Here is a 111734-nt window from a genome sequence, read left to right as displayed (position 1 = left end):
CTACCGCCCGCACGAGGCGCAGCTGATCACCAAGGTCAAGATGTACCTGCACGAGCACAACACCTCGGGCCTGGACATCCAGATCATGAGCCAGGTGCGCGCCATGCGCTACACGCTGGAGCGCGTCGTGCGCGGGCTGGACACCATCAGCGCCACCGGCAACATCCTGCGCGACTACCTGACCGACCTGTTCCCCATCATGGAGCTGGGCACCTCGGCCAAGATGCTGTCGATCGTGCCGCTGATGGCCGGCGGCGGCCTGTACGAAACGGGTGCGGGCGGCTCGGCCCCCAAGCACGTGCAGCAGCTGGTCGAAGAGAACCACCTGCGCTGGGACTCGCTCGGTGAATTCCTGGCGCTGGCCGTGAGCCTGGAAGACCTGGGCCTGAAGACCGGCAACGCGCAAGCCAAGATCCTGGCCAGGACGCTGGACACCGCCACCGGCAAGCTGCTGGACAACAACAAGAACCCGTCGCCCAAGACCGGTCAGCTCGACAACCGCGGCAGCCAGTTCTACCTGGCCATGTACTGGGCGCAGGAGCTGGCCGCGCAGACCGAAGACACGGCGCTGCAAGGCAAGTTCAAGAAGCTGGCCGAGACGCTTGCCGCCAACGAGAAGAAGATCGTCGACGAACTCGCGGCCGTGCAGGGCAAGCCTGTGGACATCGGCGGCTACTACCTGGCCGACCCCGAGAAGTTCACCGCGGTGATGCGTCCGAGCGCAACGCTCAACGCGACGTTGGCGGCGGCCCAGGCCTGATGCCGGCCGAGGCATGGGGGCAAGCCCCATGCCTCTCTTATGCCTCTTGCACCTCTCGCTACAGGGGATGCACAGAGGCCGGGCGTGGGACTAGACTGCTCCCCCCTCGAACGCTGTGCAAGGCAGGCCCCCCATGAAACACTGGTTGCTTCCCACCGCGCTGGCCCTTGCCGGCGCGGCCCATGCGGCGCACGGCGCCGAAAGCTGCGACGCCCTGCGCACCCAGATCGAATCGAAGATCGCCGCCGCCGGCGTGGCGCGCTTCACCGTCACCGTGGTCGATGCCAATGCGTCGGCCAACGGACAGGTGGTGGGCAGCTGCGAGCTCGGCAGGAGGAAGATCGTCTACGAGAAAGACGCCGGGCCCGACCGCGGCACGGTGCCGGCAGCACCCGCTGCATCGTCGGGCGCCCCGATCCTCACCGAATGCCGGGACGGCACCGTGTCCGCCGGCGGCGACTGCAAGAAATAGCGGTCAGGCGCCGTACCTGGGGTTGATCAGGCCCTTTTGCATGGCCTCGCGCACCGCCTGCACGCGCGACTTCACGGCCAGCTTGCGGTAGATGTTCTTGACCTGCGCATCCACGGTGTGCGTCGAGCGGTAGCTCACCTCGGCAATCTGCCGGTTGCTCAACCCCTGGGACATCATTCGCAGCACGCTGAGTTCGCGCGGCGACAAGCTGCCCGCCTGACGGTCCGGACCCGCCGACGCAGCGCGCGCGCGCTTTGCCTTCACGGGCGGCGAAACCGGGTCTGCAACGAGCGGCTGCGCACGCGCCTCCAGCTGCGGCGGCATCGAGGCCGTCTTCGTCGGCCCGGGTGCCGCCACGGATGTCTTCCCTGCCACGACGCGCTGTGCAATGCGCGACGCGGTGGCCGTGTCACCCTCGGCGATCAGGCGCATCAGGAACGCCAGCTCCACCTCGTTCGCCTCGGAAAACAGCAGGCCCACTGCGGTGGCAGCCACGGCCGAATCGACCGGCTGCACGTCGTTGCCGAGCGTGTGCAGGAACGGCTCGTGGCTGTTGCGGTTGGACATGCCTGTGCCATCGCCGCCATCGCTGCTGCTTCGCTGCACGGCAACCCGCTTGATTTTCTCGACGGACATGGACGCCTTCATATTCGCTCGGCAGGGTGTACGAATGCGCGGCCCACAGGCCCGATCGCGCGGACATGGCCCTGCAACCACGTCGACGCCAAGGTTGCAGGCTTGCGCCCTGCGGGCTTGACCGTGCGTCTCAGTTCTTGCGAGAATCCGCTGGTTTTGCAGTATTTGTTTACACTTTTGTTTTATTTACAGGTTTTTTGACGGGGCTTCACTCCGTTTTCAAGCACCTTCGATGGGCCTGCGACATCCCGCACCCGGCGTCCGTTCCACCCTGCAGAACGGCCTTCCCCACAGTCACTTCAACGTGCAGGCCGAGCCGCCTGCGCGCCGGTTGCAGGCATGGCGGGAGCGCGTGGGGCATGTCATCGACGTGCTGCCCGCGGCCGGCAACACCGGCCGGCCGTTTCGTGCGGCCATCGACCGCTACGACATCGGCGACATCGTCTTCACCGACTGCCGTTCCGACGCCATGCAGCTCGAACGCTCGCTGGCACGCATCTCCACCGACAACGTGCGCGACTACGCCCTGCATGTGTTCCTGGAAGGCGACGTCGAAGGCGTGCGCGTGCGCTCGTCGGCGCAGCCAAGAAGCGCGCCGCAGTCGGCCAGGGTGCTGGCGCTCGACATGGGCCAGCCGGTGCGCATGCAGCGCAACGCCTGCCGCGTGCTGACCTTCTTCGTGCCCGGTGCGTTGGTGGAAGAAGTCTTTCAAGACCCCGAGGCCCTTCACTGCCGCTCGATGCCCATCGACACGCCCGTCGCGCGGCTGGCCCTGAGCCAGGTCGAGGCGCTGGGCCGCGACATCGGCCACATGACCGCGCCCATGGCGCAAAGCGCCGTGCGTGCGAGCGCCCAATTGCTGCTTTCCGGCCTGGCCAAGGAGGCACGCCTGAGCGGCGGTGCGCGCGCCGCCGCACGCGCGGCCATGTTCGGCCAGGTGCGCCGCTACGTGCAGGCCAACCTGCACCGCAGCGAGCTCTCGCCCGAGCAGGTGCTGGCCACGCTGCGCCTGCCGCGCCCCACGCTGTACCGCATGTTCCAGCACGAAGGCGGCCTGGGCGCGTACATCCGCCACCTGCGGCTGCGCCATGCGGCCGACGACCTGGTGCGCTACCCGCACCTGATGGTCACCGACGTGGCCTACGGCGTCGGGTTCAAGAGCCCGTCCGATTTCACGCGGGCGTTTCGCAGGGCCTACGGCATGTCGCCGCAGGAGTTCAGGGCTTCGTCGGGCAAGGCGGCGTAGGCCACTGCAGCGCGCGCTCAGCGCTGGTTGCCGACCACCCGCGCAATCCACGCCAGCAGCACCGCCTCGACCTCTTCGCGATTGACCTCGTTCAGCGTCTCGTGGCGCGCGCCGCCGAACACGTGGCACGACACGTCGCGCAGCCCCGCCGCGCGGTAGCGCTGCACCAGCGGATGGAACCATTCGGCCTTGTTGCTCACCGGGTCCTCGTCGCCCACGAACAGGTACAGCGGCAGCTCGGGGCGGATGCGCTGGCGCATCGCATCGGGCGCCAGGTCGGCCAGGTTCGTGAACATCGAGCCCATGCCCTCGGCCGACACCGTGAACCCGCACAGCGGATCGGCGATGTACGCGTCGACCTGGGCCGGGTCGCGGCTGAGCCAGTCGAAGGGCGTGCGCACGTCGGGCAGCGCGGCGTTCATGTCTTCCAGCTTGAAGCCGGACTGCAGCGCGGCGCCCAGCAGGTCGAGCGCCGTGGTGCCCGAGAGCACCGCGCCCGACAGCAGCTCGCTGTGTTTCACCAGGTAGTACTGCGTGGCGAACGAGCCCATGCTGTGGCCAAGCAAAACCAGCGGCAGGCCCGGATGCACGCCGCGCACATGGCGGCTGAGCAGCGCCATGTCGTCCACCAGCCCGGCGAACCCGCGCGGACCGAACTCGCCCAGTTCGCCGCGCGCCGAGGCGCCCTTGCCGTGGCCGCGGTGCTCGTTCGAATAGACGACGTAACCGGCCTCCACCAGCGCGTGCGCCAGGTGCCTGTAGCGCAGCGAATGCTCGCCCATGCCGTGCGCCAGCTGGACGACGGCGCGCTGCGTGGCGCCCTGCCATCGATGGGCCTCCACCGTGACGCCGTCGTTGGCGGTCAGGTCGAAGTGCGTCTCGGTGATTGGCATGCGGTGCTCCAGTGATCCGGTTGAAAAAAGAGGTTGACTGCCATCCTAGGCGGTGGCGACCGGGGCGGGCATCAGGGCTTTCCAGCTTTTGGCGCGCGACAGGCGGCAAGCACTTCGGCCATCTTTCGCAAGGCCGCCTCGGGCGTCGGCTCGATGTGCATCGAGCAGGCCAGCATGAGGTTCAGCTGCTGGCCGAAGTCTTCGACGGCAATGCCGGTGGCGCTTTCGCGCAGCACGCCGCTGGCGTCCTTCTCGCATGGCAATGCGGCCTGCGCGCGGTCTGCGTAGCTGCCCTCGGGCACGCCGTAGGCCACGACGGGAATCCCCAGCGCCACCGCCGCGCCCACCTCGAACACCGTGCCGGAATCGGGCTCCAGGCCCCTGAAGCATGCGAGGTTGGCGACGACGCCGTCGGCGCCGCGAAGGCGCTGCATGTTGGCTTGGTAGATCTGCTTTTCCGGGGCCTCGGTGGTCAAGCCTTCGTTGCCGTCGGCCGGCAGCAGGGCGGCGAGGCCGAGCGCGTCGCAAGCGGCGGTGAGTCGCACGAAGTGGTCCCTGGCATCGGGGCGAAAGACATCGGGCCCCGCCAGGTAGATCCGAGGGCGCTTGGGGGTTTCGAGGGTTTCGGCCATCGACAGAGCATCTTCGATTTTCGGAACCGGCTCAAGCTGCGCAGGCGCTGGCGAATCGGGCAAGAAAGACGCCGTGCCGCAGCGCCGGGCCGCTGCGCGTTTTGCAGGATCAGGCAAAAACCAAGTTCGATCCGGATACCGCTTTCGGCCCCTGCCGCGAGACACTTCTTTGCATGCCCGGTGCACCCTCTTCTGTGTGGACCCTACGGCAACCGAACCGCACGAGGAGTTTTCAAATGAGCGCAATCCAGGAAAAAGTCGTACTCATCACCGGCGCGAGCAGCGGCATCGGAGAAGCGACCGCGCGGCTGCTGGCGCGGCGCGGTGCCAAGGTGGTGCTCGGTGCGCGGCGCACCGACCGCCTGGCGGCGCTCGTGGCCGAGATCGAGGCCACGGGCGGCACCGCGAGCTTTCAGCGGGTCGACGTGACGCACCGGCCCGACATGGAGGCATTTGCCGAGTTCGCCCTCGAGACGCACGAGCAGATCGACGTGCTGGTGAACGCCGCGGGCGTGATGCCGATGTCGCCGCTGTGGAACCGCAAGATCGAGGAGTGGGAACTCATGATCGACGTGAACCTGCGCGGCGTGCTGCTCGGCATTGCGGCGGTGCTGCCGGCGATGCAGGAGCAGGGCTGGGGTCACATCGTGAACGTGGCGCCGGTGGCGATGCAGGGCGTGTCGCCCGGCTCGGCCGTGTACCACGGCACGCAGTACGCGGTGAATGCCATCTCCGAAGGACTGCGCCAGGAGCATGCGGGCCGCCTGCACGTGACGGTGGTCAGCCCCGACGTGAACGGCCCGAGCGATCCGCTGGCCGAGCGCATCGCGGCCAGCTATTGCCGCGAGCGCATGCGCACCAACCGGCGCATCGCGGTGCCGCTGGATGCGGTGGCCCGGTCGATCGCCGGGGCCATCGAGGGCTACGGCATCACGGCCGGCACGATGCGCGCGCCGGCCAGGCACCGCCCGCATCCGGCCGAGTACGCTCAGTAGGTCTTGTAGGGCAGGAACTTGCCCGACAGCACCACGTTGACGCGGTCGCCCTTGGGGTCGGCCTGGCGCTGGATGTCCATGCTGAAGTCGATGGCGCTCATGATGCCGTCGCCGAACTCTTCGTGGATCAGCTCCTTGATGGTGGTGCCGTACACGCTCACGATCTCGTACCAGCGGTAGATGAGCGGGTCGGTCGGCACCGGCGTGGGCAGCGAGCCCTTGTAGGGCACCACCTGCAGCCACTTCTGCTCTTCGACCGTGAGGCCGAAGATCTTGCCCATGACCCTGGCCTGCTTGTCGTCGAGCGTCATCTGGCCGAGGCAGGCGGCGGTGGTCCACTCCTTCGACTGGCCGACCTTTTTCGCCACATCGGCCCACTGGATGCCCTTGCTCACCTTCACCGTGATGATCTTCTCGGTGACGTCGTTGCGGTTCATGCGGGTTTGCTCCTGATTGAATTGAAAAGAGAACGCGGAAGTCACGACGCCTTCGCGCGCGTGACGAGGAAATCGACGATGTGGTTGCGCAGCGCGTAATAGCCGTCCAGGTGGTGCAGCGACGCACGCGTGCGTTCGCGCGGCAGCGGGTTGACCACGGTCTCGGCGATGTTGCCGGCGCGGTAGCCGCCGCCGGGCTGCTCGGCGCCGTTGGTCATGAGCAGGATGCGGTCGGCCAGCAAAATGGCCTCGTCCACATCGTGCGTGATCATGAAAACGGTCTGCTGCGTCTGGCGCACGATGGCCATGAGTTCGTCTTGAATGGTGCCGCGCGTGAGCGCATCGAGCGCGCCGAAGGGCTCGTCGAGCAGCAGCATCTTGGGCTGGATGGCAAAGGCGCGCGCAATGCCCACGCGCTGCTTCATGCCGCCCGACAGCTGCGAGGGCTTCTTGTCGATGGCGCCCTGCAGGCCCACCATGGCCACGAAGCGTTCCACCTGCGCATCGACCTGCGCGGCCGACCACTGGGGCCAGCGCGAGACCACGGCGAAGGCGATGTTCCTGCGCACGGTGAGCCAGGGCATGAGCGCGTGGCTTTGAAACACCACGCCGCGCTCCAGGCTGGGGCCGGCCACCTCGCGCCCGTCCATGAAGACATGCCCCGCGCTGGCCTGGTCCAGGCCCGCCAGCACGTTCAGGATGGTGGTCTTGCCGCAGCCCGAGTGGCCGATGATGCAGACGAACTCGCCGCGCTCGATGGTGAACGACACGTCGGCGAACACCGCCCGCGCGGGCACGAAGGCCTTGCCCAGGCCCTCGATGCGCAGAAAGCCGCGCAGGCCCGCAACGTCCAGCGGCGTGGGGGGCACGAGCGAGGTCGTGGCGACGTCCGGGGCGGGAACATGGGTGCGGTCACTCCACATAGGTCACCTTGCGCTGCAGGCCGGCGAAGGCCTGGTCGAGCAGCATGCCCACGAGGCCGATCAGCAGGATGGCGAAGATCACGTTGGTGAGCGACAGGTTGTTCCACTCGTTCCACACGAAGTAGCCGATGCCCGTGCCGCCCACCAGCATCTCGGCCGCCACGATGACCAGCCACGCAATGCTCATGCTGATGCGCATGCCGGTGAGGATGGTGGGCGCCGCCGCCGGCAATATCACGCGCAGCGCGCGGCGCAGCGGCTTCACCTCGAGCGTGCTGGCCACCGCGAGCCATTCGCGCTTGACCGAGGCCACGCCGAAGGCGGTGTTCAGCAGCATCGGCCACACCGAGCAGATGAAGATCACGAAGATGCCGCTGGCCGACGAGTCCTTGATGGTGTAGAGCGCCAGCGGCATCCACGCCAGCGGCGAGATGGGCTTGAGCACCTGGATGAACGGATCGAAGGCCCTGTGCAGCAGCGGCGACATGCCGATGACGAAGCCCAGCGGCACCGCCACCAGGCAGGCCAGCGCAAAGCCCAGCCCCACGCGCGCCAGCGAGTACGCCAGCTGGATGGCAATGCCCTTGTCGTTGGGCCCGTTGTCGTAGAACGGGTTCGACAGGTGCGCCCATGCGGTGGCGCCCATCTCGGCGGGCGTGGGAAAGCCCGAGCTCTTCACCTGGCCCTGGGTCGGGTCCTTGCCGAGCATCTTCTGGTACTCGATCTGCTCGGCGGTCATGCCGGCCGCCGCAGAGGTGTCCGAGGTTTCGCCGGTGGGCATGGTCGCCAGCTGCCACACCCCGAGCAGCAGCAAAAACATCAGCAGCGACACCAGCGCCGCCCTGAAGGAAACGGATTTCGTCGCCATGGCTCAGGCCATCTTCGCGATGGCGAAGCTCTTGACGTAGTCGTCGGGCCTGGACGGGTCGAACACCTTGCCCATGATGGTGAACTTTGGGTACGCGCCGTCGGGCACGGCCTGGCCGAGTTCCTTCATGCGCTTCTTGGCGTCGGTCAGCAGGAACACCCTTTCGGCGATCTGCCTGTAGTTGATGTCGCCCTTCACGTAGCCCCATCGCTTCATCTGCGTGAGCATCCACACGGCCATCGACTGCCAGGGAATGGGGTCGAAGTCGGCGCGGTCGGGCACGGTGCGGATGTTGCCCAGGCCGTCGGCGAACTTGCCGGTGAGCACCTGCATGAGCACGGTCTCGGGCTGGTTCAGGTACTGCGCGGGCGCGATCACCTTGGCGATGAGCTCGCGGTTCTTCGGGTCGCGCGCCATGGCCGAGGCGGTGAGCACCGAGCGCACCAGCGCGGCGAAGGTGTTGGGGTTCTTCTCGATGAACTCGGTCGAGGTGCCGAAGGCGCAGCACGGGTGGCCGTCCCACAGCTCCTTGGTGAGCAGGTGGATGAAGCCGATTTCCTCGAACACGGCGCGCTGGTTGAAGGGGTCGGGGCCCAGGTAGCCGTCGATGTTGCCGGCGCGCAGGTTGGCCACCATCTCGGGCGGCGGCACCACGCGGATCTGGATGTCGGTGTCGGGGTTCAGGCCCGCTTCGGCCACGTAGTAGCGCAGCAGGAAGTTGTGCATGCTGTACTCGAAGGGCACGGCGAACTTCAGGCCCTTCCACATCTTCGGGTCGCGCTTGTCCTTGTGCTTGTTGGCCAGGGTGATGGCCTGGCCGTTGGTGTTCTGGATGGTGGCGACGTTCATGGGCACGGCATTGGAGCCCGCGCCCATCGAGATGGCCAGCGGCATGGGCGACAGGAAGTGCGTGGCGTCGTACTCCTTGTTGAGCATCTTGTCGCGAATGAGCGCCCAGCCTGCCGTCTTGACCACCTCCACGTCGAGGCCCTGCCTGGCATAGAAGCCCAGCGGGTGCGCCATGATGAGCGGCGTGGCGCAGGTGATGGGAATGAAGCCGATCTTCAGCTTCGTCTTCTCCAGCGGCGCCTTCTCCTGCGCCATGGCCTGCAACGCGCCCAGCGGCATGACCGAGGCGATGGCGGCGCGCGCGGTGTTGGCGCCCACGGCACGCAGAAAGCCGCGGCGCACGCTGTCGACCGGAAACAGCGCCTTCATGAGGCTGGCCTCGAGCTTGTCTTCGGGCAGCACGCCCGAGCTGCCCGCACCGTGCACGCGCCCGCAGGCGCAGCGCATCTTCAGTGGCCGGTCGGCATCGTAGGGATCGCAGGCGGTCGGTTCGTGCGGGCTGGACATGGTGGTGCACCTCGTTGAAAAGATGCATCTGCCGTTGCAAGCGCCGGGCCGGAATTGCCATGCACAGGCCGTTCGGCGCGTCGCGGCCTCAGATCGTGCCGCCGATGTCGAGGCCTTGTAGGGCTGGCACTACAAGCCGGGGCATGCGGGCCGGGTTTTCAGCCGGTGGTGCCCTGCTTGCCTTGGCGTTCGGCATACAGGGCCAGCTCGACGTCGTTCTTGGTGCCGGTCTTTTCGAGGATGCGCGCGCGGTAGGTGCTGACGGTGTTGGGTGCCAGGCCCAGCTGCGCACCGATTTCGCTCACGCTGTGCCCGGCGCTGAGCAGGCGGTACACCTGGTGCTCGCGGTGCGAGAGCACTTCGGCGCCCTGCCCTGCGCCCTGGCCGACAGCGGTGGCCAGCGCCTCGGCGGTGGCCGCGGACACATACAGCCCGCCCGCCGCCACCTTGCGCACCGCCCCGACCATGTCGTCGGCATCGGCGCTCTTGTTCAAGTAGCCCGAGGCGCCGAGCTTGATGCAGCGCACGGCGTATTGCTTCTCGGGGTAGGTGCTGAGCATCAGCACGGGGAGCTTGGGCCACTGCTTGCGCAGCGCCTGCAGCACGTCGAGCCCGTCGCGCTCGGGCAGCGCGATGTCGAGCAGCACCACGTCGAGGCCTTCGGGCCCGCCGAGCGCCTGCACGGCTTCCAGCACTTCGGGGCCGGTCTGTGCTTCTGCACGCACGGTCATGGCGGGCAAGCCGTTGGAGAGATCGCCGAGCATCTGCTTGAGGCCCTCGCGCACGATGCGGTGGTCGTCGCCTATGAGCACGCGGATGTCGGTCATTTTCAATGTGCCAGCGGCAGGTGCAGGCAGAAGGTGCTCCCCTCGCCGACATGGCTCTCGATGTCGATGCGCCCGCCGAAGTGGCGCGCGCGCTCCCGCATGCCGAGCACGCCGTAGGAGGTGGCGGCTTCGAAGGCCTGCGCCGGCGCCCCGACGCCGTCGTCGCGCACGCTGATGCTCAGCTGCCCTTCTTCGACACCGATGCGGATGTCCAGGCTGCTGGCCTTCGCGTGGCGACCGACGTTGCTCAGCATCTCCTGGAATATGCGAAACACCGCGATGGCCGCGGCTTCGGGCAACTCCACGCCCGCCGGCACGTCGAAGCGCCAGTCGAGCGCGATTTCGGCCGCCTGCACGAACTCGTGCGCCTGCCATTCGAGCGCGGCCCACAGGCCCTGGTGGTCCAGGATGCTGGGGCGCAGGTCGGTGATGATGCGGCCCACGTTGTCGACCGCGCGCTCGATCAGCTGGCTCATGTTGCCGCACTTGCAACGCATCTGCTCGCGCATGGCCTGCGCCGCGTCGGGTGCGCGCTCCTGCTGCTCGCCCAGGCGCTTGCCGATCCAGTTGACGTCCATCTTCAGCGCCACCAGCAGGCTGCCGAGCTCGTCGTGCACCTCGCGTGCGATGCGGGTGCGCTCCTCTTCGCGCACCTTGTCCAGCCACGCGGACAGTTCGCGCAGCTGCACCAGCGCGTCGCTGAGTTCGCGGGTGCGCTCCTGCACGCGCACACCGAGTTCGTCCTTGGCCTGCTGCAGCGCCTCGGCCTGGCGGCGGCGCTCGGTGATGTCGACGAAGGTGATGACGGCGCCGCGCACCTGCGCGCCGTCCATGATCGGGTGGCTCGAATATTCGACCGCGAAGGCGCTGCCGTCGCGGCGCCAGAACACCTCGGTGTCGATGCGGCACGGCAGGCCGCGCCTGAAGGCGTTGAAGATGGGGCAGTCGGTGTCGGCGTAGTGCGAGCCGTCGGGGTGCGAGTGGTGCGTGAGCTCGTGCATGTTGGAGCCGAGCACGTCGCGCGCCTCGTGGCCCAGCATCTGCGCGCCGGCCCGGTTGATGAACATGCAGTGGCCGTCGAGGTCGATGCCGAAGATGCCCTCGCCCGTCGACTCCAGCAGCAGGCCGAGCTGGTGCTGCCAGAGCGGGTGGCTGGCGGCGGGGTCGAGCAGGGGCGTCTCCATGCACCAAGAGCAAGCAACAGCCGTGCCTGTCGGTTTTTTCCCCTCTCCCCAAGGGGAGAGGGGACAACCCGGGTCAGCGGGCCCAGCGGAACTTGCGGTCCGCCTCTTCGATGGCCTGGTCGTTGATGCTCGCGTAGCGCCGCTGCATCAGGCCCTGCGCGCTGAACTCCCAGTTCTCGTTGCCATGGCTGCGAAACCACTGCCCCGCGGCATCGTGCCATTCGTACTCGAAGCGCACGGCGATGCGGTTGTCCATGAAGGCCCACAGCTGCTTCTTGAGCCGGTAGTCGTGCTCGCGCTCCCACTTGCGCGTGAGGAACTCCACCACCTGCTCGCGTCCGTTGACGAAGTCCGCGCGGTTGCGCCATTCGGTGTCGGGCGTGTAGGCCAGGCTCACGCGCACCGGGTCGCGCGTGTTCCAGGCGTCTTCGGCGGCCTGGACTTTTGCGGTGGCGGATTCGAGGGTGAAGGGCGGCAGCGGCGGGCGGGATTCCATGGCGGTCTTTCAATGACGAAGTGAAGAGGGAATGCGCCGCAATGTGCCACACGTAGACAGACCTGTCTACGTGCCTACAATCGCGGCATGGACATCTCCCCCATCGCCTCGCTCCCCGCGCGCGAGCGCATCCTGCTGACCGCGCACGACCTGTTCTATGCCGACGGCATCCGCGCCACCGGCATCGACCGCGTCATTGCCGCATCGGGCGTCACCAAGGTCACTTTCTACCGGCACTTCTCGTCGAAAGACGACCTGGTGCGTGCCTTTCTCGACCACCGGCATGGCCTGTGGATGGCGTGGTTCGTCGATGCCCTGGGCCGGCACGGCGCGCAGCAGCGCATCGGCCGCGCGCAGGCGCTGGAGGTTCTGGCCGACGTCATGGCCGAGTGGTTCGCCGACCCGCTGTTCCGCGGCTGCGCGTTCATCAACTCGGTGGTGGAGGTGGGCGCCAGCGTGGCCGGCGCGAGCGACATCGCGCGCGCGCACAAGCGCGAAATGGTCGAGGTCATTGCCGGCCTGATGGTCGAAGGCCCGCAGCGCATGGCCATTGCGCAGGCCGCCGCGCTGGGCGTGGACGGCGCCATCGTCAAGGCGCAGATGGGCGGCGCGGCGCAGGCGCGCGAAGCGGTCGACAACCTGCGGCTGCTGCTTCAGGCGCTGGGCAGCTCGCTGGCGCCCGCCTGAGCACATCGCCCCGATGGGCCGCGTGCGCGGCTGCAGGCTCGGGTGGAAGCCGCGCGCTTTGGCTTTGGCTACCATGCTCCCCCGCCCCTTCCCCTTCTCCGACACACGATGGCTGCTCCGCGTCTCCCCTCGACCCAGGGCCTTCAGGCTTTCGAGGCCCTCGCGCGGCTGCGCAGCGTGAACCTGGCGGCCGAGGAGCTCAGCGTCACGCCCAGCGCGGTGAGCCACCGCATCCGCCAGCTCGAGCTGCTGCTGGGCCTGAAGTTCTTCGCGGGCAGCGACTTCGGCCTGAGCGCCGACGGCATGACCTACCTGGCCCGCGTGCGCGAGGCCATGGCGGCGCTGCAGCAGGTGCCCGGACGCGAGCCCGCCTCGCAGGTGCGGCGGCTGCGCGTGGCGGTCACGCCCACCTTCTCGCGCCAGATGCTGCTGCCGCGGCTCGCGCGGTTTCGCGATGCGTACCCCAACATCGAACTGATGCTGCAGGTGACCGCGCCGGTACGCAACACCACGGTGGAAGAGGCCGACATCGAGCTGCGCTTCGGCACCGGGCCGTTCCACGACCGCGAGTCTTTCCAGTTGCTGGCCGACGAGGTGTCCCCGGTGTGCAGCCCCGCCTACCTGAAGCGCCACGGCCCCTTCGACGGCTTCGCGACCGATGCCGAGGTGTCGCGCGCGCAGCTGCTGCGCACGCCGCTGGAGTCGTGGCGCACCTGGTTCAAGGCCTGCGGCGTGGGCCTGCCCGAGCCTGCCACGGGCCACCAGTTCAACGACCTGGGGCTGGCGCTCGACGCGGCGGCCGAAGACTTCGGCGTGGTGCTGATGCACCTGCGCCTGGGCAGCGCCTGGCTGGACAGCGGCCGGCTGGTGCGGCTGTCGGCGCGCAGCGTGCCCTCGCCGAACGCCTACTTCCTGTGCTGGCGGCCGGGGGCGATGGAGCGCTGGGAGTGCGCGACCTTCGTCGAGTGGCTGCGACAAGCGCTGCGGGACTGATTCGGCCGACTGAATTTATTTCAGTTGCGGGGCAGGTTTTTTTCAGAAACCCCCTGAAGCCCCCTGCCGATAATGGCCGGTTCGCCCCCGCCTTTCCACAAAGACCCGCCAGGAGACAGCCCGTGTCCGACCTTTCCAAGATCACCAGCATCGAAGACCTGCGGCTGATCGCCAAGCGCCGCGTGCCCAAGATGTTCTACGACTACGCCGACTCCGGCGCCTGGACCGAAAGCACCTACCGCGCCAACGAGAGCGACTTTCAGAAGATCAAGCTGCGCCAGCGCGTGGCCGTGAACATGGAAGGCCGCTCGCTGCGCACCACCATGGTCGGCCAGGAAGCCGCCATGCCCGTGGCCATTGCGCCCACCGGCCTCACCGGCATGCAGCACGCCGACGGCGAGATCCTCGGCGCCCGAGCGGCCAAGGCCTTCGGCATTCCGTTCACGCTGTCGACCATGAGCATCTGCTCGCTCGAAGACATTGCCGAGCACACCGGGCGCCACCCGTTCTGGTTCCAGCTCTATGTCATGAAGGACCGCGACTTCATCGAGCGCCTGATCGAACGCGCCCGCGCCGCCAACGTGAGCGCGCTGCAGCTCACGCTCGACCTGCAGATCCTGGGCCAGCGCCACAAGGACATCAAGAACGGCCTCACCGCGCCGCCCAAGCCCACCATCAAGAACCTCATCAACCTTGCCACCAAGCCGCGCTGGTGCATGGGCATGCTGGGCACCAGGCGCCGCACCTTCGGCAACATCGCGGGTCATGCCAAGGGCGTGAAAGACCTGTCGTCGCTGTCGTCGTGGACCGCCGAGCAGTTCGACCCCGCACTGAGCTGGGCCGACGTGGAGTGGATCAAGAAGCTCTGGGGCGGCAAGCTCATCCTGAAGGGCGTGATGGACGTGGAAGACGCGCGGCTTGCAGCCTCCAGCGGCGCCGACGCGCTCATCGTGTCGAACCACGGCGGGCGGCAACTCGACGGGGCGCCCTCTTCCATCGCGGCGCTGCCCGCCATCGTCGATGCGGTGGGCACCGAGATCGAGGTGTGGATGGACGGCGGCATCCGCAGCGGGCAGGACGTGCTGAAGGCCCGTGCGCTGGGCGCGCGCGGCACCATGATCGGCCGCAGCTTCCTGTACGGACTGGGCGCCCATGGCCAGGAAGGCGTGACGCGCGCCCTGGAGATCATCCGCAAGGAGCTGGACATCACCATGGCCTTTTGCGGCCGCACGAACATCGACGACGTCGATTCGAGCATCCTGCTGCCGGGCACGTTCTGACCGCACCGCCCTGACAGGCTCGTGAAGGCCCCTTCGGGGGTAGGCCGATGCGGCCCTGGCTGACACGCCGCACCCCCCTGCCGGCGCAGAATGTTTTGGCAACAACAACATTGCCTGCACGGCACAAGAAGGCACCATGAGCGCAGTCACGCCTGTTCCGGGGGGCCCCGCGGGCTCCTCGTCCGAAACCACCACGCCTCACTACTCCGCCGAAGAAAAACGCCACCGCGTCTTCGCGATCATGGCGGCCTCGTCCGGCAACCTGGTCGAGTGGTTCGACTTCTACGTATACGCGTTCTCGGCGCTGTACTTCGCGCCGGCCTTCTTCCCCAAGTCGGACCCCACCGCGCAGTTGCTGAACACCGCCGGCGTGTTCGCCGCCGGCTTCCTCATGCGGCCCATCGGCGGCTGGCTCTTCGGCCGCATGGCCGACCGCCTCGGACGCAAGACCTCGATGCTGATCTCCGTCACGATGATGTGCGGCGGCTCCCTCGTCATCGCGTTCCTTCCCACCTATGCGCAGATCGGCGCATGGGCGCCCTTCCTGCTGCTGATGTGCCGCCTGTTCCAGGGCCTGTCGGTGGGCGGCGAATACGGCACCACCGCCACCTACATGAGCGAGGTGGCGCTCAAGGGCCAGCGCGGCTTCTTCTCGTCGTTCCAGTACGTCACGCTGATCGGCGGGCAGCTGCTTGCCGTGCTGGTCATCGTGGTGCTCGAACAGTTGCTGACCGAGGCCGAACTCAAGGCCTGGGGCTGGCGCATTCCGTTCGTCATCGGCGCCATCGCCGCCGTGGTGGCGCTGCTGCTGCGCCGCACGCTGCATGAAACACAGAGCGCCGAAGCCAAGGCCAACAAGGAGGCCGGCAGCATGGCCGGCCTGTTCAAGCACCACACGCCGGCCTTTCTCACCGTGCTGGGCTACACGGCCGGCGGCTCGCTGATCTTCTACACCTTCACCACGTACATGCAGAAGTACCTGGTGAACACGGTGCACCTGCCGATCAAGACCGCCAGCTACGTGATGACCGGCGCGCTGTTTTTCTACATGTGCATGCAGCCGCTGTTCGGCGCGCTGTCCGACCGCATCGGGCGGCGCACCAACATGCTGCTGTTCGGCGGCCTGGGCGCGCTGGCGACGGTGCCCATCCTCACGGCGCTGCAGTACACGACCAGCCCGGTGGTGGCCTTCTTGCTGATCATCGTGGCACTGGCCATCGTGAGCTTCTACACGTCGATCAGCGGCATCGTGAAGGCCGAGATGTTTCCGCCCGAAGTGCGCGCGCTGGGCGTGGGACTGGCCTACGCGGTGGCCAATGCAATTTTCGGCGGCTCGGCGGAGTACGTGGCGCTGGGGCTCAAGTCGCTGGGCCACGAGTCGGCCTTCTTCTGGTACGTGAGCGCCATGATGGTGCTGGCGTTCGTGGTCAGCCTGCGCTTGCCTAAGCAGGCAAGCTACCTGCATCACGACCATTGAGGGGTTTAAGGCCCTTTGTTCGGGCAATTCAGGCGCCCGGCCCCGGCACATACTTCAAGCCTTCCGAGGGGAAGAGGCATGAAGTCAAAGTTGGAAACCGTGGCGGTGTATGGCACCGCCGTGCTCATTGGCGGCGCATTGATCGGCGTCTTCGCGGCCTATCCGCCGGTCACGCCCGGGGATTGGGCTGAATGGGCGCAGGCCTTCGGGTCGATTGCCGCCATCGGGCTGGGCCTGTGGGTGGTGCAGCGGCAGCGCGGGCTGGAAGCGCAGCGGCATACGGCCTTGGCATCGGCGGCGCGGCTTTCGCTGCACCAGGGGGCCTTGCAGTTGATCGACGCGGTCTACAAGGTCGCCGAGAAGGTCAAGTCGCACCCCGACGAGACCGCGCTCGACCTGCTGCACCTGTCGCTCGAGCTCGAGGGCGTGACGGCGGCGTTGGCGGCGGTGGATCACCTGCGCTTCGACATGCCGCGCGCGATCGACGCCTTGCTGGTGGCGCAGGCGTCTTCAAGAAAACTGCTGGCGCACCTGCAGCGCGCCTATGACCTGTCGCTCGACGGACGCGGGCACAAGTGGGCGCCGGTGAAGGAGTTCGCCGAGCAGGCGAGCGAAGCCGTGAAGCCGCCGATGGAGGCGCTGCGTGCAGAACTCGAACAGGCCCGGCAGGTTTCAGTGCCTGCCTGAACCTGTTGTTCGGTGCTGTTATTCGGCGCCGAGCCGCTCGGCCACTTCGTTCTTTCCAAGCCCGCGCACGGCAGCCAGGCTCTCCAGCTGCGCAGCCCGGGGCCGTGCCTTGCCCTGTTCCCAGTGGTAGATCGTCTGGCCCGACACGCCCACCAGTTGTCCATAAGACGCAGCGGAAATACCCAGCTTGGTGCGATGCGAAGCCAACCGGCCTGCGCTGAAGCGCCGCTTGGTGCCGCCTTCGTCCGCCTCCTCGCTTTCGCTGGCGCGTGCGCTGCGCGTCGCGCCCTTGGCAACGCTGCGCAGTTCCTTTTCCAACGCACTCACCTGGCGGCGCAACGCGGCAATGGCCGCGCGGTGCTGTACAGATGCCTTCTTGAGGGTTTCGATTTCCACGCGCACTTCCTTGCGGGCGACGCGTGAAATTTCGGATTTAAGGATCGATGCAATGTTTGGCATGCCGGCATTGTGCCCAGCAAATGTAAACACGCGAAAAGATTGCTGAATTTCTAAGCAAATCAAACTTGGATCTTTTGATCCGTGCGCAGAGATCCGGCTTCGCCCGCGACAGACGCCGGCCGACTTGACGACCGGCGTCCATGTGGCAACTTCATCGAACGCCGAATGCAGCCAGCAGAACGCAGAAAGGAAAATCAGGGCGCGCGCGTGGGCACGCGGCTTTCGAGCGCGGGCGGCTGCCACGCGGGCTGGATGTGGCAGCCGTTCTTGCCGTCGGTGTCGTAGCGCGCCGCAAGCGCCTTGCAGCGTTGCGCCAGGCTTTCTGGCGTGGGCTTCTCGCCCTTGTCGATCCAGTCGAGCAGCGCGGCGAAGAGCGCGGGGTATTCCGAGTCGCTCAGGTAGCTGTGCTCGCGCTCGCTGCTGAAGCTCTGCACCAGCAGGCTGCCGGTGCCGGCCGCGTCGCGGATGCGGCGGTACGCGTTCTCCAGTTCGACGAAGGCGGTCGGGTCGTCGATGGCGTGCAGGCCCACGGTCGGCAGCGCGGTGCGGCCGGTCGGCTGGCTGTCTGCCGCCAGTGCGCCCTTGGCCTGCGGGTCGGCTGCATAGCGCGCCACGCCGGCATTCAGCGCCGCGTCGTCGGCCGAGCCGCTGTACACCACGCCGATGTTGCCGAAGGGGTTGCGCCCGTCCAGGCGCTTCTGCACCAGGTCCTGGAACAGCCAGGTCGCCCACGCGAGGTGGCCGAGCAGCGAGCGCTCCTGGATCTTCACGACCGACAGGATGGTCTTCAGGTGCGCCGCCTGCGCGGGCGTGCGCTGCGCGGCGGGCAGGCCGACGCCGGTGCATTCCTTCACGCGCGCGGCAAGGTCGGCGCGCGTGAGCTTCGCGTCGGCCGGCAGGCCCATCCACAGCGGGTACTGCGCCTCGTCGGGGCGCGGATGGTTGCGGCAGACGTACTGGTAGACCACGCGCAGGTCGAGCCGGAAGTCGTAGGCGCTGTTGCCGCCGCCGAGCACGCCGCTCGTGAGCACGAGGCCGTCGTAAGGCGTCTTCGCACCACCGGCCGGCGCATACAGCTCGGCCGCCTTGGCCGCCACGCCCGCGCCGTAGCTCTGTCCGTGCAGCAGCGTGCGGCGCGGCTGTCCGAAGGCGTGCACGAAAATCCGGCGCAGGCGCTCGGTGTCTTCGGCGGCCATGGTCACGCCGTAGCCGCCGCGCCGGTAGGTGGAGGCGGCCCAGGCGTAGCCGGCCTTCACGGTGACGGCCCAGCGCTTGAGGTCTTCCTCGCTGCGCTCCAGCTTGGGCGGCCCGGTCTCGGGGCCGCCGTGGGCGTGCATGACGAGCACGCCCTTGCCGTCCCTGGCCCAGTCCTTCGGAATGGCGATCCAGTACAAGGCGCCCGCGCCGTCATCGCCGGTGTAGCAGCGCGCGGCTTCAGGCACTGGCGAGGGGCAGTCCGCGGCCTTGGGCGCGGACGGTGGTGCTGCCTGCGCGGACAGCATCGGCGCCAAGCCGAGCAAAACGAATGCCGCGAGGTGGATCAGTTGTTTTTTCAATGCCGTACTCCGAGTTCCAGCGCCGCATTAGTGCCCGGGTTGGACACGAAGGCGAGCACACCGCTGTTGAAGATGAAATTGCCCGGCCGGCCGGCGTCGGCCTGCACCACGCCGGGCACGGGTGTGTCGTAGCTCAGCACCGCGGCCGCACCCGCCAGATTGAAGCCGCTGCCCGCCACGGTCGCATCGTGGTTCTCGCCCTTGACACTGACCAGCGCGTAGCTGCCGTCGGCCGCGCCGGCCGTCAGGCTCTGCTGCAGGCCGAACAGGCGCAGCCCCGCGTTGGCGGCCGACTCGCGCACCAGGTGCAGCGGCACGGCCACGCCGTTGACCAGCCCGATCACCATCGAGCCGGTGAGCGTGCCGCCGGTGGTCACGGCGCTGCCGCTGGGCGAGGTGGTGAACAGGTCGAAGGCGCCATGCGCGGCGTTGTAGGTGACATAGCCCTTCTCGGTCTGCGCGCAGGCGGCGTCGTAGGTGACGAAGCCGCCGGTGACCGCGTCGCGGCAGTACTGGAAAGTGCCGGCATTGCGCAGCCGCACCGACGACGCATGCGCCGCCGTGCCGCCCGTGCCCTGCTGCACGCCCACCGCGTTGAAGACCGCCGCCACCGGGTTGAACACCGCGGGCGACGCCGTGTTCTCGAAGGTGTTCTGGAACGCCACCAGCGGTGCGAAGCCGCCGCCGCTCGGTGCGTTCACGCCGCCCAGCAGCACGCCGCCCGGCACGAAGCTGAAGACCGCCCCGCTCTCGCCGCTGGCATAGCTGCAGCTGCCCTGCGCGACCAGCGAACCGGTGCGCTGCGTGCCCACGGCGCGCTGCAGGCTGGCGTCGACGGTCACGGTGTAGGCCATGGCGGCAGGGTCGATTCGCACGCGCAGCGCTTCGCCGAAGCTGTCGCCGCCCTTGTAGCTGGTGACGGAGGCCGGCAGGTCGGGGCAGGCCAGCGGGTTGCCGACCTCGGTCACGCAGCTGTAGTTGACGGCCGCGTCCAGGCTGCCGCTGCCGCGGAACTTGGGCCACGACGGAAACTGGCACAGCGGGCGCGTGCGGCCGTAGGTGCCGGCCACCGCATCCACCGCCACGCCGGTGGCGGGTGCGAGCCCCCCTTCCACCCAGCCTTCGAGCGCGGCCAGCGAGTCCCAGTTGGGAATGAAGCTGCCGGTGCCGTGGCCCATGCCGGGCACGGTGTAGAAGCGCACGCCCCGGTCGACCGCCGGCTGGCCCACCGTGGCGATCAGCTGCCTGTAGTAGTCGATGGTCGAGTTCGGGCTGATCACCTCGTCGGCCAGGCCGTGCAACATGATGAGCCGTCCGCCGTGTGCAAGGAACGGTGCCAGGTCGGGGTTGGTGGCGTCGGTAAGGTTCGATACCTCGGTCACGCGCGCCGCGTAGGCACCCGGAGCGAGCGGATCGAAAGTCAGCGTGTCGAAGCCGGCGATGCGCGTCACGAAGTACTTCACCCACTGGTCGCCCGTGAGGTACACGTTGGCGTCGGCCGAGGTCGCCGGGTTGCCCGGCACCTTGCGCGTGCCTAGGTCGCGCGTGGTGTACGGGCCCGCCACCAGTGCGCCTTCGAGCAGGTTGTAGCCGCCCGCGCGCCGCACGCCGTTGGCCAGCGCATAGGTGGTGAAGTCAAGCGGCGACTCGATGGTGCGCACGGTGGCGATCTGCGCGTCAGACAGGCAGCCGTCGCCCGTGTCGGTGCCGCCGCTGCAGCGCAGCGAGGCCAGGACCTGCGTGTTCAGCAAGCGGCAGCTTTCCACGTTGCTCACCAGGTTGTCGGCCGCGCCGTCGAGCCTGTCGCAGGCCTGCATGGCGGCCCGCTGCACCAGCAGCGTCTTGGCCACGTTCATCCAGCCCGCGCCGCCGTTGGCGTACAGCGCGCGCCCCACGGCCACGTTCGACAGCCGCGTGCCGGTGTAGTTGAGCGCGGGCTCGTTGGCGATCACGCCGTCGTAGTCCAGCGGCCAGCGCTGGATGTAGCTCAGCGCGTCACGCCCGCCGGTCGAGGTGCCGAGGAAGTAGGCATGCTTCGGCGCCACGCCGTAGCGCGCGAGCACCAGCGCCTGCGCCACGTCGCGCGTCTTCTTGAGCGACTGGCCGCCGTAGTTGGCCAGTTGCTCGTCGTTGGCGGCGAAGCGCCCGTCGGTGATGCTGCCCGACTGGTGGCCCGAATCGTCGCCGTAGGTGGCGTAGCCCAGCGCCAGCGGCGCGGGCTTGCCGGCGGGGCCGAAGCGAATGACCTCGGTACCGTCGATGAGCACGCCGTCGAAGCCGCCGCCGCCGAAATGGATGGTCTTGCGGTTCCACTGCTCGGGCAGGTTCACCGCGAAGTTGATGACCGACGCGCCCGCGTCCACAGGCTGGATGGTGCCGCGCACGCGGCAGTGGTCGCCGAGCGTGTTGCCCGCGGCGCCGGCGGCCACGGGCGTGGCGCTGGTGACGATGGCGCCTTGCGTGGGCAGGCCGATGAGCGCCGCGGGCAGGCTCTTGCCGGACAGGTCCGCGCAGGAGACGACGGGTTGCACGGGCAGGACCGGCGGGTTGTCGGGTGGATCGTTGGCCGGCAGGTCGGTGCCGCCGGCGGAAGGCGCCGTCGGCAGGAAGAAGCCGGCGCCGGTGCCGCTCCCTCCTGCGCCGCCCCCGCCACAGGCGGCCAGGACCAGCGACAGGCCGGTCGCGCAAAGGACAACTCGAAACTTCGGTGCGGGGCGCGGTGTGCGCATGGGTTTGTCTCCGTCGTGCGGCCTCGGTGGGCCGCTTTTTGAATGGGCGGCCGGACGATAGATTCACGGGTGACTTAGGGTCAAATAAAATAAAGTGGCACTCCTGATATAAAAAACATATGAGAGCCACATGGACATCCGGGCACTGAGGTACTTCGCCGCCGTGGCCGAGACCGGCCACATGACGCGTGCGGCCGAGCAGCTGGGCATCCAGCAGCCGCCGCTGAGCCTGCAGATCAAGGCGCTGGAGCGCGAGCTGGGCGTGCTGCTTTTTCGCCGCCATCCGCGCGGCGTGGCGCTCACCGACGCGGGCCGGCTGTTCCAGGCCGAGGCGCTGCGCCTGCTGCAGGACATGGAGGCCATGAAGCAGCGCATGGCGCACGTGGCCACCGGCCAGGCCGGCACGCTGGCGGTCGGCTTCACCAGCTCGGCAGCGGCGCACCGCTTCATGCCCGAAGCGCTGCGCGCGTTCCGCCGCGCCTACCCCCAGGTGGCGCTGCAGCTGCGCGAAGACAACGCGGCCGAACTCACCGAGGCGCTGGCCGCCGGCCGCCTGCACTGCGGCCTGTTGCGCGTGCCGGTGGCGCGGCCCGAGGGGCTGGTGTTCGAGACGCTGCTGCGCGAACCGGTGTGGGTCGCCATGCCCAGCGACCACCGCCTGGCCGTGGGCCGGGGCAAGGGCTCGCGCGCGATGCCGCTGGCCAGGCTGTGCGAGGAAGGCATCATCCTCGTGCGGCGCCCGGGCGCGCCCGGCCTCTATGCCGACCTGCTCGCGCTGTGCCACGCCAAGGGCCTGCAACCGCGCGTGGTGGCCGAAGTCGATCGCATGATGACCAACCTGAACCTCGTGGCCGCCGGTGTCGGCCTGTCGGTGGTGCCGGCCTCGATGACCGGCGTGCACGCGCACGCCATCGCCTATGCGCGGCTGGCCGACGGCGGGCAGCTCGACGCGCCGCTCACGCTGGTGTCGCGCGCCGAGGAAGACAACCTGCCCGCGCGGCACTTCGCCGCCTTGCTGCGCCGGCTGGCCGTCGAGAATCCGGGGTCATGAGCCCGCTTCGGCGCCGCCAGTTCATTCGACACGCAGGCACTGCGCTGGCCGCGGTGTGCGCCGCGCCGCGCCTGCTGCACGCAGCGGACACCGGTCGCCCGGTGCGCCTGATCGTGGTCTACCCGCCCGGCGGCGTGAGCGACGGCATGGCGCGCGTGCTGGCGGAGCCGCTCGCACAGGCGCTCGGCGTGCCGGTGCTCGTCGAAAACCGCCCGGGCGCGGGCGGCAGCCTGGGCATGGACGTGCTCTCGCGCGCCGCGCCCGACGGCAGCACGCTGGCCTTTTCCGCCATCAGCCCGCTCACGCTGCACCCGCTGCTTGCGCGCGTGCCCTACGACCCGCTGCGCGGCTTCGTGCCCGTGGCCAGCGTGATGCGCACGCCGGTGCTGGTGGTCGGCACGCCGGCCTTCACGGGGCGCGGTTTCGGCGAACTGGTCGCGCAGGCGCGCCAGCAGCCGGGCGCGGTGCGCTGGGCCACCTCGGGCGTGGCCACCATCGGCCACATGGTGCTGGCGCAGGTGCGCATGCAAAGCCGCACCGACATCACGCACATTCCCTACCAGGGCGGCGGGCCGCAGCTCAACGACGCGCTGAGCGGGCAGTTCGAGGTGCTGTCGACCAACGTCGCGGCGCAGCAGCTGCAGTACATCGAGGGCGGGCGCTTCCAGGCGCTGGCGGTCGGTGCGCCCGCGCGCATCGAGGCGCTGCCCGCGGTGCCCACGCTGGCGGAGCTGGGTTTCGACAAGGCCAACCGCGACTCGCTGTTCGGCATCTTCGCGCCGGCGCGCACGCCGGCGGCGGTGGTGCATCGACTCAATGCGCAGATCAACAGCGTGCTCGAAAGCGATGCGGTGCGCGAGCGCTTGCGCGGTGCGTACAACCTGCCGGCCGGCGGAAGCAGCGACGACTTTGCGCAAGAGATCGCCGTCGACCGGCGACGCAACCGCGCGCTGGTGACCGGCGATCGCTCGCAGTTCGACTGATCAGTTTTCGGCGGCCCAGAGCCGCGGGTAGTCGCGCACGAAGCCGTCTTCGGTGACGCCCAGCGTGCCCGCATAGTCGAAGCGCCTGGCTTCGTAGGCGTATTCGCCGTCGCTCGTGCGTTGGTAGCGCTGCGCCAGCTCGCTCAGCACGCCGCCGCCCTCCAGGTCGACCCAGGCGGCCGGCGCATCGGCGCTCTCGCCCTTCGCCAGGTTGAGCCGGCGCAGCTGCAGCAGGTTGGTGGCGGGCGTGAAACCCAGGTCGAGGTCCACGCAGTGCGACAGGTCGGGCACCGCCTCGTCGTTCAGCTTCCAGTGGCCGCGCGCGTCGCGGGCAATCGACAGGTCGACCGCCGAATCCCCCAGCCAGCCGCGCACCGTGCCCCATTGCGTGTGCCAGTGCAGATCGCAGCGCACGCGGTAGTGCAGCTGGCCGATGCGCCCGCCTTCCAGGCGGAACACGGCCGCGCCGTCGAGCTGCCAGGCCGAGGCGTTGCGTTCGAGACGGCAGGCATCGTGACCCGGTGCGTCGAGCCTGCGCCAGAGGATGGAGGCGACGGTTTGCATGGCGCGGATGATGGCCCGGCATGCTGCAGTGCGCAAGCAATGACCCGCGGCGCCCGCAGGTGGCTGCCGGGTTCGCGGTCGCCTGGTCAGGCGCGAGGCGTGCCGCACAATGCGCGCCACATGACCTTCAAGCTCCCCGCAGCGCTGGCGCTGCCCCTGTCTGCCGCGCTGGCGCTGCTCCTGTACGCCCTGCCCTTCGGCACCAGCCATGCCGCTACGCTGAAAGACGGCGACATCGTCTTCCACACCTCGCGCTCGGCCCAGAGCGTGGCGGTGCAGCGCGCCACCGGCTCGCGCTACAGCCACATGGGCATCGTGCTGCTGCGCGGCGGCAAGCCCTACGTGTTCGAGGCGGTGCAGACCGTGCGCTACACGCCGCTGGCGCAATGGACGGCGCGCGGCAACGGCGGGCACTATGTGGCGAAGCGGCTGCGCAATGCCGACACGCTGCTGACACCCCAGGCCATCGCGCGACTGCACGCGAAAACATCCGACTTCGAAGGCCGCCCCTACGACCTGACCTTCGAATGGTCGGACGGGCGCATCTACTGTTCCGAGCTGGTGTGGAAGCTCTACCAGCGCGCGCTGGGCGTGCGCATCGGCGAGCTGCAGAAGATCCGCGAGTTCAACCTGAGCGACCCGGCGGTGCGCGCCAAGATGCGTGAGCGCTACGGCGACAGGGTGCCGATGGACGAACCCGTCATCTCGCCGGTGGCGATGTTCGACTCGCCCCTGCTCACCACCGTGGAAACACGCTGACCCCATCGCCCCGCGCGGGCGCACGGGGCCGAGCCGGGAGACAATTGTTGCCGTGAGTTCCCAGACCCCGTCATCCCCCCCGGCGCCCCCCATTCGCCGCATCGCGCACCTCGACATGGACGCCTTCTACGGCTCCGTCGAGCTGCTGCGTTACCCGCAGCTCAAGGGCTTGCCGGTGGTGATCGGCGGCGGGCGGCGGCGCGTGGACGAGGCCGTGCGCGACCTGCCCGAAGGCGGCACGCTGGCCGACATTCCGGTCGATTCGTTTCCCCGGCTGAAGGACTACACCGGGCGCGGCGTGATCACCACCGCCACCTACCCCGCGCGCCAGTTCGGCGTGGGCTCGGCCATGGGGCTCATGAAGGCCGCCAAGCTGTGCCCGCAGGCCATCATTTTGCCGGTGGACTTCGACGAATACCGGCGCTATTCGCGCGCCTTCAAGCAGGTGATCCTGGAGATTGCGCCGCTCATGGAAGACCGCGGCGTGGACGAGGTGTACATCGACTTCACCGACGTGCCCGGCGGCCAGCGCGACGGCGGGCGTTCGCTGGCGCGGCTGATTCAAAAGGCCATCCTCGACGCCACAGGGCTGACCTGCTCCATCGGCGTGGCGCCCAACAAGCTCATCGCCAAGATGGCGAGCGAGTTCGAAAAACCCAAGGGCATCTCGGTGGTGTACGAGGGCGACCTGGAAAGCCGCATCTGGCCGCTGCCCTGCCGCAAGGTGAACGGCATCGGCCCCAAGGCCGACGAGAAGCTCAAGCGCTTCGGCATCGAGACGGTGGGCCAGCTGGCCGCACGCGACCGCGACTGGCTCATGGCCACCTTCGGCAAGGCCACCGGCGCCTGGATGCACGAGGTGTCCTGGGGCCGCGACGACCGGCCGGTGGTGACCGAGAGCGAGCCGGTGTCGATGAGCCGCGAGACCACCTTCGAGCGCGACCTGCACGCGGTGCGCGACCGCGCCGAGCTGGGCGCGATCTTCACGCACCTGTGCGAGAAGGTGGCCGAAGACCTGCAGCGCAAGGGCTACGTGGGCAAGACCATCGGCATCAAGCTGCGCTACGACGACTTCAAGATCGCCACGCGCGACCAGACCATCGAGCGCTTCACCGCCGACGCGAAGACCATCCGCCAGACCGGCGGCCAATGCCTGAAGCGCGTGCCGCTCGAACGGCCGCTGCGCCTGCTCGGCGTGCGCGTGGGGGCGCTGGCCAAGGCGGACAGCCCGGAGGCGCTGGCGCCGGCCGGCTCGGCGCGTGCGGCGACGCAGCCGGTGGCGACCACGGCCTCGCTGTTCTGAATGAGTTCGCGATGAAACGCTGGCCGCGCCGCATCGCCTTCGCCCTGCTGGGCGTCGTGGCGCTGGTCGGCCTCTATGTGGCCACGGCCTGCGCGCTGATGTTCTGGCCGGCCAACGCGAAGTCGTCCGGAAACGCCGCGCCCGAGGTGCAGGCCTGGGTGCTCAGCAACGGCGTGCACACCGACTACGTGTTCCCCATCCGCTCGGCCGCCGTCGACTGGCTGCAGGTGTTCCCGGCCACCGACTTTCGCGCGCCGCCGCCCGATGCCGAGTTCGTCGCCATCGGCTGGGGCGACCGCGAGTTCTACCTGAACACGCCCACCTGGGCCGACCTGACGGCGTCGCGCGCCTTCGGGGCGCTGTCGGGCGGCAACCGCGCGCTGATGCACGTGAGCTACCTGCGGCGCGGGCAGCTGGGGCGCGGTGCCTACGGCCTGCCGCTGTCGCAGGCCCAGTACGCGCAGTTGGTCGGCTATGTCCGTGCCGCCCTCCCCGAAGGCCAGGCCACGCCCATCGCAGGCGCGCACTACGACAACCAGGACGCCTTCTACGAAGCCAACGGCGGCTACAACCTGTTCGAGACCTGCAACACCTGGACCGGACGCGGGCTGCGGCAGGCAGGCGTTGCCGTGAGCCGGTGGACGCCGTTCGACTTCACGGTGACTTGGCAGCTGCGTCCGGTGCAAGCGCCCTGAACTGCCCGAGCACTCTCAGGGCTTGGGCACGCCCATCGACCAGATCGGCCAATTGGCGACGATGTGGTCCACCACCCGGCTGCCCACCAGCTCGATGTTCTCCACCGTTTCCGCAAAGCCGCCCGCCGTCTCGCCCGGCGCCGGGTCCAGGTGCTGCAGCGTGGTTTCCTTCGGACTGCCCTGGTCGAAGTTGACCGCGCCGCGCAGGCTCATCACGCGGTCGGTGCCGTGGGTGCGCTTGATGACGAGGGTGATGGCGGCGGCTTCCATCTCGGTGATGACGTAGTCGTCCGCGCCGTAGAGCTTCGCGATGTACTGCGCCTGCTTCGACATGCCCGGGCCGTGGAAAAAGGTGTCGCCGGTCATGTGCGTGCCAGTGCCCACGAAGGGCGCGCGGCGGGCGGCCGCGTCGGGGTAGCGCAGGCGGTATTTGCGGGCCGACTCGGAGTCCTTGAGCGGCGTGTCGCCCGACAGCTTCATGGCCCAGCTCACCAGGTCGGGGTTGAGCCGGAAGCGGCGGTAGTCCTCGTAGCCCTTGCGCGGCATGAAGGTCGGCTCGCCGGCCTTGTTCTCCTCGGGGGCCCAGCGGTGGCCCAGGTCGTAGTCGACCAGCCAGGTCGCCCAGCTCACCTCGCCGATGGTGCCGCGCGAGGGCGGCGTGCCGGCCACGCCCGAAATCACGTAGTAGGCCTGCGAGAAATCGAGCTGGGGGTTCAGCAGGATGGCCTGCATCGACGACGACGAGTTGACCTTGCCCATGCCCAGCACCGCGCCGCACACGCCGTCGGCGTTGCAGTACACGGGCTGCAGCGCCCCGGGCACGGCCATGGGCCTGGCGCCCCTCCAGTAGCGCTCGTACCAGTGCTGGAACTCGCCGGCGCGGTCGCCGGTGTTCTGGCCGATCTCGAACATGGCGGCAACGAAGACCTTGACCTTCACAGGTGTGGCAGGTGCCGATGCCGATGCTGTCGGGGTGGACGTCGATGTGGGCGTGGACGTGGACGCGCACGCGGTGAGGAGCAGTGCCGCGGCAGGCACTGCCAGCCAGCGGGCGGTGAAAACGCAAGGCGCGAAGGAAGTCATTCGGGTGATCGATCGAAAAACGAAAGGAAGAAAGAGAAAAGCGAATGCGGCGGTGATACCGGCAAAAGCAACAAGCGCGCCCAGCGCACGGCCGGCTCTTGCGGCGTCCTACAGAACGCCATTGTCGGCGCTGGCACAAGCGGGTTGTCACTTCACCATCCTCACCCCCATGCCGGCCACCACCGCTTCTTCCGCACCCGCCGCCAAGCCCCCGTCGAAGCCCACGCCCATCGCCAACGGGCTGGTCTACGTGAACCCCGACATGCCGGGCATCCAGCGCCTGAAGCATGGCGAGCGCTTTCGCTACCGGGACGCCAGGGGGCAGTGGCTGCGCGACGTCGACGAAATCTCGCGCATCCGCATGCTGGCCATTCCGCCGGCCTACACCCAGGTTTGGATCTGCCCGCTGCCCAACGGCCACCTGCAGGCCACCGGCATCGACGCGCGCGGACGCAAGCAATACCGCTACCACGCCGACTGGCGCTCCATGAAGGACGAGAGCAAGTTCGAGCGCCTCGAGGCCTTCGCGCTGGCGCTGCCGCGCATCCGCGCCCGCGTGGCGCGCGACCTGCAGTTGCCTCGCGGCAGCAAGACGCCCGGGCGCAACCAGGTGCTGGCGGCGGTGGTGCGCCTGCTCGATACCACGCTGCTGCGCGTGGGCAACGAGGAATACGCGAGCACCAACGGCTCCTATGGCCTGACCACGCTGCGCAACCGCCATGTGGCCGTGCAGGGCCAGGCGCTGCGGCTGCGCTTTCGGGGCAAGAGCGGCGTGATGCACGATGCCAGGCTGGACGACCCGCGCGTGGCGAAGGTGGTGCGCCAGTGCCAGCAGCTGCCGGGGCAGGCGCTCTTCCAGTACGCGGACGACGACGGCGCGCCGCGCAGCGTGTCGTCCACCGACGTGAACGACTACCTGGCCGAGGCCGCGCGCGGCGAGCGCTTCACCGCCAAAGACTTCCGTACCTGGCACGGCACGGTGCAGGCGCTGGAACTCACACGCCTCGCATGCGAGCCGGGCCGCGCCGCCGCGAACGGCACGCGCCACACCGCCAAGGACATCCTGGTGGCTGTGGCCAAACAGCTGGGCAACACGCCCGCGGTCTGCAAGAAGGCGTATGTGCACCCGGCCGTGCTGGCGCTGGGCGGTGCGCTGTCCGACGGCGACGAGGCCACGGGCGCGCTGTTCGAGAAGATCGGCGGCAGCAGCAAGGCCCGCACCTCGCGCGGGCTGCATGCGGCGGAGCGCCGGATGCTGGCGTTCCTGAAGGTGCAACGCCAAGGGCAGGCGCGCGAGCGGCGTGCCACACGGGTGGCCGTGCCCTCGCGCAAGGGCACGACGAAGCCCGTCAAGAACGACAAGGCTCAGTTGCCGGTCGCCAGGACGAGGCGCACGCTGTCGCCTTCCAGCGTCACGGCATAGCCGAGGTCTTCGGCCAGGTTCTGCAGTGCGACGGCGTCGATGGCCAGCGCGCGCGGCGCGCGGTGCGCGTCGAACACCGCATGCGTGGCGCCGGGCTCGCGCGGCACGGCCGTGAGGCGCAGCGCATTGGCGCCGTCCGCCTCGACGCGAATGGCGCCCGCGTCTTCCACGCCGTCGTGCAGGTAGCCCAGCGAACCCAGGAACAGGTAGCGCAAGGCGGCCGCTGCGGGCCAGCGGTGTTCGCCTTCTTGAGGCTCCAGCGCGTCGTCGGTTTCGAGCGACACGCCGTGCAGGTCGAAGGCCGCGCGCATCAGCATCACGCATTGCGCCACCAGCGCGCTGCGGCTGATGCCGTCGTCGGTCGTGGCCAGCTCCCAGTCGCGCAGGGAACGGATGGCCTCGACCAGCTCGGTCACCTGGTTGTCGATGAGCGCCACGCGCTCTTCACAGGCCTTGGGATCGATGGCGGGCGCTACCACCTGTCGCTTGAGCATCAGCAGCGCCATGCGAATCACGGAAACCGGCGCCGCCATGTCGTGGCGCAGGGCGGGCAAGGCCCGGGTCAGCAGTTCGTGGCGCACGCCGGCGGCGATCCAGCTGCGCGCGCTGGGAGAAGCTTTCATCGCACGGCGCCCAAGGGTGTCTGGTTGATCGGCACGGTCACGGTGTACTTCCTGAATCGAGAGGGGAAACGGAAGTATCGTGCGCACCCCCGGCCATGGGTGTAGGAGCGTGCCTACGATGGCCGCCCGCGCAAAGCCGAGGCGCGCGGGCCCCGGGTTGTGCGTCTGGACGGTTCAGGGCTTGCCGAGGTAGGTGCGCACGTCCTTCACCTCGACGCCGGCGGCGGCGATGGCCGAGCGCAGCTGCGCCTCGGTCACGCCCAGCGTCTGGGTCCAGTAGCGCACTTCGTGCAACTCGTTCACGTTGATGCGGGTCGCATCCTGCGGCCCGCGCTTGCTCAGGTCATCGGCCATGGTGGAGTGTCCTTTTGTAGAAGATCCCACGATGCCGCGCATGCCGGTGCCGGACTGGAGGACGCCGGCGCGCCTGCGTGCAGGAGAAGGCCGAGCGGCCTCCCCCGCACCTGCCCCTCAGGGCTTGCGGCTGCGCGCCTGCAGCTCGCGCTTGAGCAGCTTGCCGTTGGCCGTGACGGGCATCGCGTCGATCACCTCGATGCGCGCCGGGCGCTTGTAGGGCGAGAGGTGTTCGACCAGGTGCGCGCGCAACGCCGCCTCGTCGAGCACCGCGCCGGGCTTCAGCTCGACGAAGGCCACGATCTGCTCGTTGCCGTCGGCCTCGGGCACGCCCACCACCGCGCACAGGTGCACGCCGTCGAAGCGGCCGATTGCGGCCTCGATCTCCGCCGGGTACACGTTGAAGCCCGAGCGGATGATCATTTCCTTCAGCCGGCCGACCACGAACAGCGCACCGTCGGTGTCGAAGCGGCCCAGGTCGCCGGTTGCATACCAGCCGCCGGGGCGCATCACCTGCGCAGTGGCCGCCGCGTCGCGGAAGTAGCCCAGCATGAGGCCGGGGCCGCGCAGCCAGATCTCACCGGTGTCGCCGGGCCCCACGTCGTGGCCTTCGACGGCCACGATGCGGGCCTCGCCGCCCTCCACCGCGTAGCCCGCCGACGTGTCCGCGCGCGGCGCCTCGGTGCGCGTGAGAAACACCGAGCCCGCGTACTCCGACAGGCCGTAGCCGTAATGCAGCGGCTGCCCGAACAAGGCCTCCACCCGCTGCTTGAGCGCCAGGTCGAGCGGCGCGGAGCCGGTGTACACGTAGCGCAGCTGCGGAAAGCGCGGCGCGGCGCCCTCGGCCTCGATGTGCGCGAGCAGGCGCGCATACATGGTCGGCGGGCCGAGCAGGTTCGACACCTGTTCGTGTGCCAGCGCCTGCAGCATGTCGGCCGGCGAGAAGCTGCCGCGCAGCACCAGCGCCGCACCGCCCGTGAGCGCGGCCATCAGCACGGTGCCGATGCCGAAGATGTGCGTCATTGGCAGGAAGGCATAGGCCCGGTCGCGCTCGCCCAGCGCGCGCACCTGCGCCGACACACGCCCGAAATGCAGCAGGCCGCGGTGCGACACCATCACGCCCTTGGGCGTGCCCGAAGTGCCGGAGGTGAAGATGACCGCGGCGGTGTCGGCCAGCGCGGCATCGGGCTCGGTGCGCGCCTGGGCACGCACGGCCGAGCGCATCACGCCGGGCAACGCAGCGGGCTGTGCGTCGGCACGTTGCGCGTGCTTTTGCGCTGCCTCCGACGCAGCGACGGTGAAGCAGCAAAGCCGCGCATCGGCCCGCTCTGCGATGGCGGCAATCTCCCCCGGCGACATGCGCGCGTTCACGCCGCACGACCAGGCCCCCACGCGGCTGCAGGCCATGAGCAGCGCGATGTGCGCAGCGCAGTTCTCGGCCACCAGCACCACGCGGTCTGTCGGCCGCACGCCGGCGTCCAGCAGGTCCTGCGCGGCCGCGTCGACCATCGACTGCAGCGCCGCATAGGTCGTGGTGCCGCCGGGTTCGAAGAGAAAGACGGTGTCGGGCGTGCGCGCCGCCCGCGCTTCCAGCAAGTGATGAATGCGCTGCATCGCTTACTCGGCCTCGATGCCCTTGGACGCCGTGGCCCAGAGCCTGCGGTCCGACTGCCCCTTGGTGGCCAGCAACTCGGCCGCGCCCGACCACACGTCGTAGCCCTGCTCGCGCAGCCGGTTCGCGATGTCTTCGCGCGCCAGCATCTTCTGCGCGGCGGCGTTGATGCGCGCGGCCAGCGCCGGGTCCATGCGCGCGGGGCCGTACAGGCCGAACCAGCCGCCCACGTCGTAGCCCGGCACGCCCGACTCGACCATGGTCGGCACGTCGGGCAGCATGCGGTTGCGCTGGCGCGACGTGACGGCCAGCGCGCGCACCTTGCCCGTCTGGATGAAGGGCTTCGACGTGGCGATGATGTCGAACATCATGGTCACCGTGCCGCCCATCACGTCGGCCAGCGCCGGTGCGCTGCCCTTGTAGGGCACGTGGGTCATCTGCACGCCGGTCATCTTCTCCAGCAGCGCGCCGCTCAGGTGGTTGGACGCGCCCACGCCCGCCGAGCCGTAGAACACCTTGCCGGGGCGCGCCTTCGCATAGGCCAGCAGCTCGGCCACGCTGCGCACCGGCACGTCGTTGTTGACGACGAGCACGTTGGTGTAGTCCACCAGCGGCGCGAGGGGCGTCAGGTCTTTCATCGGGTCGAAGGCCATCCTGCGCTGCACGTTCGGGTTGATGGTGATGGTCGGGCTGGCGCCGAAGAACAGCATGGCGCCGTCGGGCGCGGCCTTGGCCACCGCATCGCCGCCGAGCGAGCCGCTCGCGCCGGGGCGGTTGTCCACGATCACCTGCGTGCCCAGCTCCTGGCTCAGCGCGGGGGCCAGCAAACGCGCCGCGCCGTCCACCGGGCCGCCGGCGGAGTAGCCGACCACCAGCTTGATGAGTGACGGCAAATGGGGCGAGGGCTGCTGCGCGAACACGCGAAAAGGCAGTGTCGCGAGTGCGGCGCCGCCCGCAATCGCGGCCATGAGGTGGCGGCGCGGGAAGTGAGTCGATGTCATGAGCGTTGTCTCCTGTTATGAATTCTTCGGCGGCTGCATCGCTCAGGCCGGCAGGTCCAGAACCTGCCGGGCGAGGATGTTGCGCTGGATCTCGTTGGTGCCGCCGTAGATCATTGCGGCCGTGGACCCGATGAGCGGCGACAGCACGTTGAAGGTCTGCCCGTCGAGCACGTGGTCGCCGGCCACGGCGCCCTGCTCCTCGCCGGCCTCGACCAGCAAGGCACCGATGCGATGGAAGGTCTCGCTGGCCCAGACCTTCAGCAGCGACACCGACGCGGGCAACGGCTTGCCCGCGCGCACGATGTTCGCGAAGCCGGTGTAGGCGGCCGACAGGTCGAGCACGTCGAGCCGCAGCGCCGCGAAGCGCTGCGCGAACACCGGGTCGGCGAACAGGCGCCGCGCCTGCGCCAGGCGCGCGAGCTGGCCCAGCGCGTACTGCGACTGCTTGGGGCTGCCGAGAAAGATGCGCTCGAAGCCCAGCAGCGCCTTCGCGATGGTCCAGCCGCCGTGCAGCTTGCCCACCAGGTTCTCGGCCGGCACGCGCACGTTGTCGAAGAACACCTCGCAGAACTCGGGCTCGCCCGCGAGCGTGTCGATCGGCCGCACGGTGATGCCCGGCGTGCGCAGGTCGCACAGCAGGAAGCTGATGCCCTCCTGCTTGCGGGCGTCCTTGTCGGTGCGCACCAGCATGAAGATGTGGTCGGCGTCCTGCGCGAGCGTGGTCCAGATCTTCTGGCCGTTGACGACGAAGTGCTCGCCCTGCGCGTCGCGCGCTGGCAGCGCCTCGGTGCGCAGGCCCGCGAGGTCGGAGCCGGCATTGGGCTCGGAGTAGCCCTGGCACCAGACGTTCTCGCCGCTCAGGATGCGCGGCAGAAAGCGCTGCCGCTGCTCGGGCGTGCCGTGCTGGATGAGCAGCGGCCCGATCATCACGATGCCCTGGTCGGGCGCGCGCGCCACGCCGTGCTGCTCCAGCTCCTCGATCCACGCGATGAGCTTGTCGGCGGGCAGGCCCATGCCGCCGTGGGCCTGCGGCCAGGCAGGGGCGATCCAGCCTTGCGCCGACAGCGCGAGGTACCAGTCGCGTATTTCGCTCCAGCGCGCGCGGTGCGACAGGTAGCGCAGCGCCGGCGGATAGCGCTGCTGCAGAAAGGCGCGCACCATGCGGCGGAAATCGGCCTCGGGCATCGCGGACCAGTCGGCGATGCGCGGGAACTCGCCGGTCCATGTGGCGGCGCTGGCGATGGCCTCGGCCTCGCCGGCCAGCACCGCATGCCGGCGCTGGTGCGCGCTGGCGTTGCCCAGCCACGCCGACAGGCACAGCACGCGCTTGTAGTACAGGCTCAGGTCGCACTCCTGCGTGTAGCCGATGGCGCCGTGCAGCTGCACCGACGCGCGCGAGGCCTGCAGCGCGGCGGCGGTGCAGCGCGCGTTCACGCGGCTGGCCTCGGCCTCGAGCCGTTCGGGTGCGAGCCCCTGCTCCGCCAGCGCCAGCACTTCGTTCAGCGCGGCCTGCGCCACTTCGAGGTGAATGAACATGTCGACGCAGCGGTGCTGCAGCGCCTGGAAGCTGCCGATGGGCTTGCCGAACTGCGCGCGCGTGCGCAGGTAGGCCAGCGTCTGCGCGAGCATGGCCTGCCCCGCGCCCAGCAGCTCGGCCGATTGCAGGACCTGCCCGGCCGCGAGCGCATGGCGCAAGGCGTCCTGTGCGGCCGGACCTTCGGCCACCACCGAGCCCGGCGGCAGCGCGACCTGGTCGAAGCGCAGGTTCGAGGCCTGGCTGCCGTCGATCAGCGGCACCCCCGTTTCCGTCACGCCCTCGGTACCGCGCGGCACCCACAGCAGCACCGCGTCGTCGCTGCCGCGCGCCGACACCAGCCAGCCGCTGGCGGCCGCGCCGGGCAGCACCATGAGCTTTTCGCCCTGCAGCAGCACCCCGCCGGCATGGCCCCCGCGCGCTTCGCAACCGCAGGCCAGCGGCACCGCGCTCAGGTCGCCCGCGCTCTCCTGCCAGGCCAGCGCGGGCAGGCTGCGGCCGGCGACCAGCTCCACGAGCAGGGCGCGGGCCGGCGGTGTGTCCAGCCGCGCCAGCAGCAGCGCGCTGAGCCCGGCCACGGCCAGCAGCGGCTCGGGCGCCACATGCTCACCCGCGGCGCGAAGAATCTCGGCGGCGCCGTCGAGCCCCAGCGCCAGGCCGCCGGTCGACTCGGGCGCCAGCATGCCGGGCCAGCCGAGCTCGGCGATGTGGCGCCAGCCCTCGGCCTCGTCGGCGTGCGGATCTTCCGTGCGCCGCCGCCGCCGAGCGATGGCGCGGCTGCGCACGAAGTAGTCCAGGGCGGCTTCGCGCATGGCGGCGAGTGAGTCGGAGTCCATCTGTAGAGGTGCCTCGTTGCGTTGCAAAGACAAAAACAAAGACGAACCGCAGCGTGCCCCAGGACCCCGCCAACGCGCATTTGCATTTGCCGAAGGGAGGGTTTCGCAATCAGAGAACCTCCCGGCGCGGTTGAGGGCTAGATTCGTCGCCATGACCAAGATCAAGAAATCCCTGCACACCGAGCTGGGCCACAGCACGCCCGACAAGATCACCGTGCGCGGGCGCGACCTGCCCTCCGAGATCCTCGGCCACCTGAACCTGGGCGATATGGCCTTCCTGGAGCTGACCGGGCGCATCCCCACGCCGCAGGAATCGGTGACCTTCAACGCCATCGTCGTCACGCTGGTGGAGCACGGCATCACGCCCAGCGCGCTGGCCGCGCGGCTCACCTACGCGGGCGCCCCCGAGGCGCTGCAAGCCGCCGTGGCAGCCGGTCTTTGCGGGCTGGGCACCGTGTTCGTCGGCAGCACCGAAGGCGCGGCGAAGATGCTCTACGAGGCGATTCCCTTCGGCCAGAAGCCCACGCGCCCGCTGGACGACATGGCGCGCGACATCGTGGCCGACCACCGCGCACGCAAGCAGATCGTGCCGGGCCTGGGCCATCCGCTGCACAAGCCCGTCGACCCGCGCACGCCGCGGCTGTTCCAGATCGCGGCGGAGAACGGACTCTCCAGCCACTACATCGCGCTGCTGCAGGCGGTGCAGGAAGAGGCCGAGCGCGTGTCGGGCAAGTCGCTGCCGATCAACGCGACCGGTGCCATCGGCGCGATTGCCGCGGAGTTCGGCTTTCCGTGGAAGATCATTCGCGGCATCGGCGTGATGGCGCGCGCCATCGGTCTGGTGGGCCACATCCTGGAGGAGATCGACGACCCGATGGCCATCGAGATCTGGCAACGCGTGGAAAAAGAAGCTGGCGGCTCGCGCCCGGACTGAAAGAGCAAGCACCGATGAACAACGCCAACGACAAGAACTACCCCGACATTCGCGACGCCGTGCGCGACCTGTGCGCGCAGTTTCCCGACGCCTACTTCCGCAAGATCGACGAGGCGCGCGGCTACCCCGCCGAGTTCGTCGACGCGCTCACCCAGGCCGGCTGGATGGCCGCGCTGATTCCGCAAGAATACGGCGGCTCGGGCCTGGGCCTGACCGAGGCCTCGGTGATCATGGAAGAGATCAACCGCTGCGGCGGCAACTCCGGCGCCTGCCACGGCCAGATGTACAACATGGGCACGCTGCTGCGCCATGGCAGCGAGGCGCAGAAGCGCAACTACCTGCCGCGCATTGCCAGCGGCGAGCTGCGCCTGCAGTCGATGGGCGTGACCGAGCCCAGCACCGGCACCGACACCACCAGGATCAAGACCACCGCCGTGAAGAAGGGCAACCGCTACGTCGTCAACGGACAGAAGGTGTGGATCTCGCGCATCCAGCATTCGGACCTGATGATCCTGCTGGCGCGCACCACGCCGCTGGCCGACGTGAAGAAGAAGACCGAGGGCATGTCGATCTTCATCGTCGACCTGCGCGAGGCCCTCGGCCACGGCATGACCGTGCGGCCCATCCTGAACATGGTGAACCACGAAACCAACGAGCTCTTCTTCGAGAACCTGGAGATCCCGGCCGAGAACCTCATCGGCGAGGAAGGCCAGGGCTTCAGGTACATCCTCGACGGGCTGAACGCAGAGCGCACGCTGATCGCGGCCGAGTGCATCGGCGACGGCTACTGGTTCATCGACCGCGTCACCGCGTACACCAAGGAGCGCGTGGTGTTCGGTCGGCCCATCGGGCAGAACCAGGGCGTGCAGTTTCCGATTGCCGAGGCGTTCATCGAGATCGAGGCCGCCAACCTGATGCGCTACGAAGCGTGCCGCCTGTTCGACGCGCGCGAGCCCTGTGGCGCGCAGGCCAACATGGCGAAGTACCTCGCGGCCAAGGCGAGCTGGGAGGCGGCCAACGCCTGCCTGCAGTTCCACGGCGGCTTCGGCTTCGCGTGCGAATACGACATCGAGCGCAAGTTCCGCGAGACCCGGCTGTACCAGGTGGCGCCGATCTCGACCAACCTCATCCTGAGCTACGTGGCCGAACACATGCTCGGCCTGCCCCGATCGTTCTGAAAGACGCCATTGCCATGAACCCCGTCGATCATCCGAGCAAGGTGCTCGCCACCTTCGCGGCCGAACTGCAGTTCGCCGACATTCCCGCGCCCGTGCTGCGCCGCGCCGAAGACCTGATGCTCGACTGGCTGGGCTCGGTGCTCGCGGCCCGCACGGCGCGGCCGATTCGCAGCATCGAGCGCTTCGCGCAGCTGATGGGCCCGGCCGACGGACCGAGTGAAATACTGACCTCGCGCCGCACCAGCTCGTCGCTGTTCGCCGCGATGGTCAATGCCGCGGCGTCGCATTTCGTGGAGCAGGACGATGTGCACAACGGCTCGGTGTTCCATCCCGCCGCCGTCGTCATTGCGCCCGCGCTCGCGGTGGCGCAGAGCATCGGCGCGAGCGGCGCGCAATTGCTGACGGCGGTGGTCACGGGCTACGAGGTCGGCATTCGCGTCGGCGAATTCCTCGGCCGCTCGCACTACAAGACCTTTCACACGACAGCGACAGCGGGCACGCTCGCGGCCGCCGCCGCAGTGGGCCGCCTGCTCGATCTCACGCCGCAGCAGATGCTGCACGCCTTCGGCTCGGCCGGCACGCAGTCGGCCGGCGTGTGGGAGTTCCTGCGCGACGCGGCGGATTCCAAGCAACTGCATTGCGCGCATGCGGCCACCAGCGGGCTGATGTCGGCCTACCTGGCGCAGGACGGCTTCACCGGCGCGGCGAAGATCCTCGAAGGCGCGCAGGGCCTGGGCGTGGGCATGTCGAGCGATGCAGACCCGGCCAGGCTCACCGACGGCCTCGGCACGCGCTGGACGCTGGCCGAAACCTCGTTCAAGTACCACGCCTCGTGCCGCCACACGCATCCCGCCGCCGACGCGCTGCTGCAGGTGATGACGCAGCACAGGCTACGGCCCGCCGACGTGTCGCGCGTGACCACGCACGTGCACCAGGGCGCCATCGACGTGCTGGGCCGCGTGACGGTGCCGACGACGGTGCACCAGGGCAAGTTCTCCATGGGCACGGTGCTGGGGCTGATCGCGGTGCACGGCCGCGCGGGCCTGGGCGAGTTCGACCGCGACTTTCTCGCGCCCGAGGTCTCGGCCTTCCGCGACAAGGTGTCGATGGCGCTCGACGACGAGGTCGACACCGCCTACCCCGCGCGCTGGATCGGCAAGGTCAGCGTACAGACCGCCGACGGTCGCACGCTGCAAGGCCGTGTGGACGAACCCAAGGGCGACCCGGGCAACAGCCTGAGCCGCTCGGAGATCGAGGACAAGATGCAGCGCCTCGCGCACTACGGCGAAGGCGCCACGGCCGAAGAGGCGAAGGCCCTCTGCGAGCGTGTGTGGCAGCTCGAAGCTACGCCGCGCGTAGGCCGCTGGCTGTCCTGAACGGACTCCAGGCGAACAGCCGGCCCTGCCCCGGCGAGCGCGCATCGAGCCCCGCGGTGCTCACCAGGTCCCAGAAGCCGGCCGGCGAGCTGGACACCACGGGCACCTGCAATTGCGCCTCGACTTCGCGCACCGCATCGAGGGTGACGAGTCCGCCGCACGAAATCAGGATGCCGTCGGCGCCGGGCTGTGCCTCGAACACCTTCACGCACAGGTCGACCAGCACCTGTGTCGGCACCCGGCCGACGGCCTGCACATCGGAGATGGAGAGGCCTTCGAGCGCGAGCGGCTCGAAGTCGCTCTGTTCGAGGTACTTGCGCAGGTGGACGTTGACCTCGTCGATGTAGGCCGTGGCGACCGCCACGCGCCGCACCTTCAGCTGGCGCAGCGCGCCGACGATGGCGTTGCTCATGGTGGTGCAGGGCAACCCGGTGGCGCGCGACATTTCGAGTTCGAGCTGCCGGTTGAACGCCACGCCGCGAAAGAAGCTCAGCGATGTCCCCATGAGCGAAACCGCGCTCACGCCCTCGTTCTTGAGCGCTACGGCTTTCTCGACCACGGTGTCGATCACGTCGAGATAGCCGCGCGTCGATATTTCTCCAAGGCCCAGGCTCAGCGCGCTGAAGCGAATGCGATCGCCGTAGAGCAGCGGGCCGTCCACGGGCACTGCGCCGGCTGCCGGGGGCACGATGAGGCCCAGATGCGGTGTCGTCATTTCAATGGCTCCAGATTGAGTTGTCTCAGTTCCCCTCAACCACGATGCGCTGATCGGAGATGATCTTTTTCCACCGCAAAGTCTCTGCCGCCATTTCTTTCCCGAGCTCACCAGGCGTGGCATACGCCCTCAACGTGCCCAGCGTGGCCGCCGCAGTCCCCGCCTCCGGCGCATCGAGCACCGACTTCACCGCAGCCGAGAGCCTGTCGACCACGTCGTTGGGCGTGCCCGCAGGTGCAAGCACGAAGATGCGCGGCGCCACGTCGAAACCGGGCAGCGCGTCGGCCAGCGGCGGCACGCTTTCCACACCTTCCAGCCTGGCGGTGTTCATCAACGCCAGCGCGCGCAGCTTGCCCGCCTTGGCCTGCGCCATACCTGCCGTGGCGCTCACCACGCCGATGGGAATCTGCCCGCCGATCACGTCGGGCACGATCTGCGCGGCGCCGCGGTACGGCACGTGCACCACCGTGCTGCCGGTGGCCTGCTTGAGCATCTCGAAACCCAGGTGCTGCACCGTGCCCACGCCCGAGGTGGCGTACGCATAGCGCGACGGATGCGCCTTGATCTCCTTGACCAGCTCGGCCGGCGTCTTCGCGGGAAAGTCGTTGCCCGTGACGATCATCAGCGGCGAGATGAACGCGCCCGCCACCGGCCTGAAGCTGGTCAGCGGATCGATGCCCATCTTCGGCTGCAGCAACTTGGCGATGAGCAAGGCGCTGTCGCCCATCATCAGCGTGTAGCCGTCGGGCGGGGCCTTGGCGACGAACTCGGCCGCGATGAGGCCGGTGGCGCCGGTGCGGTTTTCCACCAGCACCTGCTGGCCCAGCGCGGCCGACAGGCGCACGCCCAGCAGGCGCGCCACCGCATCGACGCCGCCGCCGGCCGAGTAGCCGACCACCAGGCGAATGGGCTTGTCGGGGTACTTCTGGGCCCAGGCCATGGGCATGGCGAGCATGGAGACGGTGGTGGCCAAGGCCAGTGCCGTCGCTGTGCGAAGGGCCTGCCGGCGCGGCGGCCGGGTCGCTTGGTGTCTGTCGTTCATCTTGTCTCCGTGGGGTCGGGTGGCGGCGGCCCGTCTGCGCGGCCTGGTCGTGAAGGAAGCGGGGAAACGTCTTGCCTTGCGGCTCAGGCCTTGCCCTTGCCGTGCGAGGTCGGCAGCCTGGCGAGCTCGCGCACGCGCTCTGCGTTGGGTGCGAAGCCCAGGCCCGGCGCTTCGGGCAGCGTGAGCCAGCCCTGGTCGGGCACCGGCAGGCCGTCGAAGATCTGCTTGAGCATCTGCACCGCCACGTAGTGGTACTCGACCAGCCCGCCGTTCGACACGCCCGCGTGCAGGTGCATGTTGTGGAAGGGCCAGGCGCCACCGTTGTCGATGGGCACGTTGAAGGCCTGCGCCATGCCGGCGATCTTCAGGCACTGCGAGTAGCCGCCCGAGATGGTCACGTTGGGCTGCAGCACGTCGGCCGCCTGGTTCACCAGCAGGTCGCGAAAGCGGTAGGCCAGGCCCTCGTTCTGGCCGCAGGCCAGCGGAATGCGGGTGCGCGCGCGCAGCTGGGCCATCTGGCGCACGTCGTTCTGCGTGAGCGGCTCCTCGAAGAAGGCGATGCCGTAGGGCTCGATGCGCCGCGCGAGCTCGGTGGCGTGGAACAGGTCGAGGCCGCAGTTGGCGTCGACGTACAGCTTCACGTCGGGGCCCACTGCGTCGCGCACGGCGGCCACGCGGCGCACGTCTTCGGCAATGACCTCGTCGAGCGGGCGCGGTTCGTCGCGGCGCGCCAATGCGTGGTTGCCCACCGTCATCTTCAGGCGCTGGAAGCCTTGCGACACCCACAGCTTCGCGGCGGCCGCGAGCTGGTCGCGCTCGAAGAAGCCGAAGCCGAAGGTGGCGTACACCGGCACCTTGGCGCGCGCGCCGCCCAGCAGGCGCCACAGCGGCTGGCCGAGCGCCTTGGCCTTCAGGTCCCACAGGGCGATGTCGAGCGCGGCGATGGTGTGGCTCGCATAGCCGGTCTGGCCGCGCGGGGAGAGCAGCCAGTAGAGCTTGTCCCACAGCCGCTCGGTGGCCATCGGGTCTTCGCCGATCAGCGCGGGGCCGGCCACCTCGCGCACGGCGGCGGCAATGATTTCTTCCTCGGTGATGGCGGTCATGCCGTGGCCGACAAGGCCGGTGTCGGTCTCGATCTCGGTCAGGCACAGCGACAGCGAGGTCTGCTTGTTCAGGCCGAGCACGTCGATGGTGACGGGGATGTTCAGCGGCGTGGCGCTGACGCGAACGATCTTCAAGGCGGTCTCCTTCGGTTGGCACGCATCTTTGCGCGCGGGCTGCGGGAGAACAATTCGTTTTTGGCGAGTTCGAGCCTTCGCGCGGCGCGAAGGCTCGCGCTCAGTCGGGCTTGCCGAGATGCGCCAGCACGGAGCGCGCGGCCACGGTCAGCTCCTGCTGCCTGCGCACGCACAGCAGGTGGCGGCGCAGCGCCCAGGGTGCGTCGAGCTTCAGGCAGCGCAGCTTCAGGATCTGCAACTGCGGCAGGATGGCCGCATAGGGCAGCACGCCGATGCCGATGCCCTGCTCCACCATGCGGCAGACCATGTCGAAGCTGCACACCTGCATGCGCACCTTCAGCGGCACCTGCGCCTCCAGCGCGGCGGCCAGCAGCACGCGGTGCAGCGCGGTGCCTTCGCGCACCACGATATGGTCGTAGCCCAGCACTTCTTCCACACCGATGCGCTTGCGCCGGGCCAGCGGGTGGTCGCGCGCGATGACCACGGCCAGTTCGTCGGTGCGGTAGGGCAGGCATTCGAGGCCGTCGACCTGGGTGTGGCCCTCGATCACGCCGATGTCGGCCAGGCCCGCCTGCACGGCCTTCACCACCTCGGTGCTGGCGCGCTCCTGCAGGTCGATCTTCAGCACCGGGTGCAGGCGCAGGAAGGAGCCGATCTGCGCGGGCAGGAACTGCGCGATGGTCGAGGCGTTGGCCGTGATGCTGACCACGCCCGCCACGCCGTTCTGGAAGTCGTCGAACTCGGCGCCGAGCCGGTCCATGGCCGAAAGCACGGCGCGCGCATGCAGCAGCAGGCCGTGCCCCGCCGAGGTCAGCGTGACGCCGCGCGCATGGCGCACCAGCAGCGGCAGCCGCGCGCGGGCCTCGAGGTCGGAGATGCGCCTGCTGGCGGCCGCCAGCGCGATGTGGCAGCGCTTGGCACCTTCGCTGATGCTGCCGTGGTCGGCCACGGTGACGAACAGGCGCAGCGACTTCAGGTCGGCGGACATGGGGCGTGCGCCTTCAGGGCGCGACGAGGTGGTCGAACAGCTCGCGCGCGGACGCCGGCAACTGCTCGCGGTTGCGCGCGATGAGCTTCAGCTCGCGCTCGGCCCAGGTGTCGCTGAGCGACACGGTGGCGATGCGCATCGCCATCGACAGCCGCTGCGCCGAAGACGCCGGCAGCACGCCGACGCCCACGCCCGCTTCGATCATCAGGCAGATGGCCTCGAAGCTGCTGACCTGGATGCGCGGGTTGAAGCCCCGGCCCGCCAGCTCGGCGCGGCGCTGCAAAAAACGGTGGATGGCGCTGCCGTGGTGCAGGCCCACGTGCTGCTCGTCGAGCGTGTCGGCGAAGGCCACGGCGCTCGCGCCCGCCAGGTGGTGCGCGGTGGGCACGACCAGCACCAGCTGGTTGCTGCCGAAGGCGCGCGCGTCGAAGTCGCCGGTGTGCACATCGCCGGCCAGGATGCCGATGTCGGCCTCGCCGTCGGCCACGGCGCGCACGATTTCCTCGCTCAGGTACTCGCGCAGGTCGACCTGCACGGCCGGGTGCTGCGTGAGAAAGCCCGCGAGCTTGCGCGGCAGGTACTCGGTGATGGAGGTGGTGTTGGCGAACACGCGCACATGACCCTTGATGCCCTTGCCGAAGTCCTGCATGTCGCAGCGCAGGTGCTCCATCTGCTGCATCACGCGCTTGGCGTGGTACAGCACCGCCTGCCCCCCGGCCGTGAGGCTCACGCCCTGGGCGCTGCGGTGCAGCAGCTTGCCGCCCACGGCTTCTTCCATCTGCTTGATGCGGGTGGAGGCGGCGGCCAGCGAGATGCAGGCCTTCTCGGCGCCGCGCGTGAGGCTGCGCGCGTCCGCCACGTAGACGAACAGTTTCAGGTCGAACAGGTCGAAATGCAGGTTCACCGGGTGCGGGTACGAGGAAGGAAGGGAGCGTGCATTGTCCGGCGAACGGGGCTGCGCGCGGCCGTCTGCGCGCGCGTCACCGGGTTAGTCCCCGGATGCGTTCACACCGGGTCCCAGCTGAACACGTCGGCCGAGCGGTCCAGCGGAAAGAAGCTGGCGCGCATCGCAGGCATGGCGTGCTCGGCGATGCTCTGCGGCGTCCAGCCCTCGGAGCGGTGCACGGAGCGCACCGGGCGCGGCTGGCTGATGAGCGAGATCTCGTTGTTGCGCACCGAGAAGATCTGCCCGTTGACCGCATTCGCCGCATCGCTCGCCAGGTACACGGCAAGGGGCGCCACCTTGGCCGGCGTCATCTGCTTGATCTTGTCCACGCGCACGCGCTGCTCCTCGGTGTCGGTGGGAATCGCGCCGATCATGCGGCTCCAGGCGAAGGGCGCGATGCAGTTGGAGCGCACGTTGAACTTGAGCATGTCCAGCGCGATCGACTTCGACAGCGCCACGATGCCCAGCTTGGCCGCCGAATAGTTGGCCTGCCCGAAGTTGCCGATGAGCCCCGAGGTCGAGGTCATGTGCACCATCGCGCCCGCGTTCTGCTCCTTGAAATGCGTTGCCGCCGCGCGGCTTACGTAGTAGGCGCCGTACAGGTGCACCTTGAGCACCGCGTCCCATTCGTCGACCGACATCTTGTGGAAGAAGCGGTCGCGCAGGATGCCGGCGTTGTTGATCACCGCGTCGATGCGCCCGAAGCTGTCGAGCGCGCACTGCACGATGTGCGCGGCGCTGGCCGGGTCGGCCACGCTGTCGGTGTTGGGCACGGCCTGGCCGCCTGCCGCGCGAATCTCGTCGACCACCTGCTGCGCGGGGCCTGCGCTGCCGCCTTCGCCGTCGAGCGCGGCGCCGATGTCGTTGACCACCACCTTCGCGCCGTGGGCCGCCATGGCGAGCGCGATGTCGCGCCCGATACCGCCGCCCGCGCCGGTGACGACGACCACTTTGTCTTCAACCATTTTTGTCTCTGCTCCGGATGTTCGGCCGCGGGTTCGCGGCTGAATTTCAGAATGCCACAGGCGGGGCGGGAGCAGGTTTGCAGTTTGCGAAGAGGGGCTTCGGTGGCGGCCCGTTTTTTCTCGACTACTGCCGCGCGGTGCGGATGTTGGCCGGCAGCGCCTGCGGCCAGCTCGTGCGCAACGGATTGATGTCCAGCCCGCCGCGCCGCGTGTAGCGCGCATACACCGCGAGCTTGGTCGGCTTGCAGCGGCTCCAGATGTCCGTGAACATGCGCTCGGCGCAGGGCTCGTGAAACTCGTTGTGGTTGCGAAAGCTCACGATGTACGCCAGCAGCCCGGCCTGGTCGATGGGCGGGCCGCTGTAGCGGATCTGCACGCTGCCCCAGTCGGGCTGGCCGGTGACCAGGCAGTTGCTCTTGAGCAGCCGGCTGGTGAGGGTTTCGTTCACGTGCACGTGCGTGGTGTCGCTCGTGAGCAGTTCGGGTGCGGGCTGGTAGTGGGTGCACTCGATGTCCAGGCGGTCGAGGTCCAGGCCGTCGAGCTCGTGCACCGGTTCGCGGTCGAACATGTCGGGCGCCAGCAGCGTCACGCCGATGCCGCCCGAACGGTCGCTGCCGCGCCATGCGGCTTCGGCCAGGTCGGTGCGCAGGTGCTCGCGCACCGCGTCGACGCTGGCGAACTGGCTGTTGTTGAAGCTGTTGAGGTAGAGCTTGAAGCTCTTGCTCTCGATGATGTTGGGCGTCTCGCACGGGACGGTGAAGTGCGCGATGGCCAGCTGCGGCTTGCCGCGCAGGTTGAGCCAGCTCACTTCGAAGGCGGTCCAGAGGTCGGCGCCGAAGAAGGGCAAGGCGCCCGCGTGGATGCCCATGGCCTCGCGCTGCGTGGCGCGCGCGATGGGGAACAGCAGCGTGGGGTCGTAGCGGTCGGCGTAGGCCGAGGCGCGGCCCAGCTGCGATTGCTCGGGGGTGTTCGGGTTGTGCGGGTCGTGCGGGTTGTCGAGGCTCATGGGGCTTTGTCCTTGGCGTCCGCGGCATGGGCGAACGGGGCGATGTGGTTGGCGAGGATGGTGCACACCTCGGGCGGCAGGTCGTGGCCCATGCCGGGAACGGCGACGAATTGCGCGCCCGGAATGCGCCTGGCGCTGTCTTCGCCGCAGGCGATGGGCACGAGCGCGTCGGCGTCGCCATGCAGCACCAGCGTGGGCGACTGGATGCGCGGCAGCACCTGCGGGCGCTCGTCGTCGGCGCCGATGGCCAGCATCTGGCGCATCAGGCCGGCCGGGTGGTAGGAGCGGCGCATGCTGAAGGTCAGGCGCTCGGCCAGCTCTTCGTCGGTCTGCGGGTAGGCCGGGCTCTGGATGAGCCGCAGCAGCCGGATGCTGTGCGCCACCAGCTCGGGTTCGCTGCGGCCCAGCGGGCGGCGCATGAGCATGGTGGCCACTTCGCGGCGCGGGCCGGGCAGGCCGCGCGCGCCGCTGGAACTCATGATGCTCACCAGGCTGGCCGTGCGCTGCGGCGCGGTGGCGGCCAGGCGCTGGGCGATCATGCCGCCCATCGAGGCGCCGACGATGTGGGCCCTGGCGATGCCCAGCGCATCGAGCACGCCGAGCGAGTCGAGCGTCATGTCCTGCAGCGTGTAGGCCGAGCGCACCTTCAGGCCGAGGCGATGGCGGATGGTCTGCCACACCACGTTGCCGGTGCCCGCATGGTCGAAGCCCTGGCTCAGGCCGATGTCGCGGTTGTCGTGGCGCACCACGCGAAAGCCCGCGTCCACCAGCTGCTGCACGAAGCCCGTGGGCCACGCCACCAGCTGCATGCCCAGGCCCATGATCAGCAGGACGACGGGGCGGCCCTCGCCTCCGGTGTCGTCGACTTCGATCTGCAGTCCGTTGGCGGTGACTTTCATCGGGCTCCTGTGTGCTGGGTCTATTTGAATTCGCGCTCGCGCAGCCACTTGGTGGCGACCCACTTCTCGCCCGCCAGCACCGGCGCGCCGCCGTGCAGGGTGCGGGTGACGGGGTCGGGCCGGTCGTAGCTGAAGAACACGCCGGTGCCGCGCACGGGCGCCACTTCGAGGCCCACGTCGGGGAAGGTGGTAGCGCCGCCGCCCTCGGGCTCCTGCAGGTACATGACGAGCGTGGCGACGCGCTGGCCGCCGCGCTTCAGGATGGTCGGCGTGCCGGGCTCGCCGGGGTCGAAGTAGTCGTAGTGCGGGCGGTACTGCGCGCCGGGGGCGTAGCGCAGGATCTGCAGGCCTTCGCCGTATTCGAGCGGCCAGCGCAGCAGCATGGCGATGCGCTGCTCCAGGCGCGCGACGATCTCGTTCTCGCCGCGCTCGAAGAACATGCCCTCGCTGGTGCGGTCCACGTTGAGCACCTCGCCGCCGGTGCGGGTCTCCACGGTGAGCGAGCGCGCCAGGCGCACGCGCGCGGCGGCGATCAGCGTTTCGCACTCCTCGCCCGACAGCAGGTTGCCGAACACCACCACCCGCGGATGCCGCAGGGTCTGCAGCACCTGCACGCGGCGGTCACCCGCGTCGAGGTAGAGCGGCGCGCCGTCGAGGTCGGGGCCGGGCATTTCGGTGCGCACGGGTGCCAGCGCGGCCTGCACGTCGGGGAAGCCGGCTTCGAGCTGGGCCAGCGCCGCGTCGACGGCGCCGTCCTGCCAGCCGGCCGCATGCATGGACACACGCAGCGCCGGCACCGAGTGCCCGGCCGCGAGCTGGGCCACCAGCCATTCGCGCAGTTCCGGACTGATCGCTTGCGACATCAGACTTTCCTCCTGAACACCAGCCTTTCGGCGGTCGACACCTGCGCGTCGAAACCATAACCCTCGAGGTCGAACTTTTCCAGCGCCTTGGGCGTGGCCGCCTTGTGCAGCACGGCCCAGCGGGCCAGCAGGCCGCGGGCGCGCTTGGCGAAGAAGCTCACGATCTTGTACTTGTCGCCCTTCCATTCCTCGAAGACGCATTCGACCACACGGGCCTTGAGCACCTTCTTGTCGACCGACTTGAAGTACTCCTGCGAGGCGACGTTGATGACAACGGGCGTGCGGTCGGCCGCCAGGCGCTCGTTCAGGTGCTCGGCGATGCGCGCGCCCCAGAAGGCGTACAGGTCCTTGCCGTGGCGGTTGGCCAGCTGGGTGCCCATTTCGAGGCGGTAGGGCTGCAGCAGGTCGAGCGGGCGCAGCAGGCCGTACAAGCCGCTGAGGATGCCGATATGGTCCTGCGCCCAGGCCAGCTGCGCCGGGGTGAGCGTGCGGGCGTCGAGGCCGCCGTAGACATCGCCGTCGAAGGCGAAGGCCGCCTGTCGGGCGTTCTTGCCGGTGCTCTTGCTGGCCCAGGACTCGTACCGCGCCACGTTCAGGGCGGAGAGCTTGTCCGACAGGTGCATGAGCTCGGCGATCTGCTGGGGCGACTTCTCGCGCAGCAGCTTGATCAGCTCGACCGAGGGGCCGCGAGCGGACTCGAAATGGGGCTGGGTGGCGGGGATGTCGGCGGGGACCGGGGTGTCGTAGTCGAGCGACTTTGCAGGGGAGAGCAGGAAGAGCATCCCGGAATTATGAGTGGCCGAAGTGACGCCGGGCCACGCCGGTAAAATCGCGGCAATCCCACCCTGTCACCAATGGCGCCCCGAGGCTGCCGTTCTGCATTCCCCATGAGCGAACCCACCACTCCCCTTGCCCAACCCGGCCTCGACAGCCTGTCGAAATCGTTCGAACCCGCCGCCATCGAGGCGCACTGGGGCCCGGAATGGGAAAAGCGCGGCTATGCCAAGGCGGGCTTTCGCGGCACGCAGCAACCCAAGGACGGCGCCGACGCGTTTGCCATCCAGTTGCCGCCCCCGAATGTGACGGGCACGCTGCACATGGGCCATGCGTTCAACCAGACGATCATGGACAGCCTGGCGCGCTACCACCGCATGAAGGGCGACAACACGCTGTGGGTGCCGGGCACCGACCACGCCGGCATCGCCACGCAGATCGTGGTGGAACGCCAACTGCAGGAGCAGAAGGTCAGCCGCCACGACCTGGGCCGCAAGAACTTCGTGGCGCGCGTGTGGGAATGGAAAGAGAAGTCGGGCAACACCATCACCGAGCAGATGCGCCGCATGGGCGACACGGTGGACTGGAGCCGCGAGTACTTCACGATGGACGACGACCTGTCGAAGGTCGTGACGCACACCTTCGTGAAGCTCTACGAAGAAGGCCTGATCTACCGCGGCAAGCGCCTGGGCAACTGGGACCCGGTGCTGAAGACCTCGGTGAGCGACCTCGAAGTCGAAAGCGAAGAAGAAGACGGCTCGCTCTGGCACATCGCCTACCCGCTGGAAGACGGCAGCGGCACGCTGACCGTGGCCACCACCCGGCCCGAGACCATGCTCGGCGACACGGCCGTGATGGTCCACCCCGAAGACGAGCGCTACAAGCACCTGGTCGGCCAGCGCGTGCGCCTGCCGCTGGTGGACAAGCTCATTCCCATCATTGCGGACGACTACGTCGACAAGGAGTTCGGCACCGGTGTCGTCAAGGTCACGCCGGCCCACGACTACAACGACTACGCCGTCGGCCAGCGCCACAAGCTCGAAGTGATCGGCGTGCTGACGCTGGACGCGACCGTCAACGACAACGCGCCCGAAAAATACCGCGGCATGGACCGCTTCGTGGCGCGCAAGGCCATCGTGGCCGACCTCGACGCCCTGGGCCTGCTGGTCGAGGTGAAGAAGCACAAGCTGATGGTGCCGCGCTGCGCGCGCTCGGGCGCCATCGTGGAGCCGATGCTCACCGACCAGTGGTACGTGGCCATGACGCGCCCGGGCGCCGACGGCCAGTCGATCGCGCAGAAGGCCATCGACGTGGTGAAGTCGGGCGAGGTGCGATTCGTGCCCGAGAACTGGGTCAACACCTACAACCACTGGATGGAGAACATCCAGGACTGGACGATCTCGCGCCAGCTGTGGTGGGGCCACCAGATTCCCGCCTGGTACGACGAAGACGGCAAGGTGTACGTGGCCGAGACCGAGGCCGAGGCCCAGGCCAAGGCGCCCGGCAAGACGCTGCGGCGCGACGAGGACGTGCTGGACACCTGGTACTCCGCGGCGCTGGTGCCTTTCTCGTCGCTGGGCTGGCCCGAAAAAACGCAGGACCTCGACCTGTACCTGCCCTCGACCGTGCTCGTGACGGGCTACGACATCATCTTCTTCTGGGTCGCCCGGATGATCATGATGACCAAGCACTTCACCGGTCAGGTGCCTTTCAAGGACGTGTACATCCACGGCCTGGTGCGCGACGCTCAGGGCAAGAAGATGAGCAAGTCCGAAGGCAACGTGCTGGACCCGGTCGATTTGATCGACGGCATCCAGCTGCCCGAGCTGCTCGACAAGCGCACGCAGGGCCTGCGCAAGCCCGAAACGGCGCCTGCGGTGCGCAAGAACACGCAGAAGGAATTTCCGGAGGGCATTCCGGCCTTCGGAGCGGATGCGCTGCGCTTCACCTTCGCCTCGCTCGCGTCGCTCGGGCGCAGCATCAACTTCGACTCGAAACGCTGCGAGGGCTACCGCAACTTCTGCAACAAGCTGTGGAACGCCACGCGCTTCGTGCTGATGAACTGCGAAGGCCAGGACTGCGGCCTGCTGGAGCACACGAAGGAAGACTGCAAGGTCGGCGGCCCGGCCCACGGCTACCTGAAGTTCAGCCGCGCCGACTTCTGGATCGTGTCGCAGCTGCAGCGCGTGGAGGCCGAAGTGGCCAAGGGCTTCGAGGAATACCGCCTGGACAACGTGGCCAACGCGATCTACCAGTTCGCGTGGGACGAGTTCTGCGACTGGTACCTGGAAATTGCCAAGGTGCAGATCCAGACCGGCACCGATGCGCAGAAGCGCGCCACGCGCCGCACGCTGATCCGCACGCTCGAAACGCTGCTGCGCCTGGCGCACCCGGTGATTCCGTTCATCACGGAAGCGCTGTGGCAGAAGGTGTCGAAGGTGGCGGGCCGCGAAGGCGAATCGGTCATGGTGGCGGCCTATCCGCAGAGCCAGCCGGAGAAGATCGACGAAGCGGCCGAAGCCCATGTGGCGCGGCTGAAGGCGCTGGTGGACGCCTGCCGCACGCTGCGCGGCGAGATGAGCGTGTCGCCCGCGACCCGCCTGCCGCTGTATGCGGTGGCCGACGACGCCGAGGGCGCGGCGTTCCTGCGCGAATCGGCGCCGGTGCTGCAGGCGCTGGCCAAGCTGAAAGAAGTGAAGGTTTTCGACGACGAGGCCTCGTGGCAGGCGGCCGCCGAAGCGGCGCCTGTGGCAGTGGTGGGCGCAACGCGCCTGTGCCTGCACATGGAGATCGACAAGGCGGCCGAGAAGGTCCGCATCGGCAAGGAAATTGCGCGCATCGAGGGCGAAATTGCCAAGGTGCACGGCAAGCTGGGCAACGAGGCCTTCGTGGCCAAGGCCCCGCCGGCGGTGATCGACCAGGAGCGCAAGCGGCTGGCCGACTTCAGCGCCACGCTGGAACGCCTGCGCGACCAGCTTGGGCGCCTCGGCTGACAGACGGGCGAAATCGCGGGCGTTTAGGATGCTGGTTCGGCAATTGCTTGCCGTTCCAGCACACTGATTTACATCTTCCAACGAACTGAGCCGAACCTGCCCATGTCCACACCATCGACACGTATCCGCAAGGCTGTATTTCCCGTGGCGGGCTTCGGCACCCGCTTTCTGCCCGCCACCAAGGCACAGCCCAAGGAAATGCTGCCGGTGGTCGACAAGCCGCTGATCCAGTACGCCGTGGAAGAGGCCTACGCCGCGGGCATCCGCGACATGATCTTCGTGACCGGCCGCAACAAGCGCGCCATCGAAGACCACTACGACACCGCCTACGAGCTGGAAAGCCAGCTCGAGGCCAGCGGCAAGACCGCCCTGCTGAACATCGCGCGCTCGGTCATGCCCGACGACATGACCTGCTCCTACGTGCGCCAGCCGCGCATGCTGGGCCTGGGCCACGCGGTGCTCTGCGCCGAACACCTGGTGGGCGACGAGCCCTTCGCCGTGCTGCTGGCGGACGACCTGATGGTCGGCCCCGTGGGCGGCCAACCGGTGCTGGCCCAGATGACCGCCGCCTTCGACCGCCTGGGCGCTTCGCTGCTGGCGGTGCAGGAGGTGCCGCTGGAACACGTGAAGCGCTACGGCATCGTGGCGGGCGACGCCATCGAGGACGGCCTGGTCAAGGTCACCCACATGGTCGAGAAGCCGAAGCCCGAAGACGCGCCCTCGCGCCTGGGCGTGGCGGGCCGCTACATCCTCACGCCGGGCGTGTTCGCCGAAATCCGCAACCAGCCCAAGGGCGCGGGCGGCGAGATCCAGCTGACCGACGGCATCGCGGCGCTGATGAAGAAGGAATCGGTCTACGCCTATTCCTACAAGGGCATCCGCTATGACTGCGGCAGCAAGGAAGGCTTCCTGCAGGCGTCCGTAGAACTGGCGCTGGCACACCCCGAGGTGGGCGCGGAGTTCCGCGAATACCTCAAGAACCTGAAGCTGTAAGCGCTTCGGTCTTTTGTCTTTCTCCTTCCCCTTCCGGGGGAAGGCCGGGATGGGGGCCAACGGCCTCCAACCTCTTTAGGCTTGCCTTCAGCGCCTCTTCAGCACATGAATGAAGTCGCTCCCCACCGTCTCCTGCTCCACCAGTTCGTTGCCCGTCTGGCGCGCGAAGGCCTGGAAGTCGCGGATCGAGCCGGGGTCGGTGGACACCACCTTGAGCAGCTGGCCGCTCGCCATGTCGTTGAGCGACTTCTTCGCCTTGAGGATGGGCAGCGGGCAGTTCAGGCCCCGCGTGTCGAGCTCGCGATCGACTTCAGCTTGCATTGCCAGGCTCCGGCGGCAGCGCCAGTCCGCGGCGGCGTTCTTCGTTTTCCGCGGCGGTAAAGAACACCGGCTCGTGCCCGCGCGTGCGCAGCCAGTCGGCCAGCGCGTAGCCGGTGCCGGCGGGCCAGCACTTCAGGTCGGGCAGGTCGTACAGCCGGTAGTCGACCAGTTCGGGCGAGAGCTTCACCTCGCCGTCGGCCACCACGTGGTACGCGATGATGATCTGGTTCATGCGCTGGAAGTCGTAGGCGCCGACCAGCTTGGTGGCGCTGACGTCGAGGTTGGTCTCTTCCTTCACCTCGCGGGCGATGCCCTCCTCGGGCGTCTCGCCGGCTTCCATGAAACCGGTGATGAGCGCGAACATCTGGCCCGGCCACGCCGCATTGCGCGCCAGCAGCACCTGGCCGCGGTACTCGACGATGGCCGCGAGCACCGGCGTGGGATTGTTCCAGTGCGTGTGGCCGCAGTTGGGGCAGCGCAGGCGCTCCTTGGGGCCGCCGTCTTCCATCAACGCGATCCATTCGAGCGGCGTGGCGCAGACCTGGCAGAACTTGGGATGGGGCATGGGGGTCTCTTTTCTTTTTATGGCGGCGCATGCCCCGGGGCGGGGCAGCGGGTTGTCGGTTTATGCCGGGAAGACGCCGGTGGAGAGGTAGCGGTCGCCGCGGTCGCACACCACGAACACGATGGTGGCGTTCTCTACCGTCTTCGACACCTCGAGCGCGGCCCATAGGGCGCCGGCTGCCGAGATGCCGCCGAAGATGCCCTCTTCGCGCGCCAGGCGCCGGCACATTTCCTCGGCGTCGTCCTGGGTCACGCTGATTTCCTGGTCGACCCGGCTCGGGTCGAAGATCTTCGGCATGTACTCGGCCGGCCACTTGCGGATGCCCGGAATGCGCGAGCCTTCGGCCGGCTGCGCGCCGACGATGCGCACCGCCGGGTTCTTCTCTTTCAGGAAACGCGACACGCCGGTGATGGTGCCGGTGGTGCCCATGGCGCTCACGAAGTGCGTGACCTTGCCCTTGGTGTCGGCCCAGATCTCGGGGCCGGTGGTCTCGTAGTGGATGCGGGGGTTGTCGGGGTTGGCGAACTGGTCGAGCACGCGGCCCTTGCCCTGCCCCACCATCTGCTCGGCCAGGTCGCGCGCGTATTCCATGCCGCCGCTCTTGGGCGTGAGCACGAGTTCGGCGCCGAAGGCCTTCATGGTCTGGGCGCGTTCGACGGAGAGGTCCTCCGGCATGATCAGCACCATGCGGTAGCCCTTGATGGCCGCGGCCATGGCCAGGGCGATGCCGGTGTTGCCGGAGGTGGCTTCGATCAGCGTGTCGCCGGGCTTGATTTCGCCGCGCTCTTCGGCACGCTTGATCATCGAGAGGGCCGGACGGTCTTTCACCGAACCCGCCGGATTGTTGCCCTCCAGCTTGCCGAGAATCACGTTGCCGCGCCTGGCGTTTTCTGCCGCGTGGATGCGTTGCAGGGCCACCAGGGGCGTCTTGCCGATGGCATCTTCGATCGTCGGATAATTCATGTCGGTCACTGTGCCATAATTTTGGGCTTGGTTCAGTACCCTGCCCGGGTGGTGAAATTGGTAGACGCAGGGGACTCAAAATCCCCCACCGAAAGGTGTGCCGGTTCGATTCCGGCCCCGGGCACCACACTTTGATCCGCAGTCAGGCTGCTCCGCGCAGGCCGCTGTGCACCGTCGGATACACCAGCCGCACCCGCAATTCGCGCTTCAGCCGCGTGTTGTCCAGCAGGCGCGACTCAGCCATGAAACTCAACAGCTGCACCGGCAACTGCCGTTCGGCCTCGCCGCGCGCCACGCGGGGCGGGCGCGGCAGGCCGTACAGGTCGGCGGCCAGATCGATGTAGTCGCCCATGCGCAGCTCGGTGTCGTCCGACGCATGCACGATGCGCTGCGGCTTGCCGCGAAACAGCGCCGCCACGCAGGCGCGCGCCAGGTCGTCGGCGTGGATGTGGTTGGTGAACACATCGTCCTCGCGCCGCAGCACCGGCGTGCCGCGCAGCAGGCGCGCGCGGGGCGTGCCGTTGTCGCGGTCGGGGGCGTAGATGCCCGGAATGCGCAGGATGCTGGCACGCACGCCCGCGCTGCGGCCCAGCCAGCGCACGGCGCGCTCGGCGTCCACGCGGCGGTGGGCGCGCGGGGTATCGGGCCGCACGGCACGGGCTTCGCTCACCCCTGCGCCGTCGCAGTCGCCATAGACGCCGCTGGTCGATCCGTAGACGAAGGCCGATGGCACCGAGCGCAGGCGCAATGCGCGCGCCAGCGCCGTGGTGCGATGGTCGCGCCACCATTCCTTGCCGCCGTCACGGGCGGGCGGCGCCAGGTGGAGCACGCGCGTGGCGATGCCCGCCAGCCGGCGCAGGGTAGCGGCATCGTCCAGATTGCCCACCAGGGGGCGGATACCGGCCGCGCGCAGGGCGCCCACCCGGTCGGCCGACGACGTGAGCGCCACCAGCTGCACACGGCCTCGCAGGTCGCGCGCCACGCGCTGGCCGACGTCCCCGCAACCGACGATCAGGAGGCGCTCGCGCCGGAACCGCGCCGGCAGTGCGCCGGAGGGGCTATTGATTGAAGGCAAAATCCTGTTCCCTTTCCCTTTCAGACACAGGCTGAAACAAGCCGAAGAATACCGATGACTGCTACAGCGCCGCTCGACGCGGGCTTTTCGATCACTGTCGAACCCAGCGGGCGGCATTTTGTCGTGCACGGGGACGAGACCATCCTCGCAGCCGGCATTCGCCAGGGCATCGGCCTGCCCTACGGCTGCAAGGACGGCGCCTGCGGCTCCTGCAAGTGCAGGAAGCTCTCGGGCGAGGTCACGCTCGGACCGCACCAGAGCAAGGCCCTGAGCGCCGAGGAGCAGCTCGCCGGCTTCGTGCTGACCTGCTGCGCCCATGCCACGAGCGACGTGGTGCTCGAATCGCGCCAGGTCACCGAGGCCGGGGCGATGCCGATCCGCAAGATGCCGGTGCGGGTGCAGGCGCTCTCCCGCCTGTCGCACGACGTGATGATGGTGCGCCTGCAACTGCCCGCCGGCGAGCCGCTGCAGTTCCATGCGGGCCAGTACGTGGAGTTCATCCTGCGCGACGGCACGCGCCGCAGCTACTCGATGGCCAACGCGCCGCACACGCTGGGCGAGCCCGGCACGGGCATCGAACTGCACCTGCGGCACCTGCCGGGGGGCAAGTTCACCGACCATGTGTTCGGCACCATGAAGGAAAAGGAAATCCTTCGCATCGAGGGCCCGTTCGGCAGCTTCTTCCTGCGCGACGACTCCAGCAAGCCGATGGTCCTGCTGGCCTCCGGCACCGGCTTCGCACCCATCAAGGCGCTGCTGGAACATCTGAAGTTCAAGGCCAGCGTGCGGCCCGCCACGCTCTACTGGGGCGGCCGCCGGCCCGAGGACCTGTACATGGACGCCTGGGTGCACGAGCAGATGGCGCAGATGCCCCACCTGCGCTACGTGCCCGTCGTTTCCAACGCCACGCCCGACGACAACTGGACCGGGCGCACGGGCTTCGTCCACCAGGCCGTGCTCGAAGACTTTGCGGACCTGTCGGGTCACCAGGTGTATGCCTGCGGTGCGCCCATCGTTGTCGACTCGGCCAAGCGAGACTACGTGGCGCTGGCCGGCCTGCCTGAAGAAGAGTTCTTTGCCGACGCCTTCACCACGGAGGCCGACAAGGCCGTTCCCTGAATTTTCCGAGACCCTCACCCCTAGAACAATGAAGACGAGACATTTCTTTCTTACGCTGCTCGCCAGCGCCACGGCCCTGACGGGCGCGGCCCCGTCGATGGCCCAGCAACAGCGCCCCATCCGCCTCGTGGTTCCGTACGCCGCGGGCGGCCCCATCGACAACACGGCGCGCATGCTGGCCGAACGCGTGAAGGACACGCTGGGCCCGGTCATCATCGACAACAAGCCCGGCGCGGGCGGCAACATCGGCGCCGACATCGTGGCCAAGGCGCCCGCCGACGGCCTCACGATCGGCATTGCGGCCACCGCCACCAACGCGGTGAACCCCTGGCTGTACAGCAAGATTCCGTTCAACGCCGCGACCGACTTCGCGCCCATCACGCAGATGGTGCGCGTGCCCAACGTGCTGGTGATGAACGCCGACACGGCCAGGCGCCTGAACATCAACACCGTGGCCGACCTGATCCGCTACGCCAAGGCCAACCCCGCCAAGCTCAACTACGGCAGCGGCGGAAACGGCAGTGCCGGCCACCTGGCGGGCGAGCTGTTCAAGAAGGAAGCCGGCATCTTCGCGCTGCACATTCCGTACAACGGCGGCAGCCCGGCGCAGCTGGCGCTGATTTCGGGCCAGGTCGACTTCAACTTCGACAACCTCGCCACCGCCGCGCCGAACATCCGTTCGGGCAAGCTCAAGGCGATTGCGGTGACGACGCTGCAGCGCAGCAGCTCGCTGCCCGACGTGCCGCCCATCGCGGACACGCTCAAGGGCTTCTCTATCGATACGTGGTGGGGCCTGGTGGCGCCGGCCGGCACGCCGCACGACGTGGTCATGAAGCTGAACCAGGCCTTCGTGGCGGCGCTGAACGCGCCGGAAACGAAGACCCGCTTCGCCGGGCTGCTGGCCGAGCCGGTGGCCAGCTCGCCGGAGCAGTTCGGTGCGTTCATGAAGAGCGAGCTCTCCAAGTACGAAGCGGTCGTCAAGGCGACCGGCGCGAAAGTGGACTGACCCCCAGGCTTCGCGCACTTCGTGTCGCTTCTCCTCCCCCCTTGCAGGGGGCAATACCTGCGGCCCGGCAAAGCCGGTTCCGCGGTATTTCTGGAATGAAATCCGGCGGCTATTCGCCCAGGTAGGCGGCCCGCACGCGCGGGTCGCTCAGCAGGGCCTTGGCCTCGCCGTTCATGGTGATGAGGCCCGACTCCATCACATAGCCTCGGTCGGCCAGCTGCAGCGCGCGGTTGGCGTTCTGCTCCACCAGCAGGATGGTCACGCCCTGCGAGGCCACGGTCTGCACCACCTCGAAGATCTTGTCGCACATGATGGGCGACAGGCCCATGGTGGGCTCGTCCAGCAGCAGCACCTTGGGGCGCGCCATCAGCGCGCGGCCCATGGCCAGCATCTGCTGCTCGCCGCCCGACATGGTGCCGGCCAGCTGGTCCTTGCGCTCGCGCAGGCGCGGGAAGGTGACGAACACGCGCTCCATGTCGCTGGCGATCTCGGCCTTGTCCTTGCGGATGTAGGCACCGATCTGCAGGTTCTCGGTGATGGTCATGCGCGTGAACACGCCGCGGCCTTCCGGCACCATCACCAGGCCCTCGCCCACCAGGTCCCAGGCGCCGCGGCCCTTGATGCTGCGGCCCAGGAATTCGATGGTGCCCGCGCCTGCGGGCAGCGTGCCGGTGATGGCCTTCATGGTAGTGGTCTTGCCGGCGCCGTTGGAGCCGATCAGCGAGACCAGTTCGCCCTCGCGCACTTCGAAGTCGACGCCCTTCACGGCCTGGATGCCGCCGTAGCCCACCTTCAGGCCGCTGACTTTCAGCAGCGTCTTGCCGGCGGCCTTGGCCTGGGCGGCGGTGGACACGGTTTCTTGTTCGCTCATGGTTGCGGTGCTCATGTCAGTGGCCTCCGGTGCCGAGGTAAGCCTCGATCACCTTCTCGTTCTTCTGCACGTCGGCCGGCGTTCCCTCGGCAATCTGCTTGCCGTAGTCCAGCACGGTGACGCGGTCGCACAGGCCCATGATGAGCTTGACGTCGTGTTCGATGATCAGGATGGTGCGGTTGTCGCGCCGGATGCGGTCGATCAGCTCGCGCAGCGCTACCTTCTCGGTGGAGTTCATGCCGGCGGCCGGCTCGTCCAGCGCGATGAGCTGCGGGTCGGTGGCCAGGGCGCGTGCAATTTCCAGTCGGCGCTGGTCGCCGTAGCTCAGCGTGCGCGCCTTGTAGTCGGCGAACTTGCCGATGCCCACGTAGTCGAGCAGTTCGTGTGCGCGGTCGGCAATCGCCTTCTCTTCGGCCTTGAAGCTGCGGGTGCGCAGCATGGCGCCGAACACGCCCGAACTGGTGCGGATGTGGCGCCCGACCATCACGTTCTCCAGCGCCGTCATTTCGGCGAAGAGGCGGATGTTCTGGAAGGTGCGCGCAATGCCGGCCTTGGCCACTTCGTGCACGGCCGTCGGCTGGTAGGGCTTGCCCGCGAGCTCGAAGCTGCCGCTGTCGGGTGTGTACAGGCCGGTGATGACGTTGAAGAACGTGGTCTTGCCCGCGCCGTTGGGGCCGATCAGCCCGTAGACCTGGCCGCGCTTGATGGTGATGCCCACGTCCGAGAGCGCCTGCAAGCCGCCGAAGCGCTTGGAGATGCCGCGCACGTCGAGGATGGTGTCGGTGTTTGTCGTCATGTCTTTTTGTCCTCGGCTCACGGATTGATCGACATGGGACGCTCGGCACCGCCGGGCAACTGGTCGGCGGGCGAGTCGATGCCCGGCGCATGCGTCTGCAGCGAGCCCGGGGCCACGGCCGCATGGGCCGGGTCGACGGGCACGCCGCCCTTCTTCGTCAGCGTCTTGCCGTGCTCCGGCGACGGCCACAGCCCGCGCGGGCGCACCAGCATGATGATGATCATGGCCAGCGCAATGAAGAGCTGGCGCAGGATCGACGCGTCGAGGCGCCCGCCCGTGAGCGACTGCAGCGGGCCGGCCACGTAGCGCAGCACCTCGGGCAGTGCCGCCAGCAGCACCGCGCCCAGAATGACGCCGGGCAGGTGGCCGATGCCGCCGAGCACGACCATGGCCACGATCATCACGGACTCCATCAGGCTGAAGGACTCGGGCGACACGAAGCCCTGGAAGGCCGCGAACATGGCGCCCGACACACCGCCGAAGCTCGCGCCCATGCCGAATGCGAGCAGCTTCATGTTGCGGGTGTTGATGCCCATGGCCTTGGCGGCGATCTCGTCTTCGCGAATGGCCATCCAGGCGCGCCCGATGCGCGAGATCTGCAGGCGGTGCGAAATGATCACCGTGGCAACCACCAGCGCCAGGAACAGGTAGTAGTACAGCGACACCGACGAGACGGTGAAGCCGTCGAACTTCCATGCCTTGCCCAGGTCCAGGCCCCAGAACTTGATGGAGTCGATGGCCGTGATGCCCTTCGGACCGTTGGTGATGTTCACCGGCTGGTCCAGGTTGTTCAGGAACACGCGGATGATTTCGCCGAAGCCCAGCGTCACGATGGCGAGGTAGTCGCCACGCAGCTTGAGCGTGGGCGCACCCAGCAGCACGCCCAGACATCCGGCCACCACCAGCGCCAGCGGAATCACGATCAGCAGCGAGGTGTGCAGGCCGTTCGGGAACATCTGGGCGAACCAGGGGAAGGTCTCGGTCAGGTGCGACGAGCCCATCAACGCGTAGAGGTAGGCCCCCACCGCGAAGAAGGCCACGTAGCCCAGGTCGAGCAGGCCGGCGTAGCCGACCACGATGTTCAGGCCCAGGGCCAGCAGCACGTAGAGCAGTGCGATGTCGGCAATGCGCACCCAGGCGTTGCCCTGCATCTGCAGCAGCAGGGGCAGTGCCAGCACGGCGATGATGCCGGCGACGTAGAGAGCGAGGTTCTTGCTGTTCTTCATGGTTCGCTCCTTACGCACGGTCCGCCACGCGTTCGCCGAGCAGGCCGGACGGTCGCAGGGTGAGCATGACGATCAGCACGATGAACGCGAAGATGTCGCTGTAGTTGCTGCCCAGCACACCGCCCGTGAGGGTGCCGATGTAGCCGGAGCCGATGGCCTCGATGAGGCCCAGCAGGATGCCGCCGACCACCGCGCCGGCCAGGTTGCCGATGCCGCCGAACACGGCCGCCGTGAAGGCCTTGAGGCCGGGCAGGAAGCCCATCGCATGTTGCGCGATGCCGTAGTTCGACGCGTACATCACACCGGCGATGGCCGCGAGCACGGCGCCGATGATGAAAGTGGCCGAGATGACCATGTCGGGGCGGATGCCCATGAGGGCCGCCACGCGCGGGTTCTCGGCGGTGGCGCGCATCGCGCGGCCAAGCTTGGTGTAGTTGACCAGCCACATGAGCACCACGAGCGAGAACGCCGTGACGCTCAGGATCATGACCTGCGTGGGAGAGATGACCGCGCCGGCCACGTGGATCGGGTCGGTGGGCAGCAGGTTCGGATAAGCCTTGTTGGTCGGCTTCCAGATGATCATGGCCAGCGTCTGCAGCAGGATCGACATGCCGATGGCGGTGATGAGCGGCGCGAGCTTGGGGCTGTTGCGCAGCGGCCGGTAGGCCACCTTCTCGATCACGAAATTCAGGGTTGCTGCGACGATGCAGGCAATGACCAGGGAAATGAGGAGGATCAGCCAGCCGGGCGTACCGGGCATCGCGTCCTGCATGAGCCCGATGATGGTCCAGCTCGTCAGAGCCCCCACCATCAATACCTCTCCGTGTGCAAAGTTGATCAGATTGATGATGCCGTACACCATGGTGTAGCCCAAGGCTATCAAGGCATACATGCTGCCCAGTACCAGACCGTTGATGATCTGCTGCAGCAATATTTCCATAACGCGATTCCCTATGTGTTGCACCGATGCGGGGTGCCATTCACCCACCGAGGCACCGGTTTGGCGCCCTTGGCATGACAAGCAAAAAACCAGCCAACATGTGTCGCTGGCGGATTTGTGGGCGGGATTGTAAGCACGCACCAGCGCTGAATTGGTGCGTGTTGACCGGGGTTTACCCGCTCACCTCATGCTGTATGCGCGTGAGGTCATGCACTCGCCGGGTGCATGTTGCAAGACGGTATCAGTCGTTGCCTTCGGCGTTTCGGCGGCGCAGTTCACGCAGCTTCTCGCCGATGCGGATTTCGAGTCCGCGGTCCACCGGTTCGTAGAAGACCTGGCCTTCCAGGCCGTCCGGGAGGTAGCGCTCGCCGGCGGCGAAGCCGCCCTCCTCGTCGTGCGCGTAGCGGTACCCCTTGCCGTAGTCGAGCTCCTTCATGAGCTTGGTGGGTGCATTGCGCAGGTGCATGGGCACCGGGCGCGTGCTGTCCTTCTTGATGAGGGCACGCACCGCGTTGTAGGCCTTGTAGACCGCGTTCGACTTGGGCGCGATCGCGAGGTAGACCACGCATTCGGCCAGCGCCAGTTCGCCTTCGGGGGTACCCAGTCGCTCGTAGACCTCGGCTGCGTCCAGCGCCAGGCGCAGCGCGCGCGGGTCGGCCAGGCCGATGTCCTCGCTGGCCATGCGCACCAGGCGGCGCGCCATGTAGCGCGGGTCGGCGCCGCCGTCGAGCATGCGCACGAACCAGTAGAGCGCCGCGTCGGGGTCGCTGCCGCGCACCGACTTGTGCAGCGCGCTGATGGTGTCGTAGAACTGTTCGCCGCCCTTGTCGTAGCGGCGCATCCGCTCGCCGAGCACGCGCAGCAACCATTCGTCGGTGATCTGCCCCAGCTTTTCGGCCTGTGCCGCGACGGCAAGCGTCTCGAGGGTGTTGAGCAACCGCCGCGCATCGCCGTCGGCATAGGCCACGAGGCGTTCGACCGCGGCGGCTTCGATGGCCGGCACGGCCTGGATGGCCTGCGCGCGCACCACGATCTGCTGGAGGTCTTCCTCGTTGAGCGACTGCAGCACGTACACCGCGGCACGCGAGAGCAGCGCGGAGTTGACTTCGAACGACGGGTTCTCGGTGGTCGCGCCGATGAAGGTGAAGAGGCCCGACTCCACATGCGGCAGGAACGCGTCCTGCTGGCTTTTGTTGAAGCGGTGCACCTCGTCCACGAACACGATGGTGCGCCGCTGCTCGAGCCCGTCGCGCGCCGACGTGGCGCGGTCGACCGCCTCCCGGATGTCCTTCACCCCGCCCAGCACCGCGCTGATGCTGAGGAACTGCGCGTCGAAGGAGTCGGCCATGAGCCGCGCGATGGTGGTCTTGCCCGTGCCCGGCGGCCCCCAGAGGATGCAGGAATGCGGCTGGCCCGACTCGAAGGCGATGCGCAGCGACATGCCCGGGCCGAGCAGGTGCTGCTGGCCGATCACCTCGCCCAGCGTCGTGGGGCGCAGGCGTTCGGCAAGGGGTTGGTGGGCGGTGGTGGCCAAACCGGTGAAGGTTGCGCTATTGCTTGACGACGTCGGCGCCAGCGGGCGCCTTGAAGTCGAACACGCTGGCGGGCATCGAGGGGTTCACTTCGACCTTGCTGAACTTGAGCACCGAGCGCTGGCCGAAGCTGTCGAGAATTTCGAGCGCCGCGAGCGCGTCGCCCTGGAAGCCGACCTGCACGCTCTGCAGCTGGCCATCCTTGTTCTTGGGCGTGGCCTTGACCCACTGCAGCCCCTCGCGCTCCGGTGCGGCTTCCAGCGTGAAATCGGCCTGCAAGGCGCGCAGATCGGGCGCCGCGGCAATCAACGCCGCGGGCGTGGAGCCCAGCGCCTGTGCCTGCGTGCGCTGCGTGACCTGGTTGAGGTCGGCGTCGTACAGCCACAGCGTCTTGCCGTCGGCCACGATGGTTTGGGCAAACGGCTTCTGGTAGTCGAACTTGAACTTGCCGGGGCGCTGGAATTCGAAGGTGCCGGTCGAGGTCTTGGTGCGGCCCGGCTGCCCTTCGCGCGGCGGGGCGGTCACGGTCTGGGTGAAGTCGGCTCGACCCGACTTGACGGTTTTCACGAAGGTTTCGAGGCTCTCGAGCCCGCCGGCCCACGCGTTGGCGGAACACAGGAGGCCGATCAATAGCCAATGGCGCAATTTCAATTTGGATTCCTCGCGATTGCTCGCAATAGCTGTGCTGTTGCACGGGGCTGTGGCACTGGCTTCGACCCTAACCGCCGCGAATTGCGGCAGGTGCAGGTCTGGATGAAGATTTGCAATGCCGTACAGCGATTTTGCAAATTGCCTTTCAGCACGTAACCGAATTCGAAAGCCGCTGCGGCGAATTACTCCGACGCGCGTGCCGGCACCAGGATTTCGCGCTGGCCGCTGCCGCTCATGGAACTGACCAGGCCGGCCTTTTCCATGTCTTCGACCAGGCGCGCGGCGCGGTTGTAGCCGATCTTCAGGTGGCGCTGCACCAGCGAGATGCTGGCCTTGCGGTTCTTGAGCACGACCTCGACCGCTTGGTCGTACATCGGGTCCTTTTCGGCATCGCCGCCGCCCAGCAGGTCGCCGTCACCGTCGCCGTCGACCGTGCCGCCCTCGAGCACGCCTTCGATGTAGTCGGGCTCGCCCTGGCTCTTCAGGTAGGCCACCACGCGGTGCACTTCCTCGTCGCTCACAAAGGCGCCGTGCACGCGGATCGGAAGACCCGTGCCGCTGGGCATGTAGAGCATGTCGCCCATGCCGAGCAGCGCTTCGGCACCCATCTGGTCGAGGATGGTGCGGCTGTCGATCTTGCTGGACACCTGGAAGGCGATGCGGGTCGGGATGTTCGCCTTGATCAGGCCGGTGATCACGTCGACGCTGGGGCGCTGCGTGGCCAGGATCAGGTGGATGCCCGCGGCGCGCGCTTTTTGCGCAAGGCGTGCGATGAGCTCTTCGATCTTCTTGCCGACCACCATCATCAGGTCGGCCAGCTCGTCGATGACCACCACGATGTGCGGCTCGCGCTTGAGCGGCTCCGGATCGTCGGGCGTGAGGCTGAAGGGGTTGTAGATGAACTCCTCGCGCGCCTTGGCTTCGTCGATCTTGGTGTTGTAGCCGGCCAGGTTGCGCACGCCGAGCTTGCTCATGAGCTTGTAGCGGCGCTCCATCTCGGCCACGCACCAGTTCAGGCCGTGCGCGGCCTGGCGCATGTCGGTGACCACGGGCGCCAGCAGGTGCGGGATGCCTTCGTAGACCGACATTTCGAGCATCTTCGGGTCGATCATGAGCAGGCGAACGTCGCGTGCCTCGGCCTTGTAGAGCAGCGACAGGATCATGGCGTTAATACCCACCGACTTGCCCGAGCCGGTGGTACCGGCCACCAGCACGTGCGGCATCTTCGCGAGGTCGGCCACCACCGGGTTGCCGATGATGTCCTTGCCGAGGCCCATGGTGAGCATCGACTTGCCTTCGTTGTAGATCTGCGAGCCCAGGATTTCGCTGAGCTTGATCGACTGGCGCTTGGCGTTCGGCAGTTCGAGCGCCATGTAGTTCTTGCCCGGGATGGTCTCGACCACGCGGATGGACACCAGCGAGAGCGAGCGCGCCAGGTCCTTGGCCAGGCCCAGAATCTGCGAACCCTTGACGCCGACGGCGGGCTCGATTTCGTAGCGCGTGATGACGGGGCCGGGCGACGCGAGCACCACACGCACCTCGACACCGAAGTCCTTCAGTTTCTTCTCGATCATGCGCGAGGTCATCTCGAGCGTGTCGGACGACACCGTTTCCTGGCGCACCAGCGCCGCATCGAGCAGGTCGACCTGCGGCAGCTTGCTGTCGGGCAGCTCCTTGAAGAGCGGCTTCTGGCGCTCCTTGACGACGCGATCGCTCTTGGGCACTTCGGCCAGCGCAGGCTCGATCTGCACCGGCGGTGAGGCGGCGCGGCGCTTGGGCCGCGGCTCGATGCGGATTTCTTCGTCGTCGTCCGCAAAAGCGCCCGACGCCGGCGCCATGGCGGAGTCGGCATTGCCACCCGAGTCGCCACGGGTGAACGCCGGTTCGTCTGCTTCGGCGCGCTCGCGGGCCGCCTGCTTGCCCATGGCGATGTCGGCTGCCATTTCACGCTTCTCGCGGCGCGACTCGAAGAGCGAGTAAGCACGCGCGCCGATGCGCTCGGCGATCAGGCTCCACGAGAAGCGAAACACCAGCGCCGAGCCGATCACGCCGCCCGCGATGGCAATCAGCGCCGAGCCGGTGAAACCCATCCAGCGAACGCTGGCCGGACCCACGAGGTAGCCCAGCGCACCGCCGCCGGAACCCGGCAGATGGGCTTCGAGACGGTACAGGCGCGACCATTCGAGCACCGTGCTCGCGCACAGCAGCAAGACGAGGCCGAACCAGAAGGCAAGGCGGCTGCGGTTGAAACGGCCGCGCGGGGGCTGCTCGGCCGCCGGTGCGGCTTCACCGCCGCGCAGCCAGCCGGCCAGCGACGAGAGCCAGGCGCGCAGTCCGGCGGCAAGGCACCACCAGACCGAATAACCGGCAACGAAATAGCTGCCGTCGGCCAGCCAGGCGCCGATGCGCCCGCCCCAGTTCTTGATTTCCCCCCCGGTGCCCGATGTCGACCAGGCCGCGTCGGAAGGCGTGAAGCTCAGCATGGCGAGCAGCCAGAACAACAGCGCTGCGAATCCTGCTATCAGCGTGATCTCGTGGGCGAAGCGCATGGCGCGCACGCGCACGGGCTGGCCCTCGGCGGCAGAAGAAGATTGAAGCGTATTGAGCGAATAGGTCATGAAAAAAACGGCGTCCGACCCGGGTAAACAGAAGGTGGACGCACGAACACTACAACAAAAGGCCGGCGCCGCCAGCAGCGCGCCCGGCCCGCAGGCTCAAGCCAGGGACAGGAGCCGTTCCTTGACGATCATCGACCCGTCTTCCTGGGTCTGCACGAAACCGCGCTCTTCGAGGTCCTTCATCACGCGGCTCACCATTTCACGCGACGCGCCCACCATCTTGGCCAGGTCCTGGCGGGAAATCTTGTCGCGCACCTTGAGGTTGCCGGCACCGTCCTCGATGGCGAACTCGAGCAGCGAGCGCGCCACGCGACCATACACGTCCATCAGCGCCAGTGACTCGATCTTGCGATCGGCATGGCGCAGGCGCTGCACCAGACCACGCATGATGTTGTAGGCCATGGAGGAGTTCTCGGGCAGGCAGCGTGCGAAAGCGTCGCGGCCCAGCATGAGCACGTCGCACTGGATTTCGGTGCGCACGGTGGCCGAATGCGGCTCGTCGTCGATGAGGCTCATCTCGCCCAGGTAGTCGCCGGGATGCAGCGTGGCCAGGATGACCTCGCGCCCGCGGCTGTCGGCGCTGGTGACGCGAGCGCGCCCTGTCAGGATGATGTAGAGCGCATCGGACTTCTTGCCTTGCTCGACAACGACTTCCCCGCGCTTGAAACGCTTCTTGATGATCGCGTCCGCGATGCTGGCGGACTGCGTGGCCGTCAGCGACGCGAACAAGGGAACGCGCCGAAGCAATTCGAGGTTGGACAGCATCGACATTTATCAATCCCTGAGACAGCGCACGGAACAGTCCAGAAGGCCAGCCAATGGATTACTACAATCGCGCGCATTGAAAACACCGTTTACCCGGTGTTGAACCGGGCAGTGATACTCCATATGTATATCGCTACCACCCTGAAAATGTACACGCTGACGAAGCGCCCATCCTAGGTTTTCTACTCATGTCCGCACCCCAACACGCCAAGGTTTTGATTCTCGGCTCCGGCCCGGCCGGCTACACCGCCGCCGTCTACGCAGCACGCGCAAACCTGAAGCCATTGCTCATCACGGGCATCGCCCAAGGCGGCCAGCTGATGACCACCACCGAGGTCGACAACTGGCCGGCCGACGTGCACGGCGTGCAGGGCCCGGACCTGATGCAGCGCTTCCTGGAGCACGCCGAACGCTTCAACACGCAGATCGTGTTCGACCACATCAACAAGGTCGACCTGAGCAAGCGCCCCTTCACCCTGACCGGCGACAGCGGCACCTACACCTGCGATTCGCTCATCATTGCGACGGGCGCCTCGGCCAAGTACCTGGGCCTCGATTCCGAGGAGAAGTTCATGGGCCGCGGCGTCTCCGCATGCGCCACCTGCGATGGTTTCTTCTACCGCGAACAGGAAGTCTGCGTGATCGGCGGTGGCAACACGGCCGTCGAGGAAGCGCTGTACCTCGCCAACATCGCGAACAAGGTCACGCTGGTGCACCGCCGGGACAAGTTCCGCGCCGAGCCCATCCTGATCGACAAGGTGATGGAAAAAGTGGCCGAAGGCAAGATCGTCCTGAAGCTGCACAGCGAGCTCGACCAGGTGCTGGGTGACGATTCGGGCGTGACGGGCATCCGCCTCAAGAGCACGCAGACTGGAGCGACCGAGCAGATCGACCTCAAGGGTTGCTTCATTGCCATCGGGCACCACCCCAACACCGACATCTTCCAGGGCCAACTGGAAATGAAGGACAACTACATCCTGACCCGCTCCGGCCTGCAGGGTTTCGCCACGATGACCAGCATTCCGGGCGTCTTTGCCGCCGGCGACGTGCAGGACAACGTGTACCGCCAGGCCATCACCAGCGCGGGCACCGGCTGCATGGCCGCCCTGGACGCGCAACGCTTCCTGGAGCAGGACGGCACGCTTTAAACCCAGCGGTACCCGAAAGGGCTATAATCCGAGGCTTTGCCGAAATAGGTCCACCCTTCAACGAGGGGCAGGTCACGGCAAAGCCGGGGTACCGCCACCCGTTTCTGGCGAGGTCAAGCTGCAAAACACCCTGCGACTTTCCGGTTGCGAGCGGTGCCAGCTGTTCAAGAAAGAGTGTCCTCATGGCACGCGTATGCGACGTAACGGGCAAAGGCCCGATGGTCGGAAACAATGTTTCCCACGCCAACAACAAAACCAAGCGCCGGTTCCTGCCGAACCTGCAATACCGCCGTTTCTGGGTCGAAACAGAAAACCGCTGGGTTCGCCTGCGCGTTTCGAGCGCTGCCCTGCGCCTGATCGACAAGAACGGTATCGACGCCGTGCTCGCAGACCTGCGCGCACGCGGCCAAGCTTAAGGAGCTGAATCATGGCAACGAGCAAAGGCGGACGCGAAAAGATCAAGCTGGAATCCACCGCGGGTACCGGCCACTTCTACACGACCAGCAAGAACAAGAAGACGATGCCTGAAAAGATGTCGATCATGAAGTTCGACCCGAAGGCGCGCAAGCACGTCGAATACAAGGAAATCAAGCTGAAGTAATTCAGCCCCGGTTTTCCCAAACAAGAAACCCGCTGCTTACCCAGCGGGTTTTTTGTTGCCTGCACTTTCTTCGCCTGCCCGCTCTCCTTGCGAAAATGACAGGCACAAAAAAGCCGACCCTCAGGCCGGCTTCTTGATTGGCGTGGCTCCCGTCAGGCGCGTGCGGCACGCAAGCGGGTCGAGAAGTCGCGCAGACCGGCAATGCCGCTGGCTTCCGCACGATGGCACCATGCCGCCAGATCGGCCGCCAGCTGCTCACGAGACTGCGAGGTGTTCAACCAGAGCTGGCGCAGCTCTTCGCGCATCGTGACCATCTTGTCGAGCACCGGATGAGCGGCGCGAGCTTGCACGACGTGCGTGCGGGCCGACGCGGGCACCTTGTCGTCGTCACGGTGCAGCCAGCGCTTGGCGGCCTGGAGCGCCGACAGGTCGGCACCCTTGGTCTTCAGCGCGTCCAGCTCCAGGCTGGTGGCGCGGCGCATTTCGCGCGCATAGCCGGCCATGACTTCGTAGCGGTTGGCAATGACGGCCTCGAGTGTCTTCTCGTTGGCCACGGGCTGGACGTCGCCCAACTGCATCTTCGGCGGCACCTTCTTGACCTTGGCCCAACCGAGCTTCTGGAACACCTGGATGTAGACCCAGCCGATGTCGAACTCGTACTTCTTGACCGAGAACTTGGCCGAGGTCGGGTAGGTGTGGTGGTTGTTGTGCAACTCTTCACCACCGATGATCAGGCCCCAGGGCATGATGTTGCGGCTGGCGTCCTGCGCCTCGAAGTTGCGGTAGCCCCAGTAGTGACCGATGCCGTTGATGATGCCGGCGGCGGTGATGGGAATCCACAGCATCTGCACCGCCCACACGGCCATGCCGAGCGTGCCGAACAACGCCACGTTGATGACCAGCATCAGGCCGACGCCTTGCCAGCTGTAGCGCGTGTACAGGTTGCGCTCGATCCAGTCATCGGGCGTGCCGTGACCGTAGCGTTCCATCGTTTCCTTGTTCTTCGACTCGGCGCGATAGAGTTCGGCGCCGCGCCAGAGCACTTCGTCGATGCCCTTGACCTGCGGGCTGTGCGGGTCGTCGACGGTTTCGCACTTGGCGTGGTGCTTGCGGTGAATGGCAACCCATTCCTTGGTCACCATGCCGGTGCCGAGCCACAGCCAGAAGCGGAAGAAATGCGAGGGAATCGGGCCGAGATCCATCGCCCGGTGCGTTTGCGTCCGGTGAAGGAAGATCGTGACGGCGGCAATCGTGATGTGCGTGGTGACGAGCGTGTACAGCACGACTTGCCACCATGCGAGGTCCCACAGGCCGTGTCCGAGCCATTGAATGGCCGCGTCGAGAACGGCGGAGTCAGGAAGGAACATTGAGTCAGGTACTCCATGACCACACGAAGGTGCAGCCTTAAGATAACCGGCGATTTTAAATGGGCGAGCCTGAATCAGGCCTTTAAACCTTCAAGAAAACCGCAGATTTACCATCGTTTGGAGTCCTGCCCCTATTTGCGGTTCCACACCGCGGCAAAGAAACCGTCGGTGGAATGACGGTGGGGCCACAGGCGCAGGTAGCGCAGCCCCCCCTCCCCGCCAGCGCACAACGCTTCAAAACCTTCGACTTTCAGGCCCTGCAGCAGTTCTGCCGCGTCCACCGGCACGAAATCGGGGTTGGCAGCACTGAAAGCCTCGGCGATGGCTTCGTTTTCCTCGGGCAACACGCTGCACGTGGCGTAAACCAGACGACCGCCCGTTTTCACGAGCCGCGCCGCGCTTTGCAGGATGGCAGTCTGCTTGACCGTCAGTTCCTCGACCGATTTGACCGACTGGCGCCATTTCAGGTCCGGATTGCGCCGCAGCGTGCCCAGCCCCGAACACGGCGCGTCGACCAGCACACGGTCGATCTTGCCCGCCAGGCGCTTGACGCGGTCGTCGCGCTCGTGGGCGATGGCGGCCGGGTGCACGTTCGACAGCTTGCTGCGCGCCAGCCGCGGCTTCAGCGCGTCCAGGCGGTGCGCCGACGTATCGAAAGCGTACAGGCGCCCGGTGTTGCGCATCGTCGCGCCGATGGCCAGCGTCTTGCCGCCTGCGCCGGCGCAGAAGTCGACGACCATTTCGCCGCGCTTGGCATCCAGCAGCAGCGCCAGCAGTTGCGAGCCTTCGTCCTGCACTTCGACGGCGCCGCGGGCAAATGCATCGAGCTTGTTCAGCGCCGGCTTGCCTTCGATGCGCAAGCCCCACGGTGAGAACGGCGTTACTTCAGATTTGATAGCAGCTTTCGCAAGCTCAGCCTTCACTTCCGCCCGTTTGTCGGTCAGCGCGTTGACGCGCAAATCGAGCGGGGCGGATTGCTGCAGGCTCTCGACCAGCGGCCAAAAGCCGTCGCCCAGTTGCGCCTTCAGCGGCGCGACCAGCCACTCGGGCAGGTTGTGGCGATGGCGTTCGAGCAGGTCGTCGGGCTTGACGGCGTCGCAGTTGTCGAGCCAGCGCTTTTCGGTGTCGTTGAGCGCGCTCTTCAAGAAGTCGCGCGGGCCGTGAAAGCCGAGGATCGCCATGCGGCGCTCCTTCGAGCCGCTGCCCGAGGGCGAGAGGTGATCGAACAGCAGCTTCTTGCGAAGCACGGTGTAGACGGTTTCGGCGAGCGTCGCGCGCTCGCGCGGGCCGAACTCGCGGTGGTCGCGGAAAAAGCGCGAAACGACCTGGTCGGCCGGGTGATCGAATTTCAGGACAAGGCCGACCAGATCGGCGGTGGCCTCCAACAGGGCTTTGGGGTGCATCTCCCCATTGTCTCAGCCAGCCGACCCCTTCGGTCCGGCGCGGCATCGAAGGGCTATGCCGCGCGCGCCCAGACCTCGCCGAACGCCTGCCGTTCGATGTCTTCCACCGAGGGCGAATGGCCCGCCCACAGCACCAGCGTGGCGCCCGGCAGGGTCAGCGTCTGCTCCAGCTGGCGGCACATCTGCCAGCGGTCCTCGTCGTCGAGCCCCGGCAGGTCGACGAAGACGATGTAGGCACGGCGCCACGGAAACTCGCGCAGGTTCTTGCGCACCAGCCAGGCCCGCGAGGCGGGCAGGCAGCGCACGAGGTCGGCGCGAAGCTCCCCCAGCTCGTAGTCGCTCAGGTCGTGCCGCGAGATCTGGCTGAAGAACGGCGTGCCGGTGATCTCCTCCCAGGCGCGCGCCTCGGCCTCCTCCGCCTCCTTGAGCCGGCCGCGCCACAGCTTGAGCGCTTCTTCCTCGTGCGGTCCCGCATCAGGGTCTTCCAGCGTGCCCACCGCGCTCCTGGCGGCCCACCAGCGGCTGGCCGCGCCGGAGTCGTGCAGCCGCTCGAGCACGGCGAGCCGCGACGCGCGGTCGCTCGCGGGCAGCATCTGGACCAGGCCACGCAGCGCGCCCGGATGCTCCGGAGCGATGCGCAAGGCACTTTCGTAGCGCACGCGAACGGGCGCCGCAGGATCGAGCCGCCGCTCCGAATCGGCCCACTCGACCATCTCGTCGGGCGTGTTGTGCTCACCGCGTTCAGCCAGCACCGAGATGCGCTCGCGAATGCGCGAACGGTGCGCATGGTGCTGTTTCCAGTCGGCGGCGTGTGCGCGGCGCCACTGGTTGTCGAAGTACTCGATCCACTTCCTGCGGTCGGCCAGCAGTTCGAGCGCCGAGCGCTTCGACCATTCGGGCAGGGCCGCCTTCTGGTCGAGCGCCTCGAGCCGGTCACGCAGCACCGGATGGGTGTCCTCGAGGTCGCTGACGCGGCGCATCGCCTCGCGCAGCGCATGGCGCGCAAAGTCGTCTTCGGGGGGCGTGCGCACGCGCTTGCGCAGGGCCGCGAACGGGCCTGGCGGCTGCGGGTCGTGCTCGGCCCGCGACCAGTGCCAGGGCCAGAACTCGTTGGCGTACCAGCTGCCCTTGATCGCTATTTCGGTCAGCGCGGCGGCCGCCACCGAGGTGCCCAGCAAGCGGCCCGAGATGCGGTCGGCCTCGTACTCGTCCTGCCGGGCCAGCGCGAAGGTCTTGGCCGCGAAGCGCGGGAAATACCAGCGAAAGAAAGCCTGCGAGAACAGCGCCATCACGCCTTCGTTGCGCTGCAGGTTGGCGTCGAGCTTGAGCCAGGACAGCCGCGTGCGGTAGATCCACGCGCTGAGCTTGCCGTGGTTGCCGCGCAGGTGGCCGTACTCGTGCGCCAGCACCGACAGCAGGCGCCGCCGGTCGAGCATCATCAAGAGCGGCAAGCCGATGCTCAGCGAATTGATGGCGCCGCCGAACAGGCCGAAGCGCGGCAATTGGCGGATGCTGGCGTTGAATTCGTCGTCCAGGTAGACGTGGTGGACCGGCGGGCCCTTGATCTTGCCGCGGATGCGGTCCAGCGCCTCGAAGAGCGCGGGCGCATCGTCCCGCTGGAGTTCCACGCCCTCGGGCGCGTCGAAGCGCACCCAGAGCGCGCGCAGCGTGGCCCAGAGCAGTCCGCCGGCGAACAGCAGCACCCAGCCGCGCGTGAAGCTGAAGCGCTCTTCGCGGATCGACGAAAGCACCCAGACAATGAGGCCCACCGCGAGGCCGAGGCAGCCCAGCACCCAGACATAGCCCAGAGCGGCAAAGGCCGCCACGCTGCGCCGATAGCGCGCACTGTCGTCCGCGCTCGCATGCTCGCTCAGTCGAACCAGGTGAACAAAATCCGCGCGATCCATCCGACTCCCGTCACATCAAGCCCCGACAGTTTTTGAAAGAAGCCCCCGTTGAACGACGAAGACCTCCCGCCCCTGATCGAAACACCGCCCGGCCGCTACCGTCACTACAAGGGCGGCGAATACGAGGTGATCGGCACCGTGCGCCACAGCGAGACGCTGGAGCCGATGACGCTGTACCGTGCCTTGTATGGCGCCCACGGACTCTGGGTCCGGCCGGCCGCCATGTTCGGCGAAACCGTCGACATCGACGGCACGCCAAGGCAAAGATTCACCAAAATTCAGTCATTCAGGCCGGACACGCACGTCCCACCTGAATAGTTTGCTACTTTTTCTATAGCGAAATAGATTCCCGTCAACCGCAGCGGACGTTGCTCACTCGGTTGCGTGCGTCCACATCGAGATTGAGCCGTCCGCCATTCAGTTCGGTCGTGGCTGCGGTACCGGGCTTCAGCACGCGCACCGTGCCGGCGGCTGCGCGCGCACGGGCGGCGGCTTCGAGCTGGGGCGTCAGGAGTTGGCCCACGGCAAAACGGGCACCTTCGGCGCTGCATTGGAAGACCGGCTCCGGCGGCGGCGCGGGTGCAGCCACGGCGGGAGCGGAAGCGGGCGCAGCCGCAGGCGCCGCACACCCGGCCAGCAGGGCCGCGGCGGCGAAGGCAGCCAACAGCAACGATTGGGGTTTCACGTCAACACTCCCGAAAACCCGCGAATATAAACAACTTTAACGTTTGTGACTCAATGTATCTGCAAGCCATCCCGCGATGGCACGCGGATACAACAGATGCTCCTGCGCGAGCACCCGGCCGGCCAACGTGGCGGCGGTGTCATCGGGGAGAACGGGCACCACGGCCTGCGCCAGGATCGGACCGTGGTCGAGCTCGTTGGTGACCTGGTGCACCGTCACCCCGGCCACCTTGCAGCCCGCCTCGATGGCGCGCTGGTGCGTATGCAGCCCCGGGAAAGCCGGCAGCAGCGAGGGATGGATGTTCACCAGCCGCCCGGCGTAGCGCCCCACGAAACCCGGCGTCAGGATCCGCATGAACCCGGCCAGTACCACCAGTGCGGGGGCATGGGCATCGACCGCCTGCGCCAGCGCCTCGTCGAAGGCCTCGCGGGTGGCGAACGCCTTGTGCGGGACCACGGCCGTGGCGATGCCGTGCGACCCGGCAATCGCCAGCCCGCCGGCCTCGGCCTTGTTGCTGACAACCGCGGCGACACGCGCGCCAAAACGTTCGGGCCAGCGCTCGCGCTCGGCGGCGCGCACGATGGCCGCCATGTTGGAGCCGCCGCCGGAGATCAGGATCACGATGTTCTTCATGGGAGGCGGGATTATCCGTGCCTGTTTCCCTTGTCGCGGCGCGGACACCGCATAGCAGCACGACCGTGCTAAAACTCGAAGCTCCGCAGACACACCGCGTCTGCGGCGAAACGATCAACACAGCGAGGCACGCATGGATTTGAGCTTCACACCCGAAGAACAGAAGTTCCGCGAAGAAGTTCGCGCCTGGGTCAAGGACAACCTCCCCAAGGAGATTTCGCACAAGGTGCACAACGCGCTCGAACTGACGCGCGACGATCTGCAAGGCTGGGCCAGGATCCTCGGCAGGAAAGGCTGGCTGGGCTATGGCTGGCCGAAGGAGTTCGGCGGCCCGGGCTGGACGGCCATCCAGCGCCACCTGTTCGAGGAAGAAACCGCACTGGCCGGCGCGCCGCGCATCATCCCGTTCGGCCCCGTCATGGTCGCCCCGGTGATCATGGCCTTCGGCAATGCGGAGCAGCAAAAGCGCTTCCTCCCCGGCATCGCCAGCGGCGAAGTCTGGTGGAGCCAGGGCTACAGCGAACCGGGTTCGGGTTCCGACCTGGCTTCGGTCAAGACCAAGGCCGAGCGCAAGGGCGACAAGTACATCGTCAACGGCCAGAAGACCTGGACCACGCTCGGCCAGTACGGCGACTGGATGTTCAACCTCGTGCGCACCAGCAACGAAGGCAAGCCGCAAACCGGCATCAGCTTCCTGCTGCTCGACATGAAGTCGCCCGGCGTCACGGTGCGCCCCATCAAGCTGCTCGACGGCGGCCATGAGGTCAACGAAGTGTTCTTCGACAACGTCGAAGTGCCGGCCGAGAACCTGATCGGCGAAGAGAACAAGGGCTGGACCTACGCCAAGCACCTGCTCTCGCACGAGCGCACCAACATCGCCGACGTGAACCGCGCCAAGCGCGAGCTCGAACGCCTCAAGCGCATCGCCAGGACCGAAGGCGTGTACGAAGACGCGCGCTTCCGCGACGAGATCGCCAAGCTCGAGGTCGACATCGTGGCGCTCGAGATGATGGTGCTGCGCGTGCTGTCGGCCGCCACCTCGGGCAAGAACTCGCTCGACGTGGCGGGTCTGCTCAAGATCCGCGGCAGCGAAATCCAGCAGCGCTACAGCGAACTCATGATGCTGGCCGGCGGCCCCTATTCGCTGCCGCTGATCCGCGAAGCGATGGAAGCCGGCTGGCAGGGCAACTTCCCCGGCGGCAACCCGGCGCTGGCGCCGCTGGCATCGACCTTCTTCAACATGCGCAAGACCACCATCTACGGCGGTTCGAACGAAGTGCAACGCAACATCGTCGCGCAGACGGTCCTGGGCTGAGGAGACACGAACATGGATTTCAATTTCACCGACGATCAGGAACAGCTGCGCGACGCCGTTCGCAAGTGGGTCGACAAGGGCTACGACTTCGAGCGCCGTCGCGGCATCGAGGCCAAAGGCGGCTTCTCGCGCGAGGCCTGGGACGAACTGGCCGAACTCGGCCTGGGCGGCCTCTACATCAGCGAGGACGACGGCGGTTTGGGGATGGGCCCGGTGGCCGGCATGGTCGTGATGGAAGAGCTGGGCCGCGGCATCGTGCTGGAGCCCTTCGCGCAGACGCTGATCGCCGGCGCGGTGCTCAGCGGCCATGCCGATGCAGGCACCAAGGAAAGCTGGTTGCCGCGCATCGCCGGCGGCCAGGCCATCGTGGTGCTGGCGTACCAGGAGCGCAAGGCACGCTACCGGCTCGACGTGTGCGACGCCACGGCCGTGAAGTCGGGCAGCGGCTATTCGCTGACCGGCGCCAAGAGCGTGGTGCCGGTGGGCGACGAGGCCGACGCCTTCATCGTGCCCGCCAAGGTCGACGGCAAGATCGCCCTCTTCCTGGTCGAGCGCAGCGCCAGCGGCGTCGAGGCCCGCGGCTACGGCACGCAGGACGGCAGCCGCGCGGCCGAGGTGGTGTTCGACAAGGCCGACGCCACGCTGCTCACGGCCGACGGCCTGGCCGCACTGGAACACGCGGTGGACGTCGGCATTGCCGCCACCTGCGCCGAAGCGGTCGGCGTGATGGACAAGACCGTCGCGCTGACCGTCGACTACATGAACCAGCGCAAGCAGTTCGGCGTGGTCATCTCCAGCTTCCAGGCGCTGCGCCATCGCGTGGCCGACATGAAGATGCAGCTGGAGCTCGCACGCTCCATGAGCTACTACGCCACGCTCAAGCTCAACGCCCCGGCCGACGAACGCCGCCAGGCGCTGGCGCGCGCCAAGTACCAGCTGGGCACGTCGATGCGCTACGTCGCGGCGAACTCGGTGCAGCTGCACGGCGGCATCGGGGTGACCGACGAATACATCGGCAGCCACTACTTCCGCAAGCTCACGCAGATGGAAATGACCTTCGGCGACACGTTGCACCACCTGGGCGAAGTGTCGGCACGCATGCAGGACACGGCCGGCGTCTTCGCCTGACGGTCTTTTTCTCATAGCATCCAACGCCCGCCCGCCTTGCGCCGGCGGGCGTTTTCACTTGAAAACCTGCCCCAGGAACGAAACATGCAATCCCGCCGCACCCTCCTTGCCATGGCCGTCGCCACGACCTCGGCCATCGCCGCCACCGCCATGCTCACCGCCTGCGCCACCCCTTCATCGCCGTCGTACACCGAGCGCCCGCCCATCGTGTTCGTGCACGGCAACGGCGATTCGGCCGCGCTCTGGCAAACGACGATCTGGCGCTTCGAGTCGAACGGCTGGCCGGGCGACCGGCTCTTCGCGTTCGACCAGCCCAACCCGCTGGGGCGCGACGACGATGCCGTGGCCCAGCCCGGGCGCAGCTCGACGGCCGATTCGGCCGTGTTCCTCAAGGCCCAGGTCGACAAGGTGCTCAAGGCCACGGGCGCCGGCAAGGTCGTGCTGGTCGGCAATTCACGCGGCGGCAACACCATTCGCAACTACGTGCAGAACGGCGGCGGCGCGGCCGTGGTGAGCCATGTGGTGCTGGGCGGCAACCCGGCGCACGGCATCTGGGCCGTGAAGGGCTTCCGCGAGAACAACGAGTTCTCGGGGCTCTCGGGCTTCATGCAGCAGCTCAATGCGCCGAAGGGGCCGAACGGCGAAGAGGTCACGCAGGGCGTGAAGTGGATGACCCTGCGCTCGGACAACAACGACAAGTACGCCCAGCCCGACGGCGTATGGATCGGCGCGCCCGGCAAGCCGACGAACATCGGCTTCGACGGGCCGGCGCTCAAGGGCGCGACCAATGTCGTGCTGCCGCGCGCGGACCACCGCGAGACCTCGTTCTCGCCTGCCGCATTCGCCGCGACGTGGCAGTTCCTGACGGGCCAGGCACCGCGCAGCACGGACATCGCCGTGCAACCGAGCGTCGTGCTCGACGGCCGCGCGATCGGCGCCGAAAACCTGGCGCTGAACGGCGCGCAAGTGACCGTGTACCCGGTCGACCCGGCCACCGGCGTGCGGCTCGGCGAGGCCGTGCATACCCAGTCCGTGGGCGCCGACGGGCGCTGGGGGCCTTTCAAGGCACGCAGCGACGCGAGCTACGAATTCGCGCTGGCGGCACCCGGCTACGGCACCACGCACATCTACCGCAGCCCGTTTCCGCGCAGCGGCAATTTCGTTCACCTGCGGCCCGAGCGCGTCACGCCGGCGGACAACGGCGCAAGCTCGGTCGTGGTGTTCACGCGTCCGCGCGGCTATTTCGACGCGCAGCGCGACACCCTGAGCTTCGACGGCAAGAGCCCGCCGGCAGGCGTCCCGCCCAAGGGGGCGGGCGTGTCGACCTCGCGGCTGCGCGTCGAAGGCGGCGGCGCACCGCGCGCGGTGATGGGCGAGTTCAACGGCGAGCGCATCACCGGCCTCACATGGCCGGCCGCGAACGAGCACACGACCGTGCTCGAACTCACCTACTGAGGCATCGCCATGAACGACACGGGCGCTCCCTTCGTGCTGCAGTCGCGCGACGACCGCGGCGTGGTCACGCTCACGCTGAACCGGCCGTCGTCGTTCAATGTTCTGTCGGAAGGCATGCTGGGCGCGCTGGAACAGGCACTTGGCGAGGTCGCGGCTGACGAGAGCGTGCGCGCCGTCGTCATCGCGGCGGCGGGCAAGGCCTTCTGCGCGGGCCACGACCTGAAGGAAATGCGCGCCGAGCCGTCGCTCGGCTACTACCAGCAGCTGTTCGAGCGGTGCGGCGCGGTGATGCTGTCGATCCAGAAGCTCCCGGTGCCGGTGATCGCGCGGGTGCACGGCATCGCGACGGCGGCGGGCTGCCAGCTGGTGGCGGTCTGCGACCTGGCGGTGGCGTCGAGCGAGGCACGGTTCGCGGTCAGCGGCGTGAACGTGGGCCTGTTCTGCGCCACGCCCAGCGTCACGTTGTCGCGCAACCTGGGGCGAAAAGAGGCGTTCGAGATGCTGGTGACGGGGGAATTCATCGGTGCGCAGGAAGCCCGCGAGAAGGGGCTGGTCAACCGGGTGGCGGCGCCTGCGGAACTCGACGCGGCCGTTGAATCGCTGGTGGCCAGCATCGTCGCCAAACCCCGGCGGGCGCTGGCGCTGGGCAAGGCCCTGTTCTACCGCCAGCTCGAAACCGGCATCGAGGCCGCGCTGGTCGACGCCAGCCAGACCATGGCCTGCAACATGATGGACGAGAGCGCGCTCGAAGGCGTGCAGGCCTTCATCGAGAAACGCCCGCCGGCCTGGAAGCGCTGAAGCCAGCTAACTGTCGTGCAGCCGCGAGCTTTGCGGCAGGTGCGCCATCAAAAACTCCATCTGGTCCGCCAGGATGCGGCGGTTGCGCAGAATGAAATCTTCCCAGAGGCTGGGCACGTAGGGCGCATACAGCAACGGCATGTTCGCCTGCTCGGGCGTGCGGCTGCTCTTGCGGTGGTTGCACGGCTTGCAGGCCGTGACCACGTTCATCCAGGTGTCGATGCCCTTCTGGGCAAAGGGAATGATGTGCTCCCGGGTGAGCTCGTCTTCGTGGAAGTGGCCGCCGCAGTAGGCGCAGACGTTGCGGTCCCGCGAGAACAGCTTGCTGTTGGTCAGGCCGGGCCGCTGGGTGAAGGGGTTGATGCGCGGCACGCCCTTGGTGCCGATGATGCTGTTGATGGCAATCTGCGACTGCTCGCCCGTGACCGCGTTGTGACCGCCACGGAAGATCGCCACTTGCGCGCCCACTTCCCAGCGAACTTCGTCCGCCGCGTAGTGAATCACCGCCTGTTCGAGCGAAATCCATGACTGGGGCAGCCCTTGGGCCGACAGCTTCAAGACCTTCACCAACGTCTCCTCAAAAAAGGGAAGAACCACGGAAAGACCAGGGACACGGAGCGCATTGCAGGCCCACGCCTGTCACCGCACTGCGTCACAATATACCGGCTTTGTGACAAATCGGCCTGATTCGCCCAATTGGCGGGCGAAAGGCGCTATCAAAAAGATACTCACCGATGCAGGTTTTTCGCGGCTTCCGGCACCCGGGCGTGGCCCCTGCCTGCGCTCTCACCATTGGCAATTTCGACGGCGTGCACCGTGGCCACCAGGCCATGCTCGCGCTGCTGCAGACCGAGGCCCGCCAGCGCGGGCTGCCGAGCTGCGTGCTCACGTTCGCGCCGCACCCGCGCGACTATTTCGCGGCCATCACCAAGAAGCCCGACCTGGCGCCGGCGCGCATCGGCACCTTGCGCGACAAGCTCAGCGAGCTGGCGGCCTGCGGGGTGGCGCAGACCGTCGTGCTGCCGTTCGACGGCCGGCTGGCATCCCAGTCGCCCGAGCAATTCATCCAGAACGTGCTGGTCGACGGCCTGGGCGCGCGCTATGTGCTGGTGGGCGACGACTTCCGCTTCGGCGCCAAGCGCGCCGGCGACTACGCCATGCTCGATGCGGCCGGCGGAACGCGAGGTTTCGACGTCGCGCGCATGAACAGCTACGAGGTCCACGGCCTGCGCGTTTCCAGTTCGGCGGTGCGCGAGGCGCTGGCCGAAGGCCGCATGGCCGACGCCCACACCCTGCTGGGGCGGCCGTACACCATCTCGGGCCACGTGGTTCATGGCCGCAAGCTCGGCCGCGCGCTGGGCGCCTCGTCGCCGGGCCAGGACGACGGCTTTCGCACCCTCAACCTGCGCTTCAAGCACTGGAAACCGGCGGCCAGCGGCATCTTCGCGGTGCTGGTGCACGGCCTGGCCGATCATCCCCTGCCGGGCGTGGCCAACCTGGGCGTGCGCCCTTCGCTGGACGCCAACGACGTCAACGGCGGGCGGGTCCTGCTCGAAACCCATTGCCTGGAGTGGCCCTCCCATCTCGGGAGCGAAGGGGCCTACGGTAAAATCGTCCGCGTGGAACTGCTGCACAAACTGCACGACGAATTGCGCTACACCAGCCTCGAGGCCCTCACAGCGGGCATCGCGAAGGATGGGCGCGACGCACGTGCGTTCTTTGCATCGACCCACGCAGAAACCCACCGCCAGACCACGCGCGATCGAATTTAGCCCTGCACGCACCGTGCTGCCGCCCTTCGACAAGCTCAGGGCGAACGGCTTTATCTTCCGCACCGACCGCTCAATGCAGTTCGGGCTGAGCCTGTCGAAGCCCCCTCTGTTCGCACCCCACCATGTCTGACGCTGCTTCCCCCAAAGATTACCGTTCCACGCTGAACCTGCCCGACACCCCCTTCCCGATGCGCGGCGACCTGCCCAAGCGCGAGCCGGGCTGGGTGAAGGAATGGAACGACGAAGGCCGCTACCACCGCCTGCGCGACGCCCGCCACGGCGCGCCCAAGTTCATCCTGCACGACGGCCCGCCCTACGCCAACGGCCAGATCCACATGGGTCACGCGGTGAACAAGATCCTGAAGGACATGATCACCAAGGCGCGCCAGCTCGAGGGTTATGACGCGCTCTACGTGCCCGGCTGGGACTGCCACGGCCTGCCGATCGAGAACGCCATCGAAAAGCAGTTCGGCCGCAACCTGAGCCGCGACGAGATGCAGGCCAAGAGCCGCGCCTTCGCCACCGAGCAGATCGCCCAGCAGATGGTCGACTTCCAGCGCCTGGGCGTGCTGGGCGAATGGGACCATCCGTACAAGACCATGGACTTCGCCAATGAAGCCGGCGAGCTGCGCGCGTTCAAGCGCGTGATCGAGCGCGGCTTCGTGTACCGGGGCCTCAAGCCCGTGTACTGGTGCTTCGACTGCGGCTCCTCGCTGGCCGAGTTCGAAATCGAATACGCCGACAAGAAGAGCCAGACCATCGACGTGGCCTTCAAGGCGCACGAGCGCGAGAAGGTGCTCAAGGCCTTCGGCACCGACCACACGATCCTGGGCGACATCTTCGCCGTGATCTGGACCACCACCGCGTGGACCATCCCAGCCAACCAGGCGATCAACCTCAACCCCGAAATCGAGTATTCGCTGGTCGACACCGAGCGCGGCCTGCTGATCCTGGCCAATTCGCTGGTCGAGATGTGCATGACGCGCTATGCGCTGGACGGCAAGGTGCTGGCCACGGTGAAGGGCGAGCAGCTCGGCGGCCTCGAATTCGAGCACCCGCTGTACGACGTCGATGCGGGTTACAAGCGCCTGTCGCCGGTGTACCTGGCCGACTACGCCACCGCCACCGACGGGACCGGCCTGGTCCACTCCTCGCCCGCCTACGGCGTGGACGACTTCAACTCCTGCGTGGCCCACGGCGTGGCGTACGACGACATCCTGAACCCGGTACAGGGCAACGGCAGCTACGCGCCCGACTTTCCGCTGTTCGGCGGCCAGAACATCTGGAAGGCCGTGCCGGTCATCATCGCCGCGCTGCGCGACGCCAACCGCCTGCTGACCACCGAGACCATCACCCACAGCTACCCCCACTGCTGGCGCCACAAGACGCCGGTGATCTACCGTGCCGCGGCGCAGTGGTTCATTCGCATGGACGAGGGCGAAGGCGTGTTCACCAAGGACAAGGCGCCCAAGACGCTGCGCCAGACCGCGCTCGACGCCATCGAGCAGACCAGCTTCTATCCGGAGAACGGCAAGGCGCGCCTGCACGACATGATCGCCGGACGGCCCGACTGGTGCATCAGCCGCCAGCGCAGCTGGGGCGTGCCGATCCCGTTCTTCCTGCACAAGGATTCGGGCGAGCTGCATCCGCGCACCATGGAAATCCTCGACCAGGCCGCCGACATCGTCGAGCGGGGCGGCATCGAGGCCTGGAGCCGCGTGACCATCGAGGAAATCCTCGGTGCCGAAGATGCGCCGAGCTACACCAAGAGCACCGACATCCTGGAGGTGTGGTTCGACTCGGGCTCGACCTTCTATCACGTGCTGCGCGGCACGCACCCCAACGTGCACCACGAGACGGGCCCCGAAGCCGACCTGTACCTCGAGGGCCACGACCAGCACCGCGGATGGTTCCATTCTTCGCTGCTGATCGCCTGCGCCCTGGAAGACCGCGCGCCGTACCGCGGCCTGCTCACGCACGGCTTCACGGTGGATTCCAAGGGAATCAAGATGAGCAAGTCGCTCAAGAACGGCATCGACCCGCAGGAAATCAGCAGCAAGCTGGGCGCGGAAATCATCCGCCTGTGGGTGGCCGCGAGCGACTATTCGGGCGACATCGCGGGCGACGACAAGATCCTGGCGCGCGTGGTCGACTCGTACCGCCGCATCCGCAACACGCTGCGCTTTCTGATGGCGAACACCAGCGACTTCGACATCGCGAAGGACGCGGTGCCGCTCGACCAGCTGTTCGAGATCGACCGCTACGCGCTGGCACGCGCATCGCAGTTCCAGGCCGAGATCCTTGCGCACTACAAGGTGTACGAGTTCCACCCGGTGGTGTCCAAGCTGCAGATCTACTGCTCGGAAGACCTGGGCGGCTTCTACCTCGACATCCTGAAAGACCGGCTCTACACGAGCGCACCGGGCTCGCTGGCGCGCCGCAGTGCGCAGACGGCGCTGTGGCACATCTCGCAAGCCATGCTGCGCTGGATGGCACCGTTCCTGAGCTTCACGGCCGAAGAAGCCTGGAAGTTCGTGGGCACGGGCAAGCCGGGCGAGTCGATCTTCACGCAGACGTACAGCCAGTTCGACGCACCCGACGAAGCGCTGCTCGCCAAGTGGGGCCGCATCCGCGAGATCCGCGACGCGGTGAACAAGGACATCGAGGCGGTGCGCGCCGAAGGCAAGGTGGGCTCGTCGCTGCAGGCCGACCTGCAGGTGACGGCGCCGGCCGACGACTTCGCGCTGCTGGGCTCGCTGGGCGAGGACCTGAAGTTCGTCTTCATCACCTCGGCCATCGCGCTGGCGGCGGGCGAAACGCTGTCGACGGTGGTCACGCCGAGCACCGCGCAGAAGTGCGAGCGCTGCTGGCACTACCGCGACGACGTGGGCCAGGACCCGGCCCATCCGACGATCTGCGGGCGTTGCACCAGCAACCTGTTCGGCGCCGGCGAATCGCGGAGCTTTGCCTGATGGCCACGACACGTTCCACACGCTCCGCATCGGCATCGCGTTCACGCGGCGGCAGTCTGGGCATCTGGCCCTGGCTGGGGCTGGCGCTGATCATCGTGATCATCGACCAGTTCACCAAGACGCTGATCCTGGGCTACTACAAGCTGGGTGACGCAACGTACGTGACGAGCTTCTTCAATGTCGTGCGCGCGCACAACACGGGGGCGGCTTTTTCATTCCTGGCCGACCATTCGGGATGGCAGCGCTGGTTCTTCACGGCCATCGGCGTGGCCGCGGCGATCTTCATCGTGTGGATGCTTCGCTCGCACGCGGGGCAGAAGCTGTTCTCGTTTTCGATGGCCTGCATCCTGGGCGGCGCCATCGGCAACGTGGTCGACCGGATGATGCACGGCTACGTCGTCGACTTCCTGAGCTTTCACCTGGGCAACTGGTATTTCCCGGCGTTCAATGCGGCGGACAGCGCCATCACGCTGGGGGCGATCTGCCTGATCGTCGACGAGATCCGCCGGGTTCGTCGAGGCAAGTGACCTGGGTGGCCAGCGCCGCGTAGACGGTAAGGCGCAGCCCCAAGACAAGCTCGACGGCGCCGGCCGCAAGACGGCAAAAGCGCCACAAAAAATGTGAATCTCCCGGCTGCGCGCCGGGCGGGCACGCGCGTACATCGCGCACGAGATCCTCAGAAAACGACGGGCACTTCACGCAAGCGCAGCGCTGGAGCACGGCTCGTCCCACACACGGCGCTCACGTCGCACGGCATGCGTCTCGCCAGAACAACGATCGATCGTTTGTGCATCGCGTCGTAGGGGAACTGGCACTGTTTACTTAGGTGAACATTATTATCGGAATGGTTTTCATTTGCGATAAGACGTTAACAAGCCGGTCGCTCCGACTTTTACTGGCGTCGTGTCCCGGGGTTCTTGCCCTGCAGCCGTCCGGCCCCGCCGGTCCCCTCCGCCTTCTCTTCTCGCCTTCTCCGCCCATGCATTCGTCGACTGCCCATTTCTCTCGCGCAGAATTTCGTTTCACGCCCACCCCGCTTGCACATCTGCTGCGCCAGTGCCTCGGAGCTTCGCTCATCCTCGCCGCGGCGGGCGCCGCCGCACAGACCGCCACCACGGCGACCGAACTGAAGGAGGTGGTCGTGACCGACCAGGCCGAAGCCATCGGCGGCCTGCAGAAGACCTACTCCGGCGGCCAGTTCGCACGCGGCGGCAGCCTGGGCATCCTGGGCATCACCGACCTGATGAACGTGCCGTTCAGCACCACGAACTACACCTCTGAACTCATCGACAACCAGCAGGCGCTCAGCGTGGCCGACGTGGTGATGAACGACGCGTCGGTGCGCCCGCTCACGTCCCGCGGCGGCTTCGGCGACGAGTTCCAGATTCGCGGCTTCACCGTGCCCAATGCCGACATCGGCATGAACGGCCTGTTCGGCCTGGCGCCCACCACGCGCATTCCGCTGGAGATGGTCGAGCGCGTCGAGGTGCTCAAGGGCCCGGGCTCGCTGGCCAACGGCGTCGGCCCCACCGGCAGCGTGGGCGGCAGCATCAATGTCGTGACCAAGCGCGCGGCCGACGTGCCGCTCACCCGGCTGACCACCACTTACATGAGCGACGCCCAGTTCGGCACGCACCTGGACGTGGGCCGCCGCTTCGGCCAGGACAACCAATGGGGCGTGCGCGTCAACGGCGTGGTGCGCAACGGCGAAGGCAACATCGACAACGGCAAGCAGAAGCTCGGCCTGGCCACGCTGGGCCTGGACTACCTGGGCACGCGCCTGCGCTGGTCGCTCGACGCGTTCGCCAGCCGCGGCGACACCCGCGAGTTCCGCCCGCAGACCAGCTTTGCCGCCGGCATCTCGGTCATTCCAGAGCCGCCCTCGGCCCGCCTGAACTTCTACCCGGGCACGCAACTGAAGGACAACGCCAAGACCACGATCTCGCGCATCGAGTACGACATCAACGACGACACCGTCGTCTACGGCAACGTCGGCTACACCGACCTCGACTACATGCAGACCTTCCCGAGCGGCCGCCCCGACTCGCTGGGCAACTTCAGCGTGTCGAACGCCTACTACGACTTCTACAGCAAGACCACGGCGGCCGATGCCGGCATTCGCACCCGCTTCAAGACCGGCAGCATCGGCCACACGCTGGCCCTGGGCGTGAACATGCTCGACCAGGAGTCGGGCTTCTTCTACGCGACCTCCGCGCGCACGAACCGCTCCAGCCTCTACAACCCGGCGCCGCTGCCGGCCGTGACGGCCACCCGCACACCGGCGACCAAGTCGGCGGACCTGAAGCAGTCCAGCGTGGTGCTGGTCGACACGATGTCGTTCATCGACGACCGCCTGCTGGTCACGCTGGGCCTGCGCGACCAGACCATCGAGCAGGAGGGCTTCTCGCAGACCACCGGCGCATCGGTCAGCCGCTACAAGGCCAGCGCCGTCACGCCGCTGGCCGGCGTGGTGTTCAAGCCGGTGAAGAACGTCTCGGTGTACGCCAACTACACCGCCGGCCTCACGCGCGGCGGCACCGCCGGGCCCGGCACCGCCAACGTCGGCGAGACCTTCGCGCCGCAAAAATCCAGGCAGCACGAAGTGGGAGTGAAGGCCGACTGGGGCCCGCTGACCACGCAGGCCGCGGTCTACCAGATCACGCGGCCCAACAGCCTCACCGACCCGACCACGCTGGTCTACAGCTTCGGCGGCGAGCAGCGCAACCGCGGCCTGGAGCTCACGGCCTACGGCGAACTCCAGCCCGGCCTGCGCGTGATGGCCAGCGCCGCCTTCAACGACGCCAAGCTGACGCAGACCGCCGGCAACGTGAACCGGGGCAACGACGCCGCCGGCGTGCCCAAGCGCACCTTCAACCTCGGCCTGGACTGGGACCTTCCCGGCGTGCCGGGCCTGAGCCTCAACGGCCGCGTGATCAACACATCGTCGGTGTATGCAGACGCTGCCAACCGCCTGAGCGTTCCGTCGTGGACCCGCCTGGACATCGGCGCGCGCTACGCCACCAAGGTGGCGAACAAGGCCGTGACCTTCCGCGCCAACCTGGAGAACGTATTCGACAAGAACTACTGGGTGACCAGCACCTACGTCACCGTGGGCGCACCGCGCACGCTGATGCTGTCGGCCTCCATCGACTTCTGAACCTTCTTCGAAAAGACCTTCTCATGACAAGAATCTCCTCCCTCGCCGCGGCCGCCTTCGCGCTGCTCGGCTTCGCAGACGCCACCCAAGCGCACCAGATCTGGATCGAACAACCGGCAGGCCAGAAGACCGCCACCGTGCGTTTCGGCGAGTACGGCGAGAACCTGCGCGAAGCGTCGCCCGGCCTGCTCGACAAGTTCGGCAAGCCCACGGCCACGCTGCTGTCGGCCAAGGGCGAACAGAGCGTGGACCCGCGCAAGACAGCCGACGGCTTTGCGCTGCCCTTCGGCGCTGCGCGCGGCGACAGCATCGTGGCCGAAGACGCGGGCTACCCGCTCTACACCACGAAGCAGGGCGACAAGGAAAGCCTCGCCCGCTACTACCCGGCCGCGCGGCTTGTCGGCAGCCTGGCGGCACAGCCACCGAAGTTGGTGCTCGACCTCGTGCCTTCGGGCACCGCGGGAGAGTTCAAGCTGTTCTTCAAGGGCGAGTCCAAGGCCAAGACCAAGGTGGCGCTGGTCACGCAATCGGGCTGGTCCAAGGAAGGCCGTACCGACGAGCAGGGCCTCGTGAAGTTCGACATGCCCTGGAAGGGCACCTACGTGGCCGAAGTGAGCCTGACCGATCGCGTGGCCGGCGAACGCCCGGGCGCCGCCGGCCCAGAGAAGTTCGAGAGCGTGAGCTACGTCACCACGCTGACCTACGTCAAGCCGGACGGCATTGCGCCGATCGCGGCGGGGCCGGCTGCCGCTCCCAACAAGTGAGGGTTGCGCGCTCGGGCGCGACCGGCCGGCCCATGCGCCCGCCGTAGCACAAGGGTTTCTACGGCTATCAGGCGATGTCATGACAAAGACATACTGCCGCGGTCCAATGTAATCGATTACATGAACACCGCACGATGAGCATTCAAGCCGTAGCAGCCAAAGCCGGGGTCTCCGTGGCCACCGTGTCGCGGGCCTTCAATTTCCCCGACAAGGTGACGCCCGCCACCCGCGAGCTGGTGGAGCGCGTGGCGCGCGAGCTCAACTACCTGCCCAACGCCAGCGCGCGCACCCTGCGCACCCAGCGCAGCCGCGTGCTCGGCGTGGTGCTGCCCACGCTGCTGAACCCGACCTTCGCCGAGTGCCTGCAAGGCATTGCGCGCGCCGCCGTCGCGGGCGGCTACGCGATCATTCCCGTCACCACCGGCTACCGGCTCGACGAAGAAGAGCGCGCCGTGCACCTGCTGCTGGCCGGCAATGTCGACGGGCTGATCCTCGTGGTGTCCAACCCCTCCACATCGGCCACCCTGCCCCGCCTTCAAGCGGCCGGGGTGCCTTATGTGCTGGCCTACAACCGCCACCCAGACCACCCCTGCGTGTCGGTCGACAGCGAAGGCGCCGTGGCCGATGCGGTGACGCGGCTCGTGCTGCTGGGTCACCGGCGCATCGCGATGGTCAGCGGCACGCTGGCCGCGTCGGACCGCGCGCAGCAGCGTTACCGCGGCTACCAGCGGGGCATGGCCGAGGCCGGCCTCACCGCGCCCACCCTCATCGAAGTGCCCTTCGTCGAAACCGCCGTCGATGCCCTTTCCCGCCAGCTGCAGATGCGCCACCGCCCGAGCGCCCTGGTCTGCTCGAACGACCTGCTGGCCATTCGCAGCATCCGCGCCGCGCACCTCAGCGGACTGGCCGTGCCCGACGACCTGAGCGTGGTCGGCTTCGACGGCATTGCGCTGGGCGAAGACCTCACGCCCGCGCTCACCACCATCGCGCAACCCAACAGCGACATCGGCCGCCACAGCGTCGAGTTGCTGATGCAGGCCATGGCCGGCGGCACCGCGCTGCGGGCCGACGCCAGCCTGCTGCTGCCCCATGCCTTTCGAGACGGCGAGTCGTGCGCTGCGGCGCGCGAAGACAACAACGCCGCAGTGTCCTGACCCCACCCCTCGTTCTCCGATCACATCCTCCAAGGAGTTCCCCCATGTCTCTTCACCTCCAACGATTCGCCCGCCTCGGCGTGCTGGCTGCGGTATTCGCCGCCGGCAGCGCCATGGCCCAGACCGCCATTTGCTACAACTGCCCGACCGAGTGGGCCGACTGGGGCACACAGCTCAAGGCCATCAAGGCCAAGACCGGCGTCACCGTGCCGCCCGACAACAAGAACTCCGGCCAGTCACTGGCGCAGCTGACGGCCGAGAAGGCCAGCCCCATCGCCGACGTGACCTACCTCGGCGTGACCTTCGCGGTGCAGGCCGCGAAAGACGGCCTGGTGGAGCCCTACAAGCCCGCCGCCTGGAAAGACATTCCCGACGGCCTGAAGGACCCGGCGGGCAACTGGTTCACCATCCACTCGGGCACGCTCGGCTTCATGGTCAACGTCGACGCGCTCAAGGGCAAGCCGGTGCCCAAGTCGTGGGCCGACCTGCTCAAGCCCGAATACAAGGGCCTCATCGGCTACCTCGACCCGGCATCGGCCTTCGTGGGCTACGTGGGTGCGGTGGCGGTGAACGAAGCGCGCGGCGGCACGCTCGACAACTTCAAGCCGGCCATCGACTACTTCAAGGCACTGCAGAAGAACGAGCCCATCGTGCCCAAGCAAACGTCGTACGCGCGCGTGCTGTCGGGCGAAATCGCGATCCTGCTCGACTACGACTTCAACGCCTACCGCGCCAGGTACAAGGACAAGGCCAACGTCGCCTTCGTCATTCCGAGCGAAGGCACGCTGGCGGTGCCCTACGTGATGAGCCTGGTCGCCAAGGCCCCGCACGCGGCCGACGCGAAGAAGGTGCTCGACTTCACGCTGTCCGACGAAGGCCAGGCCATCTGGGCCAAGGCCTACCTGCGGCCGGTGCGCGCCAGCGCCATGCCCAAGGACATCGAGGCGCAGTTCCTGCCCGCCAGCGAATACGCCCGTGCCAAGAGCGTGGACTACGGGCGCATGGCGGCTGCGCAGCGGGCCTTCTCCGACGAGTACCTGAAGGAAGTGCGCTGAGTCGCGCCGCATGAGATGACGCAAGCCGCAACCTCCAGCGCGTTCAACCCGTCCAGCGCGTCCCACGCTTCCAACGCCTGGAACCCGCGCTGGCGGCTGCTGGCCTGCGTCGCGCCCGCGGCCGCTTTCTTCGCGGCCTTCTGGCTGCTGCCGGTGGTGCGCCTGCTGACGCTGCCGGCCGACAAGGGCTGGGCCACCTACTTCGCCGTGCTGACCGATTCGCGCTACTTGAGCAGCATGGCCAACACCGTCGCGCTCTCGGTCGCGGTGACGTCGACCACGCTGGTGCTGGGCGCGGCGGTGGGCATCTACCTCGCGCGCCACGACTTCGTCGGCAAGCGCATGCTGCTGTCGCTGCTCACGCTGCCGCTGTCGTTCCCGGGTGTGATCGTCGGCTTCTTCGTGATTTTGCTGGGCGGCCGGCAGGGCGTGGTGGCCGACCTGAGCGACAGCCTGTTCGGCGAGCGCATCACCTTCGCCTACGGCCTGCTCGGGCTGTTCCTGGCCTACCTGTATTTTTCGCTGCCGCGCGCCATTGCCACCTACGCCGCCGCGGCCGAGTCGATGAACACGCAGCTCGAAGAGGCTGCGCGTTCGCTCGGTGCATCGCGCCTGCGCGTGGCGCGCGACGTGTGGATGCCCGAACTCGCGCCCACCACGCTGGCCTGCGGCGCCATCCTGTTCGCCACCTCCATGGGCGCCTTCGGCACCGCCTTCACGCTGGCCAGCAAGTTCGAGGTGATCCCCATCACCATCTACAACGAGTTCACCAACTACGCCAACTTCGCGCTCGCCGCGTCGCTGTCGATCTCGCTGGGCATCGTGACCTGGCTGGTGCTGTTCGTGGCGCGCCGCTTCGGCGCGAACCCCGTCGCACGCTGAACGCCGAAGGCCAAGCACCATGCGAAACAACTCACACGCCAAGGCGCCCTTCCTGCTGGCCGTCACGGTCATCGTGAGCCTGTTCATGATCTCGCCGATGCTGCTGTCGGTCATGGCGGGCCTCGTCAACAACTACAGCGTCGGCCTGAAAAGCGGGCTCACCCTGCGCTGGCTCGGCGAGGTGTGGGAGAACTACGGCGGCACCGTCGGCTGGTCGATCGCGCTGGCCGTGGCCTGCGTCATCGGCACCGTGCTGCTGGGCGTGCCCTGCGCCTATGCGCTGGCGCGCAGCCGCTCGCGCGCGGCGCGCATCTTCGAAGAGCTGCTGACGCTGCCGGTCGCGGTGCCGGGCCTGGCCACGGCGCTCGCCCTGATCCTCGCCTACGGCCAGCTCACCGCCTTTCGCCAGAGCTTCGCGTTCATCCTCGTGGGCCACATGATCTTCACGCTGCCCTTCATGGTGCGCACCGTGAGCTCGGCCTTCCAACGCGACGACCTGCTCGCGCTCGAAGAGGCCGCGCGCTCGCTGGGCGCCAACTTTCGCCAGCGCTTCATGGGCATCCTGGTGCCCGCCGTGTTCCCCGCCATCGTGGCCGGCAGCCTGATGGTGTTCACGCTGTCGGTGGGCGAGTTCAACCTCACCTGGATGCTGCACACGCCGCTCACGCGCACCCTGCCCGTGGGCCTGGCCGACAGCTACGCCTCGATGCGCATCGAGATCGGATCGGCCTACACGCTGGTCTTCTTCGCCGTCATTCTTCCGGTGCTGTGGGGCCTTCAATATCTTGCCAACCTGATGCAGAAACGCCATGGAACTTGAACGCATCCCTATCGACATTTCGAACTGCGCAAAGACCTATGCCGACGGCACGCGCGGCCTGCAGCCCACCGACCTGCGGGTGGAGGCCGGCGAGGTGCTGGCCCTGCTCGGCCCCTCGGGCTGCGGCAAGACCACGCTGCTGCGGCTGATCGCCGGACTCGAGGCACCCGACGCCGGCACCCGCATCGTGTTCGGCGACCAGGACGTCACGCAGCGCCCGGTCGAGCACCGCGGCGTGGGCATGGTGTTCCAGAGCTACGCGCTGTTTCCGCAGATGACGGTGGCGGCCAACATCGGCTACGGGCTGCGCATCCGGGGCGTGTCGCCCACCGAGGAGAAGCGCAGCGTGGGCGAGCTGGTCGACCTGGTGCGGCTCGGCGGGCTGGAGAACAAGCGCCCCGCCGAACTCTCGGGCGGCCAACGGCAGCGCGTGGCCCTGGCGCGCGCCGTGGCCGTGCGCCCGCGCGTGCTGCTGCTCGACGAGCCGCTGGCCGCGCTCGACGCCAAGCTCAAGGAGTCGCTGCGCGACGAACTGGCCGAGCTGCTGCGCCGCCTGCACATCACGGCCATTCACGTCACGCACGACCAGCAGGAGGCATTGGCCATTGCCGACCGCCTCGCGGTGATGCGCGCCGGACGCATCGTGCAGGTGGGGCGAGGCGAAGACCTGTACCGCGCACCGGCACACCCCTTCGTCGCCGAATTCCTGGGCCGGGTCAACCGGCTGGAGCGTGCGGCCGACGCCGTCACGCAGGGCGTTGTCCGACTCGGAGGGGCGAGCCTCCCCTGCCCGGACGCATGGCGAAGCCATGAGAGCCTGCTGGTGCGACCCGAAGACATCGAGGTCGGCGCACCTCAGGCAGATTGGGGGGCTGCCACCGTAGAGCGCCGCACCTTCCTCGGCGACCGCGTGCAGCTGCACCTGCGCCTGCAGGACCAGCCCGTGCTCGTGGCCGACGTCGGTCGCGACAACCCTTACGGTCCGGGCGACGCGGTGGGCCTGCGCATCCACCCAGAGCGCCTGATGACGTCGCAGGAAACCAGCGCATGACGACGACAACGAACAACGACAACCTCACCGTGCTGGTCCAGCTGACCGACCTGCACATCCGCGAGCCCGGCCGGCTGGCCTACGGCCGCATCGACACGGCACCGTACCTCGAACGCGCCGTGCAGTCGGTGCTGGCCCTGCGCCAGGCACCCGACGCGGTGGTCGTCACCGGCGACCTGACCGACTTCGGCCGCGCCGCGGAGTACGAGCACCTCGCCCGCCTGCTCGCCCCGCTGACCATGCCGGTGTACCTGCTGCCCGGCAACCACGACGACCGCGACCAGCTGCGCCGCAGCTTTCCAGGCCATGCGTACCTGGGCACCGGCGCCGACACGGGCGGCTTCATCCAGTATTCGGTGCGCGTCGGTCCGCTGCGCCTGCTCACGCTGGACACGTGCGTGCCCGGGGAAAGCCATGGTTCGCTGTGCGACCAGCGCCTGGCCTGGCTCGAAGCCCAGCTCGACGCCAGCCGCCACGAGCCCGTGGTGGTCGCCATGCACCACCCGCCGTTTCAGACGCTGATCGGCCACATGGACGACATCGGCCTGCTGCAAGGCGCGCAGGCGCTCGAAGCGCTGCTCTCGCGCTACACGAACGTCGAGCGCGTGATCTGCGGCCACCTGCACCGCGCCATCGACGTGCGCTTCGGCGGCACCATCGCCTCGACGTCGCCCGCGCAGGCGCACCAGGTCTGCCTCGACCTGGCGAGCGATGCGCCCTCGGCCTGGACGCTGGAGCCGCCCGCCTTCAGGGTGCATGCCTGGTCACCTGCCGGCCGCCGGCTGGTGACCCATCTGGCGGCCTCCGGGAGCTTCGAAGGCCCTTATCCTTTCCACGACAACGGAGCGCTGATCGACTGAAACGCGCACTGGTGGAAAATGGGGTCAAAACGAACCAAAACGAAAAGGATAGAACCCGACACCCATGAAGCATCTTCTGAATCTGCTCGCGGCCATTGCCTTGCTGGTGTGGGGTACGCAACTCGTTCGAACCGGCGTGCTGCGCGTCTTCGGCGCCAACCTGCGCAAGATCCTCGTGCAGAGCATGCGCAACCGGTTCACGGCCGCCCTGTCGGGCATCGGCGTGACAGCGCTGGTGCAGTCCAGCACCGCCACCTCCCTCATGACCTCGTCCTTCGTCGGGCAGGGCCTGGTCACGCTGCCCGCGGCGCTGGCGGTGATGCGGGGCGCCGACGTGGGCACGGCGCTCATATCGGTGCTCTTCTCGGCCGACCTGTCGTGGCTGTCGCCGATGTTCATCTTCGTGGGCGTGGTGCTGTTCATCACGCGCGCCGACACCGTGGCCGGCCGCGTGGGCCGGGTGCTCATCGGCCTGGGGCTGATGCTGCTGGCGCTGCAACTGGTGGTCGAAGCCACCGAGCCCCTGTTCTCCTCCCCGGCCGTGCGCGCGCTGCTCTCGTCGATCAACAGCGACGTGCTGCTGGAGATCACCATCGGCTCGGTGCTGGCCATCGTGGCCTATTCGAGCCTGGCGGTGGTGCTTCTGGTCGCGGCCATGGCCACCTCGAACGTGGTGCCGCTGGACGTGGCCCTGGGGCTGGTGCTGGGCGCCAACCTCGGCAGCGGCCTGCTGGCGGTGCTGACCACCGCCAAGGCGAGCGTCGCGGTGCGGCAGGTGACCATCGGCAACCTGCTCTTCAAGGCGCTGGGCGTGGCCCTCGTCGCGCCCTTCATCGGCCTGTGGATCCGCTATGTGCAGCCCGAGCTGCCCAACCAGACGCACGGCGTGGTGCTGTTCCACCTGGCGTTCAACGTCGTGATCAGCGTGGGCTTCATCGGCCTCACGCAGTGGGTGGCCAAGCTGGTGACGCGCATGCTGCCGACGCCGCAGCAACCCGCCGGCACCAGCCGTCCGCACCACCTCGACCCGTCGGCGCTTTCGACGCCCTCGCTGGCCATTTCGAACGCCGCGCGCGAAGCGCTGCACCAGGCCGACATCGTGGAGACCATGCTCATCGGCGTGCTCGACGTGATCCGCAACAACGACACGCGGCTGTCGCAGGAGCTGCGGCAGCTCGACGACACGGTGGACGAGCTCTACTCGGCCATCAAGTACTACATGACTCGCATCTCGCGCGAGGCGCTGGGCGAAGAGGAAAGCCGGCGCTGGACCGACATCATCAGCTTCACGATCAACATGGAGCAGATCGGCGACATCATCGAGCGCGTGATCATCGACGTGGAAGACAAGAAGATCAAACCGCAGCGCAACTTCTCGCAGGCCGGCATGGCCGAGATCGTCGAGCTGCACGGCCGGCTGGTAGCCAACCTGCGGCTGAGCATGAGCGTGTTTTTGAACGGCAACGTGCGCGATGCGCAGAAGCTGCTGGAAGAAAAGGCACGCTTTCGCGACCTGGAGCGGGCCTACGCCACGACCCACCTCGACCGGCTGTCGGACCAGACCACGCTGAGCATCGAGACCAGTTCGCTGCACATCGACCTGATCAGCGATTTGAAGCGAATCAATTCGCACATCTGTTCTATTGCTTATCCGATTCTTGAGTCTGCTGGGGCGTTGGCGCCCAGTCGGCTGCGGGAGTCGCGGCTTGGGAAGATCGAGGGGTAATTGGGGTTCGGGGATTTGTTTGGTTCCGGGGCCGGGTCTCGCCCCGGCGGGCGACTCACTTTCTTTGCTTCGCCAAAGAAAGTAAGCAAAGAAAGGCGACCCCTGCTGGCTGCGTCCCTGCGCTTCGCTCCGGGCAACCTGCGGTGCTCACGTTTCGCGGGGTCTCGCCCAAACTCGCTGCGCTCAAACAAGGGCGAGCCCTCATCCGCGAAACGCTCCGCTCCTCGGCGCATCCAGAAGGGGTTGGGGAACCGGACACGCCTTCGCTGCGCTCGGCTCCAAATAGCCAACAGCCAGCAGCCAAGACCGAAGAACTCATACCAACCGCCGCAGGGGCGAAGCGCCTGAGGCGGCTTGGTTGCCGAGCGAAGCAATGGCCCGATCGGTCTCCACCCCCTCTGGCTGCGCCGAGGAGCGCAGCGTTTCGCGGATCAGGGCTCGCAGCTGTTTGAGCGAAGCGAGTTCTGCGAGACCCCGCGAAACGCGAGCACCGCAGGTTGCCACGTAGCGCAGCGAAGGGGTCGCAGACAGTGGGGTCGCCTTTCTTTTGCCTACTTTTCTTTGGCGAAGCAAAGAAAAGCAGGTCGCCCGCCGGGGCGAGACCCGGCCCCGAAACCAACCTCAGTCAGCCGCCTTGAGAGCACCCGCCTCAGCAGGAGGCACCACAGCCCGCCGCGCATACCGCTGCGCCAACACCGCACACACCATCAACTGCATCTGATGAAACAACATCAGCGGCAAAACGATGGCCCCCACAGCGTGTGAAGCAAACAGCACCTTCGCCATCGGAATCCCGCTCGCCAGGCTCTTCTTCGACCCGCAGAACACAATGGTGATCTCGTCGGCAATGTCGAAGCCAAACTTGCGCGCCATGAACGTCGTGAGCGTCAACGCCAGCGCCAGCAACACAGCACAAACGAGCAGCAAACCCAGCAGCGCACTCACAGGAATCTGCTTCCAGAGCCCTTCGATCACCGCCGCGCTGAACGCCGTGTACACCACCAGCAGGATCGACCCCTGGTCGACAAATTTCAGCACCGCTGCCCTCTTCTGCACCCACTTGCCGATCACCGGCCGCAGCAGGTGCCCGGCCAGGAACGGCACCATCAGCTGCAGCAAAATGCGTCCGATCGAGTCGAACGACGAACTCGCATTGCCGCCGTGCGGCAGCACCACGAGGTTCACCAGCACCGGCGTGATGAACACACCGAGCAGCGTGGACGCCGAGGCACTGCAGATGGCAGCCGGCATGTTCCCGCGCGCCATGGCGGTGAACGCGATGGCCGACTGCACGGTGGCCGGCAGCACGCAGAGAAACAGCACGCCGGTGTACAGGTCGGGCGTTACCAGCGGCGACAGCACCGGCTTCAGCGCCAGCCCCAACGCCGGGAACAACACGAAGGTGCTGGCGAACACAAGCAGGTGCAGCCGCCAGTGCGTGATGCCCGCCATGATCGCCTCGCGCGAGAGCTTGGCGCCGTGCAGGAAGAACAGCAGGCCGATCGCGACGGTCGTCAGTCCTTCGAAGAAATGCGCAGTGCGCCCGCTGGCGGGCAGCAGGCTTGCAAGGGTGACGACCGAGACGAGCGCGAGCGTGAAGTTGTCGGGGAGAAAGCGTGAACGGGCCATGCGATGAATTGGACGCCGCCGCCATCCGAAAGAGAAATGGATTTATCGGATGGATATATGATTTCAACGCATGAATGTCACCCTGCGCCAGCTCCGCGTGTTCCGCTCGGTCGCCGAGGGGCGCAACTTCAGCCGTGCCGGCGACCAGGTGGGGCTGAGCCAGCCCGCCGTGAGCCGCTCGATCCTGGAGCTCGAATCGCAGCTCGGCCTCAAGCTGCTCGACCGCACCACGCGCGAGGTGGTGCTGACCGAAGCCGGCCACTCGCTCGCGGCCCGGCTCGACCGGGTGCTCGACGACCTCGACCAGACGCTGCAGGACGTGGCCGGCCTCGCCAGCGCGCGCGGCGGCAAGGTGCGGGTGGCGAGCAGCCCCACGCTCTCGGCCAACCTGATGCCCGCCTGCATCGCCACCTGCGCCGAACAGGCGCCCGGCATCCAGTTCCTGCTGCTCGACCGCATCCAGCAGGACGTGCTCGACAGCGTGCGCAGCGGCGAAGTCGACTTCGGCGTGGTCATCGAGCCTTCGGAAGCCGACGACCTGCACTGCGAGGCCATCCTGAACGACCCCTTCGTGCTGGTGCTGCCGCCCGCGCACAGGCTCGTGCAGAAAACTTCAGTTCGATGGAGCGCGCTCGAAGGCGAAGCGCTGGTGCTGCTCGACCACGCCTCGGGCAGCCGACGCCTGATTGACCAAGCGCTGGAGCGCCATGGGGCGCATTGCGAGGTGAAGCAGCAACTCGGCCATCCGACCACGATTTTCCGGATGGTGGAAGCCGGTATCGGCATCAGCGTGATGCCGGGCATGTCGTTGCCGCCGGAAGGTTTGGCGCAGCTTGCTGTGCGCCCGCTGACACCGCGCGTTCAGCGCGCCGTGATGCTCATCCGCCGCGCCAACCGGGCGCTCTCGCCGCTGGCGCAGCATGTGTGGGGCATCGTGCGCGACACCGCCTTGCTCAGTGCGGCAACGTTTTCTGGCGCAACGGTGCCGAAGGCTGAACCTTGAAATGCAACTGCCGCTGCTTCACGCAGTAGTCGATCAGGTCTTCCACCTCGGTGGCCTTGTCGAACACCGCGTCCGCGCCAAGCAAGGCGCACTTGCGGCGCATTTCGGGCGTGGCGTAGTTGCTCAGCACCACCACCTTCTGCGCCGGGTCGCGTTCGCGGCACGCCTCCAGCACGCGGAAACCGGTGCCGTCCTTCAGGAACAGGTCGACGATGGCCAGGTCCCATTGCGACAGGTTGTCAGTGAGCCAGCGCGCTCCTTCCGCCTCCGATTCGGCCTGCCCGATAGGGTCGATGCGCGCGACCTCCCGCAACGTGCCCACGAGGTTTTCCCGAATGGTGGGGTTGTCTTCGACGATGAAGGTGCGAATGGAGGTCATCGGTATGGGCTCGAATGATGCGCTTGTGCGCCTGAATTCAAGGCTACAAAGTGCACCCTGCACAAGTCGAAGGCATGACACCCCAGCGCGGGTAGGACAAGACTGTCGTCGCCGCGAAGGGCCCGCCCGCGCTCACAGCGTCAGGATCGTGCAGCCCGTGGTCTTGCGCGCTTCCAGGTCGCGGTGCGCCTGCTGCACGTCGGCCAGCGCATAGCGCTGTGCGATCGGGATCTTCACCGCGCCGCTGCGCACCACCGCGAACAGGTCGTCGGCCATGGCCTGCGTGCTTTCGCGCGTGCTCATGTGGGTGAACAGCGTGGGCCGCGTGACGTACAGCGAGCCCTTGGACGCCAGCGTGCCCAGGTTGATCGGCGGCACCGGTCCCGAGCCGTTGCCGAACACCGCCAGCAGGCCGAACGGGCGCAGGCAGTCGATGGAGCCTTCGTAGGTGTCCTTGCCCACCGAGTCGTACACCACCTTCACGCCCTTGCCGCCGGTGATCTCTTTCACGCGGGCGGCGAAGTTTTCGGTGCTGTAGTTGATGGCGTGTGCCGCGCCGTAGTCGAGTGCGAGCTTGCACTTGGCATCGCTGCCGGCCGTGCCGATCAGCTGCAGGCCCAACGCCTTGGCCCATTGGCAGGCGATGAGGCCCACCCCGCCGGCGGCCGCATGGAACAGGATGAAGTCGCCAGGCTGCAGGCCTTCGGCCGGCAGCGTCTTCTTCAGCAGGTATTGCGTGGTCAGTCCCTTGAGCATCATGGCCGCGCCGGTCTCGAAGGAGATGTCGTCAGGCAGCCTGCACACGCACTTGGCGGGCATGACGCGCAGCTCGCAATAGGCGCCGGGCGGCGGGCTGGCATAAGCGGCACGGTCGCCGGCCTTCAGGTGCGTCACGCCCTCGCCCACCGCCTCGACGATGCCCGAGGCCTCCATGCCGAGCTGCAGCGGCATCTGGAACGGGTAGAGCCCGCCGCGCTGGTAGGTGTCGATGAAGTTCAGGCCCACGGCCTTGTGGCGGATGCGAATTTCGCCGGGGCCGGGCTCGCCGACTTCCACGTCGACGATCTTCAGTTCTTCGGGGCCGCCATGGCGGTCGATACGGACGGCTTTGCTGATCATCGTGGGAGTCTCCATGCGCTGGGAAAAAAGCAAGACGTGCATCCTGCCACGCCCGGGTGTCCCGCGGCGGCGCGGGCCATCATTGCCCGGGTAGAGTCGGCGGCCATGTCGACACCGCCGCAGCACCTCTCGCGCCACGCGCCACTCACAGCCCTTACCGTCCTCCTGCTGCTCGTTCCGCCGCTGCTGTGGGCCAGCAATGCGGTCGTCGGCCGCATGGTGCGCGACCTGGTGTCGCCGGTCACGCTGAACTTCGTGCGCTGGGCCATCGCCTTCGTGCTGTTGCTTCCGCTGGCAGCGCCGGTGCTGCGCCGCGGCAGCCCGCTGTGGGCGCACTGGAAGCGCTATGCGCTGCTCGGGCTGCTGGGCATCGGCCTGTACAACGCCTTGCAGTACCTGGCGCTGCAGACCTCCACGCCGATCAACACCACGCTGGTCGGCTCCAGCCTGCCGCTGTGGATGCTCGCGGTGGGCACCGTGTTCTTCGGCGCCCGCGTCAATGCGCGCGAAATCGGCGGCGCGCTGCTGTCGATGGCCGGCGTGTTGCTGGTCTTGAGCCGCGGCGAATGGCGCCAGCTGCTCGGCCTGCGGCTGGTGCCCGGCGACCTGTACATGATCGCGGGCACCATCGCCTGGGCCTTCTACAGCTGGCTGCTGGCGCGCACGCACGAGCCGAAGGCGGTGCGCCAGGACTGGGCCGCCTTTCTCATGGCGCAGCTGGTGTTCGGCCTGGCCTGGTCGGGCGCGCTGGCGGCCGGCGAATGGACGCTGACCGACGCGCACATCGACCTGGGCTGGCCGCTCGCCGCCGCCATGCTGTTCATCGGCATCGGCCCCGCGCTGGTGGCCTACCGCTGCTGGGGCACCGGCGTGCAGCGCGCGGGCCCGCAGGCGGCGAGCGTCTTCATGAACCTCACGCCGCTGTTCGCGGCGGTGCTGTCGGCGGCCTTTTTGCGCGAACCGCCGCATGCGTACCACGGGGTGGCGTTCTTGCTGATCGTGGGTGGGATCGTGGTGGCGGCGCGGCGCTGACCCGGGTCAGTAGGTGCCGGGGTAGGCGCCGCCGTCCGCCAGCACGTTCTGTCCGGTCATGTAGCCCGCATGCACGCTGCAGAGAAACGCGCAGATGGCGCCGAACTCGGCCGGCGTGCCGAAGCGCCTGGCCGGAATGTTCTTCTTGCGCGCTTCCCACACGGTGTCGAAGTCTTGCCCCGTCTTCTGCGCGGTGCCGGCCATGGTGCCCTTCAGGCGGTCGGTGTCGAAAGAACCCGGCAGCAGGTTGTTGATGGTCACGCCCTGCGCCGCGATGGGCGTGCGCGCCACGCCGGCCACGAAGCCCGTGAGGCCGCTGCGCGCGCCGTTCGACAGGCCCAGGATGTCGATGGGCGACTTCACCGAGCTCGACGTGATGTTCACGATGCGCCCGAAGCCGCGCTTCGCCATGCCGTCCACCGTGGCCTTGATGAGCTCGATGGGCGTGAGCATGTTGGCGTCGACCGCCTTGATCCACGCCTCGCGGTCCCAGTTGCGAAAGTCGCCGGGCGGCGGGCCGCCGGCGTTGGTGACGACGATGTCGAAGTCGTGGCCCAACGCGAACACGGCCGCGCGGCCGGCTTCGGTGGTGATGTCGGCGGCCACGTGCTTGACGAACGCGCCCGACGCAGCAGCCTGCATCAGCGTTTTCGCGGCGGCGTCCAGCGCCTCGGCGCCGCGCGCCACGATCACCACGTTCACGCCTTCGCGCACCAGCGCCTCGGCGCAACCGTAGCCCAACCCCTTGCTCGCGCCGCACACCAGCGCGGTCTTGCCTGCAATACCCAGATCCATGTTGTTTGCTCCTATCGTGCAGGGGCAGGGCGCCCCTTGCGTGTGAAAACGAAGATGCCCGCAATGACGAGCACCGTGCCGGCGGCGATCCACGGCGTGAACGGCTCGCCCAGTATCACCACCCCCATGAGGATGGTGGACAGCGGCCCGATCATGCCGGTTTGCGCCGCCACCGCCGGGCCGATGCGCTCGATGGCCATCATCACCATGAGGACGGGCACCGCGGTGCACAGCGTGGCATTGAGCACCGACAGCCAGACGACCTCGGGCGCCACCGCGAAGGCAGCGCTCATCGGCCGCGTGAGCACGAACTGCAGGATGCACAGCAGGCAGGCCACGGTGGTGGCCAGCCCCACGAGCCGCAGCGACCCCAGGCGCTTGACGAACTCGCCGCTGTAGACAAGGTAGCCCGCATAGCTCACCGCGCTCAGGAACACCAGGAACGCGCCCCAGGCCGCCGCGCCCCCGCCCTTGCCACCGCCCCCGGTCCACAGCTCGTGGCCGAACACCAGCAGCACGCCGGCATAGCTCACGACCATGCCCAGCACCTGCGGTCGCGTGGCGCGCCGCCGGTACAGCAGCCAGCCGAACAGCAGCACCAGCGTGGGGTTGAGATAAAGAATGAGCCGCTCGAAGCTCGCCGAGATGTAGGCGAGCCCCGCAAAGTCGAGAAAGCTCGCGAGGTAATAGCCGGAGAAGCCGAGGCCGACCACGCCGAGCCAGTCGCGGGCCGTGAGCTTCGGCTTGCCGCGCCCCGCCCACCACGCCATCACCGCGAAGAGCGGCAGCGCGAACAGCATGCGCAGCATGATGAGCGTGATGGCGTCCACGCCGTGGCGGTACGCCAGCTTGACGATGATGGCCTTGCCGCTGAACGCGATGGCGCCCAGGGTGGCAAGGACCAGGCCGGACGCGTAGCCCGGTCTGCGCGCGTCGTGAGGGGAAATGCCGGCCGATGCGGCTGTCTTGTTCATCCTCCGATCATCGCGGCAAGCGCGCGCCCTTGCTGCGCCGCCTGGCTCAATACCCCGCAGCCACGCCGTCGCGGCGCGGGTCGCTGGCGGCCACGTAGCCTTCCACCGAGGGCTCGCCCGCGCGCCAGATGAACTGCCCCGCGCCGAAGTCCTGGTACGAGTCGTTGATCACTTCCAGGTGATGGCCCAGGTCGCGCAGGCCCTGCAGCGCGGCAGGGTTCATCGCGGCCTCGACATTGATCTCCAGGCCCGCGTTGAAACGCCAGCGCGGCGCATCGCAGGCGGCCTGCGGGTTCTGCTTGTAGTCGAGCATGCGCACCAGCGTCTGCATGTGGCCCTGCGGCTGCATGTTGCCGCCCATCACGCCGAAGCTCATCACAGGCTGGCCGTCCTTGGTGAGGAAGGCCGGAATGATGGTGTGGAACGGGCGCTTGCCCGGCGCCACCACGTTCGGGCTCTCGGCCTTCAGGCTGAAGCCGTGGCCGCGGTTCTGCAGGCTGATGCCGAACTCGGGCTCCACGCAGCCCGAGCCGAAGCCCATGAAGTTGCTCTGGATGAAGCTCACCATCATGCCGCTCTCGTCGGCGGCCGTGAGGTAGATGGTGCCGCCCTTCACCGGGTTGCCGGCCTTGAAGTCCTGCGCTTTCTTCACGTCGATGAGGCGCGCGCGCGAGGCCAGGTAGGCGTCGTCGAGCATCTGCTCGGTGGTCACTTCCATGGTGCCGCGTTCCGACACGTAGCGGTACACGTCGGCAAAGGCCAGCTTCATGGCTTCGATCTGCAGATGCTGCGACTGCACCGAGTCGACCGGCAGCGAGGCGATGTCGAACTTCTCGAGAATGCCCAGCGCGATGAGTGCCGCGATGCCCTGGCCGTTCGGCGGAATCTCGTGCAGCGTGTGGCCGCGGTAGTCGCGCGAAATCGGCTTGACCCATTCGGGCTGGTAGGCGGCCAGGTCGGCCACCGTCAGCGCGCCGCCCTGCGCGGTGGAGAACCTGGCCAGCGCCTCGGCGATCTCGCCGTTGTAGTAGGCCTCGCCCTTGGTGCGCGCAATGGCCTTGAGCGCACGCGCGGCGGCCGCGAAGCGAAACAGCTCGCCCACCTCGGGCGCACGGCCCCACGGCAGGAAGGCCTGCGCAAAGCCCGGCTGCGACTGCAGCACCGGCGTGGCCGCGGCCCACTTGCCCTGCACCACCGGCGGCACCAGGTAGCCGCGCTCGGCGATGTCGATGGCCGGTGCCAACAGGTCGGCGAACGGCAGCTTGCCGAAGCGCTCGCTCATGGCCACCCAGCCGCGCACCGCGCCGGGCACGGTGACCGAGTCGATGCCGCGCATCGGGGGCGTGGTGGCGTCGGCGCCGTACTTGGCCTTGAAGTAGTCGGGCGTCCAGGCCTTGGGCGCCGGACCCGAGGCATTCAGGCCGTGCAGTTCCTTGCCGTCCCACAGGATGCAGAAGGCGTCGCTGCCCAGGCCGTTGCTCACCGGCTCGACCAGCGTCATCACGGCGGCGGTGGCAATGGCCGCATCGACCGCGTTGCCGCCCTGCTGCAGGATGCGCAGGCCGGCCTGCGAGGCCAGCGGGTGCGAAGTCGACACCACGTTGCGCGCGAAGATCGGGATGCGCGTGGAGAGGTAGGGGTTGTTGAAGTCGAAGTTCATGTCGGCGTGCTCTTGCTTATTCGTTGGTGATCTTGCGTTCGACCACGATCTTTTTCCACTTGGCGGCATCCACCGCCACCATCTTCGCGAACTGGTCGGGCGTGCCCGGCACGGCGGGCTCGATGCCCAGGCGCGCGAGCTTTTCCTTCACCTCGGGGTCGGCCAGCGCGTCGTTCGCGGCCTTGTTGATGCGCGCCACCACGTCGGCCGGCAGGTTCTTCGGACCGTAGAAGCCGAACCAGGTGTTCGACTCGTAGCCAGGCAGCGTGTCGGCAATGGGGGGCAGCTCGGGCGCCAGCGGGCTGCGCTTGAGCGACGTGACGCCCAGCGCGCGCAGCCGGCCGTCGCGCACGTGCGGCATGCCGGTGGGCAGCGAGTCGAACAGCACGTCGACCTTGCCGCTGATCAGGTCGGGAATGGCCAGCGCCGTGCCCTTGTACGGAATGTGCGTGACGAACACGCCGGCCTGCGCCTTGAACAGCTCCGCCGTCAGCTGCACGATGGTGCCGTTGCCGCTCGACGCGTAGTTGAGCTTGCCAGGGTTCTTCTTGGCGTAGTCGATCCATTCGCGCACGGTCTTGGCGGGCGAGTTGACCGGCACCAGCATGATGCTGGCCGCGTCGCCCACGTGGGCGATGGGCGTGAAGTCGCGCACCGTGTCGTAGGGCAGCTTGCTGATGGCCGGGCCGATGGAGTGCGTGCTGGTGGTGGCCAGAAGAATGGTGTAGCCGTCGGGCGCGGCCTTGGCGGCCTGGTCGGAGCCGATGGCGCCGCCGGCGCCGGGCTTGTTGTCGACCACCAGCGTGGTGCCGAGCCTCTCGCCCATCTTTTGGCCCAGCGTGCGCGCAAACAGGTCGGTGGCGCCGGCCGCCGGAAACGGCACGATCAGGCGAATGGGCTTGTTCGGGTAGCCCTGGGCCAGGCTGGCGGACGACGCGGCCAGGCACAGCGCAGCGGCAAAGCCTTGAAGGAACTGGATTCTTTTCATGGTGCTGGATTCTGGACCGGTGGAAAAACCTTGCATGCTATTCAGCGCCCGCGCATCAAGCCAGATAATTCAGCTTATTCAACTATGAGCACGGCTTATGACAAAGAACGCCACCGAAGAGGTCTCGCTGCAGCAGCTTCGCGCGCTGGCGGCGGTGGCTGAAACGGGCAGCTTCACGCTGGCGGCGGAAAGCCTGCAGCTCACCCAGCCGGCCATCAGCCACCTGATCAAGCGCATGGAGGAAGAGCTCGGCCAGCCGCTGGTGGTGCGGGGCCGCCGCATCCAGCTGACGAGCGCGGGCCAGGTGATGGTGGAGACGGCCGTGCGCGCGCTGCGGTTGATCGACGAGTCGGTGGGCGCCTGCCGTTCGCAGTCGCAGTTGCGCGAAGGCCGCGTGGTGCTGGCGGTGGGCCATCTCACCGCGGGCGCATTGTTGCCGCCGTTGCTGGGCCGCTTTTCGCAGCAGCACCCGACGCTGGCGACCACGCTGCTCGACAGCACGGCCGAGCAGATGATTTCGCGTGTGCTGTCGCAGGAGGCCGACCTGGGCTTCGGTTCGGACATCGGCCAGAAGCATTCGGAGCTGGCGACGGAGCCGCTTTTTTCCGAGCGCATGGCCTTGTTCGTGCGCGAAGACCATGCACTGGCGCAGCGCGTGGTGGTCGACGCGCGGCACCTGGAGGCCTTGCCCTTCATTCATGTGAATCCGGACGCGAACGTGTGGCGTTCTGTCAGCCGCCAGCTCTCGAGCGTGGCCAACGTGTATCCGCGGGTGGTGCATCACGTGTCGATGCTGTCGACGGCATTCGGCCTGGTGCAGGCGGGTGCGGGTGTGGCGCTGTTGCCGCGCTATGTGGAAGTGCTGATGCCGTCCAATCTGCGCGCGGTGGCCGTCACCCGTCCGACGCTGGAGTACCCCGTGGTCGCGGTCCGGCTGGCCAAGCATCCGTTGAGCCCGGCCGCCCTCGCCTTCCTGGCCATGGCACGGCAACACATGAAGCCGCCGAGGTCCGGCAAACCGTAGTTCTTGTTCCTCCGAACCACGCGGCACAAACGAAAACAGCACCCGAAGGTGCCGTTTTCAAGAGAGCGCAAAACCTCAGGTCACTCTTCGACGAAGGCTTCCTCGCGCTTCGACTTCACAGCCGGCAACAGCACGATGATCAGCAGCAGCAGCGCCGCTGCCAGCAGGCTCGCAGAGATCGGGCGCGTGACGAACACGCTCCAGTCGCCCCGCGACAGCAGCAGCGAACGGCGCAGGTTCTCTTCCATCATCGGCCCCAGGATGAAGCCCAGCAGCAAGGGTGCAGGCTCGCAACCCAGCTTGAAGAAGGTGTAGCCCACCAGACCGAAGATGCCCACCATCCAGATGTCGAAGGTGTTGTTGTTCGTCGAGTACACGCCGATCGCGCAGAACAGCACGATGGCAGGGAACAGGTACTTGTACGGCACCGACAGCAGCTTGATCCACATGCCGATCAGCGGCAGGTTCAGGATGATCAGCATCGCGTTGCCGATCCACATCGAGGCGATCAGGCCCCAGAACAGCTCGGGGTTGCTGGTCATCACCTGCGGGCCCGGCTGGATGTTGTGGATGGTCATGGCACCCACCATCAGCGCCATCACCGCGTTGGGCGGAATGCCCAGCGTCAGCAACGGGATGAAGGAGGTCTGCGCACCGGCGTTGTTGGCCGACTCGGGTGCCGCCACGCCGCGGATGTTGCCCTTGCCGAAGGGCACTTCGCCCGGCTTCAGCTTGGTCTTCTTCTCGATCGTGTAGGCCGCGAAAGCCGCCAGCAGCGCGCCGCCACCGGGCAGGATGCCCAGCGCCGAACCCAGGGCCGTGCCACGCAGGATGGCAGGCACCATGCGCTTGAAGTCTTCCTTGGTCGGGAACAGGCCCGAAACCTTGGCCGTGAACACTTCGCGCTCGTCGTCCGGACGCGAGAGGTTGGCAATGATTTCGCCGTAGCCGAACACGCCCATGGCGATGGCCACGAAGCCGATGCCGTCGGTGAGTTCCGGAATGTCGAAGCTGTAGCGCGCGACACCCGAGTTCACGTCGGTACCGACCAGGCCCAACAGCAGGCCCAGCACGATCATCGCGATGGCCTTGAGCAGCGAGCCCGAAGCCAGCACCACGGCGCCGATCAGGCCCAGGATCATCAGCGAGAAGTACTCGGCCGGGCCGAACTTGAAGGCCAGCTCGGTCAGCGGCGGCGCGAAGGCGGCCAGGATCAGCGTGCCCACGCAGCCCGCGAAGAACGAGCCCAGGCCGGCCGCAGCGAGTGCGGGACCGGCGCGGCCCTTGCGCGCCATCTGGTAGCCGTCGATCACGGTCACCACCGACGACGACTCGCCCGGCAGGTTGACCAGAATGGCCGTGGTGGAGCCGCCGTACTGGGCGCCGTAGTAGATGCCGGCCAGCATGATCAGCGCCGACACGGGCGGCAGCGCGTACGTGGCGGGCAGCAGCATCGCGATGGTCGCGACCGGGCCGATGCCCGGCAGCACGCCGATCAGCGTGCCCAGGATGCAGCCGACCAGGCAGTACAGCAGGTTGGTGAAGGTAAAGGCAACGCCAAAACCCATCGAGAGGTGTTCAACCAATTCCATGATGTGAGCAGCTTTCTTGTCAGCCGGTGATGAAGGTCGGCCAGACCTGGATCTGGAGCTTGAGCGCCCAGATGAATGCGACGTAGCTGCCGACAGCCAGAACGGTGGCCAGGACCAGCACCTTCTTGAGGTCGAACTCGTTGCCGGCAAGGCTGCCGATGAGCACCAGCGCGTAGATGGCGATGATCATTCCCATGGCCGGCACGCCCAGGCTCGGCAGGCCGCCGAGCAGAATACCGAACGCCAGGTTGGCGCCCAGGATGAACACGACCTGCTTCCAGGCCCATTTGCCGATTTTTTCCCCGTCGGTGGTTTCAACGGTCAAGCCGGTGAACATGATCCCGAGGCCGATGACGGCCATCAGGATGCCGAGCATCAACGGGAAATAACCCGGACCCATTCGGGCACCCGAGCCCACCGTGTAGGTGGTGGCGCCCCATGCGAACGCCACACCCACCACGGTAAACATCAGACCCGAGAAAAAGTCTTTCTGACTTTTGATCTTCACGAACAGTCTCCTCGAACAATTTCGATGCGGGATTGTCGAGTCAGCTTCCGGTCAGGATGATGTGGATTCCACTAACGAAAGGCCTAGGGATAACCCGAAATGCCTCAGGGGCGTCGTGAACCCGGGAGCGCGAATCTACTCCAGGGGAGGCGTCGCGCTGAGCACTTCCTCGATGGTGGTCACACCCTCGGCCACGCGCAGCGCGCCGGCCAGCCGCAGCGGGCGCATGCCGTCGATCACGGCCTGCCTGCGCAGTCCGCTCAGGTCGGGCTCCTTGGTCACCTGGGTCTTGAACGCCTCGCTGATGCTCAGCAGTTCGTACAGCCCCATGCGGCCCATGTAGCCGGTCATGCGGCAATCGACACAGCCCACCGGCTTGTAGGCGCGCACCGAGCCCGTGATCTGCCAGGGCTTGACGATGGTCTCGAGCTTCTCGCGGGTGATGGTGTCGTCGGGCTGCTTGCAGTGCGGGCACAGCGTGCGCACCAGGCGCTGCGCCAGCACGCCGAGCATCACCGCGTTGATGAGGTAGGACGGCACACCCAGCTCCATCATCCGCGTGATGGCGCTCGGCGCGTCGTTGGTGTGCAGCGTGCTGAACACCAGGTGGCCCGTGAGCGCGGCCTGCACCGCCATCTCGGCGGTGGCCAGGTCGCGGATCTCGCCGACCATAATGATGTCCGGGTCCTGCCGCATCAGCGCGCGCAGGCCCTCGGTGAAACCGAAGTCCAGCTGCGGCTGCACCTGCGTCTGGTTGAACGCGGGCTCGATCATTTCGATTGGGTCTTCCACCGTGCTCACGTTGACCTCTTCGGTCGCCACGCGCTTGAGCGTGGAATACAGCGTGGTGGTCTTGCCCGAGCCCGTGGGCCCCGTCACCAAAATGATGCCGTTGGGGCGCGTCACCAGTTGTTCCCAGCGCTGCGCGTCGTGCTGTGCGAAGCCCAGCGCGTCGAGGTCCTTCACCGCGGTGTCGGGGTCGAAGATGCGCATCACCATCTTCTCGCCGAAGGCGGTGGGCAGGGTCGACAGGCGCATTTCGACCTCGTCGCCGCGCATGTTGCGCGTCTTGATGCGGCCGTCCAGCGGGCGGCGCTTTTCCACCACGTCCATGCGGCCCAGCAGCTTGATGCGCGCCACCATCGCGTTCATCACGCCCATGGGCATCTGGTAGGCCGGATGCAGGATGCCGTCGATGCGAAAGCGCACCACGCCCTGTTCGCGGCGCGGCTCCAGGTGGATGTCGCTCGCGCGCTGGTCGAAGGCGTACTGCCACAGCCAGTCGACCACCTGCACCACGCTCTGGTCGTTGGCGTCGAGCAGCTTGTTGCTCTTGCCCAGCTCCACCAGCTGCTCGAAGCTCGCGCCGCCGGTGTTGCCGCCGGCCTTCTGCGCGGCGCGCACCGACTTCGCGAGCGCGAAGAACTCGGCCGTGTAGCGCTGGATGTCCGCCGGGTTGGCCACCACGCGGCGCACCGCGCGTTTCGCCTGGCGCTCCACCTCGGAGATCCAGTCGGTGAGAAAGGGCTCGGCCGTGGCCACCACCACCTCATGGGCCAGCACCTGCACCGGCAGCACCTTGTGGCGCTCGGCATAGCCCGCGCTCATGGTCTCGGCCACCTTGCCCACGTCGACCTTCAGCGGGTCGATGCGCAGGTACGCGAGCCCCGAGCGGCCGGCGAGCCATTGCGTGAGCATTTCGATGTCGAGCGGCTTGCCGTCGCTCTCGCGCGCCATGGCCACGTTGGCCAGGCGCACCAGCGGGGCCTGGCGGCTTTCGGCCTGCGCGCAGCGCGCGATGGTGCGCTTGGCCTCCATCGGAGAAATGACGCCGTCGGTGGCCAGCCATTCGATCATGCGGCGCAGCTCGAGCGGGCCTTCATGGCGCGGCGTGGCGGAGGTGGAGATGGAAGCAGCAGGAACAGCGCTCATGAACCGGAAAGAATTAGGAAAAGGTGGGCTCGGCCACTGCGGCCACTGCAGCGACACGGGGATGCGCGCGCAGGCGGACGAAGCCCAGCGAGTCTGGATGGTTTGCGCGCACTCGGCAAGCCTGCCGGGTGCCATTCGACCCGCTTTGTTCCCGGGGCAGTGCCGAATGCGGCGTGCGCGCCACCCGTGCCGCCTGCCGCGCTTTCATCACAGCGACAGCTGCAAGGGTTTGAACACGCGCAGCCACTTGGGCGCGGGCAGGTTCCAGCGCGTCTGGACGGTCTGCGCGCGCTCGGCCAGCAGCTCGCGCTTGGGCCGGGTGGCGGTGCGCTGCGCCAGCACCACGGTATTGCCTTCGCGCGTCGGCTTGAAGGCCCACACCGCGTTGGCGCCGAAGGCGGTGGCAATTTTTTCGAGGCTGCGTTCGTAGCTCGACGAGCGGCCGAACAGGTTGACCGTCATGCAGCCGTCCTCGGTGAGCAGCGCGCGGCAGTCGGCATAGAAGTCTTCGCTGTCGAGCACGGGCGCGGCGGCCTCGTGGTCGTACAGGTCGACCTGCAGCGCGTCGACCGTCTGGTGCCACTCGGGCTTGCGGATCTCGGCGGCCGCGTCGGCGATCACCACGCGCAGCTTCGGGTCGTCGGGCGGCAGCTTGAACCAGCCACGGCAGGCCGACACCACCTGCGGGTTGAGTTCGACGGCGGTGGTGCGCATGCGCAAGATCTTGCGGCTGAACTTGGTGAGCGTGGCCGCGCCCAGGCCGAGCTGCATGGCATGGCGGCCGGCCACGGTCTTGCCGTCGGCGAACAGCAGCCAGGCCATCATGCGCTGCACGTATTCGAGTTCGATCTCGAAGGGCGCATCGATCTTCATCGAGCCCTGGACCCATTCGGTGCCCAGGTGCAGATAGCGGATGTCGCCCCAGTCGGAAAAATTGACTTCGGGGAGAACGAGAGACGGGGTGGGTGTTTTGCTCGATGCCATCAGAGAAGGTGGTGGGCGGCGAAGACCTCGCGCCAGGCCGCGAGCTTGCGCTCGAAGCTCCACGACGCGTTGGCGGGGCTGGTGGAAGGCAGCGAATGAACCGGCACGCCCAGGGTGCGTGTGTGGCGTGCGTGCTTGAAACTCTCGCCGCCGTTGTGGGCGATGGCCGCGAGCTTCGGCAAATGCAGGCCGGCGATGTCGTTCACCACGGGCGAGCGGATGGCCGAGTCGAGGCTGCCCTCGCGCTCGCAAGCGCCATACACGTCCCACACGCCCAGGCCGCGGTCGAGCAACCATTGGCAGCGCTTGCCGTAGCTGTGGTCGCCCGAGGGGAGGGGAATGTCGGGCCACACGGCTTGCAGGATCTTCCAGAACTGGTTTTGGGGGTGTGCATAGTACTGCTGCCGTTCGAGCGACTTCACACCGGGAAAGCTGCCGAGGACCAGCACGGCCGTGTTCGGCGAGACGATCGGCGCGAGCCCCGTGAGCACGACGGCCGGTTCAGGGGGCGCGGCGGATGAGTTCATGAGCGGCATCGTGCCACTTTCGCGCGCCATGAAAAAACCCGCCGAACAGGCTGTGTAAATAGTCTGCATCGAGTCGACGAGAAGTGCCCTCCAGGCGTTGGTCTGGAGGGCATTTTTCATTGGAGACTGACCCATGGGACATCGACACGGACAGGACCGAGGC

The 111734-nt window shown here is 67.6% G+C and carries 106 protein-coding genes and 1 tRNA gene (1 of these 107 running past the window's edge); 46 read left to right on the top strand and 61 right to left on the bottom strand.

Going from position 1 to position 111734, the window contains the following annotated elements:
- Positions 1-760, top strand: partial view of an NADP-dependent isocitrate dehydrogenase gene (locus ACSFA5_RS05875; RefSeq protein ID WP_435443098.1) — the 3' end only. It extends 1478 nt beyond the left edge of the window; the window shows 760 of its 2238 coding nt (coding positions 1479-2238); its start codon lies off the left edge, out of view; it ends in the stop codon at positions 758-760.
- A 133-nt stretch (positions 761-893) separates the two neighbouring features.
- Positions 894-1232, top strand: a complete 339-nt coding sequence (locus ACSFA5_RS05870; protein WP_435443097.1) for a DUF1161 domain-containing protein — start codon at positions 894-896, stop codon at positions 1230-1232.
- Between the two features lie 3 nt (positions 1233-1235).
- Here ACSFA5_RS05870 and ACSFA5_RS05865 read toward each other — a convergent pair whose 3' ends face one another.
- Positions 1236-1868 carry a helix-turn-helix transcriptional regulator gene (locus ACSFA5_RS05865; RefSeq protein WP_435443096.1) on the bottom strand — a complete coding sequence of 211 codons (633 nt, stop codon included), beginning with the start codon at positions 1866-1868 and terminating at the stop codon, positions 1236-1238.
- Positions 1869-2100: 232 nt separating this feature from the next.
- On the opposite strand from ACSFA5_RS05865, the gene ACSFA5_RS05860 reads away from it, so the two are divergent.
- On the top strand, positions 2101-3114 hold the full coding sequence (locus tag ACSFA5_RS05860) for an AraC family transcriptional regulator (protein ID WP_435443095.1): 1014 nt from the start codon (positions 2101-2103) through the stop codon (positions 3112-3114).
- A gap of 17 nt (positions 3115-3131) precedes the next feature.
- Here the strand turns inward: ACSFA5_RS05860 and ACSFA5_RS05855 are convergent, their stop codons facing one another.
- Both ACSFA5_RS05855 and ACSFA5_RS05850 read right to left on the bottom strand, forming a co-directional pair.
- Positions 3132-4007: an alpha/beta hydrolase gene (locus ACSFA5_RS05855; RefSeq protein ID WP_435443094.1), complete on the bottom strand. Its 876-nt coding sequence runs from the start codon at positions 4005-4007 to the stop codon at positions 3132-3134.
- A gap of 71 nt (positions 4008-4078) precedes the next feature.
- On the bottom strand, positions 4079-4639 hold the full coding sequence (locus ACSFA5_RS05850; protein ID WP_435443093.1) for a nucleoside 2-deoxyribosyltransferase: 561 nt from the start codon (positions 4637-4639) through the stop codon (positions 4079-4081).
- Positions 4640-4875: 236 nt separating this feature from the next.
- Between ACSFA5_RS05850 and ACSFA5_RS05845 the strand changes: the two genes are divergently transcribed.
- Positions 4876-5634, top strand: a complete 759-nt coding sequence (locus ACSFA5_RS05845; protein WP_435443092.1) for an SDR family oxidoreductase — start codon at positions 4876-4878, stop codon at positions 5632-5634.
- Here the strand turns inward: ACSFA5_RS05845 and cynS are convergent.
- From cynS to ACSFA5_RS05810, 7 genes are all read right to left on the bottom strand, one after another.
- Positions 5628-6071 (bottom strand): cyanase, encoded by a 444-nt coding sequence (cynS, locus tag ACSFA5_RS05840; protein ID WP_435443091.1) that lies wholly within the window; start codon positions 6069-6071, stop codon positions 5628-5630. The genes ACSFA5_RS05845 and cynS overlap by 7 nt on opposite strands.
- A gap of 41 nt (positions 6072-6112) precedes the next feature.
- Positions 6113-6994, bottom strand: a complete 882-nt coding sequence (locus ACSFA5_RS05835) for an ABC transporter ATP-binding protein (protein WP_435443090.1) — start codon at positions 6992-6994, stop codon at positions 6113-6115.
- Positions 6984-7862 carry a nitrate ABC transporter permease gene (gene ntrB / locus ACSFA5_RS05830; RefSeq protein WP_435443089.1) on the bottom strand — a complete coding sequence of 293 codons (879 nt, stop codon included), beginning with the start codon at positions 7860-7862 and terminating at the stop codon, positions 6984-6986. The genes ACSFA5_RS05835 and ntrB overlap by 11 nt, the downstream gene beginning before the upstream one ends.
- Before the next feature lie 3 nt (positions 7863-7865).
- The gene (locus tag ACSFA5_RS05825; RefSeq protein WP_435443088.1) at positions 7866-9218 is read right to left on the bottom strand and encodes a CmpA/NrtA family ABC transporter substrate-binding protein; all 1353 of its coding nucleotides are present in this window, start codon (positions 9216-9218) and stop codon (positions 7866-7868) included.
- A gap of 158 nt (positions 9219-9376) precedes the next feature.
- Entirely contained in the window at positions 9377-10045 is a 669-nt protein-coding gene (locus ACSFA5_RS05820) for a response regulator transcription factor (RefSeq protein ID WP_435443087.1), read from the bottom strand.
- A 2-nt stretch (positions 10046-10047) separates the two neighbouring features.
- Positions 10048-11229, bottom strand: a complete 1182-nt coding sequence (locus ACSFA5_RS05815) for a sensor histidine kinase (protein WP_435443086.1) — start codon at positions 11227-11229, stop codon at positions 10048-10050.
- 73 nt (positions 11230-11302) lie between these two features.
- On the bottom strand, positions 11303-11725 hold the full coding sequence (locus ACSFA5_RS05810) for a nuclear transport factor 2 family protein (RefSeq protein WP_435443085.1): 423 nt from the start codon (positions 11723-11725) through the stop codon (positions 11303-11305).
- 87 nt (positions 11726-11812) lie between these two features.
- Between ACSFA5_RS05810 and ACSFA5_RS05805 the strand changes: the two genes are divergently transcribed.
- From ACSFA5_RS05805 to ACSFA5_RS05785, 5 genes are all read left to right on the top strand, one after another.
- Positions 11813-12412 (top strand): TetR/AcrR family transcriptional regulator, encoded by a 600-nt coding sequence (locus ACSFA5_RS05805; RefSeq protein ID WP_435443084.1) that lies wholly within the window; start codon positions 11813-11815, stop codon positions 12410-12412.
- 108 nt (positions 12413-12520) lie between these two features.
- Positions 12521-13405 carry a LysR substrate-binding domain-containing protein gene (locus ACSFA5_RS05800; RefSeq protein WP_435443083.1) on the top strand — a complete coding sequence of 295 codons (885 nt, stop codon included), beginning with the start codon at positions 12521-12523 and terminating at the stop codon, positions 13403-13405.
- Between the two features lie 122 nt (positions 13406-13527).
- Positions 13528-14685 carry an alpha-hydroxy acid oxidase gene (locus ACSFA5_RS05795; RefSeq protein ID WP_435443082.1) on the top strand — a complete coding sequence of 386 codons (1158 nt, stop codon included), beginning with the start codon at positions 13528-13530 and terminating at the stop codon, positions 14683-14685.
- A 136-nt stretch (positions 14686-14821) separates the two neighbouring features.
- A complete protein-coding gene (locus ACSFA5_RS05790; RefSeq protein ID WP_435443081.1) occupies positions 14822-16162 on the top strand; it encodes an MFS family transporter in 1341 nt (446 codons plus the stop codon).
- 78 nt (positions 16163-16240) lie between these two features.
- A complete protein-coding gene (locus tag ACSFA5_RS05785; protein WP_435443080.1) occupies positions 16241-16849 on the top strand; it encodes a hypothetical protein in 609 nt (202 codons plus the stop codon).
- Between the two features lie 18 nt (positions 16850-16867).
- Here the strand turns inward: ACSFA5_RS05785 and ACSFA5_RS05780 are convergent, their stop codons facing one another.
- The 3 genes from ACSFA5_RS05780 to ACSFA5_RS05770 form a co-directional block, all read right to left on the bottom strand.
- Positions 16868-17308, bottom strand: a complete 441-nt coding sequence (locus ACSFA5_RS05780) for a helix-turn-helix domain-containing protein (protein ID WP_435444064.1) — start codon at positions 17306-17308, stop codon at positions 16868-16870.
- 194 nt (positions 17309-17502) lie between these two features.
- Positions 17503-18810 carry an alpha/beta hydrolase family protein gene (locus tag ACSFA5_RS05775; RefSeq protein WP_435444063.1) on the bottom strand — a complete coding sequence of 436 codons (1308 nt, stop codon included), beginning with the start codon at positions 18808-18810 and terminating at the stop codon, positions 17503-17505.
- A 50-nt stretch (positions 18811-18860) separates the two neighbouring features.
- Positions 18861-21593, bottom strand: coding sequence for a tannase/feruloyl esterase family alpha/beta hydrolase (locus ACSFA5_RS05770; protein ID WP_435443079.1), 2733 nt, complete (start codon positions 21591-21593; stop codon positions 18861-18863).
- 130 nt (positions 21594-21723) lie between these two features.
- On the opposite strand from ACSFA5_RS05770, the gene ACSFA5_RS05765 reads away from it, so the two are divergent.
- Together ACSFA5_RS05765 and ACSFA5_RS05760 are read left to right on the top strand one after the other, a co-directional pair.
- Positions 21724-22644, top strand: a complete 921-nt coding sequence (locus ACSFA5_RS05765) for a LysR family transcriptional regulator (protein WP_435443078.1) — start codon at positions 21724-21726, stop codon at positions 22642-22644.
- Entirely contained in the window at positions 22641-23627 is a 987-nt protein-coding gene (locus tag ACSFA5_RS05760; RefSeq protein ID WP_435443077.1) for a Bug family tripartite tricarboxylate transporter substrate binding protein, read from the top strand. Before ACSFA5_RS05765 ends, ACSFA5_RS05760 begins: the two co-directional genes overlap by 4 nt.
- Here ACSFA5_RS05760 and ACSFA5_RS05755 read toward each other — a convergent pair whose 3' ends face one another.
- On the bottom strand, positions 23628-24191 hold the full coding sequence (locus ACSFA5_RS05755; protein WP_435443076.1) for a putative glycolipid-binding domain-containing protein: 564 nt from the start codon (positions 24189-24191) through the stop codon (positions 23628-23630).
- Between the two features lie 120 nt (positions 24192-24311).
- On the opposite strand from ACSFA5_RS05755, the gene ACSFA5_RS05750 reads away from it, so the two are divergent.
- The 3 genes from ACSFA5_RS05750 to ACSFA5_RS05740 all read left to right on the top strand — a co-directional run bounded on the left by ACSFA5_RS05750 (position 24312) and on the right by ACSFA5_RS05740 (position 26948).
- On the top strand, positions 24312-24950 hold the full coding sequence (locus ACSFA5_RS05750) for a YiiX family permuted papain-like enzyme (RefSeq protein ID WP_435443075.1): 639 nt from the start codon (positions 24312-24314) through the stop codon (positions 24948-24950).
- 115 nt (positions 24951-25065) lie between these two features.
- The gene (locus ACSFA5_RS05745) at positions 25066-26253 is read left to right on the top strand and encodes a Y-family DNA polymerase (protein ID WP_435444062.1); all 1188 of its coding nucleotides are present in this window, start codon (positions 25066-25068) and stop codon (positions 26251-26253) included.
- A gap of 11 nt (positions 26254-26264) precedes the next feature.
- Positions 26265-26948 carry a TIGR02117 family protein gene (locus ACSFA5_RS05740; RefSeq protein WP_435443074.1) on the top strand — a complete coding sequence of 228 codons (684 nt, stop codon included), beginning with the start codon at positions 26265-26267 and terminating at the stop codon, positions 26946-26948.
- A gap of 15 nt (positions 26949-26963) precedes the next feature.
- Here the strand turns inward: ACSFA5_RS05740 and ACSFA5_RS05735 are convergent, their stop codons facing one another.
- Entirely contained in the window at positions 26964-28031 is a 1068-nt protein-coding gene (locus tag ACSFA5_RS05735) for a purine-nucleoside phosphorylase (protein ID WP_435443073.1), read from the bottom strand.
- A gap of 169 nt (positions 28032-28200) precedes the next feature.
- Here ACSFA5_RS05735 and ACSFA5_RS05730 point away from each other — a divergent pair, with 169 nt between their 5' ends.
- Positions 28201-29454, top strand: coding sequence for a DNA topoisomerase IB (locus tag ACSFA5_RS05730; protein WP_435443072.1), 1254 nt, complete (start codon positions 28201-28203; stop codon positions 29452-29454).
- Here ACSFA5_RS05730 and ACSFA5_RS05725 read toward each other — a convergent pair.
- The 5 genes from ACSFA5_RS05725 to ACSFA5_RS05705 all read right to left on the bottom strand — a co-directional run bounded on the left by ACSFA5_RS05725 (position 29397) and on the right by ACSFA5_RS05705 (position 35414).
- Positions 29397-30077 (bottom strand): hypothetical protein, encoded by a 681-nt coding sequence (locus ACSFA5_RS05725; protein WP_435443071.1) that lies wholly within the window; start codon positions 30075-30077, stop codon positions 29397-29399. The two genes, ACSFA5_RS05730 and ACSFA5_RS05725, sit on opposite strands and share 58 nt — an antisense overlap.
- A 174-nt stretch (positions 30078-30251) precedes the next feature.
- A complete protein-coding gene (locus ACSFA5_RS05720) occupies positions 30252-30431 on the bottom strand; it encodes a DUF3606 domain-containing protein (protein WP_435443070.1) in 180 nt (59 codons plus the stop codon).
- Between the two features lie 117 nt (positions 30432-30548).
- Positions 30549-32045, bottom strand: a complete 1497-nt coding sequence (locus ACSFA5_RS05715; protein ID WP_435443069.1) for a class I adenylate-forming enzyme family protein — start codon at positions 32043-32045, stop codon at positions 30549-30551.
- Positions 32046-32048: 3 nt separating this feature from the next.
- On the bottom strand, positions 32049-33044 hold the full coding sequence (locus ACSFA5_RS05710) for a Bug family tripartite tricarboxylate transporter substrate binding protein (protein WP_435443068.1): 996 nt from the start codon (positions 33042-33044) through the stop codon (positions 32049-32051).
- Positions 33045-33086: 42 nt separating this feature from the next.
- Positions 33087-35414, bottom strand: coding sequence for an acyl-CoA dehydrogenase family protein (locus ACSFA5_RS05705; RefSeq protein ID WP_435443067.1), 2328 nt, complete (start codon positions 35412-35414; stop codon positions 33087-33089).
- Positions 35415-35565: 151 nt separating this feature from the next.
- Here ACSFA5_RS05705 and ACSFA5_RS05700 point away from each other — a divergent pair, with 151 nt between their 5' ends.
- The 3 genes from ACSFA5_RS05700 to ACSFA5_RS05690 are packed head-to-tail and all read left to right on the top strand — an operon-like array spanning position 35566 to position 38902.
- Positions 35566-36348, top strand: a complete 783-nt coding sequence (locus ACSFA5_RS05700; RefSeq protein ID WP_435443066.1) for a citryl-CoA lyase — start codon at positions 35566-35568, stop codon at positions 36346-36348.
- Positions 36349-36362: 14 nt separating this feature from the next.
- Complete coding sequence (locus tag ACSFA5_RS05695; RefSeq protein WP_435443065.1) at positions 36363-37526, top strand: acyl-CoA dehydrogenase family protein; 1164 nt, start codon at positions 36363-36365, stop codon at positions 37524-37526.
- A gap of 14 nt (positions 37527-37540) precedes the next feature.
- Positions 37541-38902: an MmgE/PrpD family protein gene (locus ACSFA5_RS05690; RefSeq protein WP_435443064.1), complete on the top strand. Its 1362-nt coding sequence runs from the start codon at positions 37541-37543 to the stop codon at positions 38900-38902.
- Here the strand turns inward: ACSFA5_RS05690 and ACSFA5_RS05685 are convergent.
- The 10 genes from ACSFA5_RS05685 to yaaA form a co-directional block, all read right to left on the bottom strand.
- Positions 38871-39617, bottom strand: coding sequence for an arylmalonate decarboxylase (locus tag ACSFA5_RS05685; RefSeq protein ID WP_435443063.1), 747 nt, complete (start codon positions 39615-39617; stop codon positions 38871-38873). The two genes, ACSFA5_RS05690 and ACSFA5_RS05685, sit on opposite strands and share 32 nt — an antisense overlap.
- A gap of 25 nt (positions 39618-39642) precedes the next feature.
- Positions 39643-40659 carry a Bug family tripartite tricarboxylate transporter substrate binding protein gene (locus tag ACSFA5_RS05680; RefSeq protein ID WP_435443062.1) on the bottom strand — a complete coding sequence of 339 codons (1017 nt, stop codon included), beginning with the start codon at positions 40657-40659 and terminating at the stop codon, positions 39643-39645.
- An 83-nt stretch (positions 40660-40742) separates the two neighbouring features.
- A complete protein-coding gene (locus ACSFA5_RS05675) occupies positions 40743-41897 on the bottom strand; it encodes a mandelate racemase/muconate lactonizing enzyme family protein (RefSeq protein WP_435443061.1) in 1155 nt (384 codons plus the stop codon).
- A gap of 100 nt (positions 41898-41997) precedes the next feature.
- Positions 41998-42885: a LysR family transcriptional regulator gene (locus ACSFA5_RS05670; protein WP_435443060.1), complete on the bottom strand. Its 888-nt coding sequence runs from the start codon at positions 42883-42885 to the stop codon at positions 41998-42000.
- 13 nt (positions 42886-42898) lie between these two features.
- Positions 42899-43789 carry a LysR family transcriptional regulator gene (locus ACSFA5_RS05665; RefSeq protein WP_435443059.1) on the bottom strand — a complete coding sequence of 297 codons (891 nt, stop codon included), beginning with the start codon at positions 43787-43789 and terminating at the stop codon, positions 42899-42901.
- Positions 43790-43890: 101 nt separating this feature from the next.
- On the bottom strand, positions 43891-44796 hold the full coding sequence (locus tag ACSFA5_RS05660; protein WP_435443058.1) for an SDR family NAD(P)-dependent oxidoreductase: 906 nt from the start codon (positions 44794-44796) through the stop codon (positions 43891-43893).
- A gap of 124 nt (positions 44797-44920) precedes the next feature.
- Complete coding sequence (queF, locus tag ACSFA5_RS05655) at positions 44921-45802, bottom strand: NADPH-dependent 7-cyano-7-deazaguanine reductase QueF (protein WP_435443057.1); 882 nt, start codon at positions 45800-45802, stop codon at positions 44921-44923.
- On the bottom strand, positions 45799-46701 hold the full coding sequence (locus ACSFA5_RS05650) for an alpha/beta fold hydrolase (protein ID WP_435443056.1): 903 nt from the start codon (positions 46699-46701) through the stop codon (positions 45799-45801). The genes queF and ACSFA5_RS05650 overlap by 4 nt, the downstream gene beginning before the upstream one ends.
- A 20-nt stretch (positions 46702-46721) precedes the next feature.
- Positions 46722-47564, bottom strand: coding sequence for a 2OG-Fe(II) oxygenase (locus ACSFA5_RS05645; RefSeq protein WP_435443055.1), 843 nt, complete (start codon positions 47562-47564; stop codon positions 46722-46724).
- Complete coding sequence (gene yaaA, locus ACSFA5_RS05640) at positions 47564-48346, bottom strand: peroxide stress protein YaaA (protein ID WP_435443054.1); 783 nt, start codon at positions 48344-48346, stop codon at positions 47564-47566. Before yaaA ends, ACSFA5_RS05645 begins: the two co-directional genes overlap by 1 nt.
- Before the next feature lie 105 nt (positions 48347-48451).
- On the opposite strand from yaaA, the gene ACSFA5_RS05635 reads away from it, so the two are divergent.
- Together ACSFA5_RS05635 and galU are read left to right on the top strand one after the other, a co-directional pair.
- Positions 48452-51331, top strand: a complete 2880-nt coding sequence (locus ACSFA5_RS05635; protein ID WP_435443053.1) for a valine--tRNA ligase — start codon at positions 48452-48454, stop codon at positions 51329-51331.
- Between the two features lie 102 nt (positions 51332-51433).
- Positions 51434-52324 (top strand): UTP--glucose-1-phosphate uridylyltransferase GalU, encoded by an 891-nt coding sequence (galU, locus tag ACSFA5_RS05630; protein WP_435443052.1) that lies wholly within the window; start codon positions 51434-51436, stop codon positions 52322-52324.
- A gap of 87 nt (positions 52325-52411) precedes the next feature.
- On the opposite strand, the gene ACSFA5_RS05625 is transcribed toward galU, so the two are convergent.
- From ACSFA5_RS05625 to cysM, 3 genes are read right to left on the bottom strand one after another with little or no spacing between them, the layout of a single operon-like run.
- Positions 52412-52645, bottom strand: coding sequence for a sulfurtransferase TusA family protein (locus ACSFA5_RS05625; protein WP_435443051.1), 234 nt, complete (start codon positions 52643-52645; stop codon positions 52412-52414).
- Positions 52635-53210, bottom strand: coding sequence for an NUDIX domain-containing protein (locus ACSFA5_RS05620; protein WP_435443050.1), 576 nt, complete (start codon positions 53208-53210; stop codon positions 52635-52637). The genes ACSFA5_RS05625 and ACSFA5_RS05620 overlap by 11 nt, the downstream gene beginning before the upstream one ends.
- Positions 53211-53270: 60 nt before the next feature.
- Positions 53271-54173 carry a cysteine synthase CysM gene (gene cysM, locus ACSFA5_RS05615; RefSeq protein ID WP_435443049.1) on the bottom strand — a complete coding sequence of 301 codons (903 nt, stop codon included), beginning with the start codon at positions 54171-54173 and terminating at the stop codon, positions 53271-53273.
- Between the two features lie 42 nt (positions 54174-54215).
- On the opposite strand from cysM, the gene ACSFA5_RS05610 reads away from it, so the two are divergent.
- Positions 54216-54300 (top strand) — tRNA-Leu (locus tag ACSFA5_RS05610).
- Between the two features lie 15 nt (positions 54301-54315).
- Here the strand turns inward: ACSFA5_RS05610 and ACSFA5_RS05605 are convergent.
- On the bottom strand, positions 54316-55248 hold the full coding sequence (locus ACSFA5_RS05605) for an NAD-dependent epimerase/dehydratase family protein (protein ID WP_435443048.1): 933 nt from the start codon (positions 55246-55248) through the stop codon (positions 54316-54318).
- A 54-nt stretch (positions 55249-55302) separates the two neighbouring features.
- Here ACSFA5_RS05605 and ACSFA5_RS05600 point away from each other — a divergent pair, with 54 nt between their 5' ends.
- The gene (locus tag ACSFA5_RS05600; protein WP_435443047.1) at positions 55303-56367 is read left to right on the top strand and encodes a CDP-6-deoxy-delta-3,4-glucoseen reductase; all 1065 of its coding nucleotides are present in this window, start codon (positions 55303-55305) and stop codon (positions 56365-56367) included.
- Between the two features lie 28 nt (positions 56368-56395).
- Positions 56396-57373 (top strand): Bug family tripartite tricarboxylate transporter substrate binding protein, encoded by a 978-nt coding sequence (locus ACSFA5_RS05595; protein ID WP_435443046.1) that lies wholly within the window; start codon positions 56396-56398, stop codon positions 57371-57373.
- 109 nt (positions 57374-57482) lie between these two features.
- Here ACSFA5_RS05595 and ACSFA5_RS05590 read toward each other — a convergent pair whose 3' ends face one another.
- The 8 genes from ACSFA5_RS05590 to ACSFA5_RS05555 form a co-directional block, all read right to left on the bottom strand.
- Positions 57483-58244 (bottom strand): ABC transporter ATP-binding protein, encoded by a 762-nt coding sequence (locus ACSFA5_RS05590; RefSeq protein WP_435444061.1) that lies wholly within the window; start codon positions 58242-58244, stop codon positions 57483-57485.
- Positions 58245-58260: 16 nt separating this feature from the next.
- Entirely contained in the window at positions 58261-59040 is a 780-nt protein-coding gene (locus tag ACSFA5_RS05585; RefSeq protein WP_435443045.1) for an ABC transporter ATP-binding protein, read from the bottom strand.
- Positions 59041-59057: 17 nt separating this feature from the next.
- The gene (locus tag ACSFA5_RS05580; RefSeq protein WP_435443044.1) at positions 59058-60266 is read right to left on the bottom strand and encodes a branched-chain amino acid ABC transporter permease; all 1209 of its coding nucleotides are present in this window, start codon (positions 60264-60266) and stop codon (positions 59058-59060) included.
- A 10-nt stretch (positions 60267-60276) separates the two neighbouring features.
- The gene (locus ACSFA5_RS05575) at positions 60277-61206 is read right to left on the bottom strand and encodes a branched-chain amino acid ABC transporter permease (protein WP_435443043.1); all 930 of its coding nucleotides are present in this window, start codon (positions 61204-61206) and stop codon (positions 60277-60279) included.
- A 241-nt stretch (positions 61207-61447) separates the two neighbouring features.
- A complete protein-coding gene (locus ACSFA5_RS05570; protein ID WP_435443042.1) occupies positions 61448-62740 on the bottom strand; it encodes a replication-associated recombination protein A in 1293 nt (430 codons plus the stop codon).
- Positions 62741-62756: 16 nt separating this feature from the next.
- A complete protein-coding gene (gene lolA, locus ACSFA5_RS05565) occupies positions 62757-63389 on the bottom strand; it encodes an outer membrane lipoprotein periplasmic chaperone LolA (protein WP_435443041.1) in 633 nt (210 codons plus the stop codon).
- Positions 63390-63571: 182 nt separating this feature from the next.
- Positions 63572-66007 (bottom strand): DNA translocase FtsK, encoded by a 2436-nt coding sequence (locus ACSFA5_RS05560; protein WP_435443040.1) that lies wholly within the window; start codon positions 66005-66007, stop codon positions 63572-63574.
- Between the two features lie 96 nt (positions 66008-66103).
- Positions 66104-66778 carry a Crp/Fnr family transcriptional regulator gene (locus ACSFA5_RS05555; RefSeq protein WP_435443039.1) on the bottom strand — a complete coding sequence of 225 codons (675 nt, stop codon included), beginning with the start codon at positions 66776-66778 and terminating at the stop codon, positions 66104-66106.
- 182 nt (positions 66779-66960) lie between these two features.
- Here ACSFA5_RS05555 and trxB point away from each other — a divergent pair, with 182 nt between their 5' ends.
- The 3 genes from trxB to rpmG all read left to right on the top strand — a co-directional run bounded on the left by trxB (position 66961) and on the right by rpmG (position 68521).
- A complete protein-coding gene (gene trxB, locus ACSFA5_RS05550; protein ID WP_435443038.1) occupies positions 66961-67920 on the top strand; it encodes a thioredoxin-disulfide reductase in 960 nt (319 codons plus the stop codon).
- 182 nt (positions 67921-68102) lie between these two features.
- Entirely contained in the window at positions 68103-68336 is a 234-nt protein-coding gene (gene rpmB, locus ACSFA5_RS05545; protein WP_007830293.1) for a 50S ribosomal protein L28, read from the top strand.
- An 11-nt stretch (positions 68337-68347) separates the two neighbouring features.
- Positions 68348-68521, top strand: a complete 174-nt coding sequence (rpmG, locus tag ACSFA5_RS05540) for a 50S ribosomal protein L33 (RefSeq protein ID WP_007830291.1) — start codon at positions 68348-68350, stop codon at positions 68519-68521.
- Positions 68522-68673: 152 nt separating this feature from the next.
- Here the strand turns inward: rpmG and ACSFA5_RS05535 are convergent, their stop codons facing one another.
- The 3 genes from ACSFA5_RS05535 to ACSFA5_RS05525 form a co-directional block, all read right to left on the bottom strand.
- Positions 68674-69888 (bottom strand): DesA family fatty acid desaturase, encoded by a 1215-nt coding sequence (locus ACSFA5_RS05535; RefSeq protein ID WP_435443037.1) that lies wholly within the window; start codon positions 69886-69888, stop codon positions 68674-68676.
- A gap of 131 nt (positions 69889-70019) precedes the next feature.
- The gene (locus tag ACSFA5_RS05530; protein ID WP_435443036.1) at positions 70020-71291 is read right to left on the bottom strand and encodes an RsmB/NOP family class I SAM-dependent RNA methyltransferase; all 1272 of its coding nucleotides are present in this window, start codon (positions 71289-71291) and stop codon (positions 70020-70022) included.
- A gap of 53 nt (positions 71292-71344) precedes the next feature.
- Entirely contained in the window at positions 71345-73198 is a 1854-nt protein-coding gene (locus ACSFA5_RS05525) for a M48 family metalloprotease (protein ID WP_435443035.1), read from the bottom strand.
- 48 nt (positions 73199-73246) lie between these two features.
- Here ACSFA5_RS05525 and ACSFA5_RS05520 point away from each other — a divergent pair, with 48 nt between their 5' ends.
- On the top strand, positions 73247-73516 hold the full coding sequence (locus ACSFA5_RS05520) for a DUF1653 domain-containing protein (RefSeq protein ID WP_435443034.1): 270 nt from the start codon (positions 73247-73249) through the stop codon (positions 73514-73516).
- 34 nt (positions 73517-73550) lie between these two features.
- On the opposite strand, the gene ACSFA5_RS05515 is transcribed toward ACSFA5_RS05520, so the two are convergent.
- Together ACSFA5_RS05515 and purN are read right to left on the bottom strand one after the other, a co-directional pair.
- Complete coding sequence (locus ACSFA5_RS05515) at positions 73551-73883, bottom strand: I78 family peptidase inhibitor (protein WP_435443033.1); 333 nt, start codon at positions 73881-73883, stop codon at positions 73551-73553.
- Between the two features lie 36 nt (positions 73884-73919).
- Positions 73920-74516, bottom strand: coding sequence for a phosphoribosylglycinamide formyltransferase (purN, locus tag ACSFA5_RS05510; RefSeq protein WP_435443032.1), 597 nt, complete (start codon positions 74514-74516; stop codon positions 73920-73922).
- A gap of 133 nt (positions 74517-74649) precedes the next feature.
- Between purN and ACSFA5_RS05505 the strand changes: the two genes are divergently transcribed.
- The 4 genes from ACSFA5_RS05505 to ACSFA5_RS05490 all read left to right on the top strand — a co-directional run bounded on the left by ACSFA5_RS05505 (position 74650) and on the right by ACSFA5_RS05490 (position 79212).
- A complete protein-coding gene (locus ACSFA5_RS05505) occupies positions 74650-75831 on the top strand; it encodes an acyl-CoA dehydrogenase family protein (protein ID WP_435443031.1) in 1182 nt (393 codons plus the stop codon).
- A 12-nt stretch (positions 75832-75843) separates the two neighbouring features.
- Positions 75844-76959: an acyl-CoA dehydrogenase family protein gene (locus ACSFA5_RS05500; protein ID WP_435443030.1), complete on the top strand. Its 1116-nt coding sequence runs from the start codon at positions 75844-75846 to the stop codon at positions 76957-76959.
- Between the two features lie 84 nt (positions 76960-77043).
- The gene (locus ACSFA5_RS05495) at positions 77044-78414 is read left to right on the top strand and encodes an alpha/beta fold hydrolase (protein ID WP_435443029.1); all 1371 of its coding nucleotides are present in this window, start codon (positions 77044-77046) and stop codon (positions 78412-78414) included.
- Positions 78415-78423: 9 nt separating this feature from the next.
- Positions 78424-79212: an enoyl-CoA hydratase gene (locus ACSFA5_RS05490; protein ID WP_435443028.1), complete on the top strand. Its 789-nt coding sequence runs from the start codon at positions 78424-78426 to the stop codon at positions 79210-79212.
- Positions 79213-79218: 6 nt separating this feature from the next.
- Here ACSFA5_RS05490 and ACSFA5_RS05485 read toward each other — a convergent pair whose 3' ends face one another.
- The gene (locus tag ACSFA5_RS05485; RefSeq protein ID WP_435443027.1) at positions 79219-79779 is read right to left on the bottom strand and encodes an HNH endonuclease; all 561 of its coding nucleotides are present in this window, start codon (positions 79777-79779) and stop codon (positions 79219-79221) included.
- Positions 79780-79946: 167 nt separating this feature from the next.
- Here ACSFA5_RS05485 and ACSFA5_RS05480 point away from each other — a divergent pair, with 167 nt between their 5' ends.
- The 12 genes from ACSFA5_RS05480 to ACSFA5_RS05425 all read left to right on the top strand — a co-directional run bounded on the left by ACSFA5_RS05480 (position 79947) and on the right by ACSFA5_RS05425 (position 95425).
- The gene (locus ACSFA5_RS05480; RefSeq protein ID WP_435443026.1) at positions 79947-80984 is read left to right on the top strand and encodes a bifunctional riboflavin kinase/FAD synthetase; all 1038 of its coding nucleotides are present in this window, start codon (positions 79947-79949) and stop codon (positions 80982-80984) included.
- A 122-nt stretch (positions 80985-81106) separates the two neighbouring features.
- Positions 81107-83956 (top strand): isoleucine--tRNA ligase, encoded by a 2850-nt coding sequence (gene ileS / locus ACSFA5_RS05475; RefSeq protein ID WP_435443025.1) that lies wholly within the window; start codon positions 81107-81109, stop codon positions 83954-83956.
- On the top strand, positions 83956-84483 hold the full coding sequence (lspA, locus tag ACSFA5_RS05470) for a signal peptidase II (RefSeq protein WP_435443024.1): 528 nt from the start codon (positions 83956-83958) through the stop codon (positions 84481-84483). Before ileS ends, lspA begins: the two co-directional genes overlap by 1 nt.
- A gap of 452 nt (positions 84484-84935) precedes the next feature.
- Positions 84936-87113, top strand: coding sequence for a TonB-dependent receptor (locus tag ACSFA5_RS05465; protein ID WP_435443023.1), 2178 nt, complete (start codon positions 84936-84938; stop codon positions 87111-87113).
- Positions 87114-87136: 23 nt separating this feature from the next.
- Positions 87137-87877 (top strand): cobalt ABC transporter substrate-binding protein, encoded by a 741-nt coding sequence (locus ACSFA5_RS05460; RefSeq protein WP_435443022.1) that lies wholly within the window; start codon positions 87137-87139, stop codon positions 87875-87877.
- 134 nt (positions 87878-88011) lie between these two features.
- Positions 88012-89031, top strand: coding sequence for a LacI family DNA-binding transcriptional regulator (locus ACSFA5_RS05455; RefSeq protein WP_435443021.1), 1020 nt, complete (start codon positions 88012-88014; stop codon positions 89029-89031).
- A gap of 44 nt (positions 89032-89075) precedes the next feature.
- Positions 89076-90086 (top strand): ABC transporter substrate-binding protein, encoded by a 1011-nt coding sequence (locus ACSFA5_RS05450; protein ID WP_435443020.1) that lies wholly within the window; start codon positions 89076-89078, stop codon positions 90084-90086.
- 15 nt (positions 90087-90101) lie between these two features.
- Positions 90102-90968, top strand: coding sequence for an ABC transporter permease (locus tag ACSFA5_RS05445; protein WP_435443019.1), 867 nt, complete (start codon positions 90102-90104; stop codon positions 90966-90968).
- A gap of 19 nt (positions 90969-90987) precedes the next feature.
- Positions 90988-91788 carry an ABC transporter permease gene (locus ACSFA5_RS05440; protein ID WP_435443018.1) on the top strand — a complete coding sequence of 267 codons (801 nt, stop codon included), beginning with the start codon at positions 90988-90990 and terminating at the stop codon, positions 91786-91788.
- A complete protein-coding gene (locus ACSFA5_RS05435) occupies positions 91778-92839 on the top strand; it encodes an ABC transporter ATP-binding protein (protein ID WP_435443017.1) in 1062 nt (353 codons plus the stop codon). The genes ACSFA5_RS05440 and ACSFA5_RS05435 overlap by 11 nt, the downstream gene beginning before the upstream one ends.
- Complete coding sequence (locus tag ACSFA5_RS05430) at positions 92836-93699, top strand: phosphodiesterase (protein ID WP_435443016.1); 864 nt, start codon at positions 92836-92838, stop codon at positions 93697-93699. The genes ACSFA5_RS05435 and ACSFA5_RS05430 overlap by 4 nt, the downstream gene beginning before the upstream one ends.
- Before the next feature lie 64 nt (positions 93700-93763).
- Positions 93764-95425: a Na/Pi cotransporter family protein gene (locus ACSFA5_RS05425; protein WP_435443015.1), complete on the top strand. Its 1662-nt coding sequence runs from the start codon at positions 93764-93766 to the stop codon at positions 95423-95425.
- A gap of 621 nt (positions 95426-96046) precedes the next feature.
- On the opposite strand, the gene ACSFA5_RS05420 is transcribed toward ACSFA5_RS05425, so the two are convergent.
- Positions 96047-97054, bottom strand: a complete 1008-nt coding sequence (locus tag ACSFA5_RS05420) for a bile acid:sodium symporter family protein (RefSeq protein WP_435443014.1) — start codon at positions 97052-97054, stop codon at positions 96047-96049.
- A gap of 70 nt (positions 97055-97124) precedes the next feature.
- Between ACSFA5_RS05420 and ACSFA5_RS05415 the strand changes: the two genes are divergently transcribed.
- Positions 97125-98057, top strand: coding sequence for a LysR family transcriptional regulator (locus ACSFA5_RS05415; protein ID WP_435443013.1), 933 nt, complete (start codon positions 97125-97127; stop codon positions 98055-98057).
- Here ACSFA5_RS05415 and ACSFA5_RS05410 read toward each other — a convergent pair.
- Positions 98008-98436, bottom strand: a complete 429-nt coding sequence (locus tag ACSFA5_RS05410) for a response regulator (RefSeq protein ID WP_435443012.1) — start codon at positions 98434-98436, stop codon at positions 98008-98010. The two genes, ACSFA5_RS05415 and ACSFA5_RS05410, sit on opposite strands and share 50 nt — an antisense overlap.
- Positions 98437-98568: 132 nt before the next feature.
- Positions 98569-99555 (bottom strand): quinone oxidoreductase family protein, encoded by a 987-nt coding sequence (locus ACSFA5_RS05405; protein WP_435443011.1) that lies wholly within the window; start codon positions 99553-99555, stop codon positions 98569-98571.
- Positions 99556-99660: 105 nt separating this feature from the next.
- Between ACSFA5_RS05405 and ACSFA5_RS05400 the strand changes: the two genes are divergently transcribed.
- On the top strand, positions 99661-100587 hold the full coding sequence (locus ACSFA5_RS05400) for a DMT family transporter (protein WP_435443010.1): 927 nt from the start codon (positions 99661-99663) through the stop codon (positions 100585-100587).
- 6 nt (positions 100588-100593) lie between these two features.
- Here ACSFA5_RS05400 and ACSFA5_RS05395 read toward each other — a convergent pair whose 3' ends face one another.
- The 4 genes from ACSFA5_RS05395 to ACSFA5_RS05380 are packed head-to-tail and all read right to left on the bottom strand — an operon-like array spanning position 100594 to position 105004.
- Entirely contained in the window at positions 100594-101382 is a 789-nt protein-coding gene (locus ACSFA5_RS05395; protein ID WP_435443009.1) for an SDR family oxidoreductase, read from the bottom strand.
- A gap of 11 nt (positions 101383-101393) precedes the next feature.
- Positions 101394-102356, bottom strand: a complete 963-nt coding sequence (locus ACSFA5_RS05390; protein ID WP_435443008.1) for a DMT family transporter — start codon at positions 102354-102356, stop codon at positions 101394-101396.
- A gap of 46 nt (positions 102357-102402) precedes the next feature.
- Positions 102403-104016, bottom strand: coding sequence for a gamma-glutamyltransferase family protein (locus ACSFA5_RS05385; RefSeq protein ID WP_435443007.1), 1614 nt, complete (start codon positions 104014-104016; stop codon positions 102403-102405).
- A gap of 16 nt (positions 104017-104032) precedes the next feature.
- On the bottom strand, positions 104033-105004 hold the full coding sequence (locus tag ACSFA5_RS05380; RefSeq protein ID WP_435443006.1) for a Bug family tripartite tricarboxylate transporter substrate binding protein: 972 nt from the start codon (positions 105002-105004) through the stop codon (positions 104033-104035).
- Positions 105005-105101: 97 nt separating this feature from the next.
- Here ACSFA5_RS05380 and ACSFA5_RS05375 point away from each other — a divergent pair, with 97 nt between their 5' ends.
- Positions 105102-106028 (top strand): LysR family transcriptional regulator, encoded by a 927-nt coding sequence (locus ACSFA5_RS05375; RefSeq protein ID WP_435443005.1) that lies wholly within the window; start codon positions 105102-105104, stop codon positions 106026-106028.
- Positions 106029-106108: 80 nt separating this feature from the next.
- Here ACSFA5_RS05375 and ACSFA5_RS05370 read toward each other — a convergent pair whose 3' ends face one another.
- The 6 genes from ACSFA5_RS05370 to ACSFA5_RS05345 form a co-directional block, all read right to left on the bottom strand.
- A complete protein-coding gene (locus ACSFA5_RS05370; protein WP_435443004.1) occupies positions 106109-107620 on the bottom strand; it encodes a tripartite tricarboxylate transporter permease in 1512 nt (503 codons plus the stop codon).
- Positions 107621-107639: 19 nt separating this feature from the next.
- Positions 107640-108128: a tripartite tricarboxylate transporter TctB family protein gene (locus ACSFA5_RS05365; protein WP_435443003.1), complete on the bottom strand. Its 489-nt coding sequence runs from the start codon at positions 108126-108128 to the stop codon at positions 107640-107642.
- Between the two features lie 135 nt (positions 108129-108263).
- Positions 108264-110060: a type IV pilus assembly ATPase TfpB gene (gene tfpB / locus ACSFA5_RS05360; RefSeq protein ID WP_435443002.1), complete on the bottom strand. Its 1797-nt coding sequence runs from the start codon at positions 110058-110060 to the stop codon at positions 108264-108266.
- A 207-nt stretch (positions 110061-110267) separates the two neighbouring features.
- Entirely contained in the window at positions 110268-111044 is a 777-nt protein-coding gene (locus ACSFA5_RS05355) for a class I SAM-dependent methyltransferase (protein ID WP_435443001.1), read from the bottom strand.
- Positions 111044-111571, bottom strand: a complete 528-nt coding sequence (locus ACSFA5_RS05350; RefSeq protein ID WP_435443000.1) for a DNA-deoxyinosine glycosylase — start codon at positions 111569-111571, stop codon at positions 111044-111046. Before ACSFA5_RS05350 ends, ACSFA5_RS05355 begins: the two co-directional genes overlap by 1 nt.
- A partial coding sequence (locus ACSFA5_RS05345) for a hypothetical protein (RefSeq protein WP_435442999.1) occupies positions 111546-111734 on the bottom strand: 189 nt, incomplete at its 5' end. The genes ACSFA5_RS05345 and ACSFA5_RS05350, both read right to left, overlap by 26 nt.

This window comes from Variovorax monticola (genome assembly GCF_051216855.1).
GTDB lineage: Bacteria > Pseudomonadota > Gammaproteobacteria > Burkholderiales > Burkholderiaceae_C > Variovorax.
The sequence above is the reverse complement of the archived record's forward strand: the minus strand, read 5'-3'. Positions and strand labels throughout refer to the sequence as shown.

Bases quoted from the DNA above. Each gene is read 5' to 3' on its own strand.
- ACSFA5_RS05385 (WP_435443007.1), bottom strand. From the start codon at position 104,016: ATGAACTTCGACTTCAACAACCCCTACCTCTCCACGCGCATCCCGATC.
- ACSFA5_RS05555 (WP_435443039.1), bottom strand. From the start codon at position 66,778: ATGTCGATGCTGTCCAACCTCGAATTGCTTCGGCGCGTTCCCTTGTTC.
- ACSFA5_RS05500 (WP_435443030.1), top strand. From the start codon at position 75,844: ATGGATTTCAATTTCACCGACGATCAGGAACAGCTGCGCGACGCCGTT.
- ACSFA5_RS05445 (WP_435443019.1), top strand. From the start codon at position 90,102: ATGACGCAAGCCGCAACCTCCAGCGCGTTCAACCCGTCCAGCGCGTCC.
- ACSFA5_RS05855 (WP_435443094.1), bottom strand. From the start codon at position 4,007: ATGCCAATCACCGAGACGCACTTCGACCTGACCGCCAACGACGGCGTC.
- ACSFA5_RS05705 (WP_435443067.1), bottom strand. From the start codon at position 35,414: ATGGACTCCGACTCACTCGCCGCCATGCGCGAAGCCGCCCTGGACTAC.
- ACSFA5_RS05785 (WP_435443080.1), top strand. From the start codon at position 16,241: ATGAAGTCAAAGTTGGAAACCGTGGCGGTGTATGGCACCGCCGTGCTC.
- ACSFA5_RS05560 (WP_435443040.1), bottom strand. From the start codon at position 66,007: ATGACCTATTCGCTCAATACGCTTCAATCTTCTTCTGCCGCCGAGGGC.
- ACSFA5_RS05450 (WP_435443020.1), top strand. From the start codon at position 89,076: ATGTCTCTTCACCTCCAACGATTCGCCCGCCTCGGCGTGCTGGCTGCG.
- ACSFA5_RS05710 (WP_435443068.1), bottom strand. From the start codon at position 33,044: ATGACATCGACTCACTTCCCGCGCCGCCACCTCATGGCCGCGATTGCG.
- ACSFA5_RS05825 (WP_435443088.1), bottom strand. From the start codon at position 9,218: ATGTCCAGCCCGCACGAACCGACCGCCTGCGATCCCTACGATGCCGAC.
- ACSFA5_RS05790 (WP_435443081.1), top strand. From the start codon at position 14,822: ATGAGCGCAGTCACGCCTGTTCCGGGGGGCCCCGCGGGCTCCTCGTCC.
- ACSFA5_RS05455 (WP_435443021.1), top strand. From the start codon at position 88,012: ATGAGCATTCAAGCCGTAGCAGCCAAAGCCGGGGTCTCCGTGGCCACC.
- ACSFA5_RS05700 (WP_435443066.1), top strand. From the start codon at position 35,566: ATGACCAAGATCAAGAAATCCCTGCACACCGAGCTGGGCCACAGCACG.
- ntrB (WP_435443089.1), bottom strand. From the start codon at position 7,862: ATGGCGACGAAATCCGTTTCCTTCAGGGCGGCGCTGGTGTCGCTGCTG.
- ACSFA5_RS05760 (WP_435443077.1), top strand. From the start codon at position 22,641: ATGAGCCCGCTTCGGCGCCGCCAGTTCATTCGACACGCAGGCACTGCG.
- ACSFA5_RS05505 (WP_435443031.1), top strand. From the start codon at position 74,650: ATGGATTTGAGCTTCACACCCGAAGAACAGAAGTTCCGCGAAGAAGTT.
- ACSFA5_RS05535 (WP_435443037.1), bottom strand. From the start codon at position 69,888: ATGTTCCTTCCTGACTCCGCCGTTCTCGACGCGGCCATTCAATGGCTC.
- ACSFA5_RS05490 (WP_435443028.1), top strand. From the start codon at position 78,424: ATGAACGACACGGGCGCTCCCTTCGTGCTGCAGTCGCGCGACGACCGC.
- ACSFA5_RS05685 (WP_435443063.1), bottom strand. From the start codon at position 39,617: ATGACGACACCGCATCTGGGCCTCATCGTGCCCCCGGCAGCCGGCGCA.
- ACSFA5_RS05680 (WP_435443062.1), bottom strand. From the start codon at position 40,659: ATGAACGACAGACACCAAGCGACCCGGCCGCCGCGCCGGCAGGCCCTT.
- ACSFA5_RS05750 (WP_435443075.1), top strand. From the start codon at position 24,312: ATGACCTTCAAGCTCCCCGCAGCGCTGGCGCTGCCCCTGTCTGCCGCG.
- ACSFA5_RS05620 (WP_435443050.1), bottom strand. From the start codon at position 53,210: ATGCCCCATCCCAAGTTCTGCCAGGTCTGCGCCACGCCGCTCGAATGG.
- ACSFA5_RS05600 (WP_435443047.1), top strand. From the start codon at position 55,303: ATGACTGCTACAGCGCCGCTCGACGCGGGCTTTTCGATCACTGTCGAA.
- ACSFA5_RS05755 (WP_435443076.1), bottom strand. From the start codon at position 24,191: ATGCAAACCGTCGCCTCCATCCTCTGGCGCAGGCTCGACGCACCGGGT.
- ACSFA5_RS05645 (WP_435443055.1), bottom strand. From the start codon at position 47,564: ATGTCGCAAGCGATCAGTCCGGAACTGCGCGAATGGCTGGTGGCCCAG.
- ACSFA5_RS05820 (WP_435443087.1), bottom strand. From the start codon at position 10,045: ATGACCGACATCCGCGTGCTCATAGGCGACGACCACCGCATCGTGCGC.
- ACSFA5_RS05670 (WP_435443060.1), bottom strand. From the start codon at position 42,885: ATGTCCGCCGACCTGAAGTCGCTGCGCCTGTTCGTCACCGTGGCCGAC.
- ACSFA5_RS05580 (WP_435443044.1), bottom strand. From the start codon at position 60,266: ATGAAGAACAGCAAGAACCTCGCTCTCTACGTCGCCGGCATCATCGCC.
- ACSFA5_RS05775 (WP_435444063.1), bottom strand. From the start codon at position 18,810: ATGCTGTCCGCGCAGGCAGCACCACCGTCCGCGCCCAAGGCCGCGGAC.
- trxB (WP_435443038.1), top strand. From the start codon at position 66,961: ATGTCCGCACCCCAACACGCCAAGGTTTTGATTCTCGGCTCCGGCCCG.
- ACSFA5_RS05390 (WP_435443008.1), bottom strand. From the start codon at position 102,356: ATGAACAAGACAGCCGCATCGGCCGGCATTTCCCCTCACGACGCGCGC.
- ACSFA5_RS05765 (WP_435443078.1), top strand. From the start codon at position 21,724: ATGGACATCCGGGCACTGAGGTACTTCGCCGCCGTGGCCGAGACCGGC.
- ACSFA5_RS05575 (WP_435443043.1), bottom strand. From the start codon at position 61,206: ATGGAAATATTGCTGCAGCAGATCATCAACGGTCTGGTACTGGGCAGC.
- ACSFA5_RS05525 (WP_435443035.1), bottom strand. From the start codon at position 73,198: ATGGATCGCGCGGATTTTGTTCACCTGGTTCGACTGAGCGAGCATGCG.
- ACSFA5_RS05460 (WP_435443022.1), top strand. From the start codon at position 87,137: ATGACAAGAATCTCCTCCCTCGCCGCGGCCGCCTTCGCGCTGCTCGGC.
- ACSFA5_RS05745 (WP_435444062.1), top strand. From the start codon at position 25,066: ATGGACGCCTTCTACGGCTCCGTCGAGCTGCTGCGTTACCCGCAGCTC.
- ACSFA5_RS05590 (WP_435444061.1), bottom strand. From the start codon at position 58,244: ATGAGCGAACAAGAAACCGTGTCCACCGCCGCCCAGGCCAAGGCCGCC.
- ACSFA5_RS05870 (WP_435443097.1), top strand. From the start codon at position 894: ATGAAACACTGGTTGCTTCCCACCGCGCTGGCCCTTGCCGGCGCGGCC.
- ACSFA5_RS05440 (WP_435443018.1), top strand. From the start codon at position 90,988: ATGCGAAACAACTCACACGCCAAGGCGCCCTTCCTGCTGGCCGTCACG.
- queF (WP_435443057.1), bottom strand. From the start codon at position 45,802: ATGAGCCTCGACAACCCGCACGACCCGCACAACCCGAACACCCCCGAG.
- ACSFA5_RS05635 (WP_435443053.1), top strand. From the start codon at position 48,452: ATGAGCGAACCCACCACTCCCCTTGCCCAACCCGGCCTCGACAGCCTG.
- ACSFA5_RS05725 (WP_435443071.1), bottom strand. From the start codon at position 30,077: ATGAAAGCTTCTCCCAGCGCGCGCAGCTGGATCGCCGCCGGCGTGCGC.
- ACSFA5_RS05810 (WP_435443085.1), bottom strand. From the start codon at position 11,725: ATGGAATCCCGCCCGCCGCTGCCGCCCTTCACCCTCGAATCCGCCACC.
- ACSFA5_RS05720 (WP_435443070.1), bottom strand. From the start codon at position 30,431: ATGGCCGATGACCTGAGCAAGCGCGGGCCGCAGGATGCGACCCGCATC.
- ACSFA5_RS05690 (WP_435443064.1), top strand. From the start codon at position 37,541: ATGAACCCCGTCGATCATCCGAGCAAGGTGCTCGCCACCTTCGCGGCC.
- ACSFA5_RS05480 (WP_435443026.1), top strand. From the start codon at position 79,947: ATGCAGGTTTTTCGCGGCTTCCGGCACCCGGGCGTGGCCCCTGCCTGC.
- ACSFA5_RS05770 (WP_435443079.1), bottom strand. From the start codon at position 21,593: ATGCGCACACCGCGCCCCGCACCGAAGTTTCGAGTTGTCCTTTGCGCG.
- ACSFA5_RS05860 (WP_435443095.1), top strand. From the start codon at position 2,101: ATGGGCCTGCGACATCCCGCACCCGGCGTCCGTTCCACCCTGCAGAAC.
- ACSFA5_RS05400 (WP_435443010.1), top strand. From the start codon at position 99,661: ATGTCGACACCGCCGCAGCACCTCTCGCGCCACGCGCCACTCACAGCC.
- ACSFA5_RS05660 (WP_435443058.1), bottom strand. From the start codon at position 44,796: ATGGTTGAAGACAAAGTGGTCGTCGTCACCGGCGCGGGCGGCGGTATC.
- ileS (WP_435443025.1), top strand. From the start codon at position 81,107: ATGTCTGACGCTGCTTCCCCCAAAGATTACCGTTCCACGCTGAACCTG.
- ACSFA5_RS05465 (WP_435443023.1), top strand. From the start codon at position 84,936: ATGCATTCGTCGACTGCCCATTTCTCTCGCGCAGAATTTCGTTTCACG.
- ACSFA5_RS05430 (WP_435443016.1), top strand. From the start codon at position 92,836: ATGACGACGACAACGAACAACGACAACCTCACCGTGCTGGTCCAGCTG.
- ACSFA5_RS05425 (WP_435443015.1), top strand. From the start codon at position 93,764: ATGAAGCATCTTCTGAATCTGCTCGCGGCCATTGCCTTGCTGGTGTGG.
- ACSFA5_RS05715 (WP_435443069.1), bottom strand. From the start codon at position 32,045: ATGCAGCGCATTCATCACTTGCTGGAAGCGCGGGCGGCGCGCACGCCC.
- ACSFA5_RS05530 (WP_435443036.1), bottom strand. From the start codon at position 71,291: ATGCACCCCAAAGCCCTGTTGGAGGCCACCGCCGATCTGGTCGGCCTT.
- ACSFA5_RS05395 (WP_435443009.1), bottom strand. From the start codon at position 101,382: ATGGATCTGGGTATTGCAGGCAAGACCGCGCTGGTGTGCGGCGCGAGC.
- ACSFA5_RS05380 (WP_435443006.1), bottom strand. From the start codon at position 105,004: ATGAAAAGAATCCAGTTCCTTCAAGGCTTTGCCGCTGCGCTGTGCCTG.
- ACSFA5_RS05800 (WP_435443083.1), top strand. From the start codon at position 12,521: ATGGCTGCTCCGCGTCTCCCCTCGACCCAGGGCCTTCAGGCTTTCGAG.
- ACSFA5_RS05815 (WP_435443086.1), bottom strand. From the start codon at position 11,229: ATGGAGACGCCCCTGCTCGACCCCGCCGCCAGCCACCCGCTCTGGCAG.
- ACSFA5_RS05780 (WP_435444064.1), bottom strand. From the start codon at position 17,308: ATGCCAAACATTGCATCGATCCTTAAATCCGAAATTTCACGCGTCGCC.
- ACSFA5_RS05740 (WP_435443074.1), top strand. From the start codon at position 26,265: ATGAAACGCTGGCCGCGCCGCATCGCCTTCGCCCTGCTGGGCGTCGTG.
- ACSFA5_RS05730 (WP_435443072.1), top strand. From the start codon at position 28,201: ATGCCGGCCACCACCGCTTCTTCCGCACCCGCCGCCAAGCCCCCGTCG.
- rpmB (WP_007830293.1), top strand. From the start codon at position 68,103: ATGGCACGCGTATGCGACGTAACGGGCAAAGGCCCGATGGTCGGAAAC.
- ACSFA5_RS05350 (WP_435443000.1), bottom strand. From the start codon at position 111,571: ATGAACTCATCCGCCGCGCCCCCTGAACCGGCCGTCGTGCTCACGGGG.
- ACSFA5_RS05375 (WP_435443005.1), top strand. From the start codon at position 105,102: ATGACAAAGAACGCCACCGAAGAGGTCTCGCTGCAGCAGCTTCGCGCG.
- ACSFA5_RS05850 (WP_435443093.1), bottom strand. From the start codon at position 4,639: ATGGCCGAAACCCTCGAAACCCCCAAGCGCCCTCGGATCTACCTGGCG.
- ACSFA5_RS05370 (WP_435443004.1), bottom strand. From the start codon at position 107,620: ATGGAATTGGTTGAACACCTCTCGATGGGTTTTGGCGTTGCCTTTACC.
- ACSFA5_RS05865 (WP_435443096.1), bottom strand. From the start codon at position 1,868: ATGTCCGTCGAGAAAATCAAGCGGGTTGCCGTGCAGCGAAGCAGCAGC.
- ACSFA5_RS05410 (WP_435443012.1), bottom strand. From the start codon at position 98,436: ATGACCTCCATTCGCACCTTCATCGTCGAAGACAACCCCACCATTCGG.
- ACSFA5_RS05835 (WP_435443090.1), bottom strand. From the start codon at position 6,994: ATGTGGAGTGACCGCACCCATGTTCCCGCCCCGGACGTCGCCACGACC.
- ACSFA5_RS05405 (WP_435443011.1), bottom strand. From the start codon at position 99,555: ATGATCAGCAAAGCCGTCCGTATCGACCGCCATGGCGGCCCCGAAGAA.
- ACSFA5_RS05355 (WP_435443001.1), bottom strand. From the start codon at position 111,044: ATGGCATCGAGCAAAACACCCACCCCGTCTCTCGTTCTCCCCGAAGTC.
- ACSFA5_RS05735 (WP_435443073.1), bottom strand. From the start codon at position 28,031: ATGACTTCCTTCGCGCCTTGCGTTTTCACCGCCCGCTGGCTGGCAGTG.
- galU (WP_435443052.1), top strand. From the start codon at position 51,434: ATGTCCACACCATCGACACGTATCCGCAAGGCTGTATTTCCCGTGGCG.
- ACSFA5_RS05625 (WP_435443051.1), bottom strand. From the start codon at position 52,645: ATGCAAGCTGAAGTCGATCGCGAGCTCGACACGCGGGGCCTGAACTGC.
- ACSFA5_RS05595 (WP_435443046.1), top strand. From the start codon at position 56,396: ATGAAGACGAGACATTTCTTTCTTACGCTGCTCGCCAGCGCCACGGCC.
- cysM (WP_435443049.1), bottom strand. From the start codon at position 54,173: ATGAATTATCCGACGATCGAAGATGCCATCGGCAAGACGCCCCTGGTG.
- ACSFA5_RS05695 (WP_435443065.1), top strand. From the start codon at position 36,363: ATGAACAACGCCAACGACAAGAACTACCCCGACATTCGCGACGCCGTG.
- rpmG (WP_007830291.1), top strand. From the start codon at position 68,348: ATGGCAACGAGCAAAGGCGGACGCGAAAAGATCAAGCTGGAATCCACC.
- ACSFA5_RS05415 (WP_435443013.1), top strand. From the start codon at position 97,125: ATGAATGTCACCCTGCGCCAGCTCCGCGTGTTCCGCTCGGTCGCCGAG.
- ACSFA5_RS05845 (WP_435443092.1), top strand. From the start codon at position 4,876: ATGAGCGCAATCCAGGAAAAAGTCGTACTCATCACCGGCGCGAGCAGC.
- tfpB (WP_435443002.1), bottom strand. From the start codon at position 110,060: ATGAGCGCTGTTCCTGCTGCTTCCATCTCCACCTCCGCCACGCCGCGC.
- ACSFA5_RS05650 (WP_435443056.1), bottom strand. From the start codon at position 46,701: ATGAAAGTCACCGCCAACGGACTGCAGATCGAAGTCGACGACACCGGA.
- lspA (WP_435443024.1), top strand. From the start codon at position 83,956: ATGGCCACGACACGTTCCACACGCTCCGCATCGGCATCGCGTTCACGC.
- ACSFA5_RS05585 (WP_435443045.1), bottom strand. From the start codon at position 59,040: ATGACGACAAACACCGACACCATCCTCGACGTGCGCGGCATCTCCAAG.
- ACSFA5_RS05805 (WP_435443084.1), top strand. From the start codon at position 11,813: ATGGACATCTCCCCCATCGCCTCGCTCCCCGCGCGCGAGCGCATCCTG.
- ACSFA5_RS05495 (WP_435443029.1), top strand. From the start codon at position 77,044: ATGCAATCCCGCCGCACCCTCCTTGCCATGGCCGTCGCCACGACCTCG.
- ACSFA5_RS05435 (WP_435443017.1), top strand. From the start codon at position 91,778: ATGGAACTTGAACGCATCCCTATCGACATTTCGAACTGCGCAAAGACC.
- purN (WP_435443032.1), bottom strand. From the start codon at position 74,516: ATGAAGAACATCGTGATCCTGATCTCCGGCGGCGGCTCCAACATGGCG.
- cynS (WP_435443091.1), bottom strand. From the start codon at position 6,071: ATGAACCGCAACGACGTCACCGAGAAGATCATCACGGTGAAGGTGAGC.
- yaaA (WP_435443054.1), bottom strand. From the start codon at position 48,346: ATGCTCTTCCTGCTCTCCCCTGCAAAGTCGCTCGACTACGACACCCCG.
- ACSFA5_RS05420 (WP_435443014.1), bottom strand. From the start codon at position 97,054: ATGGCCCGTTCACGCTTTCTCCCCGACAACTTCACGCTCGCGCTCGTC.